At 63.0% G+C, this 110,008-nt stretch carries 114 protein-coding genes and 1 tRNA gene (2 of these 115 running past the window's edge); 50 read left to right on the top strand and 65 right to left on the bottom strand.

Annotated features, from left to right (window positions below):
• The 5 genes from ACK8CP_RS07600 to ACK8CP_RS07580 all read right to left on the bottom strand — a co-directional run.
• Positions 1-1,131: the 5' portion of a (2,3-dihydroxybenzoyl)adenylate synthase gene (locus ACK8CP_RS07600; RefSeq protein ID WP_414833851.1), read on the bottom strand. Its footprint begins 504 nt before the window's first position; only the first 1,131 of its 1,635 coding nucleotides appear in the window; its start codon is at positions 1,129-1,131; its stop codon lies beyond the left edge, outside the window.
• Positions 1,131-2,342, bottom strand: a complete 1,212-nt coding sequence (locus ACK8CP_RS07595) for an isochorismate synthase (RefSeq protein ID WP_414833850.1) — start codon at positions 2,340-2,342, stop codon at positions 1,131-1,133. Before ACK8CP_RS07595 ends, ACK8CP_RS07600 begins: the two co-directional genes overlap by 1 nt.
• 69 nt (positions 2,343-2,411) lie before the next feature.
• Complete coding sequence (locus ACK8CP_RS07590) at positions 2,412-3,512, bottom strand: ABC transporter substrate-binding protein (protein ID WP_414833849.1); 1,101 nt, start codon at positions 3,510-3,512, stop codon at positions 2,412-2,414.
• Positions 3,509-4,165 (bottom strand): O-methyltransferase, encoded by a 657-nt coding sequence (locus ACK8CP_RS07585; protein ID WP_414833848.1) that lies wholly within the window; start codon positions 4,163-4,165, stop codon positions 3,509-3,511. The genes ACK8CP_RS07590 and ACK8CP_RS07585 overlap by 4 nt, the downstream gene beginning before the upstream one ends.
• Before the next feature lie 61 nt (positions 4,166-4,226).
• Complete coding sequence (locus ACK8CP_RS07580; protein ID WP_414833847.1) at positions 4,227-6,350, bottom strand: TonB-dependent siderophore receptor; 2,124 nt, start codon at positions 6,348-6,350, stop codon at positions 4,227-4,229.
• Between the two features lie 225 nt (positions 6,351-6,575).
• Here ACK8CP_RS07580 and ACK8CP_RS07575 point away from each other — a divergent pair, with 225 nt between their 5' ends.
• Genes ACK8CP_RS07575 through ACK8CP_RS07565 form a run of 3 tightly spaced genes read left to right on the top strand, consistent with a single transcriptional unit; the run spans position 6,576 to position 9,432 of the window.
• A complete protein-coding gene (locus ACK8CP_RS07575; protein WP_414833846.1) occupies positions 6,576-7,580 on the top strand; it encodes a helix-turn-helix transcriptional regulator in 1,005 nt (334 codons plus the stop codon).
• A 2-nt stretch (positions 7,581-7,582) separates the two neighbouring features.
• Positions 7,583-8,665 carry a FecCD family ABC transporter permease gene (locus ACK8CP_RS07570; RefSeq protein ID WP_414834210.1) on the top strand — a complete coding sequence of 361 codons (1,083 nt, stop codon included), beginning with the start codon at positions 7,583-7,585 and terminating at the stop codon, positions 8,663-8,665.
• Positions 8,659-9,432, top strand: a complete 774-nt coding sequence (locus ACK8CP_RS07565; RefSeq protein WP_414833845.1) for an ABC transporter ATP-binding protein — start codon at positions 8,659-8,661, stop codon at positions 9,430-9,432. Before ACK8CP_RS07570 ends, ACK8CP_RS07565 begins: the two co-directional genes overlap by 7 nt.
• 795 nt (positions 9,433-10,227) lie before the next feature.
• On the opposite strand, the gene ACK8CP_RS07560 is transcribed toward ACK8CP_RS07565, so the two are convergent.
• From ACK8CP_RS07560 to ACK8CP_RS07535, 6 genes are all read right to left on the bottom strand, one after another.
• Positions 10,228-10,304, bottom strand: a tRNA-Met gene (locus ACK8CP_RS07560).
• Between the two features lie 108 nt (positions 10,305-10,412).
• Positions 10,413-10,904, bottom strand: a complete 492-nt coding sequence (locus ACK8CP_RS07555) for a type II toxin-antitoxin system RatA family toxin (protein ID WP_414833844.1) — start codon at positions 10,902-10,904, stop codon at positions 10,413-10,415.
• Positions 10,905-10,958: 54 nt separating this feature from the next.
• The gene (locus tag ACK8CP_RS07550) at positions 10,959-11,564 is read right to left on the bottom strand and encodes a NapC/NirT family cytochrome c (RefSeq protein WP_414833843.1); all 606 of its coding nucleotides are present in this window, start codon (positions 11,562-11,564) and stop codon (positions 10,959-10,961) included.
• A 127-nt stretch (positions 11,565-11,691) separates the two neighbouring features.
• A complete protein-coding gene (locus ACK8CP_RS07545; RefSeq protein ID WP_234627669.1) occupies positions 11,692-11,952 on the bottom strand; it encodes a c-type cytochrome in 261 nt (86 codons plus the stop codon).
• Positions 11,953-12,092: 140 nt separating this feature from the next.
• Complete coding sequence (locus tag ACK8CP_RS07540) at positions 12,093-12,251, bottom strand: DUF3309 family protein (protein ID WP_128293767.1); 159 nt, start codon at positions 12,249-12,251, stop codon at positions 12,093-12,095.
• A gap of 150 nt (positions 12,252-12,401) precedes the next feature.
• Positions 12,402-13,139: a DUF6065 family protein gene (locus ACK8CP_RS07535; protein WP_414833842.1), complete on the bottom strand. Its 738-nt coding sequence runs from the start codon at positions 13,137-13,139 to the stop codon at positions 12,402-12,404.
• Between the two features lie 168 nt (positions 13,140-13,307).
• On the opposite strand from ACK8CP_RS07535, the gene ACK8CP_RS07530 reads away from it, so the two are divergent.
• On the top strand, positions 13,308-14,804 hold the full coding sequence (locus ACK8CP_RS07530; RefSeq protein WP_128293769.1) for a CoA-acylating methylmalonate-semialdehyde dehydrogenase: 1,497 nt from the start codon (positions 13,308-13,310) through the stop codon (positions 14,802-14,804).
• Positions 14,805-14,902: 98 nt separating this feature from the next.
• Here ACK8CP_RS07530 and ACK8CP_RS07525 read toward each other — a convergent pair whose 3' ends face one another.
• Complete coding sequence (locus tag ACK8CP_RS07525; RefSeq protein ID WP_414834209.1) at positions 14,903-16,003, bottom strand: aldo/keto reductase; 1,101 nt, start codon at positions 16,001-16,003, stop codon at positions 14,903-14,905.
• Positions 16,004-16,115: 112 nt separating this feature from the next.
• On the opposite strand from ACK8CP_RS07525, the gene ACK8CP_RS07520 reads away from it, so the two are divergent.
• Positions 16,116-17,102 (top strand): LysR substrate-binding domain-containing protein, encoded by a 987-nt coding sequence (locus ACK8CP_RS07520; RefSeq protein ID WP_414833841.1) that lies wholly within the window; start codon positions 16,116-16,118, stop codon positions 17,100-17,102.
• A gap of 56 nt (positions 17,103-17,158) precedes the next feature.
• On the opposite strand, the gene ACK8CP_RS07515 is transcribed toward ACK8CP_RS07520, so the two are convergent.
• The 4 genes from ACK8CP_RS07515 to ACK8CP_RS07500 are packed head-to-tail and all read right to left on the bottom strand — an operon-like array spanning position 17,159 to position 21,251.
• Positions 17,159-17,959 carry a proteasome-type protease gene (locus tag ACK8CP_RS07515; protein WP_234627672.1) on the bottom strand — a complete coding sequence of 267 codons (801 nt, stop codon included), beginning with the start codon at positions 17,957-17,959 and terminating at the stop codon, positions 17,159-17,161.
• A gap of 29 nt (positions 17,960-17,988) precedes the next feature.
• Positions 17,989-18,792: a transglutaminase family protein gene (locus tag ACK8CP_RS07510; protein WP_234627673.1), complete on the bottom strand. Its 804-nt coding sequence runs from the start codon at positions 18,790-18,792 to the stop codon at positions 17,989-17,991.
• A 2-nt stretch (positions 18,793-18,794) separates the two neighbouring features.
• Positions 18,795-19,748 (bottom strand): alpha-E domain-containing protein, encoded by a 954-nt coding sequence (locus tag ACK8CP_RS07505; RefSeq protein ID WP_414833840.1) that lies wholly within the window; start codon positions 19,746-19,748, stop codon positions 18,795-18,797.
• 54 nt (positions 19,749-19,802) lie between these two features.
• Positions 19,803-21,251, bottom strand: coding sequence for a circularly permuted type 2 ATP-grasp protein (locus ACK8CP_RS07500; RefSeq protein ID WP_414833839.1), 1,449 nt, complete (start codon positions 21,249-21,251; stop codon positions 19,803-19,805).
• Between the two features lie 242 nt (positions 21,252-21,493).
• Between ACK8CP_RS07500 and ACK8CP_RS07495 the strand changes: the two genes are divergently transcribed.
• From ACK8CP_RS07495 to ACK8CP_RS07485, 3 genes are all read left to right on the top strand, one after another.
• Positions 21,494-21,919: a L,D-transpeptidase gene (locus ACK8CP_RS07495; RefSeq protein WP_414833838.1), complete on the top strand. Its 426-nt coding sequence runs from the start codon at positions 21,494-21,496 to the stop codon at positions 21,917-21,919.
• 83 nt (positions 21,920-22,002) lie between these two features.
• Positions 22,003-22,761 (top strand): alpha/beta fold hydrolase, encoded by a 759-nt coding sequence (locus tag ACK8CP_RS07490; RefSeq protein ID WP_414833837.1) that lies wholly within the window; start codon positions 22,003-22,005, stop codon positions 22,759-22,761.
• 181 nt (positions 22,762-22,942) lie between these two features.
• Positions 22,943-24,199 (top strand): c-type cytochrome, encoded by a 1,257-nt coding sequence (locus tag ACK8CP_RS07485; RefSeq protein WP_234627677.1) that lies wholly within the window; start codon positions 22,943-22,945, stop codon positions 24,197-24,199.
• Positions 24,200-24,238: 39 nt separating this feature from the next.
• Here the strand turns inward: ACK8CP_RS07485 and ACK8CP_RS07480 are convergent, their stop codons facing one another.
• A complete protein-coding gene (locus tag ACK8CP_RS07480; RefSeq protein ID WP_414833836.1) occupies positions 24,239-24,715 on the bottom strand; it encodes a YbaK/EbsC family protein in 477 nt (158 codons plus the stop codon).
• A 111-nt stretch (positions 24,716-24,826) separates the two neighbouring features.
• Between ACK8CP_RS07480 and ACK8CP_RS07475 the strand changes: the two genes are divergently transcribed.
• Positions 24,827-25,402, top strand: a complete 576-nt coding sequence (locus ACK8CP_RS07475; protein ID WP_414833835.1) for a hypothetical protein — start codon at positions 24,827-24,829, stop codon at positions 25,400-25,402.
• Here the strand turns inward: ACK8CP_RS07475 and ACK8CP_RS07470 are convergent.
• Positions 25,389-26,312, bottom strand: coding sequence for a metallophosphoesterase family protein (locus tag ACK8CP_RS07470; RefSeq protein ID WP_414833834.1), 924 nt, complete (start codon positions 26,310-26,312; stop codon positions 25,389-25,391). The genes ACK8CP_RS07475 and ACK8CP_RS07470 overlap by 14 nt on opposite strands.
• 179 nt (positions 26,313-26,491) lie before the next feature.
• Between ACK8CP_RS07470 and ACK8CP_RS07465 the strand changes: the two genes are divergently transcribed.
• Positions 26,492-26,890 (top strand): NUDIX domain-containing protein, encoded by a 399-nt coding sequence (locus tag ACK8CP_RS07465; protein ID WP_414834208.1) that lies wholly within the window; start codon positions 26,492-26,494, stop codon positions 26,888-26,890.
• Positions 26,891-26,919: 29 nt separating this feature from the next.
• On the opposite strand, the gene ACK8CP_RS07460 is transcribed toward ACK8CP_RS07465, so the two are convergent.
• On the bottom strand, positions 26,920-27,915 hold the full coding sequence (locus tag ACK8CP_RS07460) for a glutathione S-transferase family protein (protein ID WP_234627681.1): 996 nt from the start codon (positions 27,913-27,915) through the stop codon (positions 26,920-26,922).
• A 454-nt stretch (positions 27,916-28,369) separates the two neighbouring features.
• Between ACK8CP_RS07460 and ACK8CP_RS07455 the strand changes: the two genes are divergently transcribed.
• Positions 28,370-28,864 carry a GNAT family N-acetyltransferase gene (locus tag ACK8CP_RS07455; protein WP_414833833.1) on the top strand — a complete coding sequence of 165 codons (495 nt, stop codon included), beginning with the start codon at positions 28,370-28,372 and terminating at the stop codon, positions 28,862-28,864.
• Positions 28,865-28,947: 83 nt separating this feature from the next.
• On the opposite strand, the gene ACK8CP_RS07450 is transcribed toward ACK8CP_RS07455, so the two are convergent.
• From ACK8CP_RS07450 to ACK8CP_RS07430, 5 genes are all read right to left on the bottom strand, one after another.
• The gene (locus tag ACK8CP_RS07450; RefSeq protein WP_234627683.1) at positions 28,948-29,442 is read right to left on the bottom strand and encodes a bacterioferritin; all 495 of its coding nucleotides are present in this window, start codon (positions 29,440-29,442) and stop codon (positions 28,948-28,950) included.
• A gap of 129 nt (positions 29,443-29,571) precedes the next feature.
• Positions 29,572-31,638: a hypothetical protein gene (locus ACK8CP_RS07445; protein ID WP_414833832.1), complete on the bottom strand. Its 2,067-nt coding sequence runs from the start codon at positions 31,636-31,638 to the stop codon at positions 29,572-29,574.
• The gene (locus tag ACK8CP_RS07440) at positions 31,635-34,445 is read right to left on the bottom strand and encodes a DUF4159 domain-containing protein (RefSeq protein ID WP_414833831.1); all 2,811 of its coding nucleotides are present in this window, start codon (positions 34,443-34,445) and stop codon (positions 31,635-31,637) included. The genes ACK8CP_RS07445 and ACK8CP_RS07440 overlap by 4 nt, the downstream gene beginning before the upstream one ends.
• The gene (locus tag ACK8CP_RS07435; protein WP_414833830.1) at positions 34,442-35,341 is read right to left on the bottom strand and encodes a DUF58 domain-containing protein; all 900 of its coding nucleotides are present in this window, start codon (positions 35,339-35,341) and stop codon (positions 34,442-34,444) included. The genes ACK8CP_RS07440 and ACK8CP_RS07435 overlap by 4 nt, the downstream gene beginning before the upstream one ends.
• A 5-nt stretch (positions 35,342-35,346) precedes the next feature.
• Positions 35,347-36,351 (bottom strand): AAA family ATPase, encoded by a 1,005-nt coding sequence (locus tag ACK8CP_RS07430; protein WP_128293784.1) that lies wholly within the window; start codon positions 36,349-36,351, stop codon positions 35,347-35,349.
• Between the two features lie 127 nt (positions 36,352-36,478).
• Here ACK8CP_RS07430 and ACK8CP_RS07425 point away from each other — a divergent pair, with 127 nt between their 5' ends.
• From ACK8CP_RS07425 to ACK8CP_RS07415, 3 genes are read left to right on the top strand one after another with little or no spacing between them, the layout of a single operon-like run.
• Positions 36,479-37,066 (top strand): DUF1285 domain-containing protein, encoded by a 588-nt coding sequence (locus ACK8CP_RS07425; RefSeq protein WP_414833829.1) that lies wholly within the window; start codon positions 36,479-36,481, stop codon positions 37,064-37,066.
• A 5-nt stretch (positions 37,067-37,071) separates the two neighbouring features.
• Positions 37,072-37,710 (top strand): NUDIX hydrolase, encoded by a 639-nt coding sequence (locus tag ACK8CP_RS07420; protein ID WP_414833828.1) that lies wholly within the window; start codon positions 37,072-37,074, stop codon positions 37,708-37,710.
• A complete protein-coding gene (locus ACK8CP_RS07415; RefSeq protein ID WP_414833827.1) occupies positions 37,707-38,939 on the top strand; it encodes a CCA tRNA nucleotidyltransferase in 1,233 nt (410 codons plus the stop codon). The genes ACK8CP_RS07420 and ACK8CP_RS07415 overlap by 4 nt, the downstream gene beginning before the upstream one ends.
• An 82-nt stretch (positions 38,940-39,021) precedes the next feature.
• On the opposite strand, the gene ACK8CP_RS07410 is transcribed toward ACK8CP_RS07415, so the two are convergent.
• Together ACK8CP_RS07410 and hemF are read right to left on the bottom strand one after the other, a co-directional pair.
• The gene (locus tag ACK8CP_RS07410) at positions 39,022-39,195 is read right to left on the bottom strand and encodes a DUF1059 domain-containing protein (protein WP_234627689.1); all 174 of its coding nucleotides are present in this window, start codon (positions 39,193-39,195) and stop codon (positions 39,022-39,024) included.
• Positions 39,196-39,364: 169 nt separating this feature from the next.
• Entirely contained in the window at positions 39,365-40,300 is a 936-nt protein-coding gene (gene hemF / locus ACK8CP_RS07405; RefSeq protein ID WP_414833826.1) for an oxygen-dependent coproporphyrinogen oxidase, read from the bottom strand.
• Positions 40,301-40,401: 101 nt separating this feature from the next.
• On the opposite strand from hemF, the gene ACK8CP_RS07400 reads away from it, so the two are divergent.
• Both ACK8CP_RS07400 and ACK8CP_RS07395 read left to right on the top strand, forming a co-directional pair.
• Entirely contained in the window at positions 40,402-40,998 is a 597-nt protein-coding gene (locus ACK8CP_RS07400; RefSeq protein WP_414833825.1) for an HdeD family acid-resistance protein, read from the top strand.
• Positions 40,999-41,094: 96 nt separating this feature from the next.
• Positions 41,095-41,325 carry a hypothetical protein gene (locus tag ACK8CP_RS07395; RefSeq protein ID WP_234627692.1) on the top strand — a complete coding sequence of 77 codons (231 nt, stop codon included), beginning with the start codon at positions 41,095-41,097 and terminating at the stop codon, positions 41,323-41,325.
• A gap of 36 nt (positions 41,326-41,361) precedes the next feature.
• Here the strand turns inward: ACK8CP_RS07395 and ACK8CP_RS07390 are convergent, their stop codons facing one another.
• Positions 41,362-41,829, bottom strand: coding sequence for a tRNA (cytidine(34)-2'-O)-methyltransferase (locus ACK8CP_RS07390; protein WP_414834207.1), 468 nt, complete (start codon positions 41,827-41,829; stop codon positions 41,362-41,364).
• Between the two features lie 112 nt (positions 41,830-41,941).
• On the opposite strand from ACK8CP_RS07390, the gene ACK8CP_RS07385 reads away from it, so the two are divergent.
• From ACK8CP_RS07385 to ACK8CP_RS07365, 5 genes are all read left to right on the top strand, one after another.
• Positions 41,942-43,789, top strand: a complete 1,848-nt coding sequence (locus tag ACK8CP_RS07385; RefSeq protein WP_414833824.1) for an ABC transporter ATP-binding protein — start codon at positions 41,942-41,944, stop codon at positions 43,787-43,789.
• Positions 43,790-44,098: 309 nt separating this feature from the next.
• Complete coding sequence (petA, locus tag ACK8CP_RS07380) at positions 44,099-44,611, top strand: ubiquinol-cytochrome c reductase iron-sulfur subunit (RefSeq protein WP_414834206.1); 513 nt, start codon at positions 44,099-44,101, stop codon at positions 44,609-44,611.
• A gap of 16 nt (positions 44,612-44,627) precedes the next feature.
• Positions 44,628-45,908, top strand: a complete 1,281-nt coding sequence (locus tag ACK8CP_RS07375) for a cytochrome b (RefSeq protein ID WP_234627696.1) — start codon at positions 44,628-44,630, stop codon at positions 45,906-45,908.
• Positions 45,909-45,943: 35 nt separating this feature from the next.
• The gene (locus ACK8CP_RS07370) at positions 45,944-46,870 is read left to right on the top strand and encodes a cytochrome c1 (protein ID WP_234629303.1); all 927 of its coding nucleotides are present in this window, start codon (positions 45,944-45,946) and stop codon (positions 46,868-46,870) included.
• A 227-nt stretch (positions 46,871-47,097) separates the two neighbouring features.
• On the top strand, positions 47,098-47,640 hold the full coding sequence (locus ACK8CP_RS07365; RefSeq protein ID WP_261212245.1) for an adenine phosphoribosyltransferase: 543 nt from the start codon (positions 47,098-47,100) through the stop codon (positions 47,638-47,640).
• Between the two features lie 35 nt (positions 47,641-47,675).
• Here the strand turns inward: ACK8CP_RS07365 and ACK8CP_RS07360 are convergent, their stop codons facing one another.
• The 6 genes from ACK8CP_RS07360 to chrA form a co-directional block, all read right to left on the bottom strand.
• Positions 47,676-48,158 (bottom strand): MaoC family dehydratase, encoded by a 483-nt coding sequence (locus tag ACK8CP_RS07360; protein WP_414833823.1) that lies wholly within the window; start codon positions 48,156-48,158, stop codon positions 47,676-47,678.
• A complete protein-coding gene (locus ACK8CP_RS07355; protein ID WP_414833822.1) occupies positions 48,155-48,604 on the bottom strand; it encodes a MaoC family dehydratase in 450 nt (149 codons plus the stop codon). The genes ACK8CP_RS07360 and ACK8CP_RS07355 overlap by 4 nt, the downstream gene beginning before the upstream one ends.
• Before the next feature lie 82 nt (positions 48,605-48,686).
• Positions 48,687-49,790: a redox-regulated ATPase YchF gene (gene ychF / locus ACK8CP_RS07350; protein WP_414833821.1), complete on the bottom strand. Its 1,104-nt coding sequence runs from the start codon at positions 49,788-49,790 to the stop codon at positions 48,687-48,689.
• Positions 49,791-49,832: 42 nt separating this feature from the next.
• Positions 49,833-50,525, bottom strand: a complete 693-nt coding sequence (gene pth, locus ACK8CP_RS07345; protein WP_414833820.1) for an aminoacyl-tRNA hydrolase — start codon at positions 50,523-50,525, stop codon at positions 49,833-49,835.
• Between the two features lie 32 nt (positions 50,526-50,557).
• Complete coding sequence (locus ACK8CP_RS07340) at positions 50,558-51,214, bottom strand: 50S ribosomal protein L25/general stress protein Ctc (protein ID WP_234627701.1); 657 nt, start codon at positions 51,212-51,214, stop codon at positions 50,558-50,560.
• Positions 51,215-51,360: 146 nt separating this feature from the next.
• Positions 51,361-52,563, bottom strand: coding sequence for a chromate efflux transporter (gene chrA / locus ACK8CP_RS07335; RefSeq protein WP_414833819.1), 1,203 nt, complete (start codon positions 52,561-52,563; stop codon positions 51,361-51,363).
• A gap of 211 nt (positions 52,564-52,774) precedes the next feature.
• On the opposite strand from chrA, the gene ACK8CP_RS07330 reads away from it, so the two are divergent.
• A complete protein-coding gene (locus ACK8CP_RS07330) occupies positions 52,775-53,284 on the top strand; it encodes a plastocyanin/azurin family copper-binding protein (RefSeq protein WP_414833818.1) in 510 nt (169 codons plus the stop codon).
• Between the two features lie 54 nt (positions 53,285-53,338).
• Here the strand turns inward: ACK8CP_RS07330 and ACK8CP_RS07325 are convergent, their stop codons facing one another.
• The 7 genes from ACK8CP_RS07325 to lgt all read right to left on the bottom strand — a co-directional run bounded on the left by ACK8CP_RS07325 (position 53,339) and on the right by lgt (position 58,868).
• On the bottom strand, positions 53,339-54,271 hold the full coding sequence (locus ACK8CP_RS07325) for a ribose-phosphate pyrophosphokinase (protein WP_234627704.1): 933 nt from the start codon (positions 54,269-54,271) through the stop codon (positions 53,339-53,341).
• 124 nt (positions 54,272-54,395) lie between these two features.
• Positions 54,396-54,653, bottom strand: coding sequence for a hypothetical protein (locus tag ACK8CP_RS07320; protein WP_414833817.1), 258 nt, complete (start codon positions 54,651-54,653; stop codon positions 54,396-54,398).
• A gap of 334 nt (positions 54,654-54,987) precedes the next feature.
• Positions 54,988-55,758: a peptidoglycan editing factor PgeF gene (gene pgeF, locus ACK8CP_RS07315; protein WP_234627706.1), complete on the bottom strand. Its 771-nt coding sequence runs from the start codon at positions 55,756-55,758 to the stop codon at positions 54,988-54,990.
• Positions 55,759-55,867: 109 nt separating this feature from the next.
• Positions 55,868-56,356, bottom strand: coding sequence for a copper chaperone PCu(A)C (locus ACK8CP_RS07310; protein ID WP_414833816.1), 489 nt, complete (start codon positions 56,354-56,356; stop codon positions 55,868-55,870).
• Between the two features lie 20 nt (positions 56,357-56,376).
• Positions 56,377-56,871: a copper chaperone PCu(A)C gene (locus tag ACK8CP_RS07305; protein ID WP_414833815.1), complete on the bottom strand. Its 495-nt coding sequence runs from the start codon at positions 56,869-56,871 to the stop codon at positions 56,377-56,379.
• A 96-nt stretch (positions 56,872-56,967) separates the two neighbouring features.
• Positions 56,968-58,041, bottom strand: a complete 1,074-nt coding sequence (locus tag ACK8CP_RS07300) for a class I SAM-dependent methyltransferase (protein WP_414833814.1) — start codon at positions 58,039-58,041, stop codon at positions 56,968-56,970.
• Positions 58,038-58,868 (bottom strand): prolipoprotein diacylglyceryl transferase, encoded by an 831-nt coding sequence (lgt, locus tag ACK8CP_RS07295; protein WP_414833813.1) that lies wholly within the window; start codon positions 58,866-58,868, stop codon positions 58,038-58,040. Before lgt ends, ACK8CP_RS07300 begins: the two co-directional genes overlap by 4 nt.
• Positions 58,869-59,098: 230 nt before the next feature.
• On the opposite strand from lgt, the gene ACK8CP_RS07290 reads away from it, so the two are divergent.
• The 5 genes from ACK8CP_RS07290 to ACK8CP_RS07270 all read left to right on the top strand — a co-directional run bounded on the left by ACK8CP_RS07290 (position 59,099) and on the right by ACK8CP_RS07270 (position 62,136).
• Positions 59,099-59,395 carry an accessory factor UbiK family protein gene (locus ACK8CP_RS07290; RefSeq protein WP_092815223.1) on the top strand — a complete coding sequence of 99 codons (297 nt, stop codon included), beginning with the start codon at positions 59,099-59,101 and terminating at the stop codon, positions 59,393-59,395.
• Positions 59,396-59,650: 255 nt separating this feature from the next.
• Positions 59,651-60,151: a YbjN domain-containing protein gene (locus tag ACK8CP_RS07285; protein ID WP_092815220.1), complete on the top strand. Its 501-nt coding sequence runs from the start codon at positions 59,651-59,653 to the stop codon at positions 60,149-60,151.
• A gap of 3 nt (positions 60,152-60,154) precedes the next feature.
• Complete coding sequence (gene proC / locus ACK8CP_RS07280; protein WP_414833812.1) at positions 60,155-60,988, top strand: pyrroline-5-carboxylate reductase; 834 nt, start codon at positions 60,155-60,157, stop codon at positions 60,986-60,988.
• Positions 60,989-61,087: 99 nt separating this feature from the next.
• The gene (locus ACK8CP_RS07275; RefSeq protein ID WP_414833811.1) at positions 61,088-61,786 is read left to right on the top strand and encodes a TetR/AcrR family transcriptional regulator; all 699 of its coding nucleotides are present in this window, start codon (positions 61,088-61,090) and stop codon (positions 61,784-61,786) included.
• A complete protein-coding gene (locus tag ACK8CP_RS07270; RefSeq protein WP_414833810.1) occupies positions 61,783-62,136 on the top strand; it encodes a tRNA-binding protein in 354 nt (117 codons plus the stop codon). Before ACK8CP_RS07275 ends, ACK8CP_RS07270 begins: the two co-directional genes overlap by 4 nt.
• A gap of 6 nt (positions 62,137-62,142) precedes the next feature.
• On the opposite strand, the gene ACK8CP_RS07265 is transcribed toward ACK8CP_RS07270, so the two are convergent.
• The 3 genes from ACK8CP_RS07265 to ACK8CP_RS07255 form a co-directional block, all read right to left on the bottom strand.
• Positions 62,143-63,519, bottom strand: coding sequence for an ATP-binding protein (locus ACK8CP_RS07265; RefSeq protein ID WP_414834205.1), 1,377 nt, complete (start codon positions 63,517-63,519; stop codon positions 62,143-62,145).
• Positions 63,520-63,609: 90 nt separating this feature from the next.
• A complete protein-coding gene (locus ACK8CP_RS07260; protein WP_128293807.1) occupies positions 63,610-64,326 on the bottom strand; it encodes a response regulator in 717 nt (238 codons plus the stop codon).
• On the bottom strand, positions 64,323-64,874 hold the full coding sequence (locus ACK8CP_RS07255; protein ID WP_234627714.1) for a MarR family winged helix-turn-helix transcriptional regulator: 552 nt from the start codon (positions 64,872-64,874) through the stop codon (positions 64,323-64,325). The genes ACK8CP_RS07260 and ACK8CP_RS07255 overlap by 4 nt, the downstream gene beginning before the upstream one ends.
• A 115-nt stretch (positions 64,875-64,989) precedes the next feature.
• Here ACK8CP_RS07255 and ACK8CP_RS07250 point away from each other — a divergent pair, with 115 nt between their 5' ends.
• Positions 64,990-65,895, top strand: coding sequence for a branched-chain amino acid aminotransferase (locus ACK8CP_RS07250; protein WP_414833809.1), 906 nt, complete (start codon positions 64,990-64,992; stop codon positions 65,893-65,895).
• A 98-nt stretch (positions 65,896-65,993) separates the two neighbouring features.
• Here the strand turns inward: ACK8CP_RS07250 and ACK8CP_RS07245 are convergent, their stop codons facing one another.
• The 8 genes from ACK8CP_RS07245 to ACK8CP_RS07210 all read right to left on the bottom strand — a co-directional run bounded on the left by ACK8CP_RS07245 (position 65,994) and on the right by ACK8CP_RS07210 (position 73,194).
• Entirely contained in the window at positions 65,994-66,473 is a 480-nt protein-coding gene (locus ACK8CP_RS07245; protein ID WP_414833808.1) for a molybdenum cofactor biosynthesis protein MoaE, read from the bottom strand.
• Between the two features lie 64 nt (positions 66,474-66,537).
• Complete coding sequence (gene moaD / locus ACK8CP_RS07240; RefSeq protein WP_414833807.1) at positions 66,538-66,795, bottom strand: molybdopterin converting factor subunit 1; 258 nt, start codon at positions 66,793-66,795, stop codon at positions 66,538-66,540.
• Positions 66,792-67,391: a CDP-diacylglycerol--glycerol-3-phosphate 3-phosphatidyltransferase gene (gene pgsA, locus ACK8CP_RS07235; RefSeq protein ID WP_414833806.1), complete on the bottom strand. Its 600-nt coding sequence runs from the start codon at positions 67,389-67,391 to the stop codon at positions 66,792-66,794. Before pgsA ends, moaD begins: the two co-directional genes overlap by 4 nt.
• 112 nt (positions 67,392-67,503) lie before the next feature.
• A complete protein-coding gene (uvrC, locus tag ACK8CP_RS07230) occupies positions 67,504-69,558 on the bottom strand; it encodes an excinuclease ABC subunit UvrC (RefSeq protein ID WP_414833805.1) in 2,055 nt (684 codons plus the stop codon).
• 43 nt (positions 69,559-69,601) lie between these two features.
• The gene (gnd, locus tag ACK8CP_RS07225) at positions 69,602-70,591 is read right to left on the bottom strand and encodes a phosphogluconate dehydrogenase (NAD(+)-dependent, decarboxylating) (RefSeq protein ID WP_414833804.1); all 990 of its coding nucleotides are present in this window, start codon (positions 70,589-70,591) and stop codon (positions 69,602-69,604) included.
• A 34-nt stretch (positions 70,592-70,625) separates the two neighbouring features.
• A complete protein-coding gene (locus ACK8CP_RS07220; RefSeq protein ID WP_414833803.1) occupies positions 70,626-71,378 on the bottom strand; it encodes an SDR family oxidoreductase in 753 nt (250 codons plus the stop codon).
• Between the two features lie 3 nt (positions 71,379-71,381).
• Complete coding sequence (locus ACK8CP_RS07215) at positions 71,382-72,326, bottom strand: calcium/sodium antiporter (protein ID WP_414833802.1); 945 nt, start codon at positions 72,324-72,326, stop codon at positions 71,382-71,384.
• A 94-nt stretch (positions 72,327-72,420) separates the two neighbouring features.
• Complete coding sequence (locus ACK8CP_RS07210; RefSeq protein WP_200170579.1) at positions 72,421-73,194, bottom strand: glycosyltransferase family 2 protein; 774 nt, start codon at positions 73,192-73,194, stop codon at positions 72,421-72,423.
• A gap of 243 nt (positions 73,195-73,437) precedes the next feature.
• Here ACK8CP_RS07210 and ACK8CP_RS07205 point away from each other — a divergent pair, with 243 nt between their 5' ends.
• Positions 73,438-74,070: an outer membrane protein gene (locus ACK8CP_RS07205; RefSeq protein WP_414833801.1), complete on the top strand. Its 633-nt coding sequence runs from the start codon at positions 73,438-73,440 to the stop codon at positions 74,068-74,070.
• A 63-nt stretch (positions 74,071-74,133) separates the two neighbouring features.
• On the opposite strand, the gene ACK8CP_RS07200 is transcribed toward ACK8CP_RS07205, so the two are convergent.
• A complete protein-coding gene (locus tag ACK8CP_RS07200; protein ID WP_414833800.1) occupies positions 74,134-75,174 on the bottom strand; it encodes a DUF1176 domain-containing protein in 1,041 nt (346 codons plus the stop codon).
• An 83-nt stretch (positions 75,175-75,257) separates the two neighbouring features.
• Positions 75,258-75,710 (bottom strand): hypothetical protein, encoded by a 453-nt coding sequence (locus ACK8CP_RS07195; protein WP_128293817.1) that lies wholly within the window; start codon positions 75,708-75,710, stop codon positions 75,258-75,260.
• 196 nt (positions 75,711-75,906) lie between these two features.
• Here ACK8CP_RS07195 and ACK8CP_RS07190 point away from each other — a divergent pair, with 196 nt between their 5' ends.
• The gene (locus tag ACK8CP_RS07190; RefSeq protein WP_414833799.1) at positions 75,907-77,970 is read left to right on the top strand and encodes an elongation factor G; all 2,064 of its coding nucleotides are present in this window, start codon (positions 75,907-75,909) and stop codon (positions 77,968-77,970) included.
• Positions 77,971-78,096: 126 nt separating this feature from the next.
• Here ACK8CP_RS07190 and ACK8CP_RS07185 read toward each other — a convergent pair whose 3' ends face one another.
• From ACK8CP_RS07185 to ACK8CP_RS07175, 3 genes are all read right to left on the bottom strand, one after another.
• Positions 78,097-78,987, bottom strand: coding sequence for a LysR family transcriptional regulator (locus tag ACK8CP_RS07185; protein WP_234627727.1), 891 nt, complete (start codon positions 78,985-78,987; stop codon positions 78,097-78,099).
• A gap of 63 nt (positions 78,988-79,050) precedes the next feature.
• Positions 79,051-80,019 (bottom strand): thioredoxin-disulfide reductase, encoded by a 969-nt coding sequence (gene trxB, locus ACK8CP_RS07180; RefSeq protein ID WP_414833798.1) that lies wholly within the window; start codon positions 80,017-80,019, stop codon positions 79,051-79,053.
• A gap of 182 nt (positions 80,020-80,201) precedes the next feature.
• The gene (locus tag ACK8CP_RS07175; protein ID WP_414833797.1) at positions 80,202-81,122 is read right to left on the bottom strand and encodes a mitochondrial fission ELM1 family protein; all 921 of its coding nucleotides are present in this window, start codon (positions 81,120-81,122) and stop codon (positions 80,202-80,204) included.
• Between the two features lie 546 nt (positions 81,123-81,668).
• Between ACK8CP_RS07175 and ACK8CP_RS07170 the strand changes: the two genes are divergently transcribed.
• Together ACK8CP_RS07170 and ACK8CP_RS07165 are read left to right on the top strand one after the other, a co-directional pair.
• Positions 81,669-82,079 carry a DUF3775 domain-containing protein gene (locus ACK8CP_RS07170; protein WP_414833796.1) on the top strand — a complete coding sequence of 137 codons (411 nt, stop codon included), beginning with the start codon at positions 81,669-81,671 and terminating at the stop codon, positions 82,077-82,079.
• A 145-nt stretch (positions 82,080-82,224) separates the two neighbouring features.
• The gene (locus ACK8CP_RS07165) at positions 82,225-82,587 is read left to right on the top strand and encodes a hypothetical protein (RefSeq protein WP_414833795.1); all 363 of its coding nucleotides are present in this window, start codon (positions 82,225-82,227) and stop codon (positions 82,585-82,587) included.
• 39 nt (positions 82,588-82,626) lie between these two features.
• Here ACK8CP_RS07165 and ACK8CP_RS07160 read toward each other — a convergent pair whose 3' ends face one another.
• On the bottom strand, positions 82,627-83,346 hold the full coding sequence (locus ACK8CP_RS07160) for a hypothetical protein (RefSeq protein ID WP_414833794.1): 720 nt from the start codon (positions 83,344-83,346) through the stop codon (positions 82,627-82,629).
• 238 nt (positions 83,347-83,584) lie between these two features.
• On the opposite strand from ACK8CP_RS07160, the gene uvrB reads away from it, so the two are divergent.
• A complete protein-coding gene (uvrB, locus tag ACK8CP_RS07155; protein ID WP_414833793.1) occupies positions 83,585-86,611 on the top strand; it encodes an excinuclease ABC subunit UvrB in 3,027 nt (1,008 codons plus the stop codon).
• 6 nt (positions 86,612-86,617) lie between these two features.
• Here uvrB and bla read toward each other — a convergent pair whose 3' ends face one another.
• On the bottom strand, positions 86,618-87,517 hold the full coding sequence (bla, locus tag ACK8CP_RS07150) for a class A beta-lactamase (protein ID WP_414834204.1): 900 nt from the start codon (positions 87,515-87,517) through the stop codon (positions 86,618-86,620).
• A gap of 189 nt (positions 87,518-87,706) precedes the next feature.
• On the opposite strand from bla, the gene ACK8CP_RS07145 reads away from it, so the two are divergent.
• From ACK8CP_RS07145 to ACK8CP_RS07125, 5 genes are all read left to right on the top strand, one after another.
• Positions 87,707-87,979: a hypothetical protein gene (locus ACK8CP_RS07145; RefSeq protein ID WP_414833792.1), complete on the top strand. Its 273-nt coding sequence runs from the start codon at positions 87,707-87,709 to the stop codon at positions 87,977-87,979.
• A 117-nt stretch (positions 87,980-88,096) separates the two neighbouring features.
• The gene (locus ACK8CP_RS07140; RefSeq protein WP_414833791.1) at positions 88,097-88,939 is read left to right on the top strand and encodes a DUF72 domain-containing protein; all 843 of its coding nucleotides are present in this window, start codon (positions 88,097-88,099) and stop codon (positions 88,937-88,939) included.
• A gap of 93 nt (positions 88,940-89,032) precedes the next feature.
• A complete protein-coding gene (locus ACK8CP_RS07135; protein WP_092815147.1) occupies positions 89,033-89,212 on the top strand; it encodes a hypothetical protein in 180 nt (59 codons plus the stop codon).
• 121 nt (positions 89,213-89,333) lie between these two features.
• A complete protein-coding gene (locus ACK8CP_RS07130; protein ID WP_414833790.1) occupies positions 89,334-89,690 on the top strand; it encodes a DUF6665 family protein in 357 nt (118 codons plus the stop codon).
• 221 nt (positions 89,691-89,911) lie between these two features.
• Entirely contained in the window at positions 89,912-90,124 is a 213-nt protein-coding gene (locus tag ACK8CP_RS07125) for a cold-shock protein (RefSeq protein ID WP_092815141.1), read from the top strand.
• Between the two features lie 76 nt (positions 90,125-90,200).
• Here the strand turns inward: ACK8CP_RS07125 and ACK8CP_RS07120 are convergent, their stop codons facing one another.
• Positions 90,201-90,596: a universal stress protein gene (locus ACK8CP_RS07120; RefSeq protein WP_234627737.1), complete on the bottom strand. Its 396-nt coding sequence runs from the start codon at positions 90,594-90,596 to the stop codon at positions 90,201-90,203.
• A 233-nt stretch (positions 90,597-90,829) separates the two neighbouring features.
• On the opposite strand from ACK8CP_RS07120, the gene ACK8CP_RS07115 reads away from it, so the two are divergent.
• From ACK8CP_RS07115 to ACK8CP_RS07100, 4 genes are all read left to right on the top strand, one after another.
• Positions 90,830-91,348, top strand: coding sequence for a BA14K family protein (locus ACK8CP_RS07115; RefSeq protein ID WP_234627738.1), 519 nt, complete (start codon positions 90,830-90,832; stop codon positions 91,346-91,348).
• A gap of 205 nt (positions 91,349-91,553) precedes the next feature.
• Positions 91,554-91,913 (top strand): septal ring lytic transglycosylase RlpA family protein, encoded by a 360-nt coding sequence (locus tag ACK8CP_RS07110; RefSeq protein ID WP_234627739.1) that lies wholly within the window; start codon positions 91,554-91,556, stop codon positions 91,911-91,913.
• Positions 91,914-92,383: 470 nt separating this feature from the next.
• Positions 92,384-93,046 (top strand): hypothetical protein, encoded by a 663-nt coding sequence (locus ACK8CP_RS07105; RefSeq protein ID WP_234627740.1) that lies wholly within the window; start codon positions 92,384-92,386, stop codon positions 93,044-93,046.
• A 363-nt stretch (positions 93,047-93,409) separates the two neighbouring features.
• Positions 93,410-94,084 carry a cold-shock protein gene (locus ACK8CP_RS07100; protein WP_414833789.1) on the top strand — a complete coding sequence of 225 codons (675 nt, stop codon included), beginning with the start codon at positions 93,410-93,412 and terminating at the stop codon, positions 94,082-94,084.
• 197 nt (positions 94,085-94,281) lie between these two features.
• Here the strand turns inward: ACK8CP_RS07100 and ACK8CP_RS07095 are convergent, their stop codons facing one another.
• Entirely contained in the window at positions 94,282-95,484 is a 1,203-nt protein-coding gene (locus ACK8CP_RS07095; RefSeq protein ID WP_092815129.1) for a pyridoxal phosphate-dependent aminotransferase, read from the bottom strand.
• 224 nt (positions 95,485-95,708) lie between these two features.
• Here ACK8CP_RS07095 and ACK8CP_RS07090 point away from each other — a divergent pair, with 224 nt between their 5' ends.
• Both ACK8CP_RS07090 and ACK8CP_RS07085 read left to right on the top strand, forming a co-directional pair.
• Complete coding sequence (locus ACK8CP_RS07090; RefSeq protein ID WP_414833788.1) at positions 95,709-96,326, top strand: glutathione S-transferase family protein; 618 nt, start codon at positions 95,709-95,711, stop codon at positions 96,324-96,326.
• Between the two features lie 145 nt (positions 96,327-96,471).
• Positions 96,472-97,152 carry a hypothetical protein gene (locus ACK8CP_RS07085; RefSeq protein ID WP_414833787.1) on the top strand — a complete coding sequence of 227 codons (681 nt, stop codon included), beginning with the start codon at positions 96,472-96,474 and terminating at the stop codon, positions 97,150-97,152.
• An 80-nt stretch (positions 97,153-97,232) separates the two neighbouring features.
• On the opposite strand, the gene ACK8CP_RS07080 is transcribed toward ACK8CP_RS07085, so the two are convergent.
• From ACK8CP_RS07080 to ACK8CP_RS07065, 4 genes are all read right to left on the bottom strand, one after another.
• Complete coding sequence (locus ACK8CP_RS07080) at positions 97,233-97,862, bottom strand: glutathione S-transferase family protein (RefSeq protein ID WP_128293833.1); 630 nt, start codon at positions 97,860-97,862, stop codon at positions 97,233-97,235.
• Positions 97,863-97,965: 103 nt separating this feature from the next.
• The gene (gene greA, locus ACK8CP_RS07075) at positions 97,966-98,439 is read right to left on the bottom strand and encodes a transcription elongation factor GreA (RefSeq protein WP_234627744.1); all 474 of its coding nucleotides are present in this window, start codon (positions 98,437-98,439) and stop codon (positions 97,966-97,968) included.
• A 93-nt stretch (positions 98,440-98,532) separates the two neighbouring features.
• Complete coding sequence (gene carB / locus ACK8CP_RS07070) at positions 98,533-101,790, bottom strand: carbamoyl-phosphate synthase large subunit (protein ID WP_414833786.1); 3,258 nt, start codon at positions 101,788-101,790, stop codon at positions 98,533-98,535.
• Between the two features lie 168 nt (positions 101,791-101,958).
• Positions 101,959-102,243, bottom strand: a complete 285-nt coding sequence (locus tag ACK8CP_RS07065) for a helix-turn-helix domain-containing protein (RefSeq protein WP_128294300.1) — start codon at positions 102,241-102,243, stop codon at positions 101,959-101,961.
• Positions 102,244-102,720: 477 nt separating this feature from the next.
• On the opposite strand from ACK8CP_RS07065, the gene ACK8CP_RS07060 reads away from it, so the two are divergent.
• Both ACK8CP_RS07060 and ACK8CP_RS07055 read left to right on the top strand, forming a co-directional pair.
• Positions 102,721-103,590 (top strand): neutral zinc metallopeptidase, encoded by an 870-nt coding sequence (locus tag ACK8CP_RS07060; protein ID WP_234627746.1) that lies wholly within the window; start codon positions 102,721-102,723, stop codon positions 103,588-103,590.
• A gap of 9 nt (positions 103,591-103,599) precedes the next feature.
• A complete protein-coding gene (locus ACK8CP_RS07055; protein ID WP_234627747.1) occupies positions 103,600-104,124 on the top strand; it encodes a DUF2937 family protein in 525 nt (174 codons plus the stop codon).
• A gap of 39 nt (positions 104,125-104,163) precedes the next feature.
• Here the strand turns inward: ACK8CP_RS07055 and carA are convergent, their stop codons facing one another.
• A complete protein-coding gene (gene carA, locus ACK8CP_RS07050) occupies positions 104,164-105,363 on the bottom strand; it encodes a glutamine-hydrolyzing carbamoyl-phosphate synthase small subunit (protein WP_234627748.1) in 1,200 nt (399 codons plus the stop codon).
• Between the two features lie 237 nt (positions 105,364-105,600).
• On the opposite strand from carA, the gene ACK8CP_RS07045 reads away from it, so the two are divergent.
• From ACK8CP_RS07045 to rpoD, 4 genes are all read left to right on the top strand, one after another.
• The gene (locus ACK8CP_RS07045) at positions 105,601-106,065 is read left to right on the top strand and encodes a GatB/YqeY domain-containing protein (RefSeq protein WP_128293839.1); all 465 of its coding nucleotides are present in this window, start codon (positions 105,601-105,603) and stop codon (positions 106,063-106,065) included.
• Positions 106,066-106,225: 160 nt separating this feature from the next.
• Entirely contained in the window at positions 106,226-106,960 is a 735-nt protein-coding gene (locus ACK8CP_RS07040; RefSeq protein ID WP_234627750.1) for a DUF4396 domain-containing protein, read from the top strand.
• A 103-nt stretch (positions 106,961-107,063) separates the two neighbouring features.
• Positions 107,064-109,022, top strand: a complete 1,959-nt coding sequence (gene dnaG / locus ACK8CP_RS07035; RefSeq protein WP_414833785.1) for a DNA primase — start codon at positions 107,064-107,066, stop codon at positions 109,020-109,022.
• A 165-nt stretch (positions 109,023-109,187) separates the two neighbouring features.
• Positions 109,188-110,008 carry the 5' end (the start) of an RNA polymerase sigma factor RpoD gene (gene rpoD, locus ACK8CP_RS07030; RefSeq protein ID WP_414833784.1) on the top strand. It continues 1,171 nt past the right edge of the window, so the window shows 821 of its 1,992 coding nt (coding positions 1-821); the start codon lies at positions 109,188-109,190; its stop codon lies beyond the right edge, outside the window.

Genomic DNA, 110,008 nt, shown 5'->3' with positions numbered 1-110,008 from the left:
CGGTACGGGCTCGCCCGACTCGTCGACGATGCGAATTTCGTCATCGGCGGAGATTGGTCGCCCCTGCGTTGTCACCACGAGTTCTTCCGGATCGTCGAGGCGCGTGTAGTTGACGAGCCCTTCGGCCATGCCGAAAACCTGTTGCAGCCTGCAGCCGAGGGTCGGTCCAAGCCTACGTGCCACCTCCGGTATCAGCTTGGCACCGCCCACCTGAACGATTTGGAGGCTCGAGAGATCGCGGTCGCTCGATCGAGCCGCGCGCATCCAGTTGAGCGCGAGCGGAGGCACGAGGCCAGTGATGGTGACACGCTCTTCTTCAATGAGCCGAAACGCCGTTTCCGGTGCTGGTGAGGGCGCCATCACCACGAGGCTTCCGGCATAGAGTGCGCCGAACGTCCCAGGCGAGCTCATGGGGAAGTTGTGGGCCGCCGGTAGGGCGCAGAGATAGACGCTTTCCGGCGTGAGACCGCAGATCTCAGCGCTGGCGCGAAAACTGTAGATATAGTCGTCGTGAGTGCGTGGAATGAGCTTCGACAAGCCCGTGCTTCCTCCTGAAATTTGAAGGAAAGCGACGTCGGAGGGACTCGCGGTGTGGGCCGGATGCGGCGGCCCTGGCGTATCGTCGAGAGAGACGAATTCCTGGCTATCGCCCAGGATCAAGATTCGGCGAAGCTCTGTTGCTGCGGCGACGTTGCGGGCGAGTTCCCGGTAGTCGAAGTTCGCGAAACGGTCGATCGTGAGATAGCCTGCGGCCTCCGACTTCCGGACGAAGTGCACGATCTCTGCTTCCCGGTGCGCTGGCAGGGCGAAGACAGGAACGATGCCGGCGCGGAAGAGGCCAAACACGACGGACAGGAAGGAGGGCACGTTGGGAAGCTGCACGACGATGCGCTCGCCTGGCCGGAAGCCGAGCGCATGCACGCTCGCTGCAATGGCTTGCGTGCGTGCCAAAAGTTCAGCGTAGGTCCAACGTATTTGGACGCCGTCGTGACTGCCGACGACAGCCGGACGATCGCGGTGGAGGTTCGCTTTCTCGGCGAGAAAGCCTGACATCGTTTCGCCGCGCCAGTAGCCCTTATGGCGATAGCGATCGATCAGTTCGTCTGGCCAGACCTGACGGAGGGGGAGCATCAGCCGCCCCTTCGCTCGAAAGCTTCGCTCTCAAGCCCAAAGGCGTGGAGCATAGCGGAGAATTTTGCGGCGGTTTCGGCAATTTCTCCTTCGGCGGTCGAGCCCGGGACGATGCCGGCACCTGCGTAGAGGCGGGCTTCTTCTCCCAGGATCTCCGCGCAACGGATGGAAACGAACCAGCGGCCGTCTCCGGAGGCGTCGCACCAGCCGACCGCGCCGGCGTAGAAGCCGCGGTCGTAGGGTTCAAGAGAGCCGATCGCGGCGTGGGCCGCTTGCCGTGGCAGGCCGCAGACTGCTGGCGTCGGATGAAGCAGTGCGGCAAGCTCCGCACAGCTCGTCGCCGGGTCGCGCAGGCGGCCAACGAGGCGCGTGCCGAGATGCCAGAGACTTGCCGTGGCGCGCAAGGTTGTACCGTCTGGTGCCGAGAGCTCACTGCAATAGGGCGACAGCACGTCCATGATGGCTTGCACGACGAGGGCATGCTCGTGTTGATCCTTGGCGGAGGCGAGGAGATGTTCGCCCGCCGCGCGGTCTTCTGCCGGATCTTGTGACCTGCGCGCAGAACCTGCGAGCGGATGCGAGACGACGCGGTGTCCACGCTTGTCGAGCAGAAGTTCTGGTGTTGCGCCGATGAGGAGGCGCTTGCCATCTTTGTCGGGAAGAGCCGTTATGAAGACGGAGGCACTCGCATCGCTTGCCAGCCGGCGCAGCAATTCGCCAACCGAGAAGGAGCGACCACCGCGGACCTTAAGGCAGCGGGACAGAACAAGCTTGTGAAGGCCTGACGAGGTGTCTTCCAGTGCCCGGATGGCGGCGTTCACCGCCTCGCCAAACGCACCTGCCGTCGGTTCCGGAGTGACGGAGATAACGGGAACGCGCATGACGGGTGCGGAGGCTGTTGCTAGACCTGGAATGCCTTCAATCTCGTGATCTCCCTGGACACGCAGCATGCGGGCCGGCTGGACGAGATGAGCCGAATGAGTCGGGTTGAAAGGAATTGCGCCGACGAGGATGCCCGGTCCGTCTCCGTGCTCCGCGAAATGGCGATCCACGCGCGCTGAAAAGCCATCGAGGGGACCGGCGGCCAGCTCGTGTTTGGTGCCGTATGCGAGCATGGTCTCATCCGCCATTTTGAGGATGAAGCTCGGCTGTTTTTCCGCCGCGGACTCGCTCGCCGGAACGATGTTCGCCAGAGCCGCAATCATGTCCATCAAGACCTCCTCTTCAATGACGCTCGTTCGTCCCGCCGCGGGCGCGACACGCGCAAAGCTTCGGTATTCTCAGTCTGTCCAGTAGTTGCCCTCGAGCTTGATCGCGCTCATCCGGTTGAGGGCGTCCCGGCTGGCTTCCACGTCGAGATCGGAAAAAATCTCCGGATGGATCCAGCGTGCCATCAGCTCGAGCGCGAGGATGTCGAGAACGGGGTCGAACAGCTGTTTGGCCATGCCGTGGACGCGTCCGTTGCGCACGGCAGGAAGCTCGGCGAAGCCGGGTCGTGCGAGGAGGCGCCGCATCGCATCCTCCGTCCTGTCCTCGGAGATGCCGCTGCCGATGACGAGACCGCCGCGGCTCGCCATGTAGGCGCCCCCCGTGGCGATATAGACATCGGGCTCGGAGACCACGACATGCTCAAGCGAGATCTGGCCGAAGGGCCGCTCGCCCAGCACGTCTCCGATGTTTTTTGCGTGGAGAAGCGTGATGAAACGGCCGAGATTGCCTTTGCCGGGCGAGTTGCAGCAGGGCTCCTGGTAAGAGGCGTGGGTCTCGATATAGACCGTCGACGCGCTCAGTCTGTCGCTTTCGGCGATCCGGTCGCGGATCACATCCATGTGCTGGGTGCGGAAGTCGGTGATGGCTTTGGCTGCCTGCTCGCGGCCGATTGCGCGGCCGACGATTAAGAGGCTCCGGTCCGTATTGGCGAGCGGGTCCGTCAGGAAGTCGACGAAGGCCACCGGAATGCCGGCCGCGCGAAGCTGTTCGACCTGGCGCTGCGAGGCCCTGGAGAATAGCGAGAGGAGAACGAGGTCGGGCCTTGCCGCAATCATCGGCTCGACGGCCATGTCCTCGTTGTTGCCGCTGACCTTCGGCAGGGTGGCGATCTTCGGAAAGCGTGCCTTGAGCTGCGTGTACTGCGCTTGTCCGAGACGATTGACGTCATGCGGCCAGCCGGCGAGACGCGCGATCGGGTCAGGGGTCAAAAAGGAGAGCGCGATGATCATACGCGCATCGTCGACGACGACGTGGCGCGCCGGCCTTTCGAGCGTCACTTCGCGTCCCTTGATGTCGGTGAAGACGATCTCGGCATGTGCGGGAGCCTGGACGGCGACAAGAGCGAGGAGAGCGAAGCCGAAGGCTCGCAAGAGGGCCAGGTAATGGCTCATGCGCGCCGCCTGACGAAGGTGGTGCCGTCGCCGAAGGGAATGAGCGACATGTCGACCCGGGCATCGTCCCGGATCTTCAGGTTGAGACGACGCAGCGCCACGGTGTCGGTAGCGTTGTCCTTCGGATCGGCGACGGAGCGTCCCCAGAACATGTTGTCGAAGACGATAAGTCCGCCCGGACGCACAAGACGCAGGCAGAGCTCGTAGTAGGTGTCGTAATTCTCCTTATCGGCATCGATAGTGGCGAAATCGAAGGAGGCCTCGCCGCCCTCCGTGAGAAGCAGCTTGAGGGTCTCCGTCGCATCTCCAAGTTTCAAGGTGATGCGTTCGGCGAGCCCGGCCTCCTCCCAATATCGACGGGCTATGGCAGTCCACGCTGGGCTGTTGTCGCAAGCGACGAGCTCGCCGTCTTCGGGCAGGACGGCCGCCACGCTGAGCGCGCTGTAGCCGGTAAAGGTTCCGACCTCCAGGACGCGCCTTGCGCTGATCGTCCTGGCAAGCAGTGCTAGAAGCTGGCCGGCCGCTGGGGTGGTCGCCATATGGCCGTTCGGCAGGGCGAGTGTTTCTGCGCGAAGCCGCTTCTGGATCTCGGTCTGACGCGTGCCGACCTCGACGACATAGGCGCGGATCTGGTCCTGAGTGATATGCTGCATCTGCGTCTCTGTTGGCCGTGAGGAGGAAAGAACGGAGAGGCCTCGCCCTCCGTCCGCCGGTTCACCAGGTGTATTTGAGCCGTGCATAGGCCGTGCGCCGGGTCCCGTAGAAACAGGAGATGGAGCTGCTGCACGAGGAGACGTATTCCTCGTCGAGAAGGTTCGTGACGCTGAGGCTGAGCGACACGTCGTAAGGCGTGCGTGCGGACAAATCGTAGTCGGCCGCGACATCGACCAGCGTCACCGGGTCGACGGTGAAGCTGTTGTCGTCGGCACCGTAGGTCTCGCCCTGGTAGCGGACACCGGCCCCGAGACCGAGGCCTTCCAGAGCGCCCTTCTGGAAGGTGTAATGTGCCCAGGCGGAAGCAGTGTGTTCGGGGACGAGGGCAGGGGTGTTGCCGACCTCGGCCGCGACGGCACTCTCGGTGATTTCCGCGTCGATATATGTGTAGGCGCCGGTCAGATCCCAGCCGTTGTCGAGGCTGAGTTTCGCTTCCAGCTCCACGCCTTTGGAATGCACCTCGCCGGTCTGCAGATAGTAACCCGGATTGGCCCTATCGCTGGAGACGGCGTTCTCCTGGCGCAGGTCGTAGACGGAGGCCATGAGGAAGCTGTCGAAGCCTTCCGGCTGGTACTTGATGCCGGCCTCGTACTGCTCGCCCTCGACCGGGTCCAGGACCCTTGCAGTGCCGCCGCTGATGCCAAGCCCTGAAGGCGGTTCGAAGGATGTCGAGTAGCTCGCAAAGGGCGCCAATCCGCTGTCGAAGAGGTAGGTCGCTCCGACGCGCCCCGTAAAAGCGGTGTTCTGCTGATAGCTGGAGGAAGAACTGCCGTTTGCGATGGTCGTCGTGTCGGTGTCGATCGAATAATCGTCGTAGCGGCCGCCGAGAGCGATGTTCAGCCGACCGATCTCGATCAGATCCTGCAGATAGTATCCGAGCTGCTCGGTCTTCTGGTCGGTGTCGGTGGCATAGTCCGGGACCGCGATGCCGATGCCGTATTCCGGATTGAGATAATCGATCGTCGGTGCTGCGCCCGTGCCCATCAGCCGGTTCGCGCTGACATACTGGTAATCGACGCCGCCGAGCAGGCTGTTCTGGAACGGGCCGACGTCGAAATCGGCGGCAAGCTGGTTGTCGATGGCGAAAGTGTCGACGTCTTCGTCCAGATGTGCGGCGAGTCGGGTGATCGTGGTGTCGGCGATGCTGCGCCCGGTCAGGCCGAGATGTTCGCTGTCGATATGGGTGTAGCGAAGGTTCTGGCGAAAGGTGAAGATATTGCCGAGCTCCTGGCTGAACTCGTATCCGGCGCGCGCCACCCTGCGCTCGTAGGAATCGAAATCGGGATCCCCGACGTCGAAGTCGTATGGGATAGAGGCATAGCCGTTGTTTCGCACAGCCGTGCCGAGGGACGGCAGGTAGCTCGGATAGGCGCTCTTCGGATCCTGCGTGTAATTGAAGAGGAGCGTCAGATCCGTGCCGGGCGTCGGGCGGAAGGTCAGAGACGGCGAGACGGAGACGCGCTCTGATTCAACGTCGTCCCAGCGGCTCTCGTTGTAGCGGCCGGAGGCGACGAAGCGATAGAGCAGGCTGCCGTCGTCGGTGATCGGCCCGCCGAGATCGATCCCGGCCTTGCCATACCAGTCCGATCCCGCAGTCAGCGCCACCTCGTGGATCGGCTCCTCCGTCGGCTTCTTCGAGACGAGATTGACGAAGCCGCCGGGAGACATCTGCCCGTAAAGCACCGAAGCAGGCCCCTTGAGCACCTCGATCCGCTCAAGATCGTAGACATCGACGGTCGGCTGCGAGAACGAAATGCCGCGCAGGAGCCGGAGCCCGTCGAGATACTGGACGAAGTTCTGATAGGCGCCGAAACCGCGCACCGGCACGATGTCGTAGCGGTCGTTGGGCCGCAGATCCGCCTGCACGCCGGCCGTGTAGCGCAGCGCTTCATTGATGGTCTGCGCACCCTTCTGCTCGAATTCCTCGCGATTGACGACGGAGATCGCCTGCGGCGTCTCGATCAGGAGCTTGTCCGTCTTCGTCGCCGTTTCGGCCCGGGTCGGGACGAAGCCCGTATCCGTCTCGACCGTCCCTCCTTCGACGACAATCTCTTGCAGCGGTATCGCGTCGTGCGCCAACGCAGCATTGGCCGCCATCAAGCCGATCGTGCCCGCCGTCGCCATGAGAAGAGGTCGAAATCCTGCCCCAGGAACCATTCCATACTCCAACAATCTGCCGCCTCCCCATCGCGGGATCCCCCTGATGATCGACTAAAATATGATTGTGACGATCATGATTTATTCTATAACCGGGGAGGTCTTCCGCAGCCACGGGCGAGCCTTTTGCGGGAGCACCAAAATCTTTTGCCTCACCGCAAAGAGTGGGGCGGCAGCTCCGGAGCCAGATGCGTGGACGGCCTGACAGCGCAGGAATTTGATCGCTTCGCGCAGAACGGAAGGCGGGGCTTTCGGCTACACACCCCGGACGTGCGGGGCCGCGACGTGGTGGTGCGCGGCGAGTTCATGAACATCGAACTGCGGCGGGGCCTGCATGTGCATCATTCGGATGTGGTCAACCAGCGGGATTTGGAGACGGAAGTGGAGCTGCCGGCGCATTTGAGCATCAAGCTCCTTCTGCGGGGCTCCACCTACGCCGCCGTGGGGCGCCACGTCCTGCCGATGCCGGAGGGGGAGGGCGGCTCGCAGCCGGTCGCGATCGCGCTGGCGCAGACGGAACCGGCGATCTTTCGCCGGCAGGGGCGCCAGGGGCAGCGGCTGCACCGCCTCAATATCGCGATCACCCCGGAATGGTTTGAATCGAGCGATTTCTTTACGCAGTGCAACGCCCGCGAGGTTGAGAATTTCTGCAACCGCCACCTGGCATTCGCAGCCTGGACCCCCGGCCGTACGATCCTTTCGCGGGCCGAGGAGATCGCAGCCTCCAGGGGGTTCCAGCCGTGGCTGCGCCGGCTGCATATCGAAAGCTCGGTGCTCGGCATCATCGCGGCGACCTTCGATTTTTTGGCGGGGGGAGGCGGCGAGGACGAGGCGGCTTCCTTGAGCCGGACGGAACGCATGCGTCTGGCCCGGGCGGAGGAGATCCTGCGCGGCAGTGTCGGCTCCCTGCCGACCGTCGATGCCCTGGCGAGTGCGGCCGGCGTTAGCGAGAACACGCTTCAGCGCCTCTTCCACACGACTTATGGGACGACGGTCTTCAACTATGTGCGCTCGATGCGGCTCGACCAGGCGCGCCGTGCCCTGGAAGAAGACGGCATCAGCATCGACGAGGCGGCCTATCTCGCCGGCTATACGAGTGCGGCGAATTTCTCTACGGCCTTCAAGAGGCAGTACGGCATGTCGCCCGGCTGTTGCCGATGCCGCCTGGGCCGCAGCGTTGTGGCGCGCCGCCGATGACGATGAAGAGCGTGGCTGACGCAGAGAATTCGCGCTTTGCGCGGGAGGGTGTGATACGGCGCCACTATCGCGCACTCGTCGCTCGTCGCATAATGGTGCTCTTCGGCCTGTCGGCACTGCTCCTCGGCTGCCTCGTCTGCGATATCGCTCTCGGTCCGGCGAGTTATTCCTTCCGCGAGGTCGTCTCCGCGCTCTTTCGCCCGGATGATGTCTCTGCCCAACTCAAGGTCATCGTCTGGGAGATTCGATTGCCGGTCGCCATAATGGCGGTGGTTGCCGGTGCTGCGCTCTCCGTCGCGGGTGCGCAGATGCAGACGATCCTCGCCAATCCGCTCGCGAGCCCCTTCACGCTCGGCATCTCCGCGGCGGCGGGCTTCGGTGCCTCGCTGGCGCTCGTCGCCGGCGTGGCCCTCGTTCCGGTGGCTGGGGATTGGATGGTCCCCGGTAACGCCTTCATCATGGCGATCCTGGCGGCGCTCTTCATCCACTTTGCCTCGACCATGCGGGGTGTGAGCGTCGAGACGATGATCCTTCTCGGCATCGCGCTCGTCTTCACCTTCAACGCACTGATGGCGCTTCTGCAATATATCGCCAGCGAGCAAGCCCTTGCCGCCGTCGTTTTCTGGACGATGGGCAGCCTGACGAAATCTACCTGGTCGAGCGTCAGCATCACGGCCGCGATCCTGGTCGTAACGCTCCCTCTCTTTATGCGTCATTCCTGGGCACTCACCGCGTTGCGGCTAGGAGACGACAAGGCGGCGAGCTTCGGCGTCAATGTGCGCCGCCTGCGTCTGGAGACCATGCTGACGGTGAGCCTGCTTGCCGCTGTTCCCGTCGCCTTCGTCGGCACCATCGGTTTCGTCGGTCTTGTCGGCCCGCATATCGCACGCATGCTGATGGGAGAGGACCAGCGCTTCTTTCTCTCCGGTGCAATGCTGTGCGGCGCCGTCATTCTCTCGCTTGCTTCCGTTATCTCCAAACTGGTCGTGCCGGGCGCCGTTCTGCCGATCGGGATCATCACGGCGCTTGTCGGCGTGCCGTTTTTCTTCTCGTTGATCTTCACGAGCCGGGGGCGATCATGGTGAGCCTGACCCTGGAGAAGGTCGGTGCGGCCTATGGCCGACGGCAGATTCTTTCGGGCATCTCCGTCGGCCCCTTGCGCGGGGGCGAGGTGACGGCGGTGATCGGTCCCAATGCGGCCGGCAAGTCGACGCTTTTCAGGCGCATCCTCGGCCATGTCTCTGGGAATGGCCATGTGCAGCTTGAGGCCATGCGGCCTCCCCGCGAAGCCATCGTCTATATGCCACAGGACGTCAGCGCGAAGGCGGCTCTCAGCGTCTACGAAAGCATCATCCTGGCGGCGAAACAGAACGATCCCGGTTGGCATGTCTCCGATGCGAAGCTCATGCGCGTGGAGAGCGTCATGGCCTCCCTGCGCATTTCCGAGCTTGCCTTTCGCGGGCTCGGCGAGCTTTCCGGAGGCCAGCGCCAGCTCGTCTCCATCGCCCAGGCGCTGGTGCGCGAGCCGGAGGTGCTGTTGATGGACGAGCCGACCTCGGCGCTCGATCTGTCGCGCCAGGTGGAGGTGCTCGCCCATATGCACCACCTTGCCAAGAGCATGGGGCTTTTGGTGTTGATCGCGCTTCATGATCTCAACCATGTGCTGCGCTATTGCGACCAGGCGATCGTCATCGCCGACGGCACGATGGTGGCGGCCGGAGCGGTGGAGAAGGTCGTTACCGAAGAGCTTCTAAGCAGGGTTTACGGCGTGCGTGCGCGTCTTGAGACCTGCAGCGAGAAACGGCCATTCTTGGTTATTGACGGCCTTTCCGGTCCGTCTCCTTCGGCCTGATCATGCGAACACGTAACCCCGAGGATTGTGTTGCATGAAGTGCGGGGGCGGGAGCGGTCAGACATCTCTGTGAGACAGGTCCGTGTGAAACGGTCTTTCGGTTCAGAATCACGCATGAATATCAATTACTTAGGGGTGATTGGCTGGGGAGCCTGAATTCTCAGGGGAGCCTGTAAGCCATTGAAATCAAAAGAAGCCCCGTCGGATGAGCATACAGTTTCGTACGACAGGATCCAAGCCGGTCAGATCGGGCCGAACGCGAAGACCTACCTCCCGCCCAACCGCGACACCTCCCTCAAGGCGACACAGGGGAGAACGGCGCGAACAGTGAGTTCAACCGGGCTCGCGCCCTCATGGATTGCCCGGTAGCAGACCGCTTATATCGTCTTTGGCCGAGCCCGTGCCCGAGTGCCAGCCGAGTGGAAACTAAAGGCAACGCGCGCATAAATGCGATTTCTGAACGGCGTTATCTTTGCACTTTTTGCGAGAGTGGTCGATCGCTCTGCTCTCGCAACGGGGGCAAGGGCTGCCTCAAACCCCTTTTAAAACAAGGGTTTGAGACAGCATCGAGCCTAGCTGTTCAGAAATCGCAGGCCAAGCGCAACAGCTCCCGCAGGCGATTGTTGAATATCTGAAGCCTAAATAACGGCGCTGGCGGGCCGGCATGAGCATCGGGGGCGAAGCTGTTGCGGTTCCGCCTCGATAGCGCATCAAGCGGCCCGTGCCCGAGAGATGGTTCCCACTCGCCACGTTAAGAGAGGTGCGCAAACAATTGATTTTTCTGGAGAAAAAGGCTGGTAGCGGAGGAGGGACTCGAACCCCCGACACGCGGATTATGATTCCGCTGCTCTAACCGACTGAGCTACTCCGCCGCCCGCAGGCCGCCTCGCCGTGCAAGGCTAACGGACCGCGTGCGATATACGGTGGGGTTTTTTCACCGTCAAGCCGCGGCGCGCCGTTATCTCTCGGCCGCGCACAGCTTATGTGTTCCCGTCGGCGTCCCCGCCAGCATTGCCGTTGCGGGCTTTGCGGCTTCGCGCGAGCGCCTGCTCCCGGGCGCGTGCCTCAAAAGCTTCCACGGAGCGGGCATAGAGCTGGCGCACCACAGCTTCCTTGAAACCGCCAAGTCCCGCACCCACGAGGGCGAAGTCGACGCGCATCGTCACTTTGGTGCGCGCCGTTTCGATCGCCTCAAACCGCCATTCATGGCGCAGCGAACGAAACGGTTTGTCGTGGGAGGTGATCAGAAGATGGGTCGGGCGCGTCAGTTCGGCGCGGCTGCGAAATGAAATCGTCAGGCCCGGCAGCCCGACGCGCTGCATGACGAGGAGGGCATCACCGTCTCGCTTCAGGATGCGTGCCTCCAGAAAACCTGGAAGAAATTCCGGATAGCTCTCGACGTCGGCCACGAGGTCGAAGACCTCTTCCTGGGGCAGCGCGACGAAACGCGTCGTCTCAAGGTGTCGTGACATCTGGCCTCAAAAAGCTGCGTGGCCGACGCCATCGGAGACGCCGGCCACGTTGCATCACTTCTTAGAGCCAAGCACGTCGGTGAGCTCGCCCGCAAGATCTGCCATCTCGTTGGCCGGCCGATGCGCGGCTGCGGCCGCCTGGTCGCCGACCGGGCCGTGGCCGATCCCCTTGTGGCAGGAGATGCAGGTGAGGTTTGCGGCTTGCGCCTGCGGATGGGCAAATTGTGCCGCCGGGCTCTGTTTCTCGAGCGCCATGGCGGCTTCGTCATGACAGGAGCGACAGGTCTCCGAATCCGTGCGTTCCAGATAGGCCCAGACCTGTTCCGACATCTCTTCGCGCTTGGCGTCATACTCCTCGCGCGTCGACAGTCTGCCGGTGAAGTGTCCCCACACGTCCTTGGCGCCGGCCGTCGCCTTGCCCCACAGATAATCGGTCCACGGGTGGCTATCGACATGGCACGTGATGCAGGGCGCGCGCACGCCTGAGGCGTTCTTGTAGTGTGCCTGCTGGGTGTAGGTCTCCTGCGGCCACGACATTTCGTGACAGGCCAGGCAAAATTCGTTGGTGCCGGTCTTCTCGACCACGGTGGTGGTCGCGCCTGCAACGGCCAGGCCGATAACGCCGCCAACCGCCACGAGGCCGAGTGCTGCCCATTTCATGAAGATCCCCCATTGACCGATCGGCGCGCCCGTTTGGACGCGCCTTCATTGTCGGACAAAAGAGACTTAGGCGGCGGCGGGGGGAGGAAGAAGTGCGGCGCGCGGTCGCCTGCGGTCAGCCTGTCGCCTATTTCTCCTGCACGTAGCTGTGCAGGGCCTCGATCTGGGGCTCGCTCAGCCCTTCCACGACCCCACCGAGCTTGGGGTGGGTGGCGATCTTTTCTTGAAATTGTTCGAGGTCGAGCTCTGCCATCGCGGCTTTGTTGGGCGCCAGCGTGCCGTGGCAGGTGGCGCATTTGGTCGTGAAGACGGAGGCGGCGTCAAAATCCTGGCTGTGTGCGGACCCTGTGACCGCCCCGAAAGCCACGGCAACCAGGCTGAACAACATCGCTCTTCTCATCATCATCTCCAACGAGGTCCACATCAAAAAGGCGGCGGCCGTGAAAGACCGCCGCCTCCGCGTTCTTGATATGGAAGACTGCGCCCCGCCCATCAAGCGAGGCGATGGTGCGACCGATCTACGCCGCCTCAGACATATCCCAGCAGGAGCATGATGATGAGGATGACCAGGATGAGGCCGACGATCCCGGAGGGGCCGTAGCCCCAGCCACGACTATAGGGCCAGGCCGGCACTGCACCGAGGAGGATCAAGATCAAGATGATAAGAAGAATTGTTCCGACCGACATGGAAAACCTTTGCTTTGTCCGGCGCCCCCGTTGGGCCGGCTCTTTTGCAGCAAGAAACGCCGTCGGGATCGTTGCGGTTCCCGGCTTCTTCGGCGTGAAAACTGCGTGAAGGTCTGGCCTGGCTTTGCGCGGTCGAAGATTTGGATGCGCTCAGTCGTCTGTTTTCTTGGTTTTGTGCAAGACGACCTTGGTGCGGTGTGGTGGCGACAACGCCTCGTGCGGCCCCTTCAAATAGTCACGCTGCCATTTCTTGCGCGCGGCTTCAGAATCGGGCGAGGCGAGCTCTTCGTTGAAGCTTCGCCGTCCTTCCGCCCATTCATGATAGGCGGCCGCAAGCTCCGGGTCGTCGCCGAGTGCCCGACGGCGTGTTTGGAAGGTTTCGATCTCGCCGCGGCGGATCGGAAAGAACGCGCAGAACGGCTCGTCTTTGTCGAAGGTGACGCTCGCACCGGGGCGCGTAAAGCGCCAGTTCATGGTGAAGGTGGCGGTGGCCCAATCCGTCTCCACCACGCCGTTGAGGGCCTGGATGTCGGCCTTGATGAGGTTGGGTGGGCCCATGACCCAAAGGTCATATCCCGGTGGTGTGCGGATCAGCGCCGGCACCGTGAACGTGAGAATGCCATGGCCGAAATGGCTCATCGCAGCATGCCGGTGCGTCTCTCGGTAGCTGATATTGATCGCCTCCAGCGCATCGGTGCCGTCCCAGCTGGCGGTGAATTTCGCAGGGTTCAGGATTTCCCAGCAATGCGCGTTGGCAATCGCGAGGGGCAGACAGCGATAGGCGAAGCGATGGCTCGTCTGATCCATCCATCGCCGCTCGCGCTGGGCAGGACGGATCACGATATCGCTGCCGTCGATCATGTAGAAATCGAGATAGTTCGTGCTCATCGAACCCCGCATGCAGACCGACCATAGGTCCACAACAGGTGGATTGTCATCGCCGCAGGGCAAGAGTGGGCCGCGCGGGGTTGTTTTTCTCGTCCTCTGCGGCGATCACTCGCTCAAGGCTCCGGGATGTCTGCAGCAGGATCGAAGGAGCGCGACAAGGAGAACTGAATGCGCGAAATCGGACATTTCATCGGCGGTCGCAACGTGGCAGGCAAGAGCGGGCGCACGGCCGACGTTTTTTTGCCGATGACTGGCGAGGTGCAGGCGAAAGTGGCGCTCGCCTCGCGCGCGGAAATGCGTGAGGCGGTGGAGAACGCCAAGGCGGCGCAGCCGGGATGGGCGGCGCAGAACCCGCAGAAGCGCGCCCGCGTTTTGATGAAGTTTCTCGAACTCGTACATCAGGAATACGACAGCCTCGCCGAGCTTCTGGCGCGCGAGCACGGCAAAACCGTTCCGGATGCGCGCGGCGATATTCAGCGCGGCCTCGAAGTGGCGGAGTTCGCCTGCGGCATCCCGCATTTGATGAAGGGCGAATTCTCCGAAAACGCCGGGCCGGGCATCGACATGTACTCCATGCGCCAGCCTCTCGGCGTCGTCGCCGGCATCACGCCGTTCAACTTCCCGGCCATGATCCCGATGTGGAAATTCGCCCCGGCGATCGCCTGCGGCAACGCCTTCATCCTGAAGCCGTCCGAGCGCGATCCCGGCGTGCCCATGCGCCTCGCCGAGCTCATGATCGAGGCGGGGCTGCCGGCTGGAATTCTCAACGTCGTCAACGGTGACAAGGAGGCCGTTGATTCAATTCTTGAGGATCCGGACATCAAGGCCATCGGCTTCGTCGGCTCGTCTGCGATCGCCGAGTACATCTATGGGAAGGGCTGCGCGGCCGGAAAGCGCGTGCAGTGCTTCGGCGGCGCCAAGAACCACATGATCGTCATGCCGGACGCCGATATGGACCGTGCGGTCGATGCCCTGATCGGCGCCGGCTATGGCTCTGCCGGTGAGCGCTGCATGGCGATTTCCGTCGCCGTCCCCGTCGGCGAGGAGACCGCTGACCGGCTCATGGAGAAGCTCATTCCGCGCGTGGAGAGCTTGAAGATCGGTTTGTCGACCGACCCCGACGCCGATTTTGGTCCGCTCGTCACGGCCGAGGCGGTGAAGAAGGTACGCGGCTATGTCGATCTCGGTGTCGAAGAGGGCGCCGACCTCGTCGTCGACGGCCGCGGCTTCACCATGCAGGGCTACGAGAATGGCTTCTACATGGGTGGTTGCCTGTTCGACCGCGTCACGGCGGACATGCGCATCTACAAAGAGGAGATCTTTGGGCCTGTTCTCTCCGTCGTCCGCGCCAAGGATTATCAGGAAGCGCTCGACCTGCCGACGAAGCACGAATACGGCAACGGCGTGGCGATCTTTACGCGCGACGGCGATGCCGCTCGCGATTTCGCCTCGAAGGTGGAAGTCGGCATGGTCGGCATCAACGTGCCGATCCCGGTGCCGCTGGCCTATCACACCTTCGGCGGCTGGAAGCGGTCAGGCTATGGCGATCTCAATCAGCACGGCCCCGATTCCATTCGTTTTTATACGAAGACGAAGACGGTGACCTCGCGCTGGCCCTCCGGCATCAAGGACGGAGCCGAATTCATCATGCCGACCATGCGCTAGGAGTCGGATCACCATTCGGTGCCGCCGGCACTCCGGCGGCGCAGATTGGCCGGCCCCAGGGCCGGCCATGTTTGTTGGGCCGCCGATAACGGTTCGGCTCAGCCGACGCCTGCAAAGGCGCCTTTGATGACCGTCGGCGGAGCGTATCCCGCCGGCTTGTCGCCGATGGTTGTCCCGCCTGTGATGCCGCCCTGCAGCTCGGCACCGAAGAAGGTGTAGGGGAAGGGGGTGGCGGGCTGGCTCACCTGCTCGAGACGCGCCCGAAGCTCCGGTGGAATGACGAAATCGAGTGCCCCGAGCGTGTCGGCGAGCTGCGCGTGCCGGGTGGCCCCGAGGATGACCGAGGCGACGCCGGGCTGCGTCGCCACCCAGTTGATGGCGACCTGCGGCATCGAACGGCCGAGTTCGTTGGCAACGGTTTCGAGGACGGAGACGATCGAAAAATTCCGGTCGGTGAATTTCTGGAAACCGGGATTGGATGATCCTTTCAAAGTCTCGAGCCGTCCCGCAATCTGCTCTCCCGTCCGATATTTGCCGGAGAGAAGCCCCGACGCGAGCGGGCTCCACGCCATGATGCCGGCGCCGGTTGCAAGGCCAAAGGGCACGAATTCGTGCTCGATATTGCGCTCGGCCAGCGAGTATTCGAGCTGAAGAGTGCAGACGGGCTCAAAGCCCCTCAGCTCGGCAATGGCCTGTGCGCGCCCCGCATACCAGGCCGGAACGTCGGAGAGACCGATGTGCCGGACTTTGCCTGCCGCGACGAGATCATCGAGCGTGCGCAGCACTTCTTCGGCTGGCGTCAGCCGGTCCCAGGTGTGCAGAAGGTAGAGATCGACATAATCGGTTTTGAGCCGCTTCAGAGAGCCTTCGAGGGCCCGCAGGATATTCTTGCGGCCGTTGCCGCCCGTATTCGGATTGCCAGGTTCGGCGTTGTAACTGAATTTCGTGGCGATCACCGCGCGATCACGAAGGCCCCGTTCGGCGATGAATGCGCCGAGCCATTCCTCGCTCGTGCCCTCCGTATAGAGGTCGGCCGTGTCGAAGAAGTTGCCGCCTGCCTCCAGATATGTGTCGACGAGGGACTGTGCCGTCTCTCGGTCCGCGCCCCAGCCCCATTCTGTCCCGAAGGTCATCGTGCCGAGGGCGAGGCGGCTCACTCTGAGGCCGCTTCTTCCGAGTGTGTAATAATCCATCGTCATCATCCCCTCCATCCGGCGCCGGGAAGCTCGTCGGGACAGGAAGAAGCATGAGCGATCGGGTTTCATGCGATAAGATGTTTCCCGCGCATGCACTGTGCGATCGGGTGCAGCAATGGAGCGTGATCTTGTCGGCCATCTGTTCGTTGTGGAGGCCGTCGCGAGGCGAAAGGGCTTCGCTGCGGCGGCTGGCGAACTCGGTATGAGCCCGTCCGCGGTGAGCCACGCCGTCCGCCTGGTCGAGGAGAGGCTCGGCCAGGCGATCTTTGCACGCACCACGAGGAGCGTCGCTTTGACGGAAGCGGGAGAGGCTCTTCTTGCCGGCGTTTCACCGGCGCTTGCCGATATCGCTGATGAAATCGAGCGCCTGCGGGCCGCGAAAGGGCGGCCGGGCGGCGTCTTGCGGCTCAACGCTCCGCGGCTCGCCTTGCCGCTGGCGCTCACCCGTATCCTGAAGGAGATGGTCGATCGGCACCCGGATGTGACGGTGGATATCACCGTCGACGAGGGCCTTGCCGATATCGTCGGCGAGGGTTTCGATGCGGGGGTTCGTCTCGGCGAGATGATCGCGCGCGATATGGTGGCCGTCCGTCTCACCCCGCCCTTCAAGGCGATCCTTGTGGCCTCGCCGCATTATCTCACAAGCCGTGGCCGGCCGGAGATGATTGCCGATCTCGCCGCGCATCACTGCATCGGATTTCGCGGGAGCCGCTCGCGGGCTCTCTATCGCTGGGAGCTCTCGGAGAACGGCAAGGATGTCGCGGTGGAGACACTCGGCCCGCTCGTCGTGAGCGATGCGATGAGTGCGCTCGATCTTGCACGGGAGGGGCTGGGGATCGCCTACCTCTTTGAGCCGCTGGTTCGCGCCGACATCGCGGAAGGGCGGCTCGTGCAGCTCCTCTCGCACACCGCGATCGAGGAGCCCGGTCTCTTTCTCTATTTTCCGAAACGCGCTTCGCTCTCGCCCAAGCTGCGGGCCTTCATCGACACCGCGCGACGCGTCCAGCGTCAGGCAACCGAGGAGGCGGCATCAGTGCATCAAGCACGGTCATCGCGCGGGGGAGGCAGGGCTGCGCCGATCGAAAAGGGCAAAACGCAGTAGGGCGGCACGCACCAGGATTGGATCCTGTCGCGCGGCCGCTCGCGAGGCGAGGGCGCCTAAGCCTCTTCCTTGGCCGACGGCTTCGATGGCACGAGGCTGATCGGGGGCGGCCCGCCGGCATCCAGAGCCTCGTACTCGTCGATGCGGGCAAAAGCGTCGCGCAGCGCCTCAGACCAGGCATGCGAGAGTTTGCGGAAATACGGATCTTCCGCCTCGATGCGCCGCTGCTCGCCGATCGTCAGCGTGTCCTTGCGGTAGATGAGGAGGTCGATCGGCAGCCCGACGGACAGGTTCGAGCGCAATGTGGAATCGAAGGAGATGAGCACGAGCTTCGCCGCTTCGCCCATGCGCATCGGTGCCACCGTGACGCGGTCGAGGATCGGCTTGCCGTATTTGTGCTCGCCGATCTGGAAGTACGGCGTGTCCTTGGTCGCTTCGATGAAGTTGCCTTCCTGATAGATCAGAAAGAGGCGGTGAATGTCTCCCTCGATCTGGCCCCCGAAGATGAAGGATGCGGAGAAGAGGCCCGGATTCTCCTTGGCGGCTTCGTCCTGGTCGGCGAGGGCTTCGCGCACCGTCTGCCCGACGAGGCGTGCCGCCTGAAACATGGTCTCCACCGTCATGAGCGATGGTTCGCTGCCATCGGCAGCAAGATGCAGCCTTTCATTGAGGAGCGAGACGACGGATTGCGTGACCGAGAGATTGCCGGCGGACAAAAGCACAAGCAGCCGCTCGCCCTTCCGCTCCCAGATATGCATCTTCTTGAAGATGGAGACATTGTCGACGCCGGCATTGGTGCGCGTGTCGGAGGCGAAGACGATCCCTCGGTCCAGGCGCAGGCCCACGCAATACGTCATTTCCGCTTCTCCGGGGCAGCCCGCGCTCGCTATTGCTGCTGCTGTTCGACGACGACGTCTACGGACAGAATTTCTTCGCCCGCCTGTCGATGTAAGCCGACTATAGGCGCGGCGGCACGCGCGTCGAGGCCGCAGGCGAGACGGACATAATTTTCCGTTGGGCAGATGCCGTTGGCAACGTCGAAGCCCACCCAGCCGAGTTCCGGCACGAAGGCCTCCGCCCAGGCATGGTGTGCGACGGCGGGTGCCTCGTCGTCGAGCCTGAGATAGCCGGTCACATAGCGGGCCGGCACCTCCAGAGACCGTGCGGCAGCGCAGAAGATGTGGGTATAATCCTGGCAGACGCCGAAACCGGCCGCGAAAGCATCCGCTGCGCTGGTCCCCGAATGGCTCGCATCGGTATCGAAACTCATGTGATCGCCGATCACCGACATCAGGCTGTGCAACAGGGAGAGGCGGTCGTCGCCTCTTGCATTGCGCGCGATCTTGCGAATCGGAGGGGAGGCTTCCGTACTGGCGGTGCTGCGCAGGAAAGACGCCGGATTGGCAGCTTCGGGCGGGCGCCCCGTCACGCCGCCGGTATCCTTCGTGACCACCACGCCTTCGGCAATGATGGATAGTGACTCAAGCGGCTGGTCCTGCGTGACGAGATGCGTGACATTGCCGAAACCGTCCGTATAGCTCGCCGCCTCGTCGATGCCGGGAGCCTCGATGCGCCATTCCTCGACCATCTGTGAGGCATTCGCGCGGGCCGTCAGGCGCAGCCGCTGGATGGCGTAGCGACCGGCGGCCGCGTAATGATAGTTGGTGACGTGCCGGATCTTGAGCCGCATGGTCAGGCCGCCTGCTCGAAGCAGTAATCGACCGCGAGGTTCCCGGTGACGCGGTTGTTGCGATCGATGAAGTCGGTGAGAAATTCGTGCAGGCCGGCTTGAAAAATATCGGCCATCTGGCTGCTCTTCAGAAGCTGATGGGTGCTGCGAATGAGCTCCGCGGCGCTGAGTTCTGGGTGTTGGCGTTCAATCAGCCCGTCGATCGTGACGTTGAGCCAGTCATAGCAGAAACGCAGGGATCGCGGCATTTCCGGCCGCAGGATCAAGAACTCAGCGACGCGCCAGGGGCGGTAATCTTCGTGGAAGACGTGCCGGTAGGAGCGCTGCGCCGAAACGGCTCTGAGGATCGTCTCCCATTGATAGGTGTCGATTGCGCCGCCAACCGCCTGGTGATCCGGCAGTAGGAGGTAATATTTCACGTCGACGATCCGTGCCGTGTTGTCGGCCCGCTCCATGAAGGCGCCGAGCTGGCTGAAGTAATAGCCCTCGTCGCGCAGGACCGTGCCGAGAAGAGCACCCCGGAACTGCGCCGTGCGGTGGCGCACCCAATCCAGAAAATCTGGCAGCCGGGCATTCGTCATGGATTGGGGAGACACCGCCTGCAGGGCGATCCAGGTATCGTTCAACGATTCCCACATGTCGCGGGTGAGCTTGGTGCGCACGATACGGGCGTTGTTGCGCGCGGACGTGAGACACGATTTGACCGACGATGCGTTGCGTTCGTCGAACAGCAGGAAGTTGATCGCGTCCTCGCCGGTGATTTCGTCGTGGATGGAGAGATAGCTTTCGAGAACGCCCGCGCTTTTGAGCGTCGAGAGCCATTCTTCCTTGTGACCGCCGCCGACTTTCGGGGTGAGCGAGATGCGAAACCCGGCCTCGCAGAGGCGTGAGATATTCTCTGCCCGCTCGATATAGCGAGACATCCAGAAGAGGCTCGAAGCGACGCGGCTCAGCATGATGACAGATCCCTGGGGCGCAGGCATCCGGTGCGACGCAGGCGAGGGGTCCTCTCATTCATCGGTCAGCACCCAAGTGTCCTTGGTGCCGCCGCCCTGGGAGGAATTGACGACGAGCGAGCCCTTCTTGAGCGCCACGCGCGTAAGCCCCCCCGCGACGATGCGCACACGGTCGCTGACGAGACTGAAAGGCCTCAGATCGACGTGGCGGGGCGCGACGCCCGATTTTGTGAAGGCCGGGCAGGCAGACAGAGCGAGTGTCGGCTGGGCGATGTAGTTCGAGGGCCGTGCCTTCAGAATCCGGCGGAACTTCTCGATCTGCTTCTTCGAAGACGTTGGTCCCACGAGCATGCCGTAGCCGCCTGACCCATGAACCTCTTTGACGACGAGTTCCGGGAGATGGTCGAGGACGTAGGACAGGGCCTCCGGCTCGGCGCAGCGCCAGGTCGGAACGTTCTGCAGAATGGGCTTCTGACCCGTATAGAACTCGACGATCTCCGGCACCCAGGAATAGATTGCCTTGTCGTCGGCGATGCCGGTGCCTGGCGCATTGACGATGGTGACGGCGCCGGCCCGGTAGAGATCCATGAGCCCCGGCACGCCCAGAATGGAATCCGGCCGGAAGGTCAGGGGATCGAGGAACTCGTCGTCGATGCGCCGGTAGACGACATGCACCCGCATCGGCCCTCGCGTCGTGCGCATGTAAAGCGCCCCGCCGGAGACGAAGAGATCCTGTCCCTCCACGAGTTCGACCCCCATCTGGTCGGCGAGGAAGGAATGCTCGAAATAGGCCGAGTTGTGGATGCCGGGCGTCAGCACCACGATCGTCGTTTCTTCGGGCGCGACCGGCGACACGGCTTCGAGCGTCTGGCGCAGAAGCTCCGGATAATGCTGCACGGGCGCGACGCAATGGCGGGCAAAAAGCTCCGGGAAGAGGTGCAGCATCGCCTCCCTGTTCTCCAACATGTAGGAGACGCCGGAAGGTGTGCGCAGATTGTCTTCCAAAACGAAGAAATCGTGCGGCCCCGTGCGCACGATATCGGTGCCGACAATGTGGCTGAAGACGCCGAGCGGCGGTCGATGCCCGATCATTTCCGGCAGAAACGCGTCGTTGCGCAGAACGATATCTGCCGGAATGCGGCCGGCGCGGATGATCTCCTGCCGGTTGTAGATGTCGAGGAGGAAGGCGTTGAGCGCTCGCACCCGTTGTTCGATGCCGCGTTCGAGAAGGCGCCATTCGGACGCCGATATGATGCGGGGAATGAGATCGAACGGGATCAGGCGTTCCAGCGTGTCGTTGGAACCGTAGACTGCAAAGGTGATGCCGAGGCGTCGGAAAATCGATTCCGCCTCGGCCCGCTTGCGCCTCAACTCACGAGATGGCTGTTGTTCGAGCCACTCGGAGAGAGTCACGTAATGGCCCCGCGGTGCCCCTTCGGGCCCGATCATTTCGTTGAAGATGATCTCACGCGCTAAGCCGCGCTGGCCGACTGTCTGTTCCATGCTGTGCGATGAGGCTAGCCAATGCGTCGCGAGCCGTCACGCATAAAAAGCGCGCACACTTTGCCGAAAAGTGAGCTGTGCGACCTCAGCGTGTCACGCCCGGGCCGCGCTTCGCCTTCTTTGCGCTCGCTTAACGGTAGCAGAAATTGGCTGCGCACAGCACTTTATAGGCATTAGAAATTGTGTCTAGACTGAGGCGAAGTGCGGCAAAGTTGTGGTGTGGCCGCCGTCTGGAGGGCGTGATGCGCTTTGCCGCTCTGATGATCGTGTGTCTTCTGGCCCTACCCCTTACGGCGGGGGCAGCGGGAGCGGGAGTGACCGCCCGCATCGATCTCTCTGCACAAAAGATGCGCGTCTATAGCAACGGGCGGCTCGCCTATACGTGGGCCGTCTCGACCGCGCGCAAGGGCTATCGCACACCCACGGGGACATACCGCCCGCAGCGGATGCATAGGATGTGGTATTCGCGCAAATACGATATGTCGCCGATGCCGTATTCGATCTTCTTTCGCGGCGGGTACGCGATCCACGGCACCAACTCCGTGCGCAGCCTCGGGCGCCCCGCCTCGCATGGCTGTGTGCGCCTGCATCCGGCGAACGCCCGCAAGCTGTACAATCTCGTCAAAAACAGCGGACCGAAGAACACGCGCATCATCATCGACTGGTGAGGTCCTTTCCTGCGGCGGCGCCTTCCGGGCTTCGCTGAAAAGCGGTAAGCCCTTCGCAAGAAAAAGGGGGAGGGGCCGGAGACATGTCGTCCTTGTTCGTGCGCCGGGTTGGACAGAACGATGGGATCCCCGTCGTTCTCTTGCATGGTTTTGCGGGCTCGCACCGGACGTGGGATGATGTCTGCGCCGAATTGGGGCGTGAGAGATCGATCCTTCTTTATGATCTTCCCGGGCATGCGGCGTCGCTCGCCTATCCTGAGCTCGGCCATGCCGTGACGGCGGCCCGCGCCGTGCGGGCGGACCTGGCCGAACGCGCGCCAGACGGCTTCCATCTCGCCGGTCATTCGATGGGGGGTGCGGCCGCGGCGCTCATCGCGCTGAAGGAGCCGGAAAAGACACGTTCCTTGACGCTTCTTGCCCCGGGTGGATTTGGTCCGGCGGTGAACCACCGCGCTTTGGCCCATTATGCGGCGGCCCGCGGCTCTGAGGAGATGCGCCGGGTGCTCGAGGAATTTGTCGGCTTTCGTGCCGAGCTGTCTGACGACCTGATCCTCCGGCTCTCGGCCGAGCGCGAGGTGCCGGGCGCGGGCGAGGCGCTTGTGGCGATTTCTGAGACGTTGCACGCCGGCGGAGCCCAGAAGATGCTGCCGCTTGAGGCGATCGCGGCTCTTCCTTGCCCTCTGAAGCTCTTATGGGGAGAACAAGATCGGATTTTGCCAGCGTCACAGGCCCGCGGGCTGCCGGGGGTGATCGGCGTGCACCTCTTTGCGGATAGCGGTCACATGCTGCCGTGGGAAATTCCGTCAGCAGCGGCGAGACTTATCTCGGAGAACAGCCGCTAGCATCGGGCAATCCTGCTGCTGAGTTGGCGAAGCAATGCGGCGCGTGAAGTCGAAATTCTGCGCCGCAATTCCGCCTTTTAGCGGCCGAAAAGTGGCCAAAACCCCGGAACGCGGCGGGACGGAGCGCGTTTGAGCCCTAGTTTAGCCGACATCAACAACCTCCCAGCGCTGCCTTCCCGCCATGAAAAAATTCTTCCCTGACCGACTGTCGTTATGGATTGGTCCGCTCGGCACGACCGCAGTTGCGGTCGCTCTTGTTGCCGTCATCGTGCTCGTCTCGGGCATCATCAATCTGGCCGCATCGATCCCTCATCCTGAGGGATGGGCGAACATCCTCCATTACGGCATGAAGCGGGCGGTCGCCTTTCACGCGGGGGATATGAAGGAGCCCGACGATTTCGATGCCGACTGGAGGGTCGCGCAAGGTGCCGCACATTACGGCCATGTCTGCGTGTCGTGTCACGGCGCTCCTGAGCTCGGCCAGAACGCTGTCGCCTTGCAGCTGCGGCCCCGTCCGCAATACCTGGTCGAGGCTGTTGATCAGCTGAGCAACAAGGAGCTCGCCTGGATCGTTCTGCACGGCGTCAAGTACACGGCAATGCCCGCCTGGACCGATGCCGACCGCGAGGATGAAGCCTGGTCGATGGCGGCCTTCCTGCGCAAGCTGCCGGACATGGATTACGCCACCTACCGCGATCTCGCTTACGGGCAGGGACGGTCGATCACCAAGAAGCTCAATGTCGAGTTCGGCGATCACTTTCCGGATACACGCTCGGATGCCGCGAAGCGGGCCGAATATCGCTCCAGCACGCCTGCCAGCGGCTTTCTGGAATTCGCCATGCAGGACGCCCTGCTTCCGATGTGCGGTCGTTGTCATGGTGAGGATGGGACAGGGCGCGGCCTCGGCGCATTTCCGAACCTCGCCATGCAGAACGAGCAATACCTGAAGAAGTCGCTTGAGGCCTATGCGAGCGGCGAGCGCCACAGTGGCTTCATGCGTCCGGTCGCCACGCAATTGTCGCAGCCGCAGATCGAGGCTCTCGCCAAATACTATGCCTCGCAGCCGGACGTTGCCGCGCCGGGGGCGGACAAGCTCGATCCGGCGCTCGTCGAAAAAGGCCGCGAGATCGCCCATGATGGCGTGCCATCCCGGAAGGTCGCCGCTTGCCTCTCCTGCCACGAGCAGACGAAGTTCACGTCTCGCGTCTTCCCCAATCTGAGCGGCCAGTATGCGACCTATACGGAGAACCAGTTGAAGCTCTTCGCGAAGAACGATCGCGGCAATGTCGGAGATTACAATCCGATGGACGAGCTCTCCCATGCCTTGACGGATGAGGAGATGAAGGCTGTGGCAGCTTACTTCCAGACCGTGGAGCCGGGTTCTCTCGTCAACGACACCACGCAACCAGAAGCTGGCGGCACCGGACAGGCTGGCTGAGGCCGGTCGAGTGGGGAGGGGAGTGGTACGCCATTCCCCTCAATCCATACGGATGACCTTGGCGCCAGTCGCCTCTTTGAGCTTGTGCGGCGCGACTTCGAAGACGGCGTTCGGCGCGCCCGCTGCTGCCCAGACGGAATCGAAGGCGAGAAGGTCTTCGTCGATATAGGTGGCGAGAGGAGAAATCGAGCCGAGCGGCGCCACGCCTCCGATCGCAAAACCCGTCAGCTCGCGCACGGCGCGCGCATCGACGCGCTCGAGCGCTTCGCCGAGCCGTTCCGCCATCTTCTTCTCGTTGACGCGATTCTCGCCGGAGACGAGGAGAAGCACCGGCTCGCCGCTTTCGGCTTTCTTGAAGATCAAGGATTTCACGATCTGCGCAACGCTCGTGCCGCAGGCTTTTGCGGCATCTTCGGCGGTGCGGGTCGTGTCCGGCATGCGCTCGATGGAGATATCGATCCCGGCCGCTCGTGCTGCCTCTTCGACACGATCGCTGCTTCTCGCCGTTGACGCCATTCCATTTGCCTTTCTTTAACCATAGATAGCAGTGGAGACTGCGTGTCGGTGCCTGCCGCCACGGAGGCTTTCTGGTAGCCTCCGCTCACAGTCCGCGAAAGGGGAGCGAGGATGAACACGGTGCCAGCGACCGGGGCGACCGTTCGGAAGCTGCAGGAACGCATTCGTGAGGCGCGGATTCGCGAATCGGACCGGATGGACGGAATCGTCGATCTGAGAGAGACGGAACGCGCACGCCTCGAGCTTCTCGCGGAAGAAATGGCGGGTGTCGCCGAGGAACTCCCCGAGCGCGACCGGGATCGCTTCCTGCTGTCGATTCTGCCCGGTGATCCGCCGCGCTACTGGGTCGATGCGACGAGCTTCGTGATGATGGGGCGCGACAAGCGCACCTTTCGTTTTCTCCAAGACACGCTGAACGGGCGCATTGTTCTCGCCGAGGCGAATGATGCGGGGAAGATGGCGGACCGTGTCACCACGCATCTGGCGGAGCGCATCGTCGAGCGCGAACGCGCGCTGGCAGCCGATGATGTGGAGATGGCGCGTCACCGCAGGCTTGCGGATGCGCGACAGATCCAGAATCACGCGCGCTCCCGCCTGTCCGGGTTTTGGGTTTTTCTCGCCTTCATCATCGGCATCATTGTCGGCGCGTCGGCGCTTCTCGTCTATGCCTGGGTTACGGTCGCTTGATGTCGAACTGAACCCGCATCGCCTCCTTCACGCCGCCGCTTTCATCGAGACAGCGGTGAATGACCGTGAGGTGCCAGCAATCGGGGCTCTCCTCGACTTCGTGTAAGGCGTAGCCGCCCGATTTTGGTCCCGCAGAGGGCCCGCTGCTGCCGGCCGGCACGCCAATGACGGGAACCGTGCCGTGCGGCCCGCGAATGGCGGTCACCGCGCGGATGTGATCATGGCCGTGGAGGACGAGTTCGGCACCGAAGCGCTCGACTGCGCGGCGCAGCCTGTATCCGTCCGTCAGTCGCCGAAGTGCCCGGCCTGGATCGATCAGCTTGGGCGGATGGTGCACCAGGACGACGCGGAAAAGCCTTTCGTCCCGAGCTTCCTGAAGCAAGGCTTCCAGGCGCGCCGTCTGTCTGCGGCCAAGGCGCCCGGTCGCCATGAAAGGCGCCGATGCGACCGCCGAGGAAAGGCCGATGATGGCGACATTGCCCTTGCGCCGCATGAACGGGAAAATCGCCCGGTCGACATGTTCCGCGTCGTCCGTTTCGTCGATGTCGCCGCGCATCCATGGTGCCCACAGCGCGCGGTAGCGATGATGCGCACGCGGCACATAGGCGTCATGATTGCCCGGAATGGCCGTCACCTTCGCCGGTGGCCCAAGCGCCTGCAGCCACAGCCGCGCGTTCTCGAATTCCTGCCGGAGCGCGAGGTTGGTGAGATCGCCCGTGACCACGATATGGTCGGGATCGGCATCGACGATGTCGGTCGTGAGAAGGTCGAGACTGCCTTCGGTCATCGCCTGCTTGCGGTTCTGCCGCCAGTTGACATAGCCGATGATGCGCTTGGAGGCGAGTTCGCGAAGACGCGGCTGCGGCAGGGCCGGCAGATGCACGTCGGAGATATGCGCAAGGCGGAACATGGTTTCGCCTATCGCGCTATGAGTGTCTGTGCAATGGCTTGAAACTTTGCCACCGCCGGACGCGCATGCGACAGTTCTGAGAGGAGGTGACGATGACGAAGCGACGCCTGCCGCAGCTCGACATCATCCAGCAACTGGCCCAAAAGGCATTGCTGACCTATGGGCGAGTGTCTCGTGGTATGACGCTTGGTGTGCGTGCCGCGATGATCGCCGATGGACACGTCTTTCTCGTTCGCCACACCTACATGCCTGGTTGGTATCTGCCTGGCGGCGGCGTCGAATCGGGCGAAACGCTCCTTCAGGCTTTGACCAGGGAAGTGCGCGAGGAGGCTGGAGCGGAGCTCGACGGGCCTGCGGAGCTTTTCGGCATCTACCGCAATGCTCGGGCGCACCCGAACGACCATGTCGCGCTTTACGTCTGCCGCAGCTGGAAAGACTTCGGTGTCGATCCGAGGGGTGCTGAGATCGCAGACATCGGCACGTTTCCATTGGACAATCTGCCGGACAATACGACGCCCGCCACCCGTGCACGCATTGCCGAAATGGCAGGCGCCGTAGCGCCTGCGCAGGATTGGTGAACCTATAACGCCAGTCTTTGGGAGACGCGTCAGTCTTTCGGGATTCCTTCGCCCGGAAACCGGTCCCGATTATGCGGAGAATCAAGCACCAAAAGCGGTCCGAGCGGTACGATGCGCGTCGGATTGATGTTGGCGTGGCTGTAATAGTAATGCCGCTTGATATGCGTGAAGTTGACCGTCTCTTTCACGCCGTGGATCTGATAGAGATCCCGCAGATATCCCGACAGATTTGAATAGTCGGAAATGCGGCGCTTGTTGCACTTGAAGTGCCCGTAATAAACGGCGTCGAAGCGCACCAGCGTCGTGAAGAGACGCCAGTCGGCTTCCGTCAGGCGATCGCCGACGAGGAAGCGCTGGTCGTCGAGGCGCTGATCGATCTCGTCGAGCGTGTTGAAGAGGGCTTTGTAGTTCTCTTCGTAAACCGCCTGTTTGGTCGCAAAGCCCGCTTTGTAGACGCCGTTGTTGACGGTCTCGTAGACCTGAGCATTGATCTCGTCGATCGCCGCCCGCTCGTTTTTCGGATAAAAATCGAGATCGGCGCGCGCCCCGACACCGTCGAAGGCCGAATTGAACATGCGGATGATCTCCGCAGATTCGTTGGAGACGATGGTCTCCTGTTCCTTGTCCCACAGGACCGGAACGGTGACGCGACCGCTGTAATCCGATTTCGCCTTCAGATAGACCTCGTAAAGGCGCCTGAGGCCGTAGAGGTGGTCGGGATGCTCGTCGTCGAAGATCCAGCCTTCGGAGAGCATGAGCGGACTGACGATCGACACGCCGATCATGTCCGTCAGCCCCTTGAGGCGGCGGAAGATCAGCGTGCGGTGCGCCCACGGACAGGCGAGAGACACATAGAGATGATAGCGGCCGGGTTCGGCCTTGAAGCCACCTTTGCCTGAGGGACCGGCTTCGCCATCGGGTGTCACCCAATTGCGGAAGATCGAAGCTTCACGCTCGAACTTTCCGCCGGTCTTCTCGGTGTCGTACCACTGGTCCTGCCAGACGCCGTCGACCAACAAACCCATGAATTTCTCCCGTTCCCCGCTATGGGGCATCTCTGCGTCTTAAAGAAGCTCGGCCGGATCGACCAGACGTGTTTGGCCATCGGCGCTGCCCAAACATGTGGTGCGGGGCCGGGAAGACAAAGAGCTTAGTTATCCTGAGCGACTGCCTGCGGCGGTTGTGTTTGCACGAGAAGCCGGAGGTCTGCTCCGGCTTTGCCTGCTCACCCCGGACAGTGCGGCCGAAGGTTCGTTGTCTTTGAGGCTCGAAAACGCGGTGTTGCCCACAGCAGCGCAATGCGAGAACTCGTTGAAAGGGTGCGAGGCGTGTGATAGAGGGCGCGCCCATGTATCGGACCATGTATCGGACATCGAAGATTCTGCGCCTCCGATGAGGCTCGTTCCGCCGCTCAGGGAGCGGCGGTTTCATGCTGCGCGATGAGCCGCGGCCATCCTCCTTCGAAAGCCAGCTGAGCCCATGTCCGATATTTTGATCCGGCCGGAAGCGCCGGACGACGATCCTGCCATCTCAACCCTTGTTGCAAACGCCTTCGGGCCGGGCGCCTATGCGCGGGCCGCGTTTCGCGTGCGCGAGCAGGCGCCGCACGATCCAGCCTTGTCATTCGTCGTCGATCTCGACGGAGAGCTCGCCGCTTCTGTCCGACTGACGCCGATCGTCATCGGCTCGTGCGAAGGCAGGCTTCTCGGGCCCCTCGTGGTCGATCCGCCTTTGAAGAGCCGCGGTTACGGCAAGGCCCTCGTGCGCCACGCCTTGGCGGAGGCTCGCACCCTCGGTATCCGCTATGTGCTCCTGGTCGGCGATCCGCCCTATTACGGTCCGCTCGGTTTTGCGCCACTGCCACCGGGGCGGGTGAAGATGCCGGGACCATGCGATCCGCGGCGGCTCCTGGTCGCGGAGCTGGAGGAGGGGATCGCGGCCTCTTTGGCGGGCATCGTCGTCGGACGGCCCTAACGCACGCCTCAGCAAGCAAAAGCCCGCCCGCAATTTTTGCGGACGGGCGATCGTTGAAAACTCTCAAAAATGACTGAGAGAGATCAGTCGTCGTCTTCTTCGACGGCTGCGGAAGACACCTGGCGTGAGATGTAGAGCTGCATGCCCAGCATCTCGATCAGGTCCTGCTGCTCTTCGACGAAGTCGACATGCTCTTCTTCGTCACCGAGAATCGTCATGAACAGATTGAAGCTGCCGATATCCCCGGCTTCCTGGCACTCCCGTGCCGCCTTGTTGTAATACTCGATCGCCTCTTCTTCCATTTCGAGCTGCGTCTGGAAGATATGAGCGATGTCTTTCGGCTGATCGATCTTGTCGAGCGTGTGGACGTCCGGCTTGCCCTCCAGGAAGAGCAGGCGGGTGAGGAAGAGATTGGCATGCTCGCGCTCTTCGTCGATCTCTTCACGCATACGCTTCGCAAGGCGATCGACGCCCCAATCGTCCAGCTTGCGCTCCTGCAGGATGTAGGTGTTGACAGTCGTCAACTCCATCGTGAGAGCGCGCTGGAGATGCTTCAGGGAAACGTCTGGCCCTTTCATCGCAAAATTCCTTTCATGTGCAAATTTGGGATAGCCGTAGGGGGTGAGGCAAAACCGAACTTAGGACGCTTCGCCGATCGGCCAACGCCGAACCGGCAGACCGCGACGATCTGAGCCAGTTTTTTTGGCTCAGCGTCCTTCGCGCCACCACAATGAGGCAAAGACGCCGAGGAGAAGGGCAAGGCCCATCAAGCCGCCGAAGAGCGGCAGGCGATCGACGCTCTTTAGGATCGTTGCGTCGCTGCGCTTGAGGCCGATCCAACCGGAACCTGCGGCACTGGCCCGCCGAGAGACCGCGGCAATGCGGGGAATGTTGCCATTGTTGGAGGCAAGCCGGACGACACCCCCGCCCGTCGCTTCGGCGATCGGGGCGAGCTTGTCCGGTGTGCTGACGACCTCCCGGAACTCCACGGGGTCTGCGACGCCGATATGGGCGAGCGCACTCATTTTGCCGTCGCTGACCTTGTAGAGGCCAAGAGAAGCGTTATCGATGCGCCCTCGCCAAAGACCGGGTTCCGCCTCGGTCATGGGGACCGGATTGGTTTTGTCGTCCGGTCCCGTCGCCGTGATTTCGGGCTTCTCGGAACCGAGCGTCTGTCGCTCCACGACCAGGCTGTTGCCCTCCGCGCGCGCTGTCAGCGCTTCTTCTTCAAGCTCCGGTTCGCCCATCAGCCAGTGCACGATCCGTCTGAGGAGCGCGCCGTGCGGGCCGCCGCCTTCGAAGCCTCGCGCCCAGAGCCAGGCCTGATCGGAGAGAAGCATGGCGATACGCCCTTCGTTCTCATGTGCGAGAACCAGGAGCGGCTTGCCGTCCTGGCCTTTGAGGGCGACGTCGCCGGCCGTGACGTCCGTATCGATGAGGCGGAACCAGCGGCTCCAGCTCGGCGGGGAGGTATCCCCGCCGGGCAGGTCGCGGGTCACCGGATGCTTGCGTCCGAGTTCGGTGATCTCCGCCCGGTAAGGCGCCTCTGTCACGTTCCCGGTCGGGGCCGCCGGCAAAATGCCGCCGAGGGGCGTGGAATAAAGGCTCGCCGTCGAGGCGTAATCGGGCCCCGCCGCAATCAGCACCGCCCCGCCATCGCGCACATACCGGGCGATGTTGTCGAAGTAGAGGATCGGCAGCACGCCTCGCCGCTGATAGCGGTCGAAGATGATGAGATCGAACTCATCGATCTTTTCCGCAAAGAGCTCACGTGTCGGGAACGCGATCAACGACAATTCGTGGATGGGCGTCCCGTCCTGCTTTTCCGGCGGACGCAGGATGGTGAAGTGGACGAGGTCGACGGCCGCGTCGGATTTCAGGATGTTGCGCCAGGTGCGCTCGCCGGCATGGGGCTCGCCGGAGACGAGAAGCACGCGCAAATGCTCGCGCACCACGTCGATATCGGCGACGGCGACATTGTTGTCCGTGGTGAGCTCGCCCTCGGCCGCTTCGACCTCGAGTTCCACGATCGTGCGTCCCGCATGCTCGATCGGAAGGTCGATAATCTGACTTTCACCGACCACCGCCATGTCTGTCGCGACCTCGCGCCCATCGATGCGCAGCGTCACGCGCACAAGACTTCCCGGAGAAAGCCGCGGATCGATGACACGGTAGGTGATGGTCTGGTCTTCGCCCAGGATGGCAAAACGCGGCGCCCGTTCAAGCACGATGCGCCGGTCGTATTCGTCTTCCTCGCCGGTGATGAGAGCATGGACAGGAGCGTTGAAGCCGAGGCTTTCGGGAGACGAGGGGGTGTCGTGGACGATGCCGTCGGTCACCATGATCGCGCCGCCGAGGCGACCGGGCGGCACGTCGTCGACCGCCTTGGAGAGAGCGCCGAAAAGCGCCGTGCCGCTGTCGTCCGAGGCGTCGCCGACATGGACCTCGCGCACTTCGAAGCCCGAGAGCGAGCCGATGCGCTCTTTGAGCTGTGCGACGGCCTGCTCGGTCTGCGCACGCCGCCCGCCGATCCCCTGGCTGCCGCTGTCGTCGACCACGACGGCCACGACAGACGGCAGGGGCTCGCGTTCCTCTCTCTCAAGGACTGGGTTTGTGAGAGCGAAGACGAGAAGTGCGCCGGCAAGAAGCCGCAAAAAGGCGCCGGACAGACGGCGAAACAAGACGTAGAGAGCGACGACGAGAAGAAGGCCGCCAAGCCCGCCAATGAGCCACCAGGGCAGAAGCGGCTCGAGGTGAAAGACGAAATTGTTCATTGGCCGAGGCGCTCCAAGAGCGCCGGAATGTGGACCTGATCGGCTTTGTAATTCCCGGTCAGAGTGTACATGACGATGTTGACGCCGGCGCGGAACGCCATTTCACGCTGGCGCTGGTCACCGGGAATGGTCGGATAGAGAAAGCTGTTGTCGGCTGAGATCGCCCAGGCCGCGGCAAAGTCGTTGCCCGTGATCAGGATCGGCGAGACACCGTCGCCGCCGCGGGCCGGCCGTCCCGTATCGTCCGGCTGATCGGCGATCGCCTCCACCCAGAGCTGCGACTGGTCCCAGCGGCCCGGAAACGTGCTGAGGAGATAGAAAGCCTTGGTCAGAACGTGGTCGGGCGGCACCGGCTGCAAGGCCGGCACGTCGATCTCGGACAGGATCTGCCGCAGGGCCTGCGTTTCCGGCGTGGCGCTGAGCGCCGAGTTTGGCATTGGATTGCCGGCGTCTCGCGTATCGAAGAGGATCGTGCCGCCGTTCTGCATATAGGCGTCGACCTTCGCCATCACCTCCGCCGAAGGTGGTGTCTGGCCCGCACTCATCGGCCAGTAGATGAGCGCGTAGAAGGAGAGCTCGTCGGTCGCGAGGTCGAGCCCGACCGGCTGCCCGGGTTCAAGCGCGGTCCGCCCCGCGAGGTATTCGGTCAGGCCTCTGAGCCCCGCCCGGCTGGTTTCGTCCACGAGTGTGTCGCCGGTGATGACGTAGGCGAGCCTGGTTTCGAGCGTGCCGGCAAGTGCATCTTCCACCGAGACTTCCTGCGCAGAGACTGTGTTCGGTGCAGCGATCGCGACCAGGGCTGCCAGCGCGAGGCCAGCGGTCACCGCACGCCGGGGAATGAGCCGACCGGACAGCGCCAGGACCGCGAGACCGTCGAGCGCGGCAAGAAGGGCGGCAATGGCGAGGATCCACGGCCACAGGGGCTTCGCCCGTTCGGGCGTGAGCGAGCCGACACGCCCTGACCAGCCGATGGTGTTGGGATCGAGCGGGGTCAGATCCGTTTCGTCGGTCACCGTATTCAGGGCGCGAATATCGCCACCGCGCTCGTAGAGGCCCGGGGGCGTGATGGCGCTTGCGGTTGCCGCATCGATGTCCGCGACGAGAGCGGCCTTTGATCCCGGCGGGCGCAGGCGTCCGTAGCCGTCAAGCACCGAGGCGGGCTTCCAGGGCGAACTGCGCGACGGTGCGCGTGCGGGTGTCGGCGCGATTTCGCCGGAGGCCATATTCTCCGGCGGCAGGCGAACGGAAGGCTCGGCCGTATCGACGATCGCACGCAGCATGTCCACGAAGGCGCCGGAGATCGGCAGGTTCGACCAGCGGGGATCTGCGGTCACATGGAAGAGGATGATGCGGCCCTGACCGCGTGTGACGGCCGTGATGAGGGGTGTACCATCGGAAAGCTCCGCCCAGGTCTCTGCCTGCGGCAGCGAGCGCGGTTCGGCCAGGATCTGGCGACGGATGCGCACATCGGCCGGGATTTCGATGGTACGGAAGGGGCTTTCCGGCGAAAGCCGACCGATTGCCTGCGGTTCCTCCCAGGACAGCGAACCGCCGAGTGCGCGCTCACCTTCGCGAAGTTCAACGGGCAGAAGCTCAGGATCGCTCGCGCCGATATTCGGGCTCGCGAAGCGCAGCAGCGTGCCGCCGGCCGCAATCCACCGGCGCAGCTTGTCGACGGTCTCCGGCGGCAGATTGCCCGTCTGGGTGAAGACGAGCACGGAGACGCCTGTGGTCAAAAGCTTGTCGATCGCCTGGGGCGAGGTCTTACCGCTTTGCTCTTTGATGTCCGTATAAGGCGACAAAGCCCGCTCCACATAGGTGAGGGGGGCAAGAAGCGGTTGTGCCGCATCGCCCGCTTCTCCGGCGATCAGGCCGACGGATTTGCGGCGCCAGCGTCCGTCGAGGAGTTGCACGGCACCTGCGCTCTCCGTGCCGACGATTTCAAACCGCGCGATTTCGTTGCGCATTTCCGTCGGAAGCTGAATTTCCACGTCCGTATCGGTATCAGCTGCAAGGTTCGTCTCAGTGTCGACGAGACGGCGGCCTTCGCTGTCGAAGCCGGCGAGTGTGATGCCGGCGGCCGGCCCGATGCGGCTCACGCGCACGTCGGCGCGGTCGGCGGCGTTGCGGGGCGGACGCAGGACGGAGAGTGCGGCGGGCGCCGTAATGAGGAGCGGATCCGCATCGATGGCCTTAAGGGCCGCCGCGAAACTGCCGCCATCGCCACCGTCGAGAACCGAGCCGATCCACACGACTTCCGCGGAGTTGGCCGGAAAGAGCTCGGCGAGCCTGTCCGCAAGCGCCTGACGGTTGGCGGGGAAGGGCTCGGGTTCGATCGCGGCCAGGCGTCTTGCCGCCTTGCTTGGGGAGGTCGGCGCGAGATTGGCGTTGGCCTCGCCGGCACTTGCCGCGATCGCGACGGGGCGGTCGCCACGTCCGGCCTCGTCGATCAGCCTGGCGGCGACGTCGCGGCGCGTCGCGAAGTCCGGAGCGCTGTCCCAGCCGTTGTCGAGGATGATGAGAAGCGGCCCTTGCCGGGTTTCCGCGAGATTGGCGGAGGGTTGCAGTGCGGGCCGCGCGAGAGCCAGGATGATGAGTGCGGCAAGCAAAAGCCGCAGCGCGGTCAGCCACCAGGGTGTGCGCCGCGGTGTCCGTTGCTCTTCCTGGATGCCGAAGAGAATGCGCGTCGGAGGAAAGATCTCCCGCGTCGGCCGCGGCGGCGTGAGGCGCAGGATGAACCACAAGAGCGGCAGCGCGGCAAACGCTGCAAGCATCCAGGGTGAGAGAAACGCGAAATTGGCGATCATGCGCTCAAGCGTCGTTCGCTCGGGCCGGCCAGGCTCGACTGCAGAACGAGAAGCCCTTCCGAGGCGGGACGGTCCGTATGGTGCACGCTGAATGAGAAACCGGCCTGCTGGGCGAGGCGGGCGATCTCATGGCGATGCGCAAGGAGACGGGCGCGATAGCCTTCCTTGAGAAGGTCGGCGCGCTCCGCGAGCCAGGTGCCGCCGGTCTCCGGATCTTCGAATTCGAGGCGCCCGCCGTAAGGAAAGGTCTCTTCGGCCGGGTCGAGAATTTGCAGAAGGTGAAGACGGGCCGTCTTTTCGGCCGCATGACGGAAGCGTTCGTGGATCGTCTCGGGATCGGTGAGAAAATCGCTGACGATGACGACGTCGGAAAGCGGTTTGATCGGCGCAGTCGTCGGCCAGTCGTCGGCGAGGTCGCCACGCAGCAGCGCTTCGGCAAAGCGCTCCGGCAGGTCGCGCCCGGGACGGGCCGAGACAAGGCCAGGTATGCCGACGCGTTCACCGCCGCGCCCCAAGAGCTCCGCGAGCGCCAGAATGAGAATAAGCGCGCGCTCGGCCTTTTCCTGTGTCGCAAGCCGCGAGCGAAAGCGCATGGAAGGCGAAAGGTCGGGCCACAGCCAGACCGTCTGCACCGCCTCCCATTCGCGTTCGCGGACAAACAGGTGATGGTCGCGCGCGGACCGTCGCCAGTCGATGCGCTTCGCCGGTTCGCCGGGCTGATAGGAGCGGTATTGCCAGAAGGTTTCGCCGGTGCCCGGCCTGCGCCTGCCATGCGATCCGAACATCGCATTGGCGGCCACGCGATGGGCGGCGACCAGAAGGTCGGGCAGGCGTGCGGCAAGGCTTCGCGCGTCGGCGACCGATCCGGTGTGATGAGAGGGAGCGCCAGCTGCCATCGGCGTCAGAGGGCCTGCTCGATAGCCCGACGAATGATGTCCTGGACGCTCATGCCGTCGGCACGTGCGGCGAAGGTGACGGCCATTCGGTGCTGCAGGATCGGCAGAGCGAGTGCTTCGACATCGTCGAGCGAGGGGGCAAGGCGACCGTCGAGAAGGGCGCGAGCACGAACCGTCACCATCAGCGCCTGGCTGGCGCGCGGACCCGGCCCCCAGGCGATTCGGTCGGCCATTTCGGGCTGGGCTTCGTCGGGGCGTACGGAGCGCACGAGTTTAAGGATCGCATCGATGATGCCGTCGCCGACCGGCATGCGCCGCACCAGCGATTGGATCGCCATCAATTGCTCGGCGTCGAGGACGGTCTCCGTCACCGCGTTGTGGGCGCCGGTCGTCTCAAGCAGCATCCGCCTTTCCGATTGAAGATCGGGATAGAGGATGTCGATCTGCATCAAAAAACGGTCGAGCTGGGCTTCGGGAAGCGGATAGGTGCCTTCCTGCTCCAGCGGGTTCTGCGTCGCGAGCACATGGAAAGGCTGCGGCAGGTCGTGGCGTTGCCCCGCGATCGTCACATGCTGCTCCTGCATGGCCTGCAGAAGCGCCGATTGCGTCCGCGGGCTGGCGCGGTTGATTTCATCGGCCATAAGGAGCTGAGCGAAGATCGGGCCGCGGATGAAACGAAAGGCGCGCCGTCCGTCACCACTTTCTTCCAGAACTTCCGCCCCCAGAATATCGGACGGCATCAGATCCGGCGTGAACTGAATGCGCCGGGCATGGAGCCCAAGCACGGTGCCGAGCGTTTCCACGAGCTTGGTCTTGGCGAGGCCCGGCACGCCGACGAGAACGCCATGTCCGCCCGACAGAAGCGTGATGAGGGCTCGCTCGACCACGACGTCCTGACCATAAATCACCCGGCCGATCGCCTCGCGCACCTGACCGAGCAGGTCGACGGTCTTCTCCGCCTCGCGGACGATCTCGTCCGGATTGGTTTCTGGCTGCGTCATTGCACTCATTAGGCCTGATCCGTGGTTGCCGGTTGCCGCATCTGCCCCACACCTTCGTTTTCATGGCCGATTGTGTCATGCCGGGGGCGAAGAGATCTCAGCCTTTACAGATTAAGAGATGGACCGGAACGGGGCGATGGAAAGAGGAACAAAGAAAGGTGAACTGCCGCCGGGCCTCGCCGAGCTCATGCGCCGCGCCGGTGAAGGAGCTCCTGCGCGTCCGGTGGAAAAGTGGGATCCGCCCCATTGCGGTGTCATCGACATGCGCATCGCCGCGGATGGAACCTGGTTCTATATGGGCACACCCATGACGCGGCCGGCACTCGTCCGACTTTTCGCCTCGGTGCTGAAACGTGAGCCGGACGGCGAATACGTGCTCGTGACACCCGTGGAGAAGGTCGGCATCCATGTCGATGATGCGCCCTTTCTGGCTGTCGAAATGGCTGTGGACGGAGAGGCGGATGAGCGAAGGCTCACCTTCCGAACCAATGTCGACGACGTCGTCACGGCCGATGCCACGCATCCCATCCGATTCGCCATCGAGCCGCACACGCTCGGCGTGAAGCCCTATGTGACCGTTCGGGCGGGGCTGGAGGCGCTTCTCACGCGCGCGCTCACGCACGACCTCGTCGATCTGGCGCAGGAGCGAGAAGGCGCTCTTGGCCTGATATCCGCCGGGGCGTTCTTCTCACTGCCGGAACTCCCCGAAGACGGCGCAGGATGACTTTTGTGAAGGAAACGATTCCCTATACGGCGGACGAATTTCGCCGGCGTGCCGAAAACGCCTTCGCGGCGGAGGCCCATGCCCCGCGCGAATATGGCGACCACAGCATCAATCCTGAGCTTGCTGCCATGTTCGCAGCGATGAAGCGGCGCGATGCGGCCGTCCTCGTCCCCGTCGTCGATTACCCCGGCGAAGCGAGTGTGATCCTGACCCAGCGCACGGAACGCTTGAGCAGCCATGCCGGGCAGGTCGCCTTTCCCGGCGGCAAGATCGATCCCGGCGAGACGGCCGAGGAAGCGGCGCTCCGCGAGGCGGAAGAGGAGATCGGCCTTCGGCCTTCGGCCGTCGAAGTGGTTCTGCGCGCGCCGGATTATCTGACAGCCTCCGGCTTTCGCATTGCTCCGGTTTTGGCGGTCGTGAAACCCGGCCAGCCGCTCAGTCTCAACCCGCATGAGGTGGCGGCGGCCTTCGAGACCCCGCTCGCCTTTCTGATGGATTCAAGCAACCACCGTAAGAAGAGCCGCATCTGGCAAGGCCGTGCGCGCTACTTTTTCGAAATGCCCTGGCACGACCGATACATTTGGGGCGTTACGGCCGGCATCATCAGGATGCTCGCCGACGAGCTTTATGGAGAGAAGATTTGAAACTGCCGAGCCTTGCCGGCCATCCCTTTCTCGACGCGCCGGCGCTGAAGCGGGTGATGCACGCTTTGAAGAGCGAGGAGGGGGCGACGCGCATCGTCGGGGGTGCCGTGCGCAACGCGCTTCTGGGTGAGCCCGTCGGCGACATCGACATGGCGACGGTTCTGCGGCCCGAAGACGTCGTGACGGCGGCAGAAGACGCGGGGCTGAAAAGCGTGCCGACCGGCATCGAGCACGGCACGGTGACGGTGATCGCCGAAGGCCACCCTTTCGAAGTGACGACGCTGCGGGCCGATGTGGAGACCGACGGCCGCCATGCGGTCGTGCGCTTCACGGAGGATTGGGCTGAAGACGCAGGCCGACGCGATTTCACGCTGAACGCGCTTTACTGCGATGCGAGCGGCCACGTCTTCGACCCGCTCGGCGGCTATCCCGACCTTGCCGCGCGCAATATCCGCTTCGTCGGCGACCCCGAAGAGCGCATCCGCGAGGATTATCTGCGCATCCTGCGGTTTTTTCGCTTTTTCGCCTGGTATGGAGATGGGCGGCCCGATGCCGAAGGGCTGAAAGCCTGTTCGAGGTTGAAGGCCGGCATCGCCGTGCTGTCGGCCGAGCGCGTCTGGTCGGAATTGAAAAGACTGCTCGGCGCGCCCGATCCTTCGCGCGCCCTGCGCTGGATGCGTATCACCGGCACGCTCGACAAGGCGCTTCCGGAAAATTGGGGCATCGATGCGATCGAGCGGGTGGTTGCCGCCGAACGTGCCGAGGAGATCCCGCCCGATCCGCTCCTGAGGCTCATGGCGATCATCCCGCCGCACCGCGCCCGCATCGATCAGCTTGCGAGCCGTCTGCGTCTGGCGCGGAAGGAAACGGAGCGTCTCGTCTCCTGGGCAGATACACCCGAGCCGGAGAGCGAGCTTTCTGAAGCGCTGCTGGCGCGCCGGGCGTATTCTGCGGGTCGCCGCGCGCTCACGGATCGGCTGTTTTTGGCGCTCGCCCGTGACAGGGAGAAGGGGGATGAGAGCGCAGTCGCGGCGCGCAAGCGCCAGCTCGCCTTCGTGCGCGATTATGAGCGACCGACATTCCCACTGAGCGGCAAGGATCTGCTGGCCGCAGGCCATCAACCGGGCCCGGAGCTCGGCAAACTTCTCAACGAGTTGGAAGAGCGTTGGCTAGAGGTTGATTTCGCGATCACGCGCGAGGAGCTGTTGGCGCTGGCTCACCGGCAATAATGCCCATAGCGGCACCGCATTCGGCCATGCGGTGCCGGGCCTCTCTAAGGTGTTGCTTGGAAGAGTCGTCGTGTGGGGACGATTATTCCTCGTGCACCTTGGCTTTGACCTTTTCCACCATCTTCGGCGTCATCTCCATGCCCGGATGGGCACTGCGCACATGCTCGGAGACCTTCTGCAGAAGCTCCGCTTCCGTTTCGGCGCGGGCCTTGTAGGTGCAGCCGGGAACGAGTTCCCCACAGGTGATCGTCTTCATGGCTTCCTCCTTGCCTTGATGACATCGGACTTGCTGCCGACGCATTCTTCAATGTGAGCGATCGTTCGGCGGATTCAATGCCGCAAGACGTGCCTATGGTCGCATCTCGTCATCAAATGGCAGATCGCTGGAGGCAGAAGACATGGCCTGAAGGCCGCGCCAAGGGGCGTTACGGCCACCGGACCTCGGGTGGCATCGACGACAGGATGGAGGCGACGTTGCCTCCCGTCTTGAGCCCGAAAATCGTGCCCCGGTCGTAGAGCAGATTGAATTCGACATAGCGTCCCCGGCGAACGAGCTGCTCCTCGCGCTCGGTCTCGCTCCAGGGTGTCGCAAAGTTGCGTTCCACGAGCTTGGGATAGATGTCGGCGAAGGCCTGACCCACTTTTTGCACGAAGTGGAAGTCGGCTTTCCAGCCTTCATCACTGCCGCTGCCCGAATTCAGGTAATCGAAGAAAATCCCGCCGATGCCGCGCGCCTCGTCGCGGTGGGGAAGGTAGAAGTAATCGTCGCACCACGTCTTGAGACGCGGATAATCGACTTCTGCGTGGCTCCGGCAGGCGACTTCCATTGCGGCGTGAAAATCGCGGCTGTCCGGATCATCCTGGCTGCGCCGTGCGGCGAGGACCGGCGTCAGATCGGCGCCGCCGCCGAACCATTGGCGGCTCGTCACCACCATGCGCGTGTTCATATGTGCGGCCGGCACATGCGGGTTGCGCGGATGCACGATCAAAGAAATGCCGGACGCCCAGAATCGCGGATCTTCATCGGCGCCGGGGATCTGCCCGCGAAACTCTGGCGCGAATTCCCCGAAGACGGTCGAGCAATGGACGCCGGCCTTTTCGAAGACGCGTCCGTGCATCACCGACATGACACCGCCACCTCCGGCCGCACCGGAATGGTCGCTCCGATCCCACGGCGTACGCTCGAAGCGGCCGGCGGGTGCCTCGCCCGCGGCGTCGGCCGGCACGGCATCTTCCAGGGCTTCGAGCCGACTGCAAATCGTGTCGCGAAGGGCCTCGAACCAGGCGCGGGCTTCTGCCTTTTTGGCATCGATGTCGTCCGGCACGCTGAGAGCGTCGAGATCCGGCCGGTAAAGGTGCATGTTGCGGCTCATTGTCTCGCGCTTAAAGCATGGCTTTGATCGCGGCAACCGAACTGCGTGGCTTGAGTTCCTTCTGGCAACGAGAAGATATGGAGATTGCCATGTACGAAAGCGATTTTGGCGGGCTCGGCCCGAGAGACCGAGAAATGCAGGAAACGTTGGCGGAGCGCTGGGGCTGGCTCGTGGCCTTCGGCGCGATCGCTTTGATTGGCGGCCTCTTGGGCTTCATCGCGATCGTGACGGCGACGGTCGCCAGTGTCTATCTCATCGGCATCATGATGCTTCTCTCCGGCTTTGCCGAGGTGGCCCACGGCATCCAGTCGCGCCGCTGGTCGCGCTTCTTCCTGTGGATCCTGATCGGTGCGCTCTATGTCGTTGCCGCTGCGATGATTTTCGTGGCGCCGCTGTTCGCGGCGGTGATCCTGACCTGGCTTCTCGGCGTGGTGCTGATCTTCGCGGGCGGTGTGCGCACCTTCCTCGCCTTCTCGATGCGCCCGCAGCGGCGATGGGGATACGTCCTCGCCTCCGGTCTCCTCACCATTCTCATCGGTGTCGTCATTCTGGTCGGCTGGCCGGCCTCGAGCCTTTGGGCCCTCGGCATCTTCCTCGCCGTCGATCTGATCGTGATCGGCTCGGCCTGGATCGCCATGGGGCTTGCTCTGCGAGATGTCGCGCATCCACGGTCTGGCAGCATGTGACCGCCGCCTGCGATTCGTCTGATTCGCAGAGGACTTTCTGCTGCGCTATATTGAGACCGGGCGTGGCCGAAGATCGGCGCGCTGGAGGTTGGCGCGATGAACGGCGACTTCTCGCATGGACGCAGCGCAAGGGGACCAGCACCCGAAGGTCTCGATATCTGGCGGCGGGAGACCTTCGTTCTGCCTCGGCCGCGGGCGCGAGAACGCGCCCGCGAATTCCTGCAGCGCTTTCCGCGCGAAGCCTATCAGAGCGAGGTCGAAAGCTGGCGCGAGCTCGACAATGGCGACATCGAGTTCACCATGCGCCGGCTGCCGACCGCCGATTGACCTGATCCTCCACGTGAGATTGGCGCACGCGGAAGCCTAACTGGAAGCGGGAAGGCCGCCGGTCTGCCTCAGCGCTTCAAACAGAGAGATCGAGGCGGCATTGGCGACGTTGAGCGAGCGCGTCGCAGGCCGGATCGGCAGGCGCAGGAGCCGATCGACCCGGTCGCGGACATCGCTCGGCAGTCCCGCCGATTCCCGTCCGAGAAGCAGGATGTCGTCGGCAGTGAACGCGAAATCCGGCAGGCTCTCGCGTCCATGTGTCGTCAGCGCGACGAGCCGCCGGCCGGCTTCTCGCCTCCACCTCTCGAAAGCCGCAAAATCGTCGTGCTCGCGAAGGGCCGCGAGTTCCACGTAATCCATCCCCGCGCGCTTCAGATTTCTGTCGGAGAGAACGAAGCCGGCAGGATGGACGATGTGGACGGTCGCGCCGAAACACGCGCCGAGGCGAAGGATTGCCCCGGCATTCTGCGGAATGTCGGGTTGGAAGAGCGCGATATCGATCATGGCTGTGCGGCGAGGGGTTTGCGGATGGGCTCTGCTCTGCAGAAGGAAGGTGAAGCGTGGCAAGAAGAAGCACGTCTTCTCGCCATCGCAAAGCCGCGCCATATTGGGATCCATGTTTCGCTTCTTCGAGCGCCTGATCGATCCCCTCAGGCCTGATTCCGCCCAACCTCCGGCAACGACGATGGCCTTCATCTGGCATTACGCCCGCCAGATGGGCTGGCCGCTGGCCGCATTGCTGGCGACGGGGCTCGGCTCCGCCGTGACCGATGCCGTGGTTTTTTCCTTTATCGGCAGGCTCGTCGACATGATCGGCAGCGCGAGCCGGGAGACCTTTTGGTCCGACCATGGCGTGACCTTGCTCGGGATGGCGTTCGTGGTGCTCGTCCTGCGACCTGCCTTCGTCATCGCCAACAGTCTTTTGAGCGAGCAGAGCGTGGCACCGAATTTCGCCAATCTGGTGCGGTGGCAGAGCTACCGACATGTTCTGCGCCAGAGCGTTTCCTTCTTCGCCAACGATTTCGCCGGGCGCATCGCCAACAAGGTCATGCAGACGGGGATCTCGCTTGCGGATTTCGTGACCGGGCTGGCGGAGACGCTTTGGACCGTATTGGTCTTCGCCATCACCGCTCTCGTCCTCCTGGGGCAGGCCGATCTTCGTCTGATGCTGCCCGTCATCGTGTGGCTCGGCGGGTACGTCGTTCTCGCTTACGTGATGATCCCGCGGCTGCGCGGGGCTGCAAAGCGCGTTTCCAACCAGCGCTCCATCGTCAATGGCCGCATCGTCGACAGCTATACGAACATCCAGACCGTCAAGCTCTTCGCCGAAGCGGAGACGGAGGAAAGCTTCGTTCGCCAGGCGATCGGCACCTTCGTGGAGCGTTTGCGGGTCCTGACACGTCAGGTGACGACCATCCGCGCCGTTCTCACCATGCTGAATGCGGGTCTCGTCGTTGCGATCGCCGTGACGTCGCTCTGGCTCTGGCAGAATAGCGCCATCACGGCGGGCGCGATCGCCACCGGGCTTGCGCTGGCGACTCGCCTGTCCACGATGGCGGGCTGGGTGATGTTCCAGCTGTCCGCCTTGTTCCGGCATATCGGCATTGTCCAGGACGGGCTGGAGACGATCTCCCGACCCCACGAGGTGCTCGACAAGCCGGATGCCAGAGATCTCGCCGTCAGCGGGGGAGACATCAGCTTCGAGCACATTCGCTTTCATTACGGTCGCGGTGGCGGCGTGATCGAGGATCTCTCGTTGCATGTGCGCCCCGGCGAACGCTTGGGTCTCGTGGGCGTTTCGGGGGCCGGCAAATCGACTTTGGTGAGCCTTCTCCTGCGCTTTTACGACCTCGAAGGCGGGCGCATCCTCATCGACGGGCAGGACATCTCGGAGGTGACCCAGGCCTCGCTGCGGGCCGCGATAGGTGTCGTCACGCAGGATACGGCTCTTCTGCATCGCTCGGTGCGCGACAACATCGTCTACGGGCGGCCGGATGCAGACGAAGATCAGTACGAAGAGGCGGCGCGTGCCGCCGAAGCGGCGGAATTCATCGACAATCTTTCCGATCATCGCGGCCGCTCCGGCTATGACGCTCTCGTCGGCGAGCGCGGCGTGAAACTGTCGGGCGGTCAGCGCCAGCGTATCGCGATCGCGCGTGTCCTGCTCAAGGACGCTCCGATCCTGGTTCTCGACGAGGCGACCTCCGCGCTCGATTCGGAAGCCGAGGCCGCGATTCAGGAAAATCTTGAACGGCTGATGCAAGGAAAGACGGTAATCGCCATCGCCCACCGTTTGTCGACGATCGCTGCTATGGATCGTCTCGTCGTCCTGGAGCGCGGGCAGATTGTCGAAACCGGCACACACCAGACATTGCTCCAAAAAAACGGTGTCTATGCAAAGCTATGGGAACGCCAGTCCGGCGGTTTCTTGGCTCCGCGTGAGATCAGCCTCGACGTTGCTTGACGCAAAAGTGGAGGCTGAGGCGCGACATTGTGGCGTGTTCGTCTAAGCGTCACTGGACAAGCCTTGGGCAAGGGTGACAAATGAAACCAGGGGCGCTAAGAGGCCGCGCGCTTGGTCTTCGCTGGGAGCTGCGTGGAGCAAGCGGAGTCGGCTGGCTGTCGCGTCTTCGCGCTCTTCCAGTCGCAAATGGCCGTCCGACCTGCGAGGGTAGAATTCGTGTCCGCTAATACATATCCGACTACCGTTCCTGATTCCGCCGCTGCGCCAGATCCGCACAGCAGTGAACCGTCGAGGCGAGACTTTTTCGTCATCGCCACGGGCGCTGCCGCGGTCGTGGCCGTAGCTGGGTTGGCATGGCCGTTCATCGACCAGATGAATCCGGATGCCTCCGCCTTGGCGCTCGCCTCGATCGATGTCGACGTCTCCGCCATGGAGCCGGGACAGTCGATCACGGTGATGTGGCGCGGCAAGCCCGTCTTTATCCGTTACCGCACGCCTGAAGAGGTGGAAGCGGCGAAGAATACGCCGCTGTCCGATCTCAAGGATCCGATCGCGCGCAACGACAACCTCGAGAGCAACGCGCCGGCGACCGATGAAAATCGCGCCGCACCGGGACGTGAAGAGTTTCTCGTGATGGTTGGCATCTGCACCCATCTCGGCTGCGTGCCGATGGGCGAGGCGGGTGATTACAACGGCTGGTTCTGCCCCTGCCACGGCTCGGTCTACGACACGGCCGGGCGCATTCGTCATGGGCCGGCGCCGGAGAACATGTTGATCCCCACCACGGCCTTCAGCGACGACAACACAATCACGATCGGCTGAGCGGCGGAGAACGAGAATGCAGGGTACATCCGAATACCAACCGCGCACCGGCATTGAACGCTGGATCGATTCGCGCATGCCGCTCCCGCGGCTCATGTACGATTCCTTTATCGCCTATCCGATCCCGCGGAACCTCAACTATTCCTATGCCTTCGGCGCGATCCTGAGCCTCGTGCTTGTGGTTCAGATCCTCACCGGCGTGGTGCTGGCGATGCACTATGCCGCCAATTCCGCGATCGCCTTCACCTCCGTCGAGCAGATCATGCGCGACGTGAACTACGGCTGGCTGTTGCGCTACATGCACGCGAACGGATCGTCGATGTTCTTCATCGCGGTCTACATCCACATGTTCCGCGGCCTTTACTACGGTTCCTACAAGGCCCCGCGGGAAATCCAGTGGATCCTGGGCGTCATCCTCTTCCTCCTGATGATGGCGACGGCCTTCATGGGCTACGTGCTTCCTTGGGGCCAGATGAGCTTCTGGGGCGCCACCGTCATCACCAACCTGTTCTCGGCGATCCCGCTGGTCGGCGAAACCATCACCCACTGGCTGTGGGGCGGCTTCGCGGTCGGCAATCCGACGCTGAACCGCTTCTTCTCGCTGCATTATCTGCTGCCGTTCATGATCGTCGGCGTGGTCATTCTCCACGTCTGGGCGTTCCATGTGACCGGGCAGACCAACCCGACGGGCGTCGAGCCGAAGTCGCGCAGCGACGTGGTGCCGTTCACGCCGCACGCGACCATGAAGGACGCGGTGGCGATGGTCGCCTTCGCGCTGTTCTTCGCGTGGTTCTTGTTCTACCTGCCGAACTATCTCGGCCATCCGGACAATTACACGCTGGCCAACCCGCTGGTGACGCCTCCGCACATCGTGCCGGAATGGTACTTCCTGCCGTTCTACGCGATCCTGCGGGCCATCCCGTCCAAGCTCGGCGGCGTGATCGCGATGTTCTCCTCGATCATCGTGCTCTTCTTCCTGCCGTGGCTGGACAGGTCGAAGGTGCTCTCGGCGGCGTACCGTCCGCTCTATCGCATCTTCTTCTGGATCTTCGTGGTGGACGTCATCTGCCTTGGCTATTTCGGCGCCAAGCCGCCGGAAGGCTGGTACGTGATCGCTACGCAGCTCCTGACGGCGTACTACTTCGTCCACTTCCTCATCATCTTCCCGCTGCTGGGGTACATCGAGAAGCCGAGGCCTCGCCCGACTTCCATCACCGAGGCTGTGCTTTCCAAGCATAAGAGCGGGGGTGGCGGGACGCCGGCCGAGGCGGCGGCCTCCCCGGAACGACGCGGCTGATGCGAGACGGAACTGCGACAAACACCATGACGACAATGCTTAAATCCATAACGCGTCTTTCGGCAGCTGGCGTTCTCGTTCTGGCCGGACTGTCCGTGGCGGCAGCCCAGCAAGACGCTCCGGCGGCTCCGGAATCTCCGGAGGCGAAACCCGAAGAATCGGCACTGCCTCATTTCCCGCTCGAAGAGCCGGAAGAGATGGAGTGGAGCTTCGCCGGGCCCTTCGGCAAATTCGATCAGCAGCAGCTGCAGCGCGGCTTCCAGGTCTACCGGGAAGTCTGCTCGGCCTGCCACTCGATGAAGCTGGTGCCGTTCCGTGCTCTCGGCTGGGAGGGCGGGCCCCACTTCTCGGAAGAGGAGGTGGAAGCGCTTGCGGCCGAATACCAGATCCAGGACGGTCCGGACGACACGGGTGAGATGTTTGAGCGGCCGGGCCGGCCGTCGGACTATTTCCCGGCTCCGTTCCCGAACGATGAGGCGGCCCGCTACGCCAATGGCGGCGCTATCCCGCCGGACATGTCCGTGCTGGCCAAGGCGCGCGGTGTGGAACGCGGCTTTCCGCAGTTCCTGATCGATATCTTCACCACCTATCAGGAGGGCGGCCCGGATTACATCCATGCGCTTCTGACGGGCTATGAGGACGAGGCGCCTGAAGGCGTGACGGTCCTCCCGGGGCAGTACTACAACCCGCATTACATGTACGCTGCCGCCCTGGCGATGCCGCCCCCCTTGTTCGAAGATTTGGTCGAGTATGCGCAGAACCAGGACGACGATCCGAACAACGACGTCCCGCAGACGGTGGATCAGTATTCCCGCGACGTGGCTGCGTTCCTGATGTGGGCGGCGGAGCCGCACATGGAGGCCCGCAAGTCGATGGGCTTCACTGTGATCGCCTTCCTGCTCGTCTTCTGCGGCCTCGTCTACTATGTGAAGCGCAAGGTTTGGTCGAACGTGGAGCACTGATCTCCGCTCACTCCGATCGGATATTTTCGATGGCCGCGGCTCGTCCGCGGCCATTTCTTTTGGCCGCGCGCGAGGCCCGTGCTTCGGTCTCTGGTGTCAATTGCCTGCGTTGCACGGCAGCCTTTGTCCGGCGGCAAGATGCCCATCTGGCCGTCGCGGTTATCCGGTGTTAAGCCACTGACCGTTCGCGCAAAAGCGGACGAAAGCTGAGGCAGCTGGGGCGAGGGATGAACAGCCTGATCGACAAGCTCGAGAGCACCATTCGGACAATTCCGGATTATCCGAAGCCGGGAATTGCGTTTCGCGACATCACCACCCTGCTGGGAGATGCGCGCGCCTTTCGGCGGGCGGTCGATGAACTGGTTCAGCCCTGGGCCGGCTCCAAGATCGACAAGGTCGCCGGCATCGAGGCCCGCGGCTTCATCCTGGGTGGCGCCGTGGCACACCAGCTGTCTGCGGGCTTCGTGCCGATCCGCAAAAAGGGCAAGCTGCCTTACGATACGGTCCGCATCGCCTACAGCCTCGAATACGGGCTGGACGAGATGGAGATCCACAAGGACGCGATTCGCCCCCAGGAAAAGGTGATTCTCGTCGACGATCTCATCGCGACGGGCGGCTCGGCGGACGCTGCCATCCGACTGATGCAGCAGATCGGAGCCGATGTGATCGCCGCAGTCTTCGTCATCGATCTGCCGGATCTCGGCGGGGCGGCCAAGTTGGAAAAGCTTGGTGTGCCCGTGCGCACGCTTGTGAGCTTCGCTGGCGACTGATGGGAGGGGCGCGGGGCCCTTCTAGCCCCAGCACTCTATCTCGCTTCTGAGGGCCTCTCACGCCGCACGAAGACCTTGCCGATGAAGGTATAGGCGAGCGCTCCGTCTTGCTTGTGGGCCTCATTGCGCATGACGACGAGCCCCCAGTCCGGACGCGACGCGCTTTCCTTCTTGTCGATGACCTCGGTCGTGTAGGTGAGGGTGTCGCCGGCGAAAACGGGCTGCACCCATTTGAGGGCTTCAAATCCCGGGGAAGGACCGGCATTGCGCGGATCGAAGTCATCCCCGCGCTCGGCCTCTTCCTTGGAATAGGCGATCCACAGTTTCATGAAGATCGCGGCCGTGTGCCATCCGGAGGCGGCGAGGCGGCCGAAGGGCCCGTTTTGTGCACCTTCTTCGCTGAGATGGAAATCCTGCGGATCGAAGGCTTCTGCGAAACGGACGATCTCCTCGCTCGTGAAATGATACGAGCCGAGCACGATGCGCTCGCCGATCTGGATTGCTTCGAACGTCTTCATGCCGCCGTCTCGCGGAGCCGGAAGGCGATTGGGTTGGTCATCGTCAGGACGAGCTGATCGTTCTGGTTGGCAACCCGGTGTTCGAAACGCACCACGCCGAGATGGGGACGGCTTGCGGAGGGTCGCTTTTCGAGGACGAGCGAGACGCCGGTGAGGCGATCGCCGGGGCGCACGGGCTTCAGCCAGCGCGCCTCCTCGATGCCGGACGAGCCCATCGAGGCGGCCTCTTTCAGCCAGCCATCGTACATCATCCGCATGAACATCGCCGAGCTGTGCCAGCCCGACGCGGCAAGACCCCCGAGCATGCTTGATGCCGCGGCGGCTTCGTCGAGATGGAATGGCTGGGGATCGAACTCCGTCGCAAAGGCGATGATCGCCTCGCGGCTCACGGCATAGGGCGCAAGCGGCAGCTCAAGGCCGGGATGAAAATCCTCAAAATGCAACATGCCCCATTCTTAGGGTCGGCAAAATTTCCTGTCGAGGCGTTCGTGCCCAGACGTTCAGACCCAAAGGTTCAGGCCCAAAGGTTCAGGCGTTGAACTTGAAGAGGAGCACGTCGCCGTCTTCGACGACGTATTCCTTGCCTTCGTCGCGTGCCCGACCCGCCTCCTTGGCGGCCGTCTCTCCGCCGAGCTCGATGAAGTCATCGTATTTGATGGTCTGCGCGCGAATGAAGCCGCGTTCGAAATCGGAGTGGATCGTGCCTGCGGCCTGCGGGGCTCGCGAGCCCCGCCGGATCGTCCAGGCGCGCGCCTCTTTCGGCCCGGCCGTGAAGAAGGTGATCAGATCCAGAAGCTCGTAGCCGGCGCGGATGAGCCGGTCGAGGCCCGGCTCCTCGAGGCCGAGGTCGGCAAGGTAATCGGCCTGTTCTTCAGCATCGAGCTGGGCGATTTCCGCTTCGATCGAGGCGGAGATGACGACGCAGGCGGCCCCTTCGGCGGCGGCACGCTCGGCGACACGAGCGGAATGTGCGTTGCCTCTGGCGGCTTCGTCTTCCGCCACGTTGCAGACGTAGAGGACGGGCTTGGACGTCAAAAGCCCGAGCGTGCGCAGGATCGCCCGATCCTCGTCGGATAGTTCGGCGCGGATCGTGCGCACCATGCGGCCTTCCTGAAGGGCCGCGAGCGCCTTTTCCATGACCGGCAGAAAGGCGAGCGCTTCCTTGTCTTTGGCCGTTGCCTTCTTGCGCATCGCCACGACACGGCGTTCAAGGCTTTCGAGATCGGCAAGCATCAGCTCGGTTTCGACCGTCTCCGCGTCGGCCACGGGATCGATGCGGCCCTCCACATGGGTGACATCGCCGTCTTCGAAGCAGCGCAGGACATGCGCGATGGCATCGACTTCGCGGATGTTGGCGAGAAACTGGTTGCCGAGGCCCTCGCCCTTGGAGGCTCCGCGCACGAGGCCGGCAATATCGACGAAGGTGAGGCGGGTCGGCACCGTTTGGGCGGATTTCGTGATCTCCGCAATGCGCTTGAGGCGCGGATCGGGGACCGCGACTTCACCGGTGTTCGGTTCGATCGTGCAGAAGGGATAGTTCGCTGCCTGCGCCGCGGCCGTCTTGGTGAGCGCGTTGAACAAGGTGGACTTGCCGACATTGGGCAGCCCGACGATGCCGCATTTGAAACCCATGGCGATGCCTGTTCGAAAGTTGGTGTGAGGGGGAGGGTGCGATTAGGAATCGCGCCGGAAGAGCCTTTTGAGCCCATCGGCAAGCGGTCCTGATCGGCTTTCTCCCGAGACGCGCGAGCTGGCGGGTGACGGAGGCAGAGGGGCCTCCTCGGCGGCGCGTTGCGCCGAGCCGTTGCTCGCCAGATGCACGCGGTTCATGAAATTGGCTTCATCGCCCTCTGCCAGAAGACCGACATTTTCCGCAATTGCCCGCAAGAGCGGCTCGCGCCACGCCTCGTCTTCCTTGGCGAAATCGTGGAGGACATGGGCGTTGACCAATTCCTTGGTGCCCGGATGACCGATCCCGATGCGCATGCGGCGGTAGGATTTCCCGATATGCGCGTCGAGCGATTTGAGACCGTTGTGGCCGCCATGGCCGCCGCCCGTCTTGAGGCGAAGCTTGCCTGGCGCCAGGTCCAAATCATCGTGAATGACGAGCACGTCTTCCGGCTTCAGCTTGTAGAAGCGCATGGCGTCTCCGGCCGAGCGGCCGGATTCGTTCATAAAGGTCGCGGGTTTGACGATAACGACCTTATCGTCGCCGATCTGGCCCTCGGCCGCTTCCCCCTGGAAACGCGCGCGCCAGTTCGAAAAACGATGATGGCGGTGGATTTCGTCCACCGCCATGAAGCCGATATTGTGCCGATGATGAGCGTACCGGCGACCAGGATTGCCGAGACCGACGATCAACAGCATCGTCCGACCTCCCTTGGTCGAGAGGGGGAGGATTACTCCTCCGTCTCCTCTTCCTCGTCACCTTCGCCTTCGACCTCGGGCTCTTCACCCTCGGCCTCTTCTTCACTCTCTTCGCTGACGAGCGACGCCGGGGCGGCGATCGTGGCGATGGTGAAGTCGCGGTCCGTGATGGTCGGCGTCACGCCCTCGGGCAGGGCAACGTTGGAGATGTGGATGCCGTCGCCGATATCGAGACCGGCGAGATCGGCCACCAGATTCTCAGGAATCTGATCCGCCGGCACGTGCACCTCGACGGTGTGGCGCACGACATTGAGAACGCCGCCGCGGGTGAGGCCCGGAGCTTCTTCCTCGTTGATGAAGTGCACCGGCAGTTCCAGGGTCAGCGTCGTGCCGCGCGAAATGCGCAGAAAGTCCACATGCATCAGGAAGCCGCGAACGGGATCGAGCTGAAAATCCTTCGGGATCACGCGCACCTTGTCGCCGTCAACGTTGATGGTTGCGACGGTGGTGAGAAAGCCGCCGGCATGCAGCTTCAAATTCAGTTCTTTGTAGTTCAGCGCGATCGGTGTGGCGGGCTTCTTGTCGCCGTAAATGACGGCTGGGACTTTACCCTCGCGGCGCACGGCACGTGCGGCCCCCTTGCCGCTCCGTTCGCGCACCTCAGCTGTGAGCTCGTAGCTATGGCTCATTGGTGCACTCCTAGGTTTAAGAAGAGAAAGAGCCGCATGGCGCGGCTCCTCGTACGTCCGGCCTCCAAGGGTGCCGGCACGTGGGCGCGCTTATAGGCGAGGCCTGCATAAAAGGCAATGCGGAGGCGGGACGGCGAGGAGGCGGCTTAGAGTATGACGGCCCCGACGCTGGCTGCCGCGATCACCACGGCCCATGCCGGCACACGTGGCACCAGAAGAGCCAGAAAGGCGCTTGTGGCGATCGCAAAGCCGTCGGGCGAGTTCACACCCGCGGTAAAGACTGGATCGTAGAGTGCGGCGGCGAGGATGCCGACCACGGCGGCGTTCACGCCGGCCAGGGCGCGGCGTGCGCCTGGTGCGTGCTGAAGCTCCCCCCAGAAGGGGAGGGCCGCGACGACGAGAAGCGCGCCTGGAAGGAAAATCGCCAACAGCGCGACGAGACCTCCGACCGCCCCGGCGAGAGGTGTTTGTGCGAGCGTGCCAAGATAGGCCGAAAAGGCAAAGAGTGGCCCAGGCAGTGCCTGCGCGGCGCCATATCCGGCGAGGAACGCATCGCGAGAGACGAGGCCCGGATCGACGACCTCCGTTTCCAGAAGAGGCAGAACGACGTGGCCGCCGCCGAAGACGAGAGCGCCGGCGTGGTAAAAATGGGCCGCAAGCCCAATGCCGGTCGGGCTCCCACGCAGCATGAATGCCACGAGAAGCAGGAGGACGAAGAGAGCGAAGGCCGCAAGGCCGAGGCGCCGCCCGACCTTTGTGTCGATGGCGGCTTCGGCTTCGCGCGCCTCGACCGCTTTGTTCGGGATGACCAAGAGCCCGAGGAGTGCGCCCATAAGAATGGCGCCAAGCTGCGTCCACGGCGTGTGCGTGACAAGAACGAGCGCGGCGGCCCCGGCCGCCATGGCAAGGCGACGGAGATCCGGCGTCAGCTTTTGCGCCATGCCGAGGAGGGCAAGAGCCACGACGGCAACGGCCGCGGCTTTGAGGCCGGCGATCCAGCCGGATCCGATGAGCGGCGAGAGAAAGCCGAAAGCCTCGGCGAAGCCGTACATGAGGAGGGCTGAGGGCAGCGTGAAGCCGACAAAGGCGGCCAGCATACCGAGATAGCCCGCGCGCATCAGACCGATCGCCATCCCGACCTGGCTGGAGGCCGGGCCGGGGAGAAACTGGCAAAGCGCGATCAAATCGGCATAAGCCGCGTCGCTCAACCAGCCGCGCTTCTTGACGAAGGCCTCGTGATAATAGCCGAGATGCGCGACAGGTCCGCCGAACGAGGTGAGGCCGCGCACCAGAAAGACCTTGAAGACCTCGAGGGCGCTGCCCTCGATCTTGACCGTTTCGTCTTGCATCGCGCCCCCCGGATTTCGTGCCAGCGGTATCTCGTCAACATGACAGCCGCTTCAAGGCGTGCCGCGTCGTCTCGAGGGGAGCCGAACCGGCTTGACAATTTGTCGAGGGAACCACGAAGTGCGTGCGGGGTCGCGGCATTTCGCCGCTACCGATGCTTCGCCGCCATAGGCTCCCGCAATGCGCAAGTTCGGGCGGCGTGGAGACTCAGAGATGCGGAAAGTTGGGATTTTTGCGTTTGCTGTCGGGGCAGTGTCTGCCGCCACGCTGGCCGGTGCTGCGAGCATGCACGGACAGGACGGAATGCACGGTATGGAAGCCGGGCATGGTCATCGCGCAGAGACGGCTTACGGTCGTCCCGGCGATGGGGCTGCCGAAGCGCGGCAAATCGAAATCGTGCTCTCAGAAAGCGACCAGGGCATGCACTATTCGCCCGACCATCTGGCCCTCGACCGCGGGACAGAAGTGCGCTTCGTGCTGCACAATGAGGGCGCCCTGGAGCATGAGTTCGTGATTGGCACGGCCGCGACGAATGAGGCCCACGCTCAGGCTATGGGCGAAAACCCTGATATGGCGCACGCCGATCCCAACGCGGCCAGGCTTCAGCCGGGAGAGAGCACGACGCTCTCCTGGCAATTCACCGAGCCTGGGACTTTTGAATACGCCTGTCTCATCCCCGGCCACCGCGAGGCGGGGATGTACGGGAAGATCATCGTGAAGTGATCGGAATATCCGGCAACACGTGACCCTGGACTTCGCGGATGCGAAGTCGCGGGCCTAGTCGAAGAGACTGGAGACAGATTTTTCCAGGGCGGTGCGCGAGATCGCCTCGCCGAGAAGGGCCGCGATCGAAACCACGCGAACATTGTGCGCGCTGGTGACGGCCGCCGTCGGCTCGATGGAATCAGTAATCACGAGTTCGGTCAGCCGCGAGGCCGTGATGCGGGCGACGGCTCCGCCCGAAAGAACGCCGTGGGTGATATAGGCGGTGACGGACGTGGCGCCCTTGGCGAGCAGCGCGTCGGCGGCGTTGCACAGCGTGCCGCCGGAATCGACGATGTCGTCGACGAGAAGGCAGTCACGGCCGGCGACTTCGCCGATGATGTTCATCACTTCCGATTCGCCCGGACGCTCACGGCGTTTGTCGACGATGGCGAGCGGCGCATCGATGCGTTTGGCGATGGCGCGTGCGCGCACCACGCCGCCGACGTCGGGCGATACGACCATGACATTGCCGAGTTCGTAATGCTCTTTCACGTCGCGTGTGAACACCGGCGCCGCATAGAGATTGTCCGTCGGGATGTCGAAGAAGCCCTGGATCTGACCGGCGTGCAGGTCGAGCGTGAGGACGCGATCCGCGCCGGCTTCAGTAATGAGATTGGCGACGAGTTTGGCGGAGATCGGCGTGCGGGCCGCCGGCTTTCGGTCCTGGCGGGCATAGCCATAATAGGGGATCACCGCCGTAATGCGCCGCGCCGAAGCCCGTCGGAGCGCGTCGATAATGATCAACAGCTCCATCAGATTGTCGTTGGCGGGAAAGCTCGTCGACTGGATGGCGAAGACGTCTTCGCCGCGCACGTTTTCCTGGATCTCTACGAAGATCTCTTGGTCGGCGAACCGTCTTACGGCACATTTCGCCAGTTCCACATCGAGATAGGAACTGATCTGCTGCGCAAGACTCCGGTTGGAATTGCCGGCGACGATTTTCATCGGCTGGAAGCCCTCTCAAACATTCAGGCGGCTCCCCGGAGTGGCGAGCTGCAAAGGAAGCGCCTTTCGGCGCGGTCGCCCTGCACGGCGGCAAGGCTGGCGTATAGCGAACTGTGTGCGCTGATCAACCGGACGCAAGCCAGGATGTCAGTTTGTCGAGTGTTTCCTGCGAGACGAGCGCCAGCGTCTTGTCGTCGACGGCCGACCACGGATCGCTTGCCTTGCGCTCGATCATGATCTTTCCGGCAATCCGATGCACGCGCTTCAACTCGGGCGACAGCACATCCCAGACATAGACGACGAGTGTTCCGTCATCTTCGGCGACGGCCGAGAGATAACCCTTCATCGTGTAACTGGCGGTCGCGTCCTGAAAGTTGGCCAAAGCGATCCCGCGACTCGTCGCGCCGCGTGCCACTTCAACGGCAAGTGCGTCTGCGATTTTCTGGGGCGGCCCGGTCAATGGTGCGAAAGCAACGCGTGCGTCTGTCGTCACCTTGCTTGAACTGGACACAGTAGCACCCGGCCCGCCCGTCTTGAGGGCGGGGTTGCACGCGGCCAGAGGGATGAGCGCGAAAAACGCCAGAAGCGGAGACAGTCGCATAATCAAGCCTTTTCAGAAGGGCCTCATACCGGCTGACCGTGCCGACGTCCACCAGCTAACGCCGCCCGTCCCCTGCGTCTATGCATGGCAGACAGACGCACCTCGTGCTTTCTGCCTATGCCAGGACAATTGCTGAGAGCAGGCGTCCATAATCCTTTTCGCCGCGATGGGTCGCACGACGATAGGAAAAGAAGCGGTCTTCATCCGCATAGGTGCAGAGATCGAGGTTGTGCGCCTCAATACCCGCCCCTCGCAGGCGCTTCACGATGTAACCCGGGAGGTCGAACATCGCGTGGCCTGTCCGCTCGGACGCAGAGAAGAATGTCTTGTTCTCAGCGTCTGCAGATAAAAAGCGGTCCATGAAATCCTCGCCGACCTCGTAGTTCTTGCCGGAGATGGTGGGCCCCAAAACGGCGACAATCGAGGATTGCTCGGCGCCGAGTTGCGCCATGGCGTCGATGGTGGCTTCGAGAACGCCGGAAAATGCGCCCTTCCATCCGGCGTGCGCCGCGCCGATCACGCCGGCCTTCGCGTCGGCGAAAAGAACGGGTCCGCAATCGGCGGTGCCGATGCCGAGAAGGATCCCGCGCCGGTCCGTCACCAGCGCGTCGCAACGCGGGCCCTCACCGGGCGCCCAGACCTCGTGGACCACGGTCGCATCGCTGCTGTGGATCTGATGGGGCGTGGCGAGGAGCTCCGGCGCGACCTCCAGATGGCGGCAGGCCCGCGCGCGATTTTCCAGGATATGCAGACGATCATCCGAGGAGCCGAGCCCGGTGTTGAGGCTCGCATAGATACCCTCTGAGACGCCGCCCTCCCGCGTGAAGAAGGCGTGACGGATATTTGGGAAGGCGAGGGCATCAGCCTGGATCGGTGTCGGAGACATTCTTCTCTCAAAATCGTGGAATGGCTGGTCGAGATCGAATCATGCGGGAGCATCCCCCACAACGAAATAATGAGACTGTCGAACCCGTGGTCGTTGCCTCCCATGGTCTTCAGCTCGGCGGTTGCCTTGCGCCGGCTGTGGCAACGGGCAACGAGAGTTCGATGCGGCCCGCTTTGGCGAAAGTGAGCGTGACCGGGATTCGTTCATGTTGTGCGAGGGGCTTCGCAAGCCCGCAGAAGACGAGATGATCGCCGCCCGGCCTGAGCCTGATCGTGCGGCCGGGCGGAATGCTGATGCTTCTGATCCGGCGTGTCTCGAGGGCACCGTCTTCATTGAAGCGCGTCTGCCGCAGCTCGCCCCGTTCGGCAAAAGGCGTCTCCACATAAAGAAGGCGCTCCGGCTGCAGACCTGTGTTGGTGATGACGAGGTAGGCGGCGGTATCCAGCGCCGGTCCCGCCGTCGCCCGCACGAAGCCCGAATGAATGCGCACGGTTCCGCCCGAGGCTTCGCCCGGCTGCTGAACACGCGCTGCCGCCGGCTCTGCCGAAGCGGCGATCAGCAAGGCAAAGGCGCCAAACAGGATTTGCCGGAGATGCATGGTCGCAGCGTGCCCCACGCCTACTTCGACACTTCAGGAGGCCGCGTGGCTCCGATCTTGGCCGTCGGCAAAGAGATCTCGACTTGTCCTGCGCGTGCGAAAGTGAGCGTCACCGGAACGGAGTTTCCCGCGGTCAAGGCGGTCTCGAGGCCCATGAACATCACGTGGTTGCCGCCGGGCTCGAGCGTCACGCTCTCGCCCGGCTGGATCTCGAGCCCCTCGGTCATCTCCCGCATTTTCATGACGCCATCCTGCATGCTCATGGCATGGACGAGGCTTTCCTTTGCGAAGGGAGCGGAGACGGAGACGAGCCGATCTGGTTGCGAACCCTCATTCGAGATCGTGAGATAGCCGCCGGCCGACGGTGCGCCCGGTGGCGTCGCCCGGGTCCATGCATGGCTGATCGTCAGGTCGCCGACCTCGATTGGTCCCGCCCCTTGAGCGAAGGCGCTTCCCCCGGCGGCGATGAGCCCGGCTGCGAGCAATGAACGAAGAGAGCGAGAGAACGGCATCATCTGTCCTTCCTGTCGGGATGAGGCGTGTCCGCGCCGAAAAGAATGGTGGTCGTGCGGGCAACCGTCAGGGGCTGTCTGCACGCGCCCATCTGAAATCTACGAAGCGGCAAAGGGTGCCGGCACGAGCCCTGGCTTGACGATCGCCAGGACCTTGAAGAGCTCTCCCATTTCCTCCGGGCCGGCGAGGCGGGTCACTTCATTGCGAAGTGCCTCCTGCTCCTCTTCGCTGCGCCCGAATCCGAGACGTCCTGCGCGTTCTACGAGCCCGAGATGCAAGAGAAACTCGCCCTGGTGCATGGGGCCGTAGACATCGGCTCCGGCCGCGAACGCGGCGTCGGACAGCGCCGAAAAATCGACGTGCGCCGTCAGATCCACCTCGCCGGGCCGTTTCAACGGATCGGCGAATTCGTGCCGGGCCACGGCCTGGAGCGTATCCCCGAAGCCCGGCTCGCCATGGCCGTAGTCGATGATGAGAGCGCCGCCGCCGTCGCTTGCAAAGCGCTCCGCCAACTCGGCCACGATCGGGGCTGCAGCTGGCCGCTCTTCCCAGACATCGCCGTCCTGCGGTTCGAACGGGACATTCTCCGGGCGCCCCGGTCCGAAGCCGAAAGTGAGCTCACCGTCGGCATCGAGGCCGAGCATGCGCTCCTCCCAGCTTCCCCGCCTGAAGACGAACTGACGGATCGGCAGCGCATCGAAGAACTCGTTGGCGACGACAAAAAGCGGACCTTGCGGCAGCGTCTGAAGGCTTTCATGCCACTCCTTGCGGCCGGCAAAGGACGCAAGCGCCGTTTCCTGTGCCTTCGCAAGGACCGGGCTCGTCTCCACGAGATGCACGGACAACTCGCTGCAGAAGTTTGGTTTGAGACGCACGACCCGCAGGATGTCGCTCATCAAGGTGCCACGGCCGGGCCCAAGCTCGACGAGATTGATGGGCTGCGGACAGCCCGCCTGTTGCCAGAGATCGATGACCCAGGCCCCGATGATCTCCCCGAACATCTGGCTGACTTCAGGGGCCGTGATGAAATCGCCCCTCGCGCCGAACGGATCGCGGGTGACGTAGTAGCCGTGTTCGGGATGGCCGAGGCAATGGCCCATCCAGCTTGCAAGCGTCATCGGTCCGTTGGTGCGGATGATGTCTTTCAGCGCATCTGAAAGTGTCCCCGTCACACCCCGTCCTCCGTCGCCTGTGGGCCCCGCCGCCATGCGTAGATGACTGCTCCGGCACCGATCAGGATCATGGGAAGCGACAAGATCATGCCCATTGTGAGGAACGCCGCGATGAAACCGAGTTGCGGGTCAGGCTGGCGGAAGAACTCGACGAAGATGCGGAACGCTCCATAAAAGATGAGGAAAACGCCGCTCGTCAGGCCGGGATGGCGCAGGCTCCTGAAATGATGCGTCAGGAGCCGCAGAATGAGGAACAGCAGGATCCCCTCCAGAGCTGCTTCGTAAAGCTGGCTTGGATGTCTCGGAACTCCGCCGCCGCCCGGAAACACCATTGCCCAGGGAACGTCCGTCGGGCGCCCGAAGAGCTCGCCGTTGATGAAATTGGCGATACGGCCGAAGAAAAGGCCGAAGGGGACAGCGGTCGATACGACGTCGAAAAGCGACATCAAAGGAAGGCCGCGTTTCCAGGAAAACGCCATCATCGCCACGATCGTGCCGATCAGACCGCCGTGGAACGACATTCCACCTTCCCACAACCGAAAGAAGGCGAGTGGCTCGTTCAAGAAGTGGCCTGGCTGGTAGAAAAACGCGTATCCGAGCCGCCCGCCGAGGATGATGCCGATGGTGATCCATAAGACGAAATCGTCGAGATCCGTGGCCGTGAGAGGCGCGCGGCCTCCCTGCCAGAGGCGCGGGTTATTTGCCTGGCGCCGCGCATACCACCAGCCGAGAAGGATGCCGACAAAATAGGCGAGACCGTACCAGCGCACGGCGAGGGGGCCGATCTCCACGGCAACGGGATCGATCTTCGGAAACGGCAGGGCCACGGGAGTTCACGATGCTTCTGTTTAAAGCGCGCCGGACCCTTGCCCAGAATGGCGCTGCGGGTCAACCGGGCGCGGGCTGTGGTCGCCGCGCTCGCTCTGCCGCGACCCCACGCCCTTGTCTCTCCGCTTGCGGCGCGGCGCCGAGGTCCTATATCTCACCCTCTGTATGCCGCAGCGCCACCGAAGGAACGCCTGGCGTCAGTGCCAAACAATGCCGGAAAGGGATCCCGATGACGCAAACCTCCAATCGCCTCATGGACGAATTCGCCAAGCTGATGACGGATGCGACGGGGGTAGCGCAGGGGGTGCGGCGCGAAGCCGAAACGGCGATGCGTTCGCAGCTTGAACGCATCATGTCGGAGCTCGATCTCATCCAGCGCGAGGAGTTCGAAACCGTTCGTGACATGGCTTTGAAGGCGCGCGCGGAGAACGAAGCCTTGCAGCAGCGTGTCGCTGCTCTCGAAGCGCGGCTTGCCGGCGATGAAGCACGGCTTGCGGCCGACGAGGAAGGGCCTCTCGCCGACTGACATTTCTCTTCCGTGCGACAACGGCCCCGGCGTCGAGTTCGGCGTCGGGCGATCGGTCGTGGAAAAGCCGTCTCCGACCGAGCTGCGGGTTTTGCGGCACGCCTTCGTTCCTATACTTGGAAACGGAAGAGATTCGTGGCGTCATCAAATCGACACGCCCACACCTAAGGCTAAAGAACTGAAGGAGCTGCTGATTCTCATCGCGTCCCATCACTTTCCGATGCCTTGCAACCTCCCAAGATGCGAGGGCCAATTATGAGCCTGCTCGATTTTCAGACCGCTGCCGCCGGAAATCTTGTCGACCTGGTGGAGCAGATCGCCACCTACCACGATTGGAGCTTTGACCGGTCCGGCGAGGACGAAATTACCGTTTCGATCGCCGGCAGCTTCTGCGACTACAATATTTCTCTGTCATGGATGGAAGAATTGGAGGCGATGCATCTTGCTGCCGCCTTCGATTTTCGTGTCAGTGAGCGCCGCAAGACCGAGATCATGCGTCTTCTGGCGCTGGTGAACGAGCAATTGTGGATCGGCCATTTCGATCTCTGGCAGGCTGAAGGCGTCATCATGTATCGGAGCGCATTGCTTCTGTCAGACGGGGCCGAGGTCAACACCGGTCAGCTTGAGGGAATTCTCTCGGCTGCGGTGGAGGCTTGCGAGCGCTACTATCAGGCCTTCCAGTTTGTCATCTGGGCCGGGAAATCTCCCGAGGAGGCTCTCGGTTCGGTTCTTTTCGAGACGCTCGGAGAGGCATAGACGATGACCGCCGAAGCGGCTCTTTCTGAAACCGGGCCCGTTCTCCTGATCGGAGCCGGGCGAATGGGCGGCGCGATGCTGGAGGCGTGGCTTTCCGCCGGGCTTCCGCCGGAAAGGACGATCGTCCGCGATCCGGGGCTTTCGCCTGAGAGAGCGCATGAGCTCGGCTCCCGGGGCGTCGGCATTTCGAACGGCGCTGACGAGGCCGACAGCGCACCCCGTGTCCTGGTCCTTGCCGTCAAGCCGCAGCAGATGGACAACGTCCTGCCGGAAGCGGCGCTCTACGCAGGCGAAGAGACGCTGATTATCTCGGTTGCGGCCGGGATCGGGCTCGCCCGCTTGGCGAAAGCGTTTGAGGCATCCTCGCGCATCGTGCGGATTATGCCCAACACCCCGGCGCAGGTTGGGGCCGGCATGGCCGTGGCGGTCGGCAACGATGCCGTGACGGAGCAGGACCGCACTCTGGTCGATGCCCTGATGCGTCCGACCGGGGAGATCGCCTGGATCGACGATGAAGGGCTGATCGATGCGGTGACGGCAGTGTCGGGCTCGGGGCCCGCTTACGTCTTCCATCTCGTCGAGGCGATGGCCGCAGCCGGTGAAGCCGCCGGGCTGCCAGCGGAGCTTTCCATGCAGCTTGCGCGCCAGACAGTCGTCGGAGGCGGAGCGCTTCTCGCCGGAAATCCCCTCGCTGCGGAGGAGTTGCGCCGAAACGTGACGTCTCCGGGCGGCACCACCCAGGCGGCGCTCGATGTGCTGATGGCCGAGCATGGTCTGGTCGATTTGATACGCGAGGCGGTTGCTGCGGCCAAACGGCGTTCGATCGAGCTCGGCTGAGTGCGGCCTGCGGCATTGTGGCGGGGTCTTGCCCCATGAGAGCGGCCTCTATCTAAAAGAGCGCCTCGCCATATTGAGGGCAGAAGGGAATTGACCACGATGGCCACTGCCAAAACCCGCGACAAGATCATCGACGCTTTGCTCGACCTCGTGGCCGAGCGCGACTGGGATGACGTGACGCTTGCCGACATCGCCGATGCGGCGGGCGTGACCTTGCAGCAATTGCGCGAAACCTACGACGGTCGGGGCGACATCGTCGGGGATTTTTGCCGGCGGACCGATCGGGCCGTTCTTTCCAATCTCGATCCGGACATGGCATTCGAAAGCCGCCGCGAAAGGCTCTTCGACGTGCTGTTCTCGCGCTTTGAAGCTTTGGGCCCGCATAAGCATGCCATTTCGGGTCTTGCCCATTCGGCGAGGCGAGACCCGCTTCTGGCCGCGGAGCTGAACCGCCACCTTGTCACGTCGATGGCGTGGATGATGACGGCGGCCGGTATTTCATCTGGCGGACCGGGCGGGCTGGTTCGGGCGCAGGGCCTGGCTTTTCTGTGGAGCCGGGTGACGCGCACGTGGCTCAGCGACGATGACCCGGGTCTTGCGCGCACGATGTCGGCGCTCGATCGTGAACTCCGCAAGGGCGAACGGGCGGTGATGCGGCTCGACCGGCTGGCGCGCTTCCTGCCGCGGCCGCCCGGAGGCCGCCGCCACACGGCGCGGCGGAGCGCGCCGGCGCCCGAAGCGGCAGCACCGTCCGATGGCGCCCAGGCCGCCGGAGCTACCGGAGCCGACGGAGTATGAGCGATCCTGTCAGCGAGACGATCGCGTTCGACGATTTCTTGAAAGTCGATATCCGTGTCGGGCGTATCGTTGAGGCAACCCCTTTTCCGGAAGCGCGCAAACCCGCCTACAAGCTTCTCATCGATTTCGGCGAGGAGGTCGGGCAGAAAAAATCCTCCGCGCAGATCACCAAGCATTATGAACCGGCCGAACTCGTCGGGCGGCAGGTTCTTGCCGTCGTGAATTTCCCGCCGCGCCAGATCGGTCCGATGCGTTCGGAAGTTTTGACGCTCGGCGTGCCTGATGCCGACGGAGAGGTCGTGCTGATTGAGCCTAACCTCGACGTGCCCCTCGGTGGGCGGCTTTTCTGAAGGCCGCTACGCCGGAATAGTCACCACAGCTCTCAGTCCTCCGAGCCGGCTGTCTTCCAGGACAATGTCTCCGCCATGGCTGCGGGCAATGTCGCGCGCGATCGCAAGCCCAAGTCCTGTTCCCCCGACATCGACATTGCGGGAATCATCCAGCCGGTAGAACGGGCGGAACACCGCTTCCTTATCCGCGTCGAGAATGCCCGGCCCATCGTCATCGATGGTGATTTCGAGGACCCCGTCACGGTGGGTAGCGCTGATCTCGATGCGGTCGGCAAATTTTGCCGCGTTTGTGAGAAGGTTGGAGATGCAACGGGCAAGAGCAGTCGGGCGTACGTGGATTTCCGGCTCGCCCGAGAAGTTCAGCACGACCGTGTCGCCGCTGCGCCGTGCGTGCTCGGCAAGGGTTTCGAGGAGATCGGGCAGCACGACGGCTTCCGTCTCTTCGCCCGCGTCCCCCTTGGCGAAGGCCAGATAATCTTCGAGCATACGGCTCATCTCTTCGACGTCGTTCTGCATCGCCTGGCTCTCTTCGCCCTCCGGCAGGAGAGCGAGTTCGAGTCGGAACCGCGTCAGGATGGTCCTGAGATCATGGCTGACGCCTGACAGCATTGTCGTGCGTTGTTCGATCTGGCGTTCGATGCGCTCGCGCATGTCGAGAAACGCCTGGCTCGCCTGCCGAACCTCCCGCGCTCCTCGGGGTTTGAAGTTCTCGACGTTGCGGCCTTTGCCGAAGCTTTCGGCCGCATAGGCGAGGGCGACGATCGGCTTGATCTGGTTGCGCAGGAACAACAGGGCGATCGCCAGCAGGATGAGGGCGCTGCCGCTCATCCAGACGAGGAAGATGTGCGAATTGGAGGCATAGGCGCGTCGACGCGGCGCGAAGACGCGCAGGACGACATCGTCGAGCCGAATGCGGATCTCGACGAGATCGGAATTGCCGACGGTGTCGATCCAGAACGGACGGCTGATCACCTGAGTGATCTGCTCCGACAGAGTGTGGTCGAGGAGAGAGAAGAACGGCTTCGGAACCGGCGGGGGCAGGGGATCCGGCGGCAAAATGGAGACGGTCAGCTGAAACGTGTCGGCCGCGAGCCGTGTGACGTCGAGATAGCCTGGCTCGTGCGGATAACGCTCGATGACCGCGATGAGAGCGGCGATGTCGCCGGTGAGCGATTGCGACAGGCGCTCGGTGACGAGCTGCCAGTGCCGCTCCATGAAGACATAGGCGACGATTGCCTGGAGAATGACGATCGGGGTGACGACGATCAGAATCGAGCGAGCAAAGAGCCCTTTCGGCATGCGCCCCATGAGACGGTCGCCGAGCCCGCCGAACGGCCGGATGCGTTTGAGCCGCCGGCGCCAGCGTCGGAGCGAACGACGCAGACCTTGGTGATTGAGGCGCGCAAGCGTGCCGCGATCAGGGAAAACGGCCGAGACTGCACGTGTAAGGAACGGCGCTCGCGGCATCAGAAATCAGTCGACCATCAACCGGTAGCCGATGCCGCGAACCGTCTGCAGATGCACCGGGTTTGATGGATCGGCTTCGATCTTGCGCCGCAATCGGTTGACCTGCACGTCGACGGTGCGCTCGCCGCTCGCATCGGAGCTGGACAACAGCTCGTGGCGGGGCACGGTTTCGCCCGGACGGCTGGAGAAGGCCGTCAGCAATTCGCGTTCGCGGTCGGTGAGACGGATCGGTTCCAGCCCGCGCTTCAGCTCACCGCGCTCGAGATGGAACGTGAAGGGGCCAAAGCGCACGAATTCGATTTCGCGCACGGGAGGCGGGCTCCCGCGTTTCAGGATATTGCTGATGCGCAGAAGAAGTTCGCGCGGCTCGAAGGGTTTGGCGAGATAATCGTCGGCACCGAGCTCGAGGCCCCGCACGCGGCTTTCGGCTTCCGAACGCGCCGTCAGCATCAGGATTGGCACGTCGTCGGTCTTGCGCAGACTTGCCACCAGATCCATGCCGTTTTCACCCGGCATCATCACATCGACGATGAGGAGATCAAAGGTCATGGCCGAGAGATGGCGTCGTGCTTCTTCGGCCGAGGCCGCGACGGTCGCGCGGTAACCGCCATTCCTCAGGAAGCGGGAGAGGAGGGAGCGGATACGGTTGTCGTCATCGATGACGAGGAGATGGGGAGCATCGTCCGGCAGTTCCGCCGGCACCGCCTGTTCGGCGAGGGTCATGCGCTGGTTCTTTCCTCAAACACCCGTCGCGCCACGTCGCTCTGTTCCGCTTCATTGACCATATTGAGCAGAAAGTCTGCGACCGTGTCGCGTGCATCGGGCCCGAGACGAGCCAATGCTCTCTCGATTCGGCGAGATTGTGGTTCGCGCAACCGGGCAGCCAGGGCCTCGCCTTCGGAGGTGGCGAAGAGCAGCCTTTCCCGCCGATCGGTCTCGCCCGGCTGCTGCTCGATGTACCCGCCCGTGATGAGCTGCTTCAGAACCCGGCCGAGGCTCTGCTTGGTGATCTTCAGCATGTCCAAGAGGTCCGCCACGCGCATACCAGGGTGGCACGTCACGAAATGCAGCACCCGATGATGGGCCCGGCCGAACTCATAGCGCGCGAGGATCGCGTCCGGATCGGAAATAAAATCTCGATATGCGAAAAAGAGCAAAGACATTAGGTCGTCGTAGCGCTCTTTGGGAAAAATCGGCGCGATCCGTTCGCGTGAGGGCGTAATTACGTCAGCCATGTTGACATATTTTCCGTCGTTGACTACGAAGGTCAAGCCGTTTGTGTATGGTTGCTGGGCAGGAGAGACGGTCCAAAAGAGCGCGCTCTTGCCGCAAACCTTACAAGATGCGCCGCCGAAAGCAATGCAAGCTCAAGGGTAGGAGAAATCAATGGCAGGCGTTCCATTCGATCAAATGCAAGGCAAAATCTGGCTCAATGGCGAGTTCGTCGACTGGGCCGATGCGAAGATTCATGTGCTGACGCATGGTCTTCACTACGGCAGCTGCGTATTCGAGGGTGAGCGCGCCTATGGAGGGGTAGTTTTCAAGAGCCTCCAGCACACGCAGCGCCTTCACGCGTCTGCCAACACCTTGGATTTCAAGCTGCCTTACTCGGTTGAGGAAATCGAGGAGGCGAAGGCCGAAGTTCTGCGGGTGAACAACTTCACCGACGCATATCTGCGGCCCTTTGCCTGGCGCGGCAGCGAAATGATGGGTGTTTCCGCCCAGAAGAACCGGATCAACGTGGCGATCGCCGCCTGGCAGTGGCCGTCTTATTTCGATCCGGAAGAGCGGCTGAAGGGCATCCGGCTCGATATCGCGAGCTATTGCCGGCCGGATCCGCGCACCGCGCCGGTCCACGCCAAGGCCGCCGGGCTTTATATGATCTGCACGATCTCCAAGCATGCCGCGGAGAGCAAGGGCTATGCCGATGCCATGATGCTCGATTGGCGCGGGCGGGTTGCCGAATGCACGGGCGCCAACATCTTCTTCGTGAAGGATGGTGTGCTGCATACGCCGGAGCCTGATTGCTTCCTCAATGGTCTCACCCGCCAGACGGTCATCGAGCTCGCAGAAGCGCGGGGTATCGAGGTCAACGTGCGGGCGATCATGCCCGAAGAGCTCGACGGTTTTTCCGAGTGCTTCATCACCGGGACGGCCGCAGAGGTGACGCCGGTCGCTGAGATCGGACCGTATCACTTCACGCCGGGCGAGATCTCGAAGACGATGTTTGAGGATTATATCGCCGCCGTGACGCCGGTTTCGGCGCCTCAGAAAGTGGCTGCCGCAGGCTGACGCCCGCGGCCATCTGGTTGAATTCGAAAAGGGCGCTGCGGCGCCCTTTTTGCTGTCTGCGGAGGGGCGAGAGCCGCATCTCGCCCCGGTCAGAGGCCTCAGGGCTTCTGCCAGCGCCCGGCTGCGGCATCGTCCGTGGCCTTCGCCCGCACCCAATCACCGTCACGATCGCCGCCACGATCGCCGGCGCGTTCTTCCTTCTTCCAGAAGGGTGCGCGGGTTTTGAGATAATCCATCATGAAGGACGCGGCCTCGAACGCGGCCTGGCGATGGCTCGAGGCGGCAGCCACGAGGACGATCGGGTCGCCGGGCACGATGCGGCCATGACGATGAATGGCTGTGAGCCCGCTCAAAGGCCATCGCGCGGCGGCTTCTTCGGCGATGCGGCCGATTTCGGCCTCAGCCATGCCGGGATAGTGCTCCAGCGTGAGCGCGGCGAGCGTGCCGCCTTCATCGCGGCAATAGCCGGTGAAGGTGACGAGCGCGCCGACATCACTGCGCCCCTCGGTCAGCTGCTTACTTTCTTCTTCGGCATCAAAGGGTTGCGGCTGGATCCGGATTCTAATTGTGCAGGACATGAATCACTTTCTCAGCCTTCGCCGCACTCCCGCAGATCGTGCGGTGACTGCAAGAATGGCGGCATCAGCCGCCGGTCATCGGCGGGAAGAAAGCCACTTCTTTGGCGCCTGCGAGTGCTGCGTCATGCTCCACATGCTCGTGATCGATCGCGGCGCGGATGATGTCCGGCTCGGCGAACGCGGCCGCATAGCCTTCATCCTTGTTGGCGAGCCAGCTGATCAAATCGCCGACCGTCGTGACGTCGCCCGGCACGTCGAGACTCTCTCCAGGGCGTCCGATGCGCTCACGCACCCAAGCGAAATAGCGCAGTTCGAGGCTCATTCGTCCACCAGATGCTTCAGGCCTGCGCGGAAATAATCATAGCCGGTGTAGAGCGTCACGATCGCCGCAAGCCAGAAGAAGGCGAGGCCGAGATCGATGATGATGCCGCTCTTGGCGCCCTGGATTGCCGGCGCGATCAAAAGCGCGGCGATCGCGAAGAGCTGCATCGTCGTCTTCCATTTCGCGAGCTTGGTGACCGGCACGCTCACGCGCAATTCCGCCAGGAACTCGCGCAGTCCGGAGACGAGGATTTCGCGCATCAGGATGATGATCGCCGCCCAGATCGTCCAGCCGGCGAGCATTCCGTCCGCCACCAGAATAAGGATCGCCACGGCGACGAGAAGCTTGTCGGCGATCGGGTCGAGCATTCGGCCGAGGGCCGATTGCTGTTCCCAGATCCGAGCGAGATAGCCGTCGAAATAGTCGGTGACGGATGCCGCCACGAAAATGACGAAGGCGATCCAGGGACCGATCTCGGGGATGAAGAAGGCACCAAGCAGCGGTGCCGCCGCGATCCGACCGTAGGTCAGGACGTTCGGTATCGTGAAAGCCTGGATGTGCGGGGTGCGGGCCGCGTTCTGTGCTTCCATGGTCATGCCTCAGCTTGTTCCTTGCCCGCTCGCAGTGTCAACGGTCTCAATAGCAGTGCCTGACAAAACTTTTGTAATTGTCACGCTGATTGTTAGCCAAGACCGGTGCCATTTTGTCTCAGCCGCCGTGTTCGTGGAAATGGTCGTAAATGATTTCCGCCATTTGCTCGGAGATTCCCTCCACATCCATCAGGTCTTCCACGCCGGCGCGGCTGACGGCGCGGGCCGTGCCGAAATGCCGGAGAAGCGCACGTTTCCGCGAAGGACCGATCCCCGAAATCTCGTCGAGAGGATTGGCGGTCATGGCCTTTTTTCGGCGGGCACGGTGCGAACCGATGGCAAAACGGTGCGCCTCGTCGCGCAGACGCTGAATGAAATAGAGCACTGGGTCACGGTGGGGGAGCATAAAGGGGGCTTTCCCCGCCATGAAAAAGGTCTCGCGCCCCGCTTCGCGGTCGCGGCCCTTGGCGATGCTGACCACCGGTTGATCTTCGATCCCGAGCTCTTTGAGAACGGTTAGAGTGGCGGAAAGCTGCCCCTTGCCGCCGTCGATGACGATGAGATCTGGCCAGGCGGGGATCGCATCGTTCTGGGGTTCGCCAGCCTCCGCAGCTGCTTCGCCCTCCGGATTGCGCGGACCGGCCTCCTTGAGAAGCCGTGAAAAGCGGCGGGTGAGAACCTCGCGCATCATGCCGAAATCGTCGCCGGGTGTGATCTCTTCGGAGCGGATGTTGAACTTGCGATAATGCGGTTTGGAAAAGCCCTCGGGGCCGGCGACGATCATCCCGCCGACGGCATTCGTGCCCTGGATGTGGCTGTTGTCGTAGACCTCGACGCGCCTCGGAGGAGAGGGGAGGCCAAACGCCTCTCCGAGCCCCTGCAGCAGGCGAGCCTGGCTGGAGGTTTCCGCCAGCCGCCGCCCCAACGCTTCGCGCGCATTTGTGAGCGCATGCTCGACGAGCTCGCGTTTCTCTCCTCGCTGCGGAACATGGACCTGGATGCGATGCCCCGCGCGTTCGCTGAGCGCCTCGGAAAGCAGCGTGCGTTCCTCGAACTCTTCGGAGGCGAGAACGAGTTTCGGGACCGGCTTGTCGTCATAGAACTGCGCCAGAAAAGCCTGCAGAATCTGAGCCGCATCCATCGTCTTGTCGGCTTTGGGAAAATAGGCGCGATTGCCCCAATTCTGCCCGGTGCGGAAGAAGAACACCTGAACGCAGGCCATGCCGCCCTCCTGATGGATGGCGAAGACATCGGCCTCTTCGACGCTCTGCGGGTTGACGCCCTGGTGGGACTGGACATGCGACAGCGCCGCCAGCCGGTCACGGTAAACTGCCGCCTGCTCGAAATCGAAGCGAGACGAGGCGGCCTCCATTTCCTGGGCGAGCTCCGTGCGCACGGCCTGACTTCGGCCGGACAGGAAGGCGCGGGCCTCCTCGACGAGCTTCGCATAATCCTCGACCGAGATCTCCCCGGTGCAGGGGGCCGAACAGCGCTTGATTTGATAAAGGAGGCAGGGGCGGGTTCGGCTCTCGTAGACGGAATCGGAGCAGGAGCGAATGAGAAACGCCTTCTGCAAGGCATTGATCGTGCGCCCGACCGCGCCGGCCGAGGCAAAAGGCCCATAATAGTCGCCGGCGCGTTTGCGCGCCCCGCGATGCTTGACGATCATCGGCGCCTCATGATCGCCGGTGATCAGGATGTAGGGGAACGACTTGTCGTCCCGCAGGAGAACGTTAAAGCGCGGCCGCAAACGCTTGATGAGATTCGCTTCCAGGAGAAGCGCCTCGGTTTCCGTGCGGGTGCGCACGAAATCCATCGCCGCCGTGGCGCGGATCATGCGGGCGATGCGGTTGTTCTGGCCGCCGAGCCGCGTGTACGAGACGACGCGCTTCTTGAGGCTGCGCGCCTTGCCGACATAGAGCACCTGACCGTGCTCGTTGATCATGCGGTAGACGCCGGGTGCGTTGGGCAGGGTTTTGACGGCAGCCGCAATCACGTCCGCACCGGGCTCGGCCCGGGGCAGCTCCTCAAACGCAATACCGGAAACCGGCTCTGCCGCAGGTGCACGAGGCGCGTCGGAGGCCGTGGCGGCGTCTTCGGATGAGACGGAATCGGCCGGGTCCGCTGTCTGTGCGACCTCGGGCTCCCGACCGTTGCTGATATCCTCACTCATATGTCGTCCAAGATAGGCGCTCGTCAGCGTTTGGGCACCCGCCTCACGCCCTTTCGCTCTTGCTCCCGCCCTCGATATGCCCGCCGAACTCAGCCCGGAGAGCCGAAAGCAGCTTGTCGGAAAAAGTGCTTTCGCGTCTGGAACGGTAGCGCGCGAAGAGGGCCGAGGCGATGGTGGCAGCCGACACCTCTTCCTCGACGGCGGCCTCCAATGTCCAGCGGGCCTCGCCGGAATCGGCGACATGTCCACGGAACGATTCAAGCGCCTGGTCCTTGGCGAGCGCTGAGGCCGAAAGATCGAGGAGCCATGAGCGGATCACCGAACCCCGGCGCCACACCTCGGCAATGTCCGCGCAATCGAGCTCGAAACGCTCGTCTTCCGGGCGTGCAGCTGTCCCGGCATTGCGCAGGATATCGAAGCCTTCCGCGTAAGCCTGCATCAGCCCGTATTCGATGCCGTTGTGGATCATCTTGACGAAATGGCCGGAGCCGGCTGGCCCGCAATGCATGTAACCCTGGGCGGGCCGACGATCGCGCCCGTCCCGGCCGGGTGTCTCCGGGAGATCGCCGATGCCGGGTGCGAGGGCCGCGAAGATCGGATCGAGGCGCGTAACCTCTGCTTCCGGACCGCCGATCATCATGCAGAAGCCTTCGCGCTCTCCCCAGATGCCTCCGGAAACACCGACGTCGAGATAGGCGATGCCCTTCGGCTCCAAAAAGGCGCGTCGTGCCACGTCGTCCTTATAATACGAGTTTCCGCCATCGATGATGCAGTCGCCAGGGGAGAGGATATCGGCAAGCGCGCGGATCGTGCTTTCCGTCGCCTCGCCATGCGGGAGCATGACCCAGACCGCGCGGGGCGGTGTGAGTTGGGTGACGTCCTTCAGATCCGCGAGCGGGCGCGCGCCCTCGCTGGCGAGCGCATCGATCGCACTTTGGTTGCGGTCGAAGACGAAGGGTGTGTGACCGGATGCCATCAGGCGTCGGGAGAGGCCGGCGCCCATGCGGCCGAGCCCAATCATCGCTATGTCCATCGAGTTCTCCTGTTGCCGCGGGGAGGGCGGCTGTTCACGTGAGATGCTGTCCGCTGTCCAGGGCAATGAACTGACCCGTCAAAGAGCGGGTCTGCCACAAATAGCGGATGGTACGGCCGAAATCGGCGAGGTCCACGGAACGCCCGAGAAGCGTTTCCTGTGCGATTTCGCGCTCGAACCCCGCCTCGCCATCATGCGGATTGGGCAAAGTGGGCCCGGGGCCGATCGCGTTCACTCGGACATCTGGGGCGAGCGCCTGGGCAAGCGTCTGCGTCGCCGTCCACAGCGCGGATTTGGAAATCGTATAGGAGACGAATTCGGCGTCCGGCTTCAAAACCCGTTGGTCGACGATGTTGACGACGAGGCCTTCGACGCCCGGCGGCAAGAGCCTGGCGAAATCGCGCGTGAGGAAGATGGGCGCTCGCAGATTGATCGCGAGCTGTTTGTCCCAGATCTCCGCGTTCACGCTCTCTGCCGCGTCATCCCAAAAGACGGAGGCATTGTTGACGAGGAGCGTGACCGGCCCGAGGGCGCCGGTGACGCTGGGAAGGAGCCCTTCCACAGCCTCGATGTCGGCGAGATCCGCCGCGAACACGGCTGCCTCTCCGCCGGCATCGCGAATGCCCTGAGCGACGTCCTCCGCCTCGTTCTTGGAGGTGTTGCAGTGAATGGCGACCCGCCATCCGCGCAGCGCCAGATCTTCCGCGATCGCGCGGCCGATGCGTCGTCCTCCGCCGGTGACGAGTGCGGTGCGCTGCGATGGATCTGAAGATGGACGAGCGGACATGGCTCAGGCGCCTGGAAGGGCGACGGCGCCCCAGATGAGGCCACCGTAAAAGAGGACGAGGATGAACCCGCCCAGGCGGCCGATCGGCCAACGCATGCCAAGGAACGGGACCAGGACGAGCGCGGCCGCAACCATCGCCCAGAATTCATAGTGCAGGAAGTCGGGCGGCACGACCAAAGGTACGGCACTTGCGGTAACGCCGAGGATGAAGAGGATATTGAAGATGTTGGAGCCGATGGCGTTGCCGAGGGTCATGTCGGAATGACCGCGCCAGGCGGACATGACCCCGGCGGCGAGTTCCGGCAGCGAGGTGCCGACGGCGACCACCGTGACGCCGATGACAGTCTCCGAAAGGCCCAGCATCTCCGCGAGCCCGATGGCTCCCTCGACGACGAAGTCCGCCGCGAAAGGCAGAACGACGAGGCCGCCGATGGCCATCAGTGCGGCGAGGGCTGGCGAAAGGTTGGTGCGGAGCTCTTCGATCTCCTCCTGCTGGCGCCGGGAATCGCGGGTCACGAGGATCTGGGCGACGAAAAAGGCGATAAAGCAAAGAAGGAGAATTCCGCCGTCGAGCCGGCTCAAAGTCCCGTCCCAGCACAATGCGATGAGGAGAACGGTGGCTGCGACCATGACGGAAAAGTTCCGCTTGAGCCCGGTCGCGTTCACGGCCGTCGCGAAGATCAGGGAAGGAAGACCGAGACACAAGAGGATGTTGGCGATGTTGGAGCCCACCACATTGCCGATGGCAATGCCGCCCGACCCGGCAAAACCGGCCTTCAAAGACACCACCAATTCCGGGGCCGAGGTGCCGAGTGCGATGATGGTGAGGCCGACGACGAGGGGCGGTATGCGGAACCGCTCAGCCAAAGAGACACTGCCTCTCACCAGGATGTCGGCGGCGATCATGAGGAAGATGAGGCCGGCGATGAGGGTGAGGAGGCTCGACATGGGCGGCGGGATCCGATCCGTTGGGCTGCAGCGCCCCATATAGGCGGGTATTCGCCGGTCAACAGCCCCGTTGTCGTGCGCGACGCGGCGGCCGTCAGGTCGAGGAAAGCTTCTGACGAGCCTCCAGGAAGCGCCGAATACGGCGTTGTTTCGCCGCCGCAATTTCATGCGCATAGCGCGCGCCCAGCACTCCACCCGTCCAATGACGACGGAAAATGAAGTACTTAGCGAATTGCATCGGGTACTCGGTGAGAAGCCTGAGCCTCAAAACGAGGGGCGATCGTCGCCCGGCCTTCTCGATCGTCTGGAGATCGGAATAGCCATCGAGCTTGGCGCGAATATGCGCGAACGAGCGGAACGAGAAATGCCACACGGCCCCCGGCACGAGGCCCGACGGCAGACCATGGTCGACGACGCGATCGTCGGTCAGGCTCGGCGAATATCGCGCGACGCGCCTGTCGTAGAGGCGAACCGGGCTGACGAAGTCGGCAAAAAGCCGCGGATGGTGATGGCGCGGATAAATCGTGACGATGCGGATGCGATAAAGGCTGAGCGGAGGTTCGCCATCGGCGAACAAGGCGCTGATGCCGCCGACGACTTCCGGCTGAGGAACCTCGTCGGCGTCGAGGTTGAGAAGCCAATCGTAGCGGCATTGCTCTTCTGCGAAACGCTTCTGGGGGCCGAAACCCTGCCAGTCGTGATGCACGACGCGCGCGCCGAGGCGTCGCGCCAGCTCCTGCGTGCCGTCGGTGGAGCCGGAATCGACGACGACGATGTCGTCGGTCAGGCCGCGGACGGCCGCGAGCGTCTCGCCGAGGCGGTCGGCTTCGTTGCGGGTGATGATGAAAATGGAGAGAGGAACGGTCACTTGCGGCTTGTGCGAATTGTCACAGATTGAGGTGGAAGAGGCTCTATTGCAGGGAATCACCGGCGTAGGTGTGGCAGCTGAGACACGTTAACTCTTGATCACGGAATTGTTCAGGTTTCACCCTTTTTTCGGCCGGCGGTGATCACAATCTAAGGCTAGCTCCGAACGAACGCCGGCTGTAAGATTTCATCGGAACGTCTTCCGGCCTCAAGCGTTAAGGTTGTCGGAGAAGTGGAGGTTATCGTGCGCACACCACTGGTTCTCGCTGCTGCTTTCGGTCTGGTGGCATCGTCTGCGCTGGCTGCCGATCTGCCGGCGCCCGAAACCTATACCTCTGTGCCTCCGATGGTCACCTCGACCGGTCCGAACGATTGGTCCGGCTTTTATCTCGGCGCCATGCTCGGCTATTCCACGGGCGAGAGCGATACGAGCGGCGGCAACGTCGACGTCGACGGTGTCGATGGTGGGATTTATGCCGGCTATCAGCGCCAGTTCGATCAGTTCGTGGTCGGCGTGGAAGCGGATGCGCTCGCCTCTGGCCTCGACGGCAACGACAACGGCATCTCTGTCGAGCAGAACTGGAGCGGCTCACTGCGCAGTCGCGCAGGCATCGCGCTCGATCGCTTCCTTCTCTACACGACGGGTGGTGTCGCCCTGAGCGACGTCAAGGCGAAGTCCGGTGGCGTGAGCGACAGCGATACGCGCGTCGGTTGGACACTCGGTGCAGGTGCTGAAGCCGCGATCACCAAAAATCTGACGGCGGGTGTCGAGTACCGCTACACGGATTACGAGGACAAGACCTTCAGCCTTACGGGGCCGACCCCGGTCGATCTCGATACGCATTCGGTCCGCGCCCGCGTCGGCTACAAGTTCTAGGGCCTCTTGGGCGCGGGGCCTGCGTCCCAGACCAAAAGATACGCGATGAATGTAAGCCCGGCCTCAGGTCGGGCTTTTTTGTGGCTGTTTGCCGTGCTCGTAGATGACGGGCCAGTCGGCCGGCAAACGGCCCCGGCATTCCTCTTCGGCGGCATAGCGGTCGAGCCGGAAGGCATAGTCCAGGAAGGTGAAATCGGCTTGCGTGCCGCAATCGCCGACGCCGCGTCCAAGCGTGGTCGCTGAAAGGTGGTCGCCTTTAAGCTCGACATTGAACAAGAGATCGGTCCCGCTCCAGCCATAGGCCTCCGACCATTGCGGGAAATAGAGTGTCTGAAGGCCGCCGATCTCTCCGGTCTCGCGCAGATAGATCCGATAGGTGACATTGTAGGCGGCGACGACGCAGGGAATGGCGTAGACGATGGCCGTATCGCTGACCCGCGAGATGAGCGGCGGAATATCCCGCATCAGCTCGCTGTCGAGCGCTTCGCACGCGCTGGATTGTTGGTGTCGTTCGAGAACGACCGCCGGGATGGCGGAGGCTTCGATCGACAAGGTCTCGATATCCGTCGCCGTCTGTGCGTCCACCGCGTCCTGATCGGGGGCGGACGCGAGGCGCTCTTCCCCCACGATACCCATTTGTTCCTCTGCCCACAGCAAGGAGGCGGAGAGGCCCGAAAGAGAGAAAAGCTGGCGGCGCGGTTCGCCGGTGACGTCGATATATTCCACGATGAGCTGCGTTCCGTCCTCCAGGGCGCCGATCAAAGCGGCCCGCAGACGATCGTTGCCGCGGACGAAACTCCGTCCGGCCTCGCCGGTAAAACTCCAGTCCGATCGAGCCTGCAACACAGTCTTGTCGCCGTCGATCAAAAGGGTCAGAGGGCGGTTGGGATCAGGCAGCGGGTCGGAGAAGTCGAAGCGAATGTACCAGCCGGCGGCCCCTTCGCTTCGATCAAGGGCGAATTGCGTGGAGGGCCCCTTCACTTGGGCGCTGCAACCGGCGTCAGGGGAACAGGTCACCGACCAATCGCGAAAACTGTTCGTCTCCTGCGCGAGAGCGGGAGAAACGACGAGCAGGGGGAGGGCGAGAAGGCTGAGGCCGCGCATACACCACCTCCAGCGGCCTCATTGGCCCCGGGTTGGACGTCAGACAAGCAGATACCGCCCAAATGGTCGGCCGCAGACGTGACTTATCGCATCGTCCTGCAATCGGCGTCATAGACCCGCCAGGGGTCGAGGCCGAGAACGCAGAAATCGATGCCGCGGCCGAGCGAGGCAAAGCCCATATTCTCTTGAACGATGTAATAGACCGGGCGCACGGTTCCGTCGCTCATGAGCGCGCGCGCCTCGCAACGGTCGTTCATGATCCGGCCCGGAGCCGTGCCATCCGTGTAACGCAGGCGGGGCTCGACGACGCTGTCGATCAAAAGACCGCGATGCCAGGTGTTTTTCTCCGCCCAGGCGAAGCGTTCGACGATCCGATTGAGAACGCCCGGCTCATCGCAGCTCGTCGGCTGTGCGGGTGCCACGGCATAAACCCCCGCATCGTAGCCACGCGCGAGATCGGCGGCGTAGGCCTGCGGCTGAGCGAGACATGCCGCGAGGACGGCTCCAAGACCCAAAACCAGCCTATTCATGCGCATTCCGTCCTCCGCTTTTGCGCGACCATGCGCGGGGGAGCCCCGCGAATCAAGCATGCCAGGAAGAATAGCTCGGACGTGTTGCAGACTTGCAAAAAGCCGCGTCCGCTGAGACGATCTGTGGCTACCGTAACCTACGCGCAACGCGCTAGAAATCGGTTGTGATGGAGTTTTCAATTTCAGGGAAAGGAGCGGCGAAATGAGCGGCAGAGACGCAGGAGGTGCGAGGCGCGAGGGGCCGCGATGCATCGCCATCGTTGGCCCCTTCGCGAGCGGTAAGACCAGCCTCTTTGAAGAGATCCTTTTCCGAACCGGCGCGATCCCCAAAGTTGGGGCGGTGGCCTCTGGGAACACCGTCGGTGATGCCTCGCCGGAAGCGCGCGAGCACGCGATGAGCGTCGAGCTCAACACGGCCACGACCACCTTCATGGATGAAACGTATTGTTTCATCGACTGCCCGGGCTCCGTTGAATTCGCTTACGAATCCGACCCGGTTCTCGCCTGCGTCGACGCGGCGATCGTGGTCGCCGAGCCGGACGACAAGAAGATTCCTGCGCTCCAGGTGGTGATGAAGCATCTGGAAGAGCGCAACGTGCCGCGGCTCTTGTTCTTCAACAAGATCGATCGCGCTTCGGGCGGCGTGCGTGACGCACTTGAACTCTTGCAGCCGGTCTCGTCCGTGCCGCTCGTCCTGCGTCAGCTGCCGATCTGGAAGGATGGCATTGCGGTCGGGTTCGTCGACCTCGCGCTCGATCGGGCTTTCCTCTACCGCGAGCACGCGCCGAGCGAAGTCGTCGATATGGCGGAGATGGAACGCATGGAGAGCGAAGAAGCGCGCTTCTCCATGTTGGAATCGCTCGCCGATCACGACGATGCGCTGATGGAACAGCTTCTGGAAGACATTCAGCCGCCCCGCGACGACGTTTTTGCCGATCTCGTCAAAGAGATGCGCGCGAGCGAAATCGTTCCCGTCTTCCTCGGCTCGGCCGCGAATGGCAATGGCATCATGCGCCTCTTGAAGGCGCTGCGCCACGAGGCTCCCGACGTCACCGACACCCGCGCCCGTCTCGGTCTTGAAGACGCAGCCGGGCCGCTCGTGCAGGTGATGAAGACCATTCATACCAGCCATGGCGGCAAGCTTTCCTTAAGCCGGGTTCTTGCCGGATCGGTGGAAGACGCCGCCGAACTCGACAATGCGGCCGGCCCAGCAGGCAAAGTCTCAGGCATCTACGATCTCGTCGGACAGAAGACGGCAAAGCGTGGGACCGCCAAGGCCGGCGACACCGTCGCTCTCGGCAAGCTCGACGGGGCTGTGACCGGCGATACGCTGTCCGCCAAAGGGGCGTCGGTTCCCAAGATCGCGGTGCCGAAGCCCCCGCAGCCGGTGCTGCACAAAGTCGTGCGGCCGAGTGAGCGCAAGGATGACGTGAAGCTGTCGGCCGCTCTTGCCAAGCTCGTCGACGAAGCTCCCTCTCTTGCCGTCGAGCACCGTCAGGAAACGGGCGAGACGGTCGTGAGCGGGCAGGGGGAAATGCATCTGCGCGTCGCGCTCGAACGGCTTGCGAGCAAGAACGGCCTGTCGATCGAGACCTCCGTTGCGACCGTGCCCTATCGCGAGACCATCAAAGGCTCGGTGACGCAGCGTGGCCGCCACAAGAAGCAGTCGGGCGGACATGGTCAGTTCGGCGACATCGTCGTCGACATCAAGCCGCTGCCGCGCGGCTCCGGCTTCGTCTTCAACGAGACGATCTCCGGCGGCGTGGTTCCGCGTCAGTATTTCTCCGCGGTCGAAGCCGGCGCAAGAGAAGCGCTCGAAAGCGGCCCGCTTGGCGGGTTTCCTGTCGTGGACGTCAGCGTCACTCTCACCGACGGTTCCTATCACTCCGTCGATTCGTCCGAGCAGGCATTCAAGATGGCGGCACTCCTCGCCATGCGGGAAGGCTTGCCGCAATGTCAGCCGGTCATCCTGGAGCCCGTTCTGAAGGTCGAGGTCACTGTGCCGAGTGATGCCACGCCAAAGGTGAACGCCATCGTCTCCGGTCGGCGCGGCCAGCTCCTCGGTTTCGACGGCAAGCCGGATTGGGAGGGCTGGGACGTGATCTCGGCACTCATTCCGGAAGCCGAGATTGCCGATCTCATCATCGAGCTGCGTTCGGCCACGCAAGGCGTCGGCACGTTCACCTCAAGCTTCGATCATCTGGCCGAGGTGCATGGGCGGCTTTCCGATGACATTCTGAAAGCAGCCTCGAAAGAGGCGGCGTAGCCTCTCGAAGTTCTGTTCCAACTGGCGCGGCCGAGAGGCCGCGCTTTTCATATGCGAAGAGAGTGACGCGGCAAGGCGTCACGAAGACGACCTCAGGCCACGCTCATTGCGGATGCGGCGTTCGGCTCAATAATGCCAGCGGCGCGCCATGGCGATGAGGAAATCCCGGAAAACCTGGACGCGGGCAGAGTTCCTGAGCTCTTCCGCGTAAACGAAATAGGTGTCGAACGCCGGCACTTCCGCTTCCGGCAGAATGGCCACCAGCGGCGACTGCTCGTTGACGAGGTAGTCGGGAAGCATGGCGATGCCGAGCCCCTTTTCGATGGCACGCCGGATCGCCACGACATTGTTGATCGCCATGATTGGAGTGCGCGGCTCGCCGCTTTCGCGGCCGCTGCTCATCAGCAGATTCATGTCGCGGAGATAGGCCGGGGCATTCTCGCCATAGACGATGATGCGGTGTTCATCGAGCTCGGCCACGCTTTTCGGCTGTCCGAAACGCTGAAGATAATCGGGCGAAGCGTAGACGTGGAAGTGCACCGTGAAGAGCTTGCGCTGAATGAGGTCCGGCTGGGTGGGCGCCCGCAGTCGGATCGCCACATCGGCCTCGCGCATCGAGAGGTCGAGCTCGTCATCGTCGAGCACGACCTGCAGATTGATCTGCGGGTAGAGGTCGATGAACTCGTTGAGACGCGAAGCGAGCCAGCTGGAGCCGAGCCCGACTGTGGTCGTGACCTTGAGAGCGCCCGATGGCTGCCCCTTGGAATCGGCGAGTTCTGCCCGGGTTTGTTCGAGCTTCACCAGCACTTCGCGCGCTGTGCGCACGAGGAGTTCGCCCTGCTCCGTCAAAATGAGGCCGCGGGCGTGGCGGTGGAAGAGGGGAACTCCGAGCTCTGATTCCAGTGCGCTCACCTGTCGGCTGACGGCCGACTGGCTCATGTTGAGCGAATCGCCGGCATGGGTAAACGACCCGGCTTCTGCCGCCGCGTGGAAGATCCGCAGCTTATCCCAATCCATCACACCCCCTTCAGGGTCCCTGCGCCCCTGAGGTCTTGAACGTTGCGCGTCGAGACAGGTGGCCTACTCGGCCGCCTCCTGCCTTGCTTCCAGCGCGAAGAGGTATTTCTCCGCCTCCAGAGCGGCCATGCAGCCCTGGCCGGCCGCGGTAACCGCCTGCCGGAAAACGTCGTCGGTCACGTCACCCGCCGCAAAAACCCCGGGGATATCCGTCGCCGTCGAATCGGGCGCGGTCCACAGATAGCCGTTCGGCTTCAGGCGAAGCTGGTCTTTGAAAAGAGACACGGCCGGTGCGTGACCAATGGCAATGAAGATGCCGTCGACCGCGACTTCCGAGATCGCGCCGCTCCGGACATTGCGAATTTTTGCCCCGTTCACCGCCGGCGGAAAGCCGCCCTGGCCCAGCACTTCCTCGATGGCGGAGTCCCACATCACACTGACATTGTCTCGGGTGAGGAGACGATCCTGCAGGATCCGCTCGGCGCGAAGCGCGTCGCGGCGGTGCACGAGCGTGACGTGGCGGGCGAGGTGGGACAGATAGAGCGCTTCCTCGACGGCGGTATTGCCGCCACCGACGACGAGAACGTCCTTATCTTTGTAGAAGAAGCCGTCGCAGGTGGCACAGGCCGATACGCCGAAACCCTTGAAGCGTTCCTCCGACGGCAGGCCGAGCCAGCGTGCCTGCGCACCCGTGGCGATGACGACGGCATCCGCCGTCCAGACATCACCGCTGTCGAGGGTCAGTCGAAAAGGCCGGGTGGTAAGCTCGGCCGAGACGACGATATCGCTGACGATTCGGGTTCCGACATTCTCCGCCTGGCTGCGCATCTGCTCCATCAGCCATGGGCCTTGGATCGGCTCCGCGAAGCCCGGATAGTTCTCCACCTCAGTGGTGATTGTGAGCTGTCCGCCAGGCTCCATCCCGGCGATCAGGACCGGCTCGAGGAGAGCCCGCGCCGCGTAGACGGCTGCCGTATAGCCGGCGGGACCTGATCCGATGATCAAGAGCTTGGCGTGGTTGGCCGTTGGCATGGTCGCACCCATCGCAGGTTGGTCTGTCCAGATAGGCGGCAACTTCATAAAGGGCAAGCCGAGCATGCCCCTCCGTCACCAGGTTTCGGCCGAAGGCGGGTTGTTTGGTGCGCCTGGTGCAACCCAGGCGCTGTTTTGGGGGCTTTCCGACGTTGCGGCGCTCCTGCCGGAGCGCATGACCTTCAGCTCAAAAGACGCTCGCGCACGACTTCGGCCGCATAAGCGGTGGCATCGACGGCGCCGGCCCCCTGAAACTCCAGATCGACCCCATCGGGCCCTGTCAGAGACACGAGACCGCGGGCGTCGAGATTTGAGGCGAATTCGTCATGACGGCGCGAGCGTCCATTGAGCGGCAGGAGATTGACCGGATGCCCGCTCGCGACAGCTTCTGACACCATCGAGACGGAATCGGCGGTCACGATCAGGCGATCGGCCAGCGCGAGAAGCCCAAAATACGGATTGTCGCCGCTTCCGTCCCATTGCCAGTACCAGGGCTCTGGATGGAATTCCCCGGCGAGAGCTTGCTTGACGCGCTCTTCGGTTCGCCGCGAGGGTGTCACGACGATACGCGCCCCGGTCGCTTCGTGCACGCCGCGGATGATCGCCTTGAGCCGAGTGAGGAAGGCCTCGCTCATCCAGTAATGGCGGGTCGGGCCCCCCAGAACGACACCGATGAGGCTGTTTTCCGAACCCCGGAGGCGGGGGCCCCATTGAGCTGCTGCCTCGTCGAGTTTCTCACGCGTCACACGATGCAGCGCCGTGTCGACATTGACGACGTTCTCGCCGGCAAGGTGGTCGTGGCGCATCGAAACGACGAGATCGAAATGGTGTACGGGCGTCAGCGGATTTTGAATGTGCACCGTCCGCGTGGTGCCTTCCGAAGCGCTATGAATTGCGATCGAGGCGGCGGTGGAACGGCGTCCGCAGCTGATCAGGAGATCCGGCCAGGGCGGCGTGAGAAGGTCGCGTGAGGGATCGAGGCCGGTCAGTGCCGCAGGGCACAAATGTCCCGGAAGCCACGACCAGGGCTGGCGCAGCCGGATCGTTTTCTCCTCGAACGGCACGCCCAATCGTTCTGCCAATCCGAGGGCCTGGCTGCGCATGCCGGCCTCGCCGGTCGTCAACACCCAACAGCGGGGCTTGGGTGGATTTGCGGAATGCGGAACCATGATCTGACGAAGGCCGGCGAGAAGTTGAAGCGCGGGAACCGGTAGCATGCGGGAAGCCGGCGCGCCAAGTGCGCCTTCGGGCGCGGCCACGACGGCGTTTTCGGGTCCGTTTTGCCGACTTGGAAGGCAGTGAGTGCCTATGTTTCGGGCACATGCATGGCTGGCATGCACACTCTTTCATTGTGATCGACCGATTGTCGGACGATAAAGCGGGAGCTGACGAGCTCTTCGGGCACTTCCCTGTGGCCGCAGAGAGCAGCTGTTCCCCTCTTGGACGGCCGGTCGTTGACCGGCTCCAAACTCTCCCGACGAGTCCTGGATATCAAACACCGGGGCTCGTCTTTTTTTTTGTTTCAGGCTAGTGGCTTCCTGGGAGGGAACGGTTGTCGGCGCAGGCCACGTGACAACGCGTTCCGCTACAAGATGCAACACTCGTGTTAGGCTTTTTTGAAGGCCGGCACACAAGCAGAACACGGAACAATGGCTGTCGATCTTTCTCTCGATCCCTCGACCATCCGCCTTTTTGCCGACAAGGCACGCACGCTCAGTGCTGATCTGGAGGCGGGGTACGAGGACGGCCGCGAGCACGAAATCGATCTCGACGCCGAGGGGATGCACGAATCGCATCACCACGATGCGCTCGCGGAAGAAGAGACCGACGACCAGACCGAGCAGGAGCTTCGCGAGCTCATCGACGATCTGAATATCGATGAAGCGGCGGATCTGGTGGCGATCGTATGGATCGGGCGCGGGGATTACGGCGCCGACGATTGGGACGAGGCGCGCTCCGAAGCGAGAAGCCGCGCCCAGGGCAAGACCTCCAAGTACCTCCTCGGCATGCCGCTTCTCGCGGACCATATCGACGCCGGTCTCGACGCGCTGGATCTCTAGGCCGTCCGTCTGGTCAGGGTGGCGCTTTCACCCTGCGGCTCTTTCTGAGCCGAAGCGAGAGCGTGGCGGCAAGCGCCGCTCTTGCAGAGCCATCGCGGAAACGGCACCGTGGCGCCATGGTGAATCAATCCTTACCGGGATCCCCGTGCTGTTCCTCTCAAATCTCCGCCTGATCGTCTCACTGATCGCGCTGGGCCTTCTCGGCCTGCCATCTTCTGCTTCCGCGGCAGACGCCGCTTTGCGCCGTGATGCGGTCATCCGCGCTCTGCCAAATGATGCGTCTGAGGTGCTCGGTGATGTGGCGAGAGGCTCCGAAGTCGTCGTCAACGGCTGCGCGCAGGCGGAGGGATGGTGTCTGGTACGCTCCCGCTCGGGCGGTGCGCGACATGGCTGGCTCCGAGGCGATGTGCTGACGGCGCTCGGGTTCAGTCGCCGGAGCGAAATCGGCGATGATGCTGCCATACATATCGAGACCGATGGGCCGGTGACGATCGTCGTCCTGCGATAGGGCGATCCAACGACGCTCAGACGAGGCGTCGATTCGGCGTCACCATCTTCGATAGAGTTGCAGGCGAAGGCTGGCGTTCTGGCTGTCGAGCCCGATGTCGGAAACCGCCCCTACCAGCGACATGCCTTTGATCAGCTGCTGTTGGGCTTCGAGAGAGCTGTGCCAGGTGAAATCGGTATCCGACACGTATGACTGCGCCGTGAGCGCGGTGTCGGTCGGCAGGATGTCGAGCCGCAGATAAGGTGCGGTCGCCATCGTCTGCTCGGCGTTGGAGCCGACGCCGGAGCCGGAGAGGGCGTAACTCAGCTGCAGCGACGCTTCGATGAGATTGCCAAACGATTCCTGGCGCCCGATACGGGCCGCTATCCGGTAGCTGTTCTCTTCGGGGATCACATTGCCTTCGATCCACGCCTTGTCCCATGTCCAGTCGTAATCCGGGAAAGGGCCGGGCAGGGCCAGACTGTACCATGCCACATCCCGCGGCCGGTTCCCCCATTGCCACACGCGCGTGTCAACACCGTGGGAGCCGCTGCCGGTCGTGCCGATGTCGACCCCGAAGCGACCTTCCCAATCACCGGGGCTTTGAGCTCCCAGTGTGTAAATGGCCGCGCCGTCGGCGAGCGGCGAACGATTGACGATCAGCCAGTCTCGTTGATCCGCCTCTGCCGATGAAACGAATGCGTGCAGGCCGAGGACGGACAAGATTCCGAGCGTCATGATTTGCGGTCGGACGCGGCCGACGCCGAGAGTGATCCGCAAGTCTCCAAACTCCAGGTCAGGTGAGCCGGTACGAAGACCCCCGGACGTTCCTCCAAATTCGAATTGCTTTCGTTCCAGGATAGAAGCTCTTGTGGCGAAATGAAGAATCACGTTCTGCGGGCATGTGACACGGGCAGGTTGCGGGAGGCTGTGGCGGATGAAGCCGCCGCCCTCGTTGGCTGGCGAAAGCTGCGGCGCAGGCCTTTTCGCGCCCGCAACGCTGGTCCATATAGGGAACATGGCAGCAGACAGGCGCACATCCTCCGGACGACGCGGTAAGGCCGCTAAGCCGGCCTCCGAAACCACCTACGATCAGCCGGAAGGCGGCGGTGAGGGGTTTGGCGAGGCCGCACAGCCCTCACTGGAAGGTGTGCCGATCGAGAAAGCATTTGCCGGCTCGATCACGTCGTGGGCGGAAGAGATTGCGCGCGAAGCCGAGGCGGAAGGGCGGAGCAAGCGCGTCCGGCCGCCCCAGCCGAAGGATCGCGGCGGCCTTGCCTATGATCGCTCCATCGCCGTTCCGGAGAAGCCGGGGACGGATTCGGCACCGGAGAGAAAATCTCGTGACGGGAAGTCGAGGCTTGGACCGGGAAAGAACTCCGGTTGGGAGACGGACCAGTCGATCCCCCTCAAGGCCGACGAGACCGAAGCGCCGGCGAAATCCCGCCGCGGTGCCGCGGGCAAGAGCAAAAAGCCCGGTGCCGGCAAGAAGGCCGCCGACAAGCCGCTGAAGACGTCGAGGGGAACCTCGATGGGCGGGCGCAGCTCTGCCAAGGAGCGCGCGGGTGCGGGCATGAGCCCGGCCGCCGGCTTCGATGTGAATCTGGAAGATGCGGAGAATTTGCCGGGCTCCGCCGTGACGGCGACGGTCGAAGCCCTGTCGTCTCTCATCGAGACAGGCCGTCCGGAGTTTCGCGACGGCACCTGGGTGCCGCATCGGCCGCCGCGGCCGGAAAAATCCGAGGGCGGCGTTCCGCTCAAGATCACCTCCGAATTCGAGCCGCGCGGAGATCAGCCCCAGGCGATTTCGGAACTCGTTGCGGGTATCAAAGAGGCGGGGGAGGCGACCCAGGTTCTGCTCGGCGTGACCGGCTCGGGCAAGACCTTCACCATGGCGAAAGTGATCGAGGAGACGCAGCGGCCGGCGCTTATTCTGGCGCCCAACAAGACCCTGGCGGCGCAGCTCTACGGCGAGTTCAAATCGTTCTTTCCGGAGAACGCGGTCGAGTATTTCGTGTCCTACTACGACTATTATCAGCCGGAGGCCTACGTCCCGCGCACCGACACCTATATCGAGAAGGAATCCTCGATCAACGAGCAGATCGATCGCATGCGCCACTCGGCGACGCGTGCGCTGCTCGAACGCGATGATGTCGTGATCGTCGCTTCCGTGTCCTGTATCTACGGTATCGGTTCGGTGGAAACCTACACGGCCATGACCTTTGGTCTGGAGGTGGGCGATCGGCTCGATCAGCGCCAGCTCATGGCCGATCTCGTGGCCCTGCAATACAAACGCTCGGACGCCAATTTCATCCGGGGCACGTTCCGGGTGCGTGGCGACACGATCGAGATTTTCCCGGCCCACTTGGAAGATCGCGGCTGGCGGGTCTCGCTGTTCGGCGACGAGATCGAGGCAATATCGGAATTCGATCCGCTCACGGGTCAGAAATCAGGTGAGCTTCGCTCTGTAAAGGTCTATGCGAACTCGCACTATGTCACACCTAAACCGACTCTGCAGCAGGCAGTGAAGGGGATCCGGGCCGAGCTCAAATGGCGCCTCGACGAGCTGGAAAAAGCGGGCCGGCTTCTTGAAGCGCAGCGCCTTGAGCAGCGCACGCGTTTCGATCTGGAGATGATCGAGGCGACGGGCTCCTGTGCCGGCATCGAGAACTATTCGCGCTATTTGACGGGGCGCAAGCCCGGCGAGCCGCCGCCGACCCTGTTCGAGTATCTGCCCGACAATGCGCTCGTCTTTGTCGACGAGAGCCATGTCACCATTCCGCAGATCGGCGGCATGTATCGAGGCGACTTCCGGCGCAAGGCGACGCTCGCCGAATACGGCTTCAGACTGCCGTCCTGCATGGACAACCGGCCGCTCCGCTTTGAGGAGTGGGACGCGATGCGCCCGCAGAGCGTGTGCGTGTCGGCGACGCCGGGCAACTGGGAACTCAACGAGACCGGCGGTGTCTTCACCGAGCAGGTCATTCGTCCGACCGGCCTGATCGATCCGCCGGTGGAAATCCGTCCCGCCTCGAGCCAAGTCGACGACCTCCTTGGCGCCGTTAAGGAAACCGCTGCCGGCGGTTACCGGGCGCTCGTCACGGTGCTGACCAAACGCATGGCCGAGGATCTGACGGAATATCTCCACGAACACGGCGTGCGCGTGCGCTACATGCATTCCGATATCGATACGATCGAGCGCATCGAGATCATCCGCGACCTGCGGCTCGGCGCCTTCGATGTTCTCGTCGGCATCAACCTGCTGCGTGAGGGACTGGATATCCCCGAATGCGGCCTCGTCGCGATTCTGGACGCCGATAAAGAGGGTTTCCTGCGTTCCGAGACGTCGCTGGTGCAGACCATCGGCCGTGCCGCCCGCAATGTCGATGGGCGGGTGATCCTATATGCGGACGGTATGACCGGATCGATGGAACGGGCGATCGCGGAAACCGAGCGCCGGCGTGAAAAGCAGATCGCCTACAATGTCGAAAACGGTATCACGCCGGAATCGGTGAAGGCGCGCATCGCCGACATCCTCGATTCCGTCTACGAGCGCGACCATGTTCGCGTCGGTGTCTCCGGCGGCGGTCGTGGCGCAGGTCACGCCGAGGATGAAGGCGCGCTCATGGGGCACAATCTGCGTGCCCACATTGAGGACCTCGAGAAACGCATGCTGGAAGCTGCTTCGAATCTGGAATTCGAAGAGGCGGCGCGGATGCGTGACGAGATCAAGCGGCTGGAAGCGACCGAGCTTGCAGTCATGGACGACCCGCTTGCCCGCAACACCGGCATCGAGAATACCCGGCAGAGCCGCAAAGACGCGGCCAAGTCGGGCGGCTCACGCGTGCGCAAGAACACGCTCGATGAGATGACGGTCGGACGGACGGAGAAACCGCTCGGCGGTCCCGCTCCCTTGCGCGCCCCGGAGGGCGATGACGTCCAGCCGCTGCGGCGCGAGAATATCGGCAAGGGGTCGTACGAGGAGCCCGAAGACGAGCGCGCGCGCCAGCGCCGCCCGAGAAAAACCGGGCGGCCGGGTCGCTAACGACGCTCAGGCCTTGATCACGTCGGCGATCGCCTTGCCGATCTCGGCAAAACCGGCATTGCGCTCGTCGAACGAGGCGCCGCTTTCCGTCAGATAGATGGAGGCGATGATGGGCTTGCGTCCGCTCGGCCAGATGACGGCGACGTCGTTCATGGTGCCGTTGCCGCCGCCGCCCGTCTTGTCGCCGACGAGGAAGTCGCCGGGAAGACCGGCACGCAGCTTCTCGTCACCCGTCTTGTTGGTGCACATCCATCTCTTGAGATACAGGCGGGATCGGTCCGAGAGGCTGCCTTTGACGAGAAGCGTCTGCGCATCGCGACCCATGGCGCGCGGGCTGGTCGTGTCCCGTGGATCTCCGGGCGTCGCCTCGTTGAGCTCTGTTTCCCGGCGGTCGAGGCGGGTCACCTGATCGCCGATGGAGCGAGCGAAAGATGTGATCGCGGGCGGTCCGCCGAGGCTGTCGAGGATCAGGTTGCCGGCCGTGTTGTCGCTTTGCGTCATTGCCGCGACGCAGAGATCCGCAAGTGTCATCCCCTCACCACCGACATGTTCCTTGGTGACGGGCGAATAGGTCACGAGATCCTTTTCCTCGAAGGTGATGCGACGCTCGAGATCTTCCTCGCCCATATCGACCTTCGCCAGCACGGCGCCGCAGGCGAGCAGCTTGAAGGTGCTGCACATCGGGAAACGCTCGTCCGCGCGCTGGGCCCATTCGCGACCCGTCTCGATGTCGAGGACATAGGCGCCGAGACGCGCATTCAGGCGCTGTTCCACTTCGGAGAGCGTGCGTGTCAGCACGTCCTGCGGAGGATTGTCGTCAGCGGTCTGTGCGAAAAGCGGGGCGGGCAAAAACGCGCTGCCGGCCATCGCGGCCATGAGGGCCGTGAAGCTGCGGCGCGTCGGCATCGTATCCATGTCGGTTCCTTCCTGACATCTGCGGCAGGCGGGCCGCTAGCTGCGTCGGAAGACGGAATTAAGGCCAAACCGCAAACTGCGAATGTCAGCTTGTGAACGGCCGAAAGCTGCCCCACATGAATTGTCATGTGCAGGTCAGCTTCACGTCCGAGCCGGGGTTCGGGCCGGTCCCTTTCGGGATTGGCGCTCGCCGGTCTCCTCGCGCTCGCCGCGATCCCCTCTGTTGCGACGGCACAGAGCTTTGGCAACCCCGATCGGCCGCGGATCCCGCGGGTTGAAGTGCCGAAGCTGAAGGCTCCGGATCCGATCAATAACCCCTATGATCGACCACGCCTTCGCCAGCGTCAGCTGGAGAACCAGCGGATTTTCGCACCGGCGGGCTGTGCCGGAAATCTCACGGCGCAGCAGCGCGCCAGGTGCCGGGCGCAATATCAGTATCGCGAAGAGAACTGACAGCGGGGGTGGGCGACCTTCTGACGCGGACGTGCCGTCAGGTTCCGCAGCGTTTTTTCGGGTTGCTTCCGCATTCGAGGCAGGAAAGGGTCGCTCTCCAGGAAGAGGAGGCGAGGCATGCCGGCGCAGAACAGGTCCGAAGAGAAGAACTCGGCTCGGATAGGACCCATCCGGGTCGGCATAGGCGGTTGGACCTTCGAACCCTGGCGCGGCACCTTCTATCCAGAAAAGCTGCCGAAGGCGCGCGAGCTCGAATATGCGGCGTCCAAACTGACGGCGATCGAAATCAACGGCACCTTCTATCGCGGCCAGAGCGCCAAGAGCTTTGCCAAATGGCACGACGAGACGCCGGACGATTTTATCTTCGCTCTGAAGGGCCATCGCGCCATTGCCATGAAGAAGAAGCTCGCCGAAACCGGCGACAGTCTCGATTGGTTCATCAACGGCGGCATCGCCGAGTTGAAGCAAAAGCTCGGTCCGATCCTGTGGCAGTTCGCGCCGAGCCGTTCCTTCGATGGTGAGGATATCTCCGCTTTCCTGAAGCTCCTGCCGCAGGAAGTCGACGGTCTGCCGCTTCGCCACGCGCTCGAAGTTCGCCATGAGAGCTTCCTGTGTGAGGAATTCCTCGATCTCGCGCGCCGCCACAACGCGGCGATCGTCTATGCCGATTCAGACGATTATCCGGGGCTCGCCGAGCCGACAGCCGATTTCGCCTATCTGCGGCTGATGCGCACGCGCGAGGAGGAAAAGACCGGCTATTCTCCTTCCGATCTCGAGAGCTGGGCGGAGCGTGCGCGCGTTCTGGCGCGGGGAAGCGTGCCCGACGATCTGCCTCGTCTGACGGACAAAGCCTCCACGGGTACGGCCGATCCCCGCTCTGTCTTCGTCTTCTTCATCGCTGGCGAGAAGGTCCGTAATCCGCACGCGGCGATGGACCTTATGGCGCGGCTTGAAGCCTGATCTCGCCCCTGCGAACGGCGTACCGGGAAAGCGTCTCGTCATTTGCGGGCGATGTGGTTATCTAGCGACGTCCGGCAGATGGAGACGAGGCACATGTCCACAGAGCCGCAGCTCTACAAAAAGGCCAAGGATCGACGAAAGAAGGCGCCGGTGAAGCGCGTTCAGCTGTCGGCCGAGGAGCGCCGCGCCTACGAAGAATTGATGCAGGAACGGCAAAAGCGCGACAAAGAGCACACGCAATTCCTCCCCGAGGACCGTCAAACGCGGCGCTAAATGCGCCGTAACACCTGCGCTGGTATCTGAACGGACGGCGAGGGCCTCGGCGTCTTCATGAGCCGTATCAGGCCTCAGCGGCGGTCTTGTCCGCGAAGGCGGCTCGTCCTAGCTGGGGGACATGAGCATCCGTCCGCCGCGCATCCTTGCTCCGAGCAAGCAGTCTTCGCCCTACGACGCCCTCGAGCACGAGATGATGGCGGAGAGGGCTGCAAGCCTCTCCCGTATGGCCTCGCGCTTTGAAGACGCTCTGACAGCCTGGCGTCGCCTTGAAGACGCGGCGAAGGCTGGCGACCCCGAACCTGCCGTCGAAGATGCGCGCGCGCGGGCGTTGGACGAGGCGGCCCAGGCCTTGTGGGCGCTCGTTGTGCAGCGTGAGGCGCTCGGTCTCCCCGGTACGGAACGGTTGATGCGCGAATACGACGTGCCGCGGGTGCTGCGTGCAAGGCTCGGGATCGTGAGAAAGCCGGCGCTGTGACGAGGCTGGAGAGGCGGCGCCTTGTTATCTTTGGCGTTTCCCGTCATAACGCGCTTGGGCGCGTAAATGTTGGATGGGCGCGCCCCGACGACCGGTTAAGTCTGCGCCGCGCGGTTTAATACCCGACCGGTAGGTGATGTCTTTCCCGACTGTTTCGAAATCCGGGTGCGGTGATGAGCCCACCTCGATGAATCCGACTACAAAGGGAAAGGGTTTCTCCCATGAGCCAGACCGGCACCGTTAAGTTCTTCGATTCCACGCGCGGCTTCGGCTTCATCGCTCCGGAAGATGGCAGCAAGGACGTTTTCGTCCACATTTCGGCCGTTGAGCGCTCGGGACTTCCGGGTCTTGTCGAGGGCAATCGCGTCAGCTTCGAGCTGCAGCAGGATCCCAGGGGCCGTGGCCCGCAGGCGGTCAATCTCCAGCTTGCCTGATTGCTTCCGCTCTGGAGTGTGACTGCTCCGAGCCAGATTTGACGATCGAACCGCCGGCATGTCCGGCGGTTTTTGTTTAGCGCACCACCAGCACCGAGCACGGGCTGTGCAGGACCACATTGGCTGCGTTTGACCCCATGACATAGTCGCCGAGATTGGGGTTGTGCGACGCCATCACAACGAGATCGATTTTTTCCTGGTTGATGGCCGCACGGATGCCGCGAGCCACGGTTCCCGAGCGGTAGATGGCGCGGCTTCTGATATCGTCGGGGAGATATTCGCGCCGGAACACCTCGACCGCGGGGAGGTGATGCATCGGGAACTGCGAAAAGTCCGCTTCCATCTGTGGAAATACACTCAAAACCACGAGCTCGGCGTCATAGAGACGCGCGAGCTCGATCGCCGTCGTGACGGATTTCTTCCAGCTGGCGATGTGGTCGAGGTCGATCGGAAGCAAGATCCGGCTCACCATCCCCGTCCTCCCAGGTTTTCTTGTGTCTTGGCCATGATGCGCTCACACCATGGTGTGCGCCCATGCGCCGCCGCGCCGCGCGGCACGGGTTTCGCCAAAGTCTCTAGAGGCCTCTGGAGGGGGATGGCAACGAGGTGCGTTCGTTCAGCCATCGTTCAGCCTGGAAGTCCTATCAATCTCATCAAGAAGCCGGAGATGATCTTCCGGCGGGGCTTATTGGCAAGGAAACGACGATGTCTTTCTTCAGACCCACTGCTCTCAAGACAACTGCGGCGGCCCTGACCGTTGCACTGACGGCTCTTGCTCTGCCGGCGGGCGCACAGGCCGGCTCATGGGACTCGCGCCACTGGGATGGCAATCGGGGATATTATGGTGACCGTGGCTGGGATCGTCCGCGCGGCTATTATGGGCACCGCCACCACCGTCGCGACCGCGACGATGCCGGTGCGGCGGTTGCTGCCGGTGTTGTCGGCTTGGCCGCAGGTGCTCTTCTGGGATCGGCGCTGACCGCACCGCGCGCCGCCCCCGTCTACGTCGAGCCTGCACCGGTCTACGCGGCTCCGCCGCCCGTCTATGTCGAGCCGGCGCCCGTCTATGCGGTTCCCGCGCGCAATCCGCTGGTCGTTTACGACACCCGTCCCGCTCCTTGGACACCGGAATGGTATGCGTATTGCAGCTCGAAGTATCGCTCCTTCGATGCCAACAGTGGTACCTATCAGCCGTATAATGGCCCGCGTCAGCTTTGCCAGTGACGCATTGTTCTTCTTGAGCAACACATAGGAAAGGCCGCTTTTCAGGAGCGGCCTTTTGCTTTTCTACGCGATCCGAGTGACATCATGGTCACACTGACAGCTCTTCCCGCCGCGCCACCAGAAATGCCCCAGGTCTTGCCCATTTCTGGCCCCTTTTCGCCGGTGAAACCGGCAGCGGCAAAGTTGATTTCATGGGAAGAGAAGAATGCTCCACTCGGCGAAGTTCCTCGCCGCGGCGGTCCTTGCGGCTAGCTGCGTCCTCGTAACCCAGCCCCAAAGCGCCAATGCTCAGACCGGCCACGCCTCCTGGTATGCCCTGACCTCGCGCACGGCTTCCGGCGAACGGTGCAATCCGAATGCAATGACCGCGGCGCACCGCACGCTGCCCTTCGGCACCAAGGTGAAGGTCACCAATTTGCGCAACGGCCGCGCCGCCGTCGTGCGCATCAATGACCGCGGTCCCTTCGTCAAAGGGCGCATCATCGACGTCACGCGCGCTGCCGCCCACAAGCTGGGCTTCAAAGGACGCGGGACCGCAAAGGTTCAAGTCGAAATCCTCAAGTGAATTGCGGTTTCAGTCCTGCGCCCTTTCCCTACGCGAGAGCTGGCAAGCAGAAGACTGCCCGATTGCTGACGAGACGGCCCGTTGATGATCCGCGCATAGCGCGCCGCTGCTCCACCGGTCCTGTGACCGCTCATCCGGCGATCCGACGGCGATCTGCTCGAGGAGAGGGGCGGCATGCTTCGCTTCGCCTTTACGGACGTGTTTCTTCCATAGAAATTATGTGAAAAGCGAACCCTGACAGGGCCCCGGCACAACATGGTGGCACGGCCCAGCTCGGTTTTGCGTGGCGGCGCCAGGGGAGAACAAACATGCGGGCATTGTGGGCGGGTTTTCTCATGATGATGAGCCCGACGCTTCTTCCGGGCGCGGTGAGCGCGCAACCGATGCAGCCTGCAGACGAACCGATAAGCAACGAGGCCTCACCGGCCTGCACGCAGGACGCGAATGTCGACAGCTGCTGGAGCGCCGGCGTGGCAGCCGAGAAACGCGGCGATGCCGAGGCTGCGCTCGCCGCATACGAAGCGTCATGCGCGGCGGGTTTCCAGATGGGCGGCTGCTATGAGGCGGGCAAGATCTATTTCCTGAACGGGAAGCTTCGCAACTATGTCGCGGCGAAAGACAGGATGACGGAGGTCTGCGAGTCCTCCGACATTGGCATTGGTCCCTATGCCTGCAAATATTTGGGCATCATCTATCGCAATGGTCTTGTCGGTGAGCCCCAGATCGACCGGGCCTATGCGAGTTTTTCTCGTGCGTGCTTTCCCTACATGGATGAGCCGTTCATCGACGGAAATGGCTGTGAGCTCCTCGCCGGCAGCATTCCGGGAGCGGATGAGATGGGCGTTGCCGACGATGTTTGGCAGCCCGACTATGTTGCCTATCTGGCCTTCGCGATGGGCTGCAGCGACGACATGCCCGGGCTCTGCGACCGGGCTTTGACGATTCACCGCCGGGCAATCGCGACATCGGCACCTTGGCTCGCACGCTGCGCCGAGGACGCGCAAGCCGCCGAATTTCCAGAAGGATGCGAGTCCGTTGCCCGTTCCGCGGCCCCCGCCGAGTATGCGCAGCGGCAGGAATTCCGCCGCCGTATCCTGCGCATGTTCCATCGCGCCACGGCTTATGCGGGATAGACAACGATCGCTGCGATCACACGGCCGCGAAGGTCGCCGGGCTCCTCGTCATCTTCGTCTCCTGACAAATCACCAGCACCGGAGAATCAGACGTGTGAGATCGCCTGCATCCTCGGCCCGATTCTGCGTTCATCGAAGATGCTCTAAGGCTGGACTTAGGTTCGGCCCATTAGGGACTTGCAGATTTGCCCGCATAACGGCATGATCATACGCGGGGGTTTGCATGAGGCGCCCCCTTTATGGTCGAGGGCCAGCGGACCGATCCCGGCTTTCCATGTATTCCCAAGTAAAGACCGCGCGCTTGCCCGCGTCGGCTGGTGAGGCTCCAGCCGGCGACTTTTTTCTATCGAAGGACGAGATGAGATGATGAACAATGGCGGTCGCGGCGGGCACGACGACGACGACTTTGGTGAGCGCCCGGACCGTGATCGGTCCCGCCGGCCCCGTCGTGGTGGTGCGCGCGAATTCGGCAGCGATTTCGGTAGCGATGCTCCCACCCCAGGTTATGGCGATCGGGGAGACGGGGGCTTCGGCAGAGACAATGAAGGTGGCTATCGCGGTGGCGGCGGCGGTGGCGGAGGCTATCGCGGCGGTCCCAACCGCGGTGGTGGAGGCTATCGCGGTGGTGGCGAAGGCGGCGGCTACCGTGGCGGCGGTGAAGGCGGCGGCTATCGTGGTGGCGGCGAAGGTGGCGGCTATCGCGGCGGCGGCGGCGGTGGAGGCGGCGGCTTCCGCAGTGGCGGAGGCGGTGGTGGCTTCCGCAGCGGTGGCGGAGGCGGCGGCTTCCAGGATCGTCAGCCGGCAGAGGTCGGCCCGCGTCAGAATGGCACGCTGAAGTTCTTCAACGCGGATCGTGGCTTCGGCTTCATTTCGCCGGAGGACGGCAGCAAGGACGTCTTCGTGCATATCTCGGCGATCGAGCGCTCCGGCCTGCCGCAGCTTGCGGAAGGCACGAGGCTCTCATTCGAGACGCAGCAGGATCGTCGCGGCCGTGGCCCGCAGGCGGTCAATCTGCAGCTGCTCGACGACGAGGCCTGAGCAAGTCGGCGGACGTGAGCCGGCGTTCTTGAGAGGACGCTCTTCGCCCACGAACGGCAACCTGACAAAAATTGGGGCGGCTCGCTTGCGCGGGCCGCCCCTTTTTCTTGGCGTCTCGGTCTTCGAGATGCGTCAGCCTTGCTAGGCTCTCCGTCTCCGCAATCCGGAGCGTCGCCGCCCCGGACCGCGGTGAGGCCTCAGCTCAGCGTGTTGCAGAAACGCTGGATGCGTTCGCAAGCCGCCTCGAGCGCTTCCGTCGACGTCGCATAGGAGATGCGGAAGTTGGGGCCGAGACCGAAGGCTCCGCCATGAACGACCGCCACGCCCTCCGCCTCGAGAAGCTCGGTGACGAAATCCTGGTCGTTCTCGATGGTTTTGCCTGAAGGCGCCTTCTTGCCGATCGCCGCCGCGCAGGACGGATAGACGTAGAACGCGCCTTCCGGCTCCGGGCACTCGAGAAGCGCACTCTGGTTCAGCATAGACACGACCAGATCGCGCCGCTTCTGGAAGGCCTTGCGCGAAGTCTCCACGAAATCCTGCGGTCCCGTCAGCGCCTCGACCGCCGCCCATTGTGCGATGGAGCAGGTGCCGGAGGTCTGCTGGCTCTGGATTTTGGTCATCGCCTTGATGAGCTCGTCCGGACCGCCGGCATAGCCGATGCGCCAGCCGGTCATCGCATAGGCCTTCGAAACGCCGTTCATCGTGAGCGTGCGCGAATAGAGCTCGGGCTCTGCCGCGGCGAGCGTGGAGAACGGCTCGTCGATGTAGAGAAGGTGCTCGTACATGTCGTCCGACATGATCCACACATGCGGATGCTTCATCAAAACCGCCGCGAGCGCCTTCAATTCGGCTTCGGTGTAGGCCGCGCCGGAAGGGTTGGAGGGCGAGTTGAAGATCAGCCATTTGGTCTTCGGCGTGAGCGCGCCCTCGAGGGCTTCCGGCGTCAGCTTGAACTTGTTTTCAAGCGTCGTGTCGACGAAGCGCGGCTCGCCGCCGTTGAGAAGAACCATATCCGGATAGCTCACCCAATAAGGTGCCGGAATGAGGACCTCGTCACCCGGGTTAAGGGTCGCCGCCAGCGCGTTGTAAAGAATCTGCTTTCCACCGGTCCCGACGATGGTCTGCGTCGGCTTGTAGGTGAGACCGTTCTCGCGCTTGAACTTCTCGGCGATCGCCGTGCGCAGTTCCATGATGCCCGGAACCGGCGTGTATTTCGTCTCGCCACGCTTGATGGCGGCGATCGCGGCTTCCTTGATGTTGTCGGGCGTGTCGAAATCGGGCTCGCCCGCACTGAGGCTGATCACGTCTCGTCCCTGCGCCTTCAGTTCACGCGCCTTCTCGGCGACGGCGATGGTCTGGGAGGGCTGAACACGAGCGAGGTTGTCGGCAAGGAAGGCCATGAGTTTGAAATCCGACTGAAGGGAGTTAGCAACGGGCGCGAAACCTAGGCCCATGGGGCGAGGGGCGCAAGGCGCAAGCGCGTCGAACGCACAATGGCAGATGCGCTTTGCCGACGGATCTTGCTCGACCTCAGCGGGATTGAGGCGAACCTTCAATCCAATTCGCTTGCCGGAAAGGCGGCAAGTGGCAAAGCCTGAGCGTCGACAACCGCGGAAGAGCGAAGATGCCAACTCTCTATTCCAAGCAGGATTCCGGCAACTCCTATAAGGTGCGACTGCTCTTTGCGCGTCTCGGCCTGCCATTTCGGATCGTCGATATCGATACGACGACCGGGGCGACCCGCAGGGGGGACTTCCTGGCGATCAATCCGATCGGCAAGGCGCCGGTCGTCGTCTTCGATGACGGGCGCGCTCTCGCCGAATCGGGGGCAATTCTCCTGCATTTCGCTGAAGGTTCTCGTTTTCTGCCAAGCGACAGCTATGATCGCGCGAAATGCTACGAGTGGATGTTCTTCGAGCAGTATTCGCACGAACCGGCGATCGCCGTGCGTCGCGCACTGCGCGTCTACGAAACCCGTCGCGCCCAGGCGACGCCCGAGAGGCTGCAGGAGCTGCTCGAAAAGGGCAACGAAGCTCTGCGGGTGATGGAAAAGCGTCTGGTGGCCCATGACTGGCTTGCCGGCCCTGCGTTCTCGATCGCCGATATCGCCCTCTACGCGTACACGCACGATGCGGAAGACAAGGGTGGCTTCGACCTCAAACCATTTCCGGGCATCCGCCGCTGGCTGGCGCGGGTCGCAGGGGAGGCTGGGCACGTGACGATCGACTGGCGCCCCGCCTGACGGAGCGATCGCTTTGAACCCGTAGGGTCCAGATCCATCGCGTGTTGGTCCGAAGCAGGCTCAACGAAGGTTTCTTGAAGTTCACGCAACGAATTCCGTGGCGCGGGTATTCTCGACGAGAGGGGCGCGTCAATGGGAGATACGAATGCGCAGACTTCTTGCCGCGAGCACGGCTCTCGCTCTCAGCATGTCCACACTGGCCTACGCCCAGACGGGGGCCGAAGAGCCAGCTTCGCCGCCCGATGTGAGTGCGCCAAACCCTGATCAGGACAATGATGAAGGTATGGAGGCGGATCCGGAGATGGAGATGATGCCCGATCAGGGCGGGCAATCGGAGATGGGGAATGACACCGCGTCGTCTCCGCAGAATCAACCCATGCAACGTTACGGCTCGGGCTGGGGTGGCTCCGGCTGGGGCGGGCCCGGCTATGGCGGCTGGGGTCCCGGAAATTGCATGATGGCGCCCGGAAACATGCCCGGAGGCGGCTGGCATGGCGGCGGCCGCGGCTATCAGGGTGACTGGGCTGGGCAGCCGCCGATGCAGCGACCCGGACCTGGTGGCGGTTGGAGGCAGCGGGGTCCCGGCCCGGCGGCGATGGGGCCTGGCCGCCATGGCATGAAATGGCGCGGCCATCACGCGCATGGCATGGCCCGCGGCGGCACCAGCTTCAGGCTGCGGCAGGGAGACACGACGATCCGCGTGACGTGCTCACCGAAAGAGAGCGCGGAGGCCTGCGCCAGCGCCGCGGCCAAATTGATGGAGGCCGCCCACGAAATCGGAGCCTCAGACGTGGATGTGAGGCGAGGGAGCGGCAGTACGCAGTAGCCGCGCTAAAAAAAGCGCTTCGCGCCTGCGGGCGCGGAGCGCGACGCGTGGCAGCGCCGATCCGTCAGGGCGCCGATCCATTATGGCAGTGGGATGCCCTGGTCCTTTTTCGGCACGTCGTAGCCCCGTTGGACGGCTGGGCGATCGGCGATGCGCAGATACCAATCGCGCACATGCGGGAAATCGCCGAGATCGATGCCCTGCCACTCGAAACGTGAGGCCCACGGCCACGCGGCCATGTCCGCGATCGAATATTCCCCGGCGAGATAATCGTGCTCTGCGAGCTGCGTATCGAGCACCTTGTAAAGGCGCGCGGCCTCCTTGGCGTAACGCTCTTCCGCATAGGAAGCCTTGCCGGGATTGAACTTCAAGAAATGATGCGCCTGACCGAGCATGGGGCCGAAACCGCCCATCTGCCACATCAGCCATTCCATCGCCCGCCAGCGACCGGCCTCGTCGGTCGGCATAAATTTGCCCGTCTTTTCCGCGAGATAGAGGAGGATCGCGCCAGATTCCATAAGCGCCTGGCCACCCTCGTGATCGACGATCGCCGGGATCTTGTTGTTCGGGCTGATCTTGAGAAATTGCGGCCGAAATTGCTCGTCCGCCATGATGTCGATGGGATAGACCTCGTAGGCGAGCCCCATCTCTTCGAGAGCGATGGAGACCTTGCGGCCGTTCGGTGTGGTCCAGGTGTAAAGATCGATCATGGCAATGCCCGCCTTAAGGTCAGGCGGGCCAGTTAGCAGGAGCGCGCCATAGGCTGCAAGACGAGCCGGCGCGCTCTTTCGTTACAAAACCCCAGTGAAGGGCTCAGCCGTAGGCGATGTCGAGGATCTCATAGCTGTGGGCACCGCCCGGAGCCGCAACCTCCACGGAATCGCCAACGCTCTTGCCGATGAGGGCACGCGCGATCGGCGAGGAGATCGAAATGCGGCCGAGGCGAACATCGGCTTCCATGTCACCGACGATCTGCCAGGTCTTTTCCTCGTCGGTGTCCTCGTCGACGAGCTTCACTTTGGCGCCGAATTTCACCGTCGAGCCGGTCAGCTTCGACACGTCGATAATGTCGGCGCGCGACAGCTTGTCTTCGAGCTCCGCGATGCGGCCTTCGTTCAGGCTCTGTTGCTCCTTCGCGGCGTGATATTCCGCGTTCTCCGAGAGGTCGCCATGCGCGCGGGCTTCGGCAATCGCCTGAATGATGCGCGGCCTTTCCTCGGAGGTGAGTCGTTTGAGCTCCGATTCCAGTTGCGCATGGCCGGCAGCGGTCATCGGAATCTTTTCCATCTTCTCCTCCACGACGCCTCGTTTTTGGGCTGGGGGCAACAAAAAAGCGGGTGCTCCACCGATGAGGGGAACACCCTGCTTGACGAAACTAACTCAGGCCGCGTCGAAGTAGGATTGCAGCGGCCTGACTTCAAGCTGCCCGCCGAGAAGGGCTTCAATGCCCTGTGCCGCAGCACGTGCTCCCGCCAAAGTGGTAAAATAAGGCACTTTGTGCAGCAGCGCGGCTCGTCTCAGCGACCGGCTGTCGGCGAGGGCCTGAGCGCCTTCCGTGGTGTTGAAGACCAGCTGCACCTCGCCATTCTTGATAGCATCGACGATATGTGGCCGGCCTTCAAGTACCTTGTTTACCTTGGTGCAGGCGATTCCGTGTTCTTCCAGGAAGCGCTGTGTGCCGGTCGTCGCGATGATCGTGAAGCCGAGCGATACGAGCTGACGCACCGTGTCCATCACGCGCGGCTTGTCGCCGTCGCGCACCGAGACGAAAGCCGTGCCGCCGGTGGGAAGCTGCACGCCACCCGCGAGCTGGCTCTTGGCGAAGGCCACGGCAAAATCGTAGTCGAGGCCCATCACTTCGCCGGTCGAGCGCATCTCCGGTCCGAGCACCGTGTCGACACCGGGGAAGCGGGCGAAGGGGAAAACGGCTTCCTTCACCGCCACATGCTTATGGACGAGCGGCGTCGCCTCCAGGTCCTTCAGCTTTTCACCCGCCATGATCCGCGCGGCGAGCTTCGCGATCGGCCGGCCGACGGCCTTTGCCACGAAAGGCACCGTGCGCGAGGCGCGCGGGTTGACCTCCAGCACAAAAATGTCGTCGCCCTTGACCGCGTATTGCACGTTCATGAGCCCGCCGACGGAAAGCCCCTTGGCGAGCGCCGCCGTCTGACGGCCCAATTCGTCGATGATCCCTTTCGACAGAGAATGCGGCGGCAGCGAACAGGCGGAATCGCCCGAATGGATGCCGGCTTCCTCGATATGCTCCATGATGCCGCAGACGACGACATCGGTGCCGTCGCATAGCGCGTCGACATCGACCTCGATCGCATCGGCGAGGTAGGAATCGATCAGCACCGGCGACTTGCCGGAGACGACGACCGCCTCGTTGATGTAGCGCTCGAGCTGCGCGGTATCGCGCACGATTTCCATCGCCCGCCCGCCGAGCACGTAAGACGGCCGGATGACGACCGGAAAGCCGATCTTCTCGGCGATCGCGAAGGCTTCTTGCGCCGAATGAGCGATCCCGTTGCGCGGCTGTTTGAGGCCGAGCTTCCCGAGAACCTGCTGGAAACGGTCGCGATCTTCGGCGAGGTCGATCGCATCCGGCGAGGTGCCGAGGATCGGAATGCCCGCCTTTTCGAGCGGCTGTGCGAGCTTCAGCGGCGTCTGGCCGCCAAACTGCACGATGACGCCCTTGAGCGTACCAGCGCTCTGTTCGACGCGCAGGATCTCCAGCACGTCCTCCGCCGTGAGCGGCTCGAAATAAAGCCGGTCGGAGGTGTCGTAGTCGGTGGAGACCGTCTCCGGATTGCAGTTGATCATGATCGTCTCATAGCCCGCATCGGCGAGCGCGAAGGCGGCATGACAGCAGCAATAGTCGAATTCGATGCCCTGACCGATCCGGTTCGGCCCGCCGCCCAGGATGACGATCTTTTCCCGGTCGCTCGGACGCGCCTCGTCCTCGGCGTCGCCGCCGGCGCGGAAGGGGCGCTCATAGGTCGAGTACATATAGGCCGTGGCGGCGGCGAACTCGGCCGCACATGTGTCGATGCGCTTGAAGACCGGCCTGACGCCGAGGCGGTCGCGCAGCGCGCGCACGCTTTCCTCGTCGGTGCCGGCGAGTTTGGCGAGGCGGGCATCGGAAAAGCCGAGGCTCTTCAGGCGGTGCAGGACCACCTTGTCGTCCGGCACACCGTTGGCGCGGATGCGCTCTTCCCAGCCGATGAGGCCTTCAAGCTCGCGCAGGAACCAGGGATCGATGGCGCAGGCTTCGTAGATTTCCTCGCAGGAGGTGCCGAGACGAAGCGCCTGTGCCACCTTCAGCAACCGGTCGGGCGTGGGGCGGGCAAGGGCAGCGCGGATGGCGTTCTTGTCGTCGCCTTCGCCGAGGCCCGGAATCGTGACCTCGTCCAGCCCGTCGAGCCCGGTCTCAAGACCCCGCAGAGCCTTTTGAAGGGATTCGCTGAACGACCGCCCGATCGCCATCACCTCGCCGACGGACTTCATCGACGTGGTCAGAGAGGGTTCCGCTCCAGGGAATTTCTCGAAGGCGAAACGCGGGATTTTGGTCACAACGTAATCGATCGTCGGCTCGAAAGAGGCCGGCATCGCCCCGCCGGTGATCTCGTTCTCGAGCTCGTCGAGCGTGTAGCCGACGGCAAGGCGTGCCGCGACCTTTGCGATCGGAAAGCCGGTCGCCTTGGAGGCAAGGGCCGAGGACCGCGAGACGCGGGGGTTCATCTCGATGACGACCATGCGTCCGTCGGCCGGGTTGATCGCGAACTGCACGTTCGAGCCGCCGGTCTCCACGCCGATCTCGCGCAGCACCGCGAGCGACGCATCCCGCATCACCTGGTATTCTTTGTCGGTGAGGGTGAGGGCGGGGGCAACGGTGATCGAATCGCCCGTATGCACGCCCATCGGATCGATGTTCTCGATGGAGCAGATGATGATGCAGTTGTCCGCTTTGTCGCGGACGACCTCCATCTCGTATTCCTTCCAGCCGAGCACCGATTCTTCGATCAGGATTTCGTTGGTCGGCGAGGCGTCGATGCCGCGTTCGGCGATCTCGAGAAATTCTTCGCGGTTGTAGGCGATGCCGCCGCCGGTGCCGCCGAGCGTGAAGGAGGGGCGAATGATCGCCGGCAGACCGATCTCTTCGAGCGCAGCAAGGGCTTCGGGAAGCGAATGGGCAAGACGTGACGTCGGCGTATCGAGGCCGATCTTCGTCATGGCTTCGCGGAAGAGCTCTCGGTCCTCGGCCTTGTCGATGACTTCGGCACGCGCACCGATCATCGTGACGCCATAGCGATCGAGAACGCCGGCCTTGGCCACGGACAAGGCGCAATTGAGCGCCGTCTGTCCGCCCATCGTTGGAAGGAGCGCGTCGGGCCGCTCCTTTTCGATGATCTTGGTGACCACATCGGGCGTGATCGGTTCGATGTAGGTGGCGTCCGCCAAATCCGGATCGGTCATGATGGTGGCCGGATTGGAATTGACGAGGATGACCCGATATCCCTCGGCCTTCAGAGCCTTCAAGGCTTGCGTGCCGGAATAATCGAATTCGCAGGCCTGGCCGATCACGATCGGTCCGGCCCCAATAACCAGAATGGAAGAGATGTCGGTGCGTTTCGGCATGGGGGCGTGCTGGTAGGCGGGCCGTTCGGCCCGGCCGGTTCCGGGTGGTTGGAAAGTTGCGCGCTTATAGAGGAATTCGCGCAAGAGGCAAAGTCGCTCCCTGGAGCGCTGTGGACCTACAGCCTCGTGGAGCCCAAAGCAGAGCCGAGACGACCGAGAGAAACGAGGTCAGCTCATGCCAGCGATGGCGGACGGCTCAGATTCGGGGCTCAAATCTTCTTCTGGGTCTTGGCCGTCTTCGTACGAGGCCGTCTCGCCATCGTAGTCGGCGATCCCGACCGAGAGCGCGTAGCAGGCGAGGCGAACCGACTTCGGGATCTTGACCTTCTTGCCGTCACGTTCGCCTGTCTCATAATACTGAATCATACGTTTTTTGAGGCCCAGCCGGTCGGCCGCCTCTTTCTGTTTCATTCCGAGCTTTTTTCGCCAGGCTTTGAACTGGTCGGGTGTCATCGTGGAAACGCCCAAGGCAGGTCCCTTTCAGCTGACCGAATTTAGGGGCTTTTTACACTGCGGCCTATAGCGAAATCGTGAAGGCGCAAAAAGTGCATTTCTTGTTTGACAAATGCGCACAATGTGCACATATTCACGATGAAGGCGCAAATAGTGCTCCTTTTGGCGGCTAACATGCCGCCAGACGCAACCTGTCAGAGGAGGGCTCACAGATGTTGAATGACATCGTCCTGCAGCGGGCTCGCCTGGGTTACGATCGCGTGGATATGCATCGCTACGCGACTCTGAACTGTGGCGTGGCACGTTTGTTCAAACGTGTAGGCCATTGGTTCAGCTGAGGTTTCTCACGGCGATTGCGCTGTAAAGAAGTGTGATGAACAAAAACGCGGCTCCCCTGGCCGCGTTTTTGCTTTCAGGCGACGGAACCGCCGGCCATCTCCGTTTCTTTTCCCGTCGCAGAAACGGACGGAGCATCGGATGCGGTGGCGGGGTCGGCGTCAGTCGAGCAATATCGAATATCGAACCGGCGGGCGAAGCTCGCTGCCGATCGGACGTGCCGGCGGCGGCATCGGCTTCCTGATCGTGGCCGCAATCCTTTTCTTCGTCTTCGGCATCAATCCGATGGAACTCCTCCGCGAGGTGGAGACCGGCCAGGGACAGATCTCGAGCGAACAGCGCTCTCCTTCAGGAAACGTCGCCTCCACCCGAACGGAAGTGGATGATTTCGTGGCGACAGTGCTTGCCGAAACCGAAGACGTCTGGGGCGACATTTTCCGCGAGGCGGGGGCCGACTATCCCGAACCCACTCTCGTTCTCTTCAACGATTCCGTTCGCTCCGCCTGCGGTCTGGCGGGCAGGGCGGCTGGGCCCTTTTATTGTCCGGGTGACCGAAAGCTCTATCTCGATTTGTCGTTTTTCGAAGAGCTGAAGCGCCGCTTTCGCGCCCCCGGCGATTTCGCGCAGGCTTATGTGATCGCGCATGAGGTCGGCCATCATGTGCAGAACCTGACAGGCGTTCTCTCGAAAGTGAACGAGATGCGTCAGGGCATGAGCGAGCGTGCCGGCAACGCTTTGTCTGTGCGGGTCGAGCTTCAGGCGGATTGCTACGCCGGCATCTGGGCGAACCGGACGCGCGACAAGGGATTGCTCGAGGAGGGCGATCTCGACGAGGCGCTGAATGCGGCAACCCAGATCGGCGACGATATGATCCAGAAGCGCACGCAAGGCTATGTCGTGCCCGAGGCTTTCAATCATGGCTCGTCAGAGGAGCGGCGACGCTGGTTCCGCCAGGGTTACCAATCGGGAGATCTTGATGCCTGCGATACTTTCAGCGTTTCGACGCTTTGAGGCGGAAGGATGAGCGTTGCGGGCCGCACGGCCGTGCTGGGCCTCGCGCTGGCTGGAGGTCTTGCGGGCTCGCAGGCACCGGAATTCGCTCAGCAATATCGCCAGCGCCTGGGCGGCGCGGTCGATGAAATGCGGCAGGTCGTGGCGGATTTCGACGAGGACGTCCGCCGCCACGGCCTCGATCGTGACGAGGCGGTGGCGCTTTACGCCCAGTCGCCCGAAGCGTTTCTCAAGGATCGCGGGCTCTCGATGAAGCGTCTTCTCGCACGCTTCTCGACGCTCAGCCGTCAGCAGGCGGAGCTGGAGCTAGCAGAGCCCTTGATGCGACCAATGATCGTCTTCAGGAATCCGGACCAGAAAATCGTGCAAGGCGCCTGGCAGATCTACGAGCCGGCCGTTCCCGTGACAGCCGCGGGGGCTGTCTGGGCTTTGGCCGGGCTTTCGCTTCTCGGCGGCGTCTCCTGGTTTGCACGCAAGCTCCTGCGCTTCCTCTTTGTGAAGAAGCGGGCACGCTCAGAGGTTACCTCGATTTGAGACCGGCATCGGAGAGCCGGTCTGCCGGATGCCGGCGGTTTAAGCCGGCGTTTTGTCCGTGCGGGCTTTGCGGTTCTCGCGAACGAGATTCATAAAGCGCTGGAAGAGATAGTGGCTGTCCTGGGGGCCAGGCGAGGCTTCCGGGTGGTATTGCACCGAAAAGACCGGCTTGCCCTTCAGGCGCAGGCCGGCATTGGAGCCGTCGAACAGCGAGACATGCGTCTCTTCCACCTCGGGCGGCAGGCTGTCGCGATCGATCGCGAAGCCATGGTTCATCGAGACGATTTCCACCTTGCCCGTGGTCTTCTCCTTGACCGGATGATTGGCGCCGTGATGGCCCTGATGCATCTTGGCCGTCTTCCCGCCGAGCGCGAGGCCCATCATCTGATGGCCGAGGCAGATGCCGAATGTCGGTGTCCCGCTGTCGATGACGCTGCGAATCGCCGGAACCGCGTAGGTCCCCGTCGCAGCCGGATCGCCCGGACCGTTGGAGAGGAAAACGCCGTCCGGATTGAGGGACAGAATATCCTCCGCCGTTGCCGTCGCCGGTAGAACGGTGACCTTGCAGCCCTCTTCGGTGAGGAGGCGCAGTATGTTCCGCTTGATGCCGTAATCCACGACCACGACGTGGCACTCGCCGTCCTCGCGATGTCCATAGCCTTGGCCGGGCTTCCAGCTCGTTTCGTTCCAGTCGTAGCGCTGGCCCGAGGTGACGCCCGGCACGAGATCCTGCCCGTCCATCTTCGGCATCGCGGCCGCTTCCGCTTTCAGCGCCTCGTAATCGAAATTGCCGTTGGGATCGTGGACGATGACGGCATTCGCCATGCCGTTTTCGCGGATGCGATTGGTGAGGGCACGGGTGTCGACGTCCGCAATGCCGGGGATGCCGCGAGCCTTCAGCCACGCATCGAGGTTTTTCGCCGCACGCCAGTTGGACGGAGCCGTGATCGGTGCCCGCAAGACGCAGCCGGCGACACCGGAATTGCGTGCCATGTTCACCGTCTCTACGTCTTCGTCGTTCGTGCCCACATTGCCGATATGCGGGAAGGTGAATGTGATGATCTGTCCCGCATAGGAGGGATCGGTCAAAATCTCTTGATAACCGGTCATCGCGGTATTGAAGCAGACTTCGCCGGAAGACTTGCCCGTTGCTCCCAATCCTTCGCCTTCGATGATGGTGCCGTCGGCGAGGACGAGGCAGGCGGTGGGTTTGCTTTCGGGCCAGGAAGTGGCGGTCATGAACGGATCCGACGGTCAGCATGAACAGGTGGAGCTTGCGCTCTCTTGCGTCCCCGCTGCGAGTGTCTATATCGACGGCCTCTATGGCGCGCTGGGGCAGCGCGCGATACGTAGTGGGCGGATCATGTCGCGTCAACGCGAGGATGGTTGAGACCCACATGAGACCCACAGCCGACCGCCGAGACTTCACTTCTCATTTTATCTGAGGCGTCTGACGACGCATCGAAGGGGTGACCCATGGTTGATCGAATCCGCGATCAGATCAGCGAAGGCCTGAAAGAGGCCATGAAGAAACAGGACCGCGTGCGCATGACGACGCTGCGGTTGATCAATGCGGCCATCAAGGACCGCGATATCGAGGCGAGGACGAAAGGCAAGGACGGCGTCTCCAACGACGAGATCATGTCGATCTTGACCAAGATGATCCGCCAGCGTGAGGAATCCTCCAAGATCTACGAGGAGAACGCCCGCCTCGACCTCGCCGAGCAGGAACGCAAGGAGATCGAGGTCATCCGTTCGTTTCTGCCGCGGCAGATGGATGACGACGAGCTCAAGAGCGCCTGCCGGGACGTGGTCGGCGATGTGGGCGCTCAGGGCCTTCGCGACATGGGCAAATGCATGGGCACGCTCAAGGAACGCTATTCCGGGCGCATGGACTTTGCCCGGGCGAGCTCCGTCGTAAAGGACATTCTGAGCTCCTGAGAGGACCCGTGAGAACCTTCACGCGCCGATCTTGGCGCGTGAAGCCCTCGCCCTCGAAACGGGCCTGACGCGCCAGGGATGCGCGGCTTCCCGGCGGAACTCGTCCGCCAATCGGTTGTTGGAAAACCCGATACTCCAGCAACACGATTGGGATGTGACAATGGTTCCAGCCTGGCTCCATATTCTTGCAATTGCGTCTTTGCTTCTCGGTTTCGTCTGCGCTCTCGTCATCGCCGTCGATGAGAGCCGCCATCCGCAGCATATGTGGATCATGAACATCGTCTGGCCGGCGCTCGCCCTCTTTGCCTCGCTCATCGCACTCTGGGCCTATTTCACCTATGGGCGCCTCGCGACGCATGAGAAGATGCATGCGGCGATGCAGGCGAACGAAACACCGCCGAGCCAGCGCCTGACGCCATTTCCCGTGATGGTCGGCAAGGGCACCAGCCATTGTGGATCCGGTTGCACCCTTGGCGACATCTGCGCCGAGTGGATCGCCTTTCTGTTTCCGACCGTCGCCGTCTGGCTCGGCTGGCAGACGATCTTTTCGGAGAAGATCTTCGCCGTCTGGATCCTCGATTATATCCTCGCCTTCGGCTTCGGCGTGGCCTTCCAGTATTTCACCATCAAGCCGATGCGGAACCTCTCTCCGGTGCAGGGGCTCATCCAGGCCGTCAAAGCCGATGCGCTCTCGCTCACTGCCTGGCAGGTCGGCATGTACGGATTCATGGCTATCGCCCATTTCTACATCTTCGCGCATGTCCTCGGCGTGAAGCTCGAAGTGACGAGCGTCGAGTTCTGGTTCATGATGCAGATCGCGATGATCTTCGGCTTCATGACCGCTTATCCCGTGAATTGGTGGCTGATCCGCGCCGGCATCAAGGAGAAGATGTAGGCCTGAAGCCGCGGTGCCGGCGCAAACTGTGAGTAGCGGGGAGGGCGCGGCGCTCATGCCATTTGTTCTGCCGCGTTTCCCGCCGCTGTGCTAAGAGGGCAGGATGCGTTTCCCGCCATCCTTTCTTGACGCGATCCGAAGCCGGATCCCGATCTCCGACGTCGTCGGTCGGCGCGTGTCATGGGACAAGCGCAAATCGCTGCCATCTCGCGGCGATTACTGGGCGTGCTGTCCGTTTCACGGCGAGAAGACGCCGTCCTTCCACGCCGACAATCGTCGGGGTCGCTATCATTGTTTCGGCTGCGGCGTGTCTGGCGACCATTTCACCTTTCTGGTCGAGCTCGACGGGATGACGTTTCCGGAGGCGGTCGAGCAGCTCGCAGGCGAGGCCGGACTGAAGCTGCCCGATCCCGACCCGCGGGAAGAGGCGCGTCAGGCCCGCCGCATGGGCCTCGTCGAGGTGATGGAGAAGGCGGCTGCCTTTTTTGAACGGAATCTCGCCGGAAAAGATGGCGCCAGGGCGCGCGCTTATCTGCGCGATCGCGGCCTCGGACAGGACATCCAAAACCGCTTCCGCCTCGGCTTTGCGCCGTCCTCTCGCAATGCGCTGAAAAATCACCTCGCAGAGGTCGGGGTGAAGCCGGAGGAGATGGCGGAGGCCGGCCTCGTCATTGCCGGCAACGACATTCCGGTGAGCTACGACCGCTTCCGCGATCGCATCATCTTCCCGATCCTCGATTTCCGGGGCCGTGTCATCGCTTTTGGCGGACGGGCCCTGTCGCCGGACGCGCAGGCCAAGTACCTGAACTCGCCGGAGACGCCGCTCTTTTCCAAGAGCCGCGTTCTCTTCAACGGCAAGATGGCGCGGGCCGCGAGCGCCAAGGGGCAGAAGGTGATTGCCGTCGAAGGCTATATCGACGTGATGGCGCTGGTGGCGGCGGGCTTCGAAGCCGCAGTTGCCCCGCTCGGCACGGCTTTGACGGAAGAACAACTGCAGCTTCTCTGGCAAATGGCCGAAGAGCCGATCCTGTGCTTCGATGGCGACCAGGCCGGCATCAAGGCGGCCGCGCGGGCGATCGATCTTGCCTTGCCGCATCTGAAGCCCGGACGCAGCCTGCTGTTTGCGCTCCTGCCGGAAGGGCAGGACCCGGACGATCTCATCCGGGCTTCGGGATCGGATGCTTTCGCTTCTCTTCTCGATCAGGCGAACCCTCTTGCGGACATGCTCTGGCGCCGGGAGATGGAGCGCGGGCCGCTCGATACGCCGGAGCGTCTCGCCGGCGCAGAGAAAGCGCTCAAAGACGCGGTGGCGCAGATCGGCGATGCCGATGTCCGCCGCAACTACGAGCAGCTCTATCGCGACCGTCTGTTTGAGCGCCGTCGCAGCCGCGGCGGAGGGGCGAAGCAGGGCCGCACGCCCCGCCAGAATTTTGGTGGAGGACGACGCCAAGGCGCCGGCCGGGGCGGTCGCTTCATGCCGCCCGAGGCGTTGGGTGAAGCCTCGACCAGCCTTCTGTCGACGGCGCTTGTGCGTGGCGGGGGGCGGACAGGGGCAGCGATCGGCCTTTCCGACGCCATCCTGGTCGGCACCTTTCTGGCTCATCCGCAGCTCGCCGAAGAGAGGCTCGAAATGCTCGGCCGCATTCCTTTCACGGATGCGGCACTTTCTGAGCTTGCCGGCACCATCGCTTTGGCTTTGTCCGAAGAGCCCGAACTGAGCGCGGGCGCACTCCTTGACCGCCTGAAGACAAAAGGGCATTCGGCGGTGGTGGAGACAATCGGCCGCAAGCTTGCCACTTCAGGCCTTGCCGATCTGGGGCCGGGCGGAGATTCTCTCAAAGCCGCAGCCATTTGGGACGATGCGGCCCTCTTGCGTCTGCGCACCACAACTCTATCTAACGAGCGCCGGGAGGCAGCACGTGATCTTGCTAACGAGACGATTGAGGCCAGTTTAACCCGGTTGAAGGATATACAAGAGGAAGATCTGCGGCTCCGCCATCGTGCCTTTGAAGACGAGCAGACGGAAACCGTTCTCCTTCATCCCTTCAAGGCTCGCCGTTGAGGCGGGCAAAGTTTGTTCGAGCGGTCGAGCGTTCGAGAAAAACAAATTGCCGATAAAGCGGGCCATGGTTAAGTGGCGCTTTACGGTGCAGCCCTTAGTTTGGAACGCAACCTCGACAGCGATAGCACGGGCGATTGACCATCGCACCGCTGAGACGACGGATCAATGACGACAGCGAACCAGCCCCAGACGACCGAAACCAAGGACGAGACGCGCGACGGCCAGCACAGCGACGGCCCGCTTCTTGATCTCTCAGATGCCGCTGTAAAGCGCATGATCAAGGAGGCGAAGAAGCGCGGCTATGTCACGGTCGATCAGCTCAACTCCGTCCTTCCCTCGGAGGAGGTGACCTCCGAGCAGATCGAGGACACCATGTCGATGCTTTCCGATATGGGCATCAACGTGGTGGAAGCCGACGAGGCGGAAGAGAACGAGCCGCAGGCGGAAGAAGAGGATGAATCGGAGGGCCGCGATCTCGTGGAGGCCGGTTCGACCGCCGTCACGAAGAAGACGACCAAGCGCGAGCCGTCCGATCGCACCGACGATCCCGTGCGCATGTATCTGCGCGAGATGGGGGCGGTCGAGCTCCTGTCGCGCGAGGGCGAGATCGCCATCGCCAAGCGCATCGAGGCCGGCCGCGAGGCGATGATCGCAGGGCTTTGCGAAAGCCCGCTCACCTTCCAGGCCATCATCATCTGGCGCGACGAGATCAACAACGGCGATACGCTGCTGCGCGACATCATCGATCTCGAAGCGACCTATGCCGGGCCCGATGCCAAGGCGCCGGATCCCGCGCAGGGCCAGGCCGCAGGCGGGGCGGAAGCCGAGGCCGGGGAAGCCACCGAAGGCGGTGAGGAGAGCGACGAGGACGAGGACGATTACGAGAATAATCTGTCGCTCGCCGCCATGGAGGCGGAGATCAAGCCGCAGGTGCTCGCGACCTTCGATACCATCGCCGACAATTACAAGCGCCTCAGAAAACTGCA

This window comes from Afifella sp. YEN Y35 (assembly GCF_047553465.1).
In the GTDB taxonomy this organism is placed as follows: Bacteria; Pseudomonadota; Alphaproteobacteria; order Rhizobiales; family Afifellaceae; genus Afifella; species Afifella aestuarii.
This window is presented reverse-complemented; position numbering and strand designations above follow the sequence as displayed.

Bases quoted from the DNA above. Each gene is read 5' to 3' on its own strand.
- ACK8CP_RS07570 (WP_414834210.1), top strand. From the start codon at position 7,583: ATGAAGAGCGTGGCTGACGCAGAGAATTCGCGCTTTGCGCGGGAGGGT.
- ACK8CP_RS07325 (WP_234627704.1), bottom strand. From the start codon at position 54,271: ATGAAAATCGTCGCCGGCAATTCCAACCGGAGTCTTGCGCAGCAGATC.
- ACK8CP_RS07090 (WP_414833788.1), top strand. From the start codon at position 95,709: ATGCCAACTCTCTATTCCAAGCAGGATTCCGGCAACTCCTATAAGGTG.
- uvrC (WP_414833805.1), bottom strand. From the start codon at position 69,558: ATGAGTGAGGATATCAGCAACGGTCGGGAGCCCGAGGTCGCACAGACA.
- ACK8CP_RS07370 (WP_234629303.1), top strand. From the start codon at position 45,944: ATGCTTAAATCCATAACGCGTCTTTCGGCAGCTGGCGTTCTCGTTCTG.
- ACK8CP_RS07390 (WP_414834207.1), bottom strand. From the start codon at position 41,829: ATGATCGATATCGCGCTCTTCCAACCCGACATTCCGCAGAATGCCGGG.
- uvrB (WP_414833793.1), top strand. From the start codon at position 83,585: ATGGCAGCAGACAGGCGCACATCCTCCGGACGACGCGGTAAGGCCGCT.
- ACK8CP_RS07525 (WP_414834209.1), bottom strand. From the start codon at position 16,003: ATGACGATGGATTATTACACACTCGGAAGAAGCGGCCTCAGAGTGAGC.
- ACK8CP_RS07040 (WP_234627750.1), top strand. From the start codon at position 106,226: ATGGTTCCAGCCTGGCTCCATATTCTTGCAATTGCGTCTTTGCTTCTC.
- proC (WP_414833812.1), top strand. From the start codon at position 60,155: ATGACCGCCGAAGCGGCTCTTTCTGAAACCGGGCCCGTTCTCCTGATC.
- ACK8CP_RS07395 (WP_234627692.1), top strand. From the start codon at position 41,095: ATGAACGGCGACTTCTCGCATGGACGCAGCGCAAGGGGACCAGCACCC.
- moaD (WP_414833807.1), bottom strand. From the start codon at position 66,795: ATGAGCCTCGAACTGCGCTATTTCGCTTGGGTGCGTGAGCGCATCGGA.
- ACK8CP_RS07215 (WP_414833802.1), bottom strand. From the start codon at position 72,326: ATGTCGAGCCTCCTCACCCTCATCGCCGGCCTCATCTTCCTCATGATC.
- dnaG (WP_414833785.1), top strand. From the start codon at position 107,064: ATGCGTTTCCCGCCATCCTTTCTTGACGCGATCCGAAGCCGGATCCCG.
- ychF (WP_414833821.1), bottom strand. From the start codon at position 49,790: ATGGGTTTCAAATGCGGCATCGTCGGGCTGCCCAATGTCGGCAAGTCC.
- ACK8CP_RS07435 (WP_414833830.1), bottom strand. From the start codon at position 35,341: ATGGCAGCTGGCGCTCCCTCTCATCACACCGGATCGGTCGCCGACGCG.
- ACK8CP_RS07375 (WP_234627696.1), top strand. From the start codon at position 44,628: ATGCAGGGTACATCCGAATACCAACCGCGCACCGGCATTGAACGCTGG.
- ACK8CP_RS07385 (WP_414833824.1), top strand. From the start codon at position 41,942: ATGTTTCGCTTCTTCGAGCGCCTGATCGATCCCCTCAGGCCTGATTCC.
- ACK8CP_RS07580 (WP_414833847.1), bottom strand. From the start codon at position 6,350: ATGGCGACGGCGGGCACGATCGGCTTGATGGCGGCCAATGCTGCGTTG.
- ACK8CP_RS07500 (WP_414833839.1), bottom strand. From the start codon at position 21,251: ATGGAACAGACAGTCGGCCAGCGCGGCTTAGCGCGTGAGATCATCTTC.
- ACK8CP_RS07260 (WP_128293807.1), bottom strand. From the start codon at position 64,326: ATGACCCTCGCCGAACAGGCGGTGCCGGCGGAACTGCCGGACGATGCT.
- ACK8CP_RS07285 (WP_092815220.1), top strand. From the start codon at position 59,651: ATGAGCCTGCTCGATTTTCAGACCGCTGCCGCCGGAAATCTTGTCGAC.
- gnd (WP_414833804.1), bottom strand. From the start codon at position 70,591: ATGGACATAGCGATGATTGGGCTCGGCCGCATGGGCGCCGGCCTCTCC.
- ACK8CP_RS07080 (WP_128293833.1), bottom strand. From the start codon at position 97,862: ATGATCGATCTTTACACCTGGACCACACCGAACGGCCGCAAGGTCTCC.
- ACK8CP_RS07170 (WP_414833796.1), top strand. From the start codon at position 81,669: ATGGCTGTCGATCTTTCTCTCGATCCCTCGACCATCCGCCTTTTTGCC.
- greA (WP_234627744.1), bottom strand. From the start codon at position 98,439: ATGGAAAAGATTCCGATGACCGCTGCCGGCCATGCGCAACTGGAATCG.
- ACK8CP_RS07140 (WP_414833791.1), top strand. From the start codon at position 88,097: ATGCCGGCGCAGAACAGGTCCGAAGAGAAGAACTCGGCTCGGATAGGA.
- ACK8CP_RS07480 (WP_414833836.1), bottom strand. From the start codon at position 24,715: ATGGCGTCAACGGCGAGAAGCAGCGATCGTGTCGAAGAGGCAGCACGA.
- ACK8CP_RS07495 (WP_414833838.1), top strand. From the start codon at position 21,494: ATGCGCTTTGCCGCTCTGATGATCGTGTGTCTTCTGGCCCTACCCCTT.
- ACK8CP_RS07065 (WP_128294300.1), bottom strand. From the start codon at position 102,243: ATGACACCCGACCAGTTCAAAGCCTGGCGAAAAAAGCTCGGAATGAAA.
- ACK8CP_RS07425 (WP_414833829.1), top strand. From the start codon at position 36,479: ATGGAAAGAGGAACAAAGAAAGGTGAACTGCCGCCGGGCCTCGCCGAG.
- ACK8CP_RS07540 (WP_128293767.1), bottom strand. From the start codon at position 12,251: ATGTCGGTCGGAACAATTCTTCTTATCATCTTGATCTTGATCCTCCTC.
- ACK8CP_RS07270 (WP_414833810.1), top strand. From the start codon at position 61,783: ATGAGCGATCCTGTCAGCGAGACGATCGCGTTCGACGATTTCTTGAAA.
- ACK8CP_RS07545 (WP_234627669.1), bottom strand. From the start codon at position 11,952: ATGTTGTTCAGCCTGGTTGCCGTGGCTTTCGGGGCGGTCACAGGGTCC.
- ACK8CP_RS07590 (WP_414833849.1), bottom strand. From the start codon at position 3,512: ATGAGCCATTACCTGGCCCTCTTGCGAGCCTTCGGCTTCGCTCTCCTC.
- ACK8CP_RS07410 (WP_234627689.1), bottom strand. From the start codon at position 39,195: ATGAAGACGATCACCTGTGGGGAACTCGTTCCCGGCTGCACCTACAAG.
- carB (WP_414833786.1), bottom strand. From the start codon at position 101,790: ATGCCGAAACGCACCGACATCTCTTCCATTCTGGTTATTGGGGCCGGA.
- ACK8CP_RS07530 (WP_128293769.1), top strand. From the start codon at position 13,308: ATGCGCGAAATCGGACATTTCATCGGCGGTCGCAACGTGGCAGGCAAG.
- ACK8CP_RS07505 (WP_414833840.1), bottom strand. From the start codon at position 19,748: ATGCTGAGCCGCGTCGCTTCGAGCCTCTTCTGGATGTCTCGCTATATC.
- pgsA (WP_414833806.1), bottom strand. From the start codon at position 67,391: ATGACCATGGAAGCACAGAACGCGGCCCGCACCCCGCACATCCAGGCT.
- ACK8CP_RS07595 (WP_414833850.1), bottom strand. From the start codon at position 2,342: ATGGACATGATTGCGGCTCTGGCGAACATCGTTCCGGCGAGCGAGTCC.
- pgeF (WP_234627706.1), bottom strand. From the start codon at position 55,758: ATGTCTCCGACACCGATCCAGGCTGATGCCCTCGCCTTCCCAAATATC.
- ACK8CP_RS07440 (WP_414833831.1), bottom strand. From the start codon at position 34,445: ATGATCGCCAATTTCGCGTTTCTCTCACCCTGGATGCTTGCAGCGTTT.
- ACK8CP_RS07550 (WP_414833843.1), bottom strand. From the start codon at position 11,564: ATGAAATGGGCAGCACTCGGCCTCGTGGCGGTTGGCGGCGTTATCGGC.
- ACK8CP_RS07555 (WP_414833844.1), bottom strand. From the start codon at position 10,904: ATGTCACGACACCTTGAGACGACGCGTTTCGTCGCGCTGCCCCAGGAA.
- ACK8CP_RS07520 (WP_414833841.1), top strand. From the start codon at position 16,116: ATGGAGCGTGATCTTGTCGGCCATCTGTTCGTTGTGGAGGCCGTCGCG.
- ACK8CP_RS07340 (WP_234627701.1), bottom strand. From the start codon at position 51,214: ATGAGCCATAGCTACGAGCTCACAGCTGAGGTGCGCGAACGGAGCGGC.
- ACK8CP_RS07290 (WP_092815223.1), top strand. From the start codon at position 59,099: ATGACGCAAACCTCCAATCGCCTCATGGACGAATTCGCCAAGCTGATG.
- ACK8CP_RS07275 (WP_414833811.1), top strand. From the start codon at position 61,088: ATGGCCACTGCCAAAACCCGCGACAAGATCATCGACGCTTTGCTCGAC.
- ACK8CP_RS07470 (WP_414833834.1), bottom strand. From the start codon at position 26,312: ATGTTCCGCCTTGCGCATATCTCCGACGTGCATCTGCCGGCCCTGCCG.
- ACK8CP_RS07360 (WP_414833823.1), bottom strand. From the start codon at position 48,158: ATGAAGACGTTCGAAGCAATCCAGATCGGCGAGCGCATCGTGCTCGGC.
- ACK8CP_RS07060 (WP_234627746.1), top strand. From the start codon at position 102,721: ATGCGGTGGCGGGGTCGGCGTCAGTCGAGCAATATCGAATATCGAACC.
- ACK8CP_RS07125 (WP_092815141.1), top strand. From the start codon at position 89,912: ATGAGCCAGACCGGCACCGTTAAGTTCTTCGATTCCACGCGCGGCTTC.
- ACK8CP_RS07490 (WP_414833837.1), top strand. From the start codon at position 22,003: ATGTCGTCCTTGTTCGTGCGCCGGGTTGGACAGAACGATGGGATCCCC.
- ACK8CP_RS07250 (WP_414833809.1), top strand. From the start codon at position 64,990: ATGGCAGGCGTTCCATTCGATCAAATGCAAGGCAAAATCTGGCTCAAT.
- ACK8CP_RS07465 (WP_414834208.1), top strand. From the start codon at position 26,492: ATGACGCTTGGTGTGCGTGCCGCGATGATCGCCGATGGACACGTCTTT.
- ACK8CP_RS07305 (WP_414833815.1), bottom strand. From the start codon at position 56,871: ATGATGCCGTTCTCTCGCTCTCTTCGTTCATTGCTCGCAGCCGGGCTC.
- ACK8CP_RS07100 (WP_414833789.1), top strand. From the start codon at position 93,410: ATGATGAACAATGGCGGTCGCGGCGGGCACGACGACGACGACTTTGGT.
- ACK8CP_RS07400 (WP_414833825.1), top strand. From the start codon at position 40,402: ATGTACGAAAGCGATTTTGGCGGGCTCGGCCCGAGAGACCGAGAAATG.
- ACK8CP_RS07085 (WP_414833787.1), top strand. From the start codon at position 96,472: ATGCGCAGACTTCTTGCCGCGAGCACGGCTCTCGCTCTCAGCATGTCC.
- ACK8CP_RS07195 (WP_128293817.1), bottom strand. From the start codon at position 75,710: ATGCGCATGAATAGGCTGGTTTTGGGTCTTGGAGCCGTCCTCGCGGCA.
- ACK8CP_RS07045 (WP_128293839.1), top strand. From the start codon at position 105,601: ATGGTTGATCGAATCCGCGATCAGATCAGCGAAGGCCTGAAAGAGGCC.
- ACK8CP_RS07535 (WP_414833842.1), bottom strand. From the start codon at position 13,139: ATGAGCACGAACTATCTCGATTTCTACATGATCGACGGCAGCGATATC.
- ACK8CP_RS07130 (WP_414833790.1), top strand. From the start codon at position 89,334: ATGAGCATCCGTCCGCCGCGCATCCTTGCTCCGAGCAAGCAGTCTTCG.
- ACK8CP_RS07455 (WP_414833833.1), top strand. From the start codon at position 28,370: ATGTCCGATATTTTGATCCGGCCGGAAGCGCCGGACGACGATCCTGCC.
- chrA (WP_414833819.1), bottom strand. From the start codon at position 52,563: ATGCAAGACGAAACGGTCAAGATCGAGGGCAGCGCCCTCGAGGTCTTC.
- pth (WP_414833820.1), bottom strand. From the start codon at position 50,525: ATGCTGTTGATCGTCGGTCTCGGCAATCCTGGTCGCCGGTACGCTCAT.
- ACK8CP_RS07365 (WP_261212245.1), top strand. From the start codon at position 47,098: ATGAACAGCCTGATCGACAAGCTCGAGAGCACCATTCGGACAATTCCG.
- trxB (WP_414833798.1), bottom strand. From the start codon at position 80,019: ATGCCAACGGCCAACCACGCCAAGCTCTTGATCATCGGATCAGGTCCC.
- ACK8CP_RS07055 (WP_234627747.1), top strand. From the start codon at position 103,600: ATGAGCGTTGCGGGCCGCACGGCCGTGCTGGGCCTCGCGCTGGCTGGA.
- ACK8CP_RS07445 (WP_414833832.1), bottom strand. From the start codon at position 31,638: ATGAACAATTTCGTCTTTCACCTCGAGCCGCTTCTGCCCTGGTGGCTC.
- ACK8CP_RS07330 (WP_414833818.1), top strand. From the start codon at position 52,775: ATGCGGAAAGTTGGGATTTTTGCGTTTGCTGTCGGGGCAGTGTCTGCC.
- ACK8CP_RS07355 (WP_414833822.1), bottom strand. From the start codon at position 48,604: ATGTTGCATTTTGAGGATTTTCATCCCGGCCTTGAGCTGCCGCTTGCG.
- ACK8CP_RS07510 (WP_234627673.1), bottom strand. From the start codon at position 18,792: ATGCGGCTCAAGATCCGGCACGTCACCAACTATCATTACGCGGCCGCC.
- ACK8CP_RS07475 (WP_414833835.1), top strand. From the start codon at position 24,827: ATGAACACGGTGCCAGCGACCGGGGCGACCGTTCGGAAGCTGCAGGAA.
- hemF (WP_414833826.1), bottom strand. From the start codon at position 40,300: ATGCACCTTTACCGGCCGGATCTCGACGCTCTCAGCGTGCCGGACGAC.
- ACK8CP_RS07185 (WP_234627727.1), bottom strand. From the start codon at position 78,987: ATGGATTGGGATAAGCTGCGGATCTTCCACGCGGCGGCAGAAGCCGGG.
- ACK8CP_RS07190 (WP_414833799.1), top strand. From the start codon at position 75,907: ATGAGCGGCAGAGACGCAGGAGGTGCGAGGCGCGAGGGGCCGCGATGC.
- ACK8CP_RS07515 (WP_234627672.1), bottom strand. From the start codon at position 17,959: ATGACGTATTGCGTGGGCCTGCGCCTGGACCGAGGGATCGTCTTCGCC.
- ACK8CP_RS07095 (WP_092815129.1), bottom strand. From the start codon at position 95,484: ATGGCCTTCCTTGCCGACAACCTCGCTCGTGTTCAGCCCTCCCAGACC.
- ACK8CP_RS07565 (WP_414833845.1), top strand. From the start codon at position 8,659: ATGGTGAGCCTGACCCTGGAGAAGGTCGGTGCGGCCTATGGCCGACGG.
- ACK8CP_RS07460 (WP_234627681.1), bottom strand. From the start codon at position 27,915: ATGGGTTTGTTGGTCGACGGCGTCTGGCAGGACCAGTGGTACGACACC.
- ACK8CP_RS07175 (WP_414833797.1), bottom strand. From the start codon at position 81,122: ATGCGCAGCCAGGCCCTCGGATTGGCAGAACGATTGGGCGTGCCGTTC.
- ACK8CP_RS07110 (WP_234627739.1), top strand. From the start codon at position 91,554: ATGCTCCACTCGGCGAAGTTCCTCGCCGCGGCGGTCCTTGCGGCTAGC.
- ACK8CP_RS07120 (WP_234627737.1), bottom strand. From the start codon at position 90,596: ATGGTGAGCCGGATCTTGCTTCCGATCGACCTCGACCACATCGCCAGC.
- ACK8CP_RS07585 (WP_414833848.1), bottom strand. From the start codon at position 4,165: ATGCAGCATATCACTCAGGACCAGATCCGCGCCTATGTCGTCGAGGTC.
- ACK8CP_RS07220 (WP_414833803.1), bottom strand. From the start codon at position 71,378: ATGTCCGCTCGTCCATCTTCAGATCCATCGCAGCGCACCGCACTCGTC.
- ACK8CP_RS07450 (WP_234627683.1), bottom strand. From the start codon at position 29,442: ATGAAAGGGCCAGACGTTTCCCTGAAGCATCTCCAGCGCGCTCTCACG.
- bla (WP_414834204.1), bottom strand. From the start codon at position 87,517: ATGCCGACGCGCCGCAGCTTCACGGCCCTCATGGCCGCGATGGCCGGC.
- ACK8CP_RS07200 (WP_414833800.1), bottom strand. From the start codon at position 75,174: ATGCGCGGCCTCAGCCTTCTCGCCCTCCCCCTGCTCGTCGTTTCTCCC.
- ACK8CP_RS07485 (WP_234627677.1), top strand. From the start codon at position 22,943: ATGAAAAAATTCTTCCCTGACCGACTGTCGTTATGGATTGGTCCGCTC.
- ACK8CP_RS07430 (WP_128293784.1), bottom strand. From the start codon at position 36,351: ATGAGTGCAATGACGCAGCCAGAAACCAATCCGGACGAGATCGTCCGC.
- ACK8CP_RS07310 (WP_414833816.1), bottom strand. From the start codon at position 56,356: ATGCATCTCCGGCAAATCCTGTTTGGCGCCTTTGCCTTGCTGATCGCC.
- ACK8CP_RS07135 (WP_092815147.1), top strand. From the start codon at position 89,033: ATGTCCACAGAGCCGCAGCTCTACAAAAAGGCCAAGGATCGACGAAAG.
- ACK8CP_RS07245 (WP_414833808.1), bottom strand. From the start codon at position 66,473: ATGTCCTGCACAATTAGAATCCGGATCCAGCCGCAACCCTTTGATGCC.
- carA (WP_234627748.1), bottom strand. From the start codon at position 105,363: ATGACCGCCACTTCCTGGCCCGAAAGCAAACCCACCGCCTGCCTCGTC.
- ACK8CP_RS07115 (WP_234627738.1), top strand. From the start codon at position 90,830: ATGTCTTTCTTCAGACCCACTGCTCTCAAGACAACTGCGGCGGCCCTG.